101 protein-coding genes, 1 tRNA gene and 1 riboswitch (2 of these 103 only partly in view) are annotated in these 115,343 nt (G+C 55.7%); of the genes, 50 read left to right on the top strand and 52 right to left on the bottom strand.

The features are described from left to right. On the top strand, positions 1–1,011 hold the 3' portion of the coding sequence (locus SADFL11_RS14005) for an HD domain-containing phosphohydrolase (protein ID WP_008197363.1). The gene continues 180 nt to the left of window position 1, outside the view; 1,011 of the gene's 1,191 nt are visible here — the last part of the coding sequence; its start codon lies off the left edge, out of view; its stop codon occupies positions 1,009–1,011. 2 nt (positions 1,012–1,013) lie between these two features. On the opposite strand, the gene SADFL11_RS14000 is transcribed toward SADFL11_RS14005, so the two are convergent. Further along, on the bottom strand, positions 1,014–1,802 hold the full coding sequence (locus tag SADFL11_RS14000; RefSeq protein WP_040451492.1) for a glycosyltransferase family 2 protein: 789 nt from the start codon (positions 1,800–1,802) through the stop codon (positions 1,014–1,016). 524 nt (positions 1,803–2,326) lie between these two features. On the opposite strand from SADFL11_RS14000, the gene SADFL11_RS13995 reads away from it, so the two are divergent. Beyond that, positions 2,327–3,493 carry an acetyl-CoA acetyltransferase gene (locus SADFL11_RS13995; RefSeq protein ID WP_008195881.1) on the top strand — a complete coding sequence of 389 codons (1,167 nt, stop codon included), beginning with the start codon at positions 2,327–2,329 and terminating at the stop codon, positions 3,491–3,493. 132 nt (positions 3,494–3,625) lie between these two features. Then, positions 3,626–5,080: a gamma-glutamyltransferase gene (locus SADFL11_RS13990; protein WP_008193773.1), complete on the top strand. Its 1,455-nt coding sequence runs from the start codon at positions 3,626–3,628 to the stop codon at positions 5,078–5,080. A 63-nt stretch (positions 5,081–5,143) separates the two neighbouring features. On the opposite strand, the gene SADFL11_RS13985 is transcribed toward SADFL11_RS13990, so the two are convergent. Next, positions 5,144–5,638, bottom strand: coding sequence for an invasion associated locus B family protein (locus SADFL11_RS13985; protein WP_008189562.1), 495 nt, complete (start codon positions 5,636–5,638; stop codon positions 5,144–5,146). Positions 5,639–6,041: 403 nt separating this feature from the next. Between SADFL11_RS13985 and cysG the strand changes: the two genes are divergently transcribed. The 5 genes from cysG (at position 6,042) to SADFL11_RS13960 (ending at position 10,954) form a co-directional block, all read left to right on the top strand. Continuing rightward, a complete protein-coding gene (cysG, locus tag SADFL11_RS13980) occupies positions 6,042–7,505 on the top strand; it encodes a siroheme synthase CysG (protein WP_040451493.1) in 1,464 nt (487 codons plus the stop codon). Positions 7,506–7,517: 12 nt separating this feature from the next. Beyond that, the gene (locus SADFL11_RS25465) at positions 7,518–7,817 is read left to right on the top strand and encodes a DUF2849 domain-containing protein (protein ID WP_008192738.1); all 300 of its coding nucleotides are present in this window, start codon (positions 7,518–7,520) and stop codon (positions 7,815–7,817) included. 159 nt (positions 7,818–7,976) lie between these two features. Further along, positions 7,977–9,635, top strand: a complete 1,659-nt coding sequence (locus SADFL11_RS13970) for a nitrite/sulfite reductase (protein WP_008197335.1) — start codon at positions 7,977–7,979, stop codon at positions 9,633–9,635. Further along, positions 9,622–10,383 (top strand): phosphoadenylyl-sulfate reductase, encoded by a 762-nt coding sequence (locus tag SADFL11_RS13965; RefSeq protein ID WP_008194125.1) that lies wholly within the window; start codon positions 9,622–9,624, stop codon positions 10,381–10,383. The genes SADFL11_RS13970 and SADFL11_RS13965 overlap by 14 nt, the downstream gene beginning before the upstream one ends. Before the next feature lie 34 nt (positions 10,384–10,417). After that, a complete protein-coding gene (locus SADFL11_RS13960) occupies positions 10,418–10,954 on the top strand; it encodes a DUF934 domain-containing protein (RefSeq protein WP_008188862.1) in 537 nt (178 codons plus the stop codon). Between the two features lie 47 nt (positions 10,955–11,001). On the opposite strand, the gene SADFL11_RS13955 is transcribed toward SADFL11_RS13960, so the two are convergent. Both SADFL11_RS13955 and bla read right to left on the bottom strand, forming a co-directional pair. Beyond that, positions 11,002–13,308, bottom strand: a complete 2,307-nt coding sequence (locus SADFL11_RS13955) for a fused MFS/spermidine synthase (RefSeq protein WP_040451496.1) — start codon at positions 13,306–13,308, stop codon at positions 11,002–11,004. Positions 13,309–13,829: 521 nt separating this feature from the next. After that, complete coding sequence (gene bla, locus SADFL11_RS13945) at positions 13,830–14,714, bottom strand: class A beta-lactamase (protein WP_134853032.1); 885 nt, start codon at positions 14,712–14,714, stop codon at positions 13,830–13,832. A gap of 155 nt (positions 14,715–14,869) precedes the next feature. Here bla and SADFL11_RS13940 point away from each other — a divergent pair, with 155 nt between their 5' ends. Continuing rightward, positions 14,870–15,742, top strand: a complete 873-nt coding sequence (locus SADFL11_RS13940; protein ID WP_040451498.1) for a LysR family transcriptional regulator — start codon at positions 14,870–14,872, stop codon at positions 15,740–15,742. A 16-nt stretch (positions 15,743–15,758) separates the two neighbouring features. Here SADFL11_RS13940 and SADFL11_RS13935 read toward each other — a convergent pair whose 3' ends face one another. The 3 genes from SADFL11_RS13935 to SADFL11_RS13925 form a co-directional block, all read right to left on the bottom strand. Then, positions 15,759–17,153: an aspartate aminotransferase family protein gene (locus tag SADFL11_RS13935; RefSeq protein ID WP_040452844.1), complete on the bottom strand. Its 1,395-nt coding sequence runs from the start codon at positions 17,151–17,153 to the stop codon at positions 15,759–15,761. 26 nt (positions 17,154–17,179) lie between these two features. After that, positions 17,180–18,586 carry a glutamine synthetase family protein gene (locus SADFL11_RS13930; RefSeq protein WP_008189922.1) on the bottom strand — a complete coding sequence of 469 codons (1,407 nt, stop codon included), beginning with the start codon at positions 18,584–18,586 and terminating at the stop codon, positions 17,180–17,182. A gap of 139 nt (positions 18,587–18,725) precedes the next feature. After that, positions 18,726–19,472 carry a GntR family transcriptional regulator gene (locus SADFL11_RS13925; RefSeq protein WP_008196140.1) on the bottom strand — a complete coding sequence of 249 codons (747 nt, stop codon included), beginning with the start codon at positions 19,470–19,472 and terminating at the stop codon, positions 18,726–18,728. Between the two features lie 110 nt (positions 19,473–19,582). Between SADFL11_RS13925 and SADFL11_RS13920 the strand changes: the two genes are divergently transcribed. The 5 genes from SADFL11_RS13920 (at position 19,583) to SADFL11_RS13900 (ending at position 25,227) form a co-directional block, all read left to right on the top strand. Then, on the top strand, positions 19,583–20,971 hold the full coding sequence (locus tag SADFL11_RS13920; protein WP_040451500.1) for a glutamine synthetase family protein: 1,389 nt from the start codon (positions 19,583–19,585) through the stop codon (positions 20,969–20,971). Between the two features lie 171 nt (positions 20,972–21,142). Continuing rightward, positions 21,143–22,237 carry a polyamine ABC transporter substrate-binding protein gene (locus tag SADFL11_RS13915; RefSeq protein ID WP_040451502.1) on the top strand — a complete coding sequence of 365 codons (1,095 nt, stop codon included), beginning with the start codon at positions 21,143–21,145 and terminating at the stop codon, positions 22,235–22,237. Between the two features lie 77 nt (positions 22,238–22,314). Then, positions 22,315–23,472, top strand: a complete 1,158-nt coding sequence (locus SADFL11_RS13910) for an ABC transporter ATP-binding protein (protein ID WP_040452847.1) — start codon at positions 22,315–22,317, stop codon at positions 23,470–23,472. 10 nt (positions 23,473–23,482) lie between these two features. Next, positions 23,483–24,406 carry an ABC transporter permease subunit gene (locus tag SADFL11_RS13905; RefSeq protein ID WP_008192778.1) on the top strand — a complete coding sequence of 308 codons (924 nt, stop codon included), beginning with the start codon at positions 23,483–23,485 and terminating at the stop codon, positions 24,404–24,406. Further along, on the top strand, positions 24,403–25,227 hold the full coding sequence (locus SADFL11_RS13900) for an ABC transporter permease (RefSeq protein ID WP_008194036.1): 825 nt from the start codon (positions 24,403–24,405) through the stop codon (positions 25,225–25,227). The genes SADFL11_RS13905 and SADFL11_RS13900 overlap by 4 nt, the downstream gene beginning before the upstream one ends. Before the next feature lie 3 nt (positions 25,228–25,230). Here the strand turns inward: SADFL11_RS13900 and SADFL11_RS13895 are convergent, their stop codons facing one another. Continuing rightward, positions 25,231–25,473: a DUF6460 domain-containing protein gene (locus SADFL11_RS13895; RefSeq protein WP_040451504.1), complete on the bottom strand. Its 243-nt coding sequence runs from the start codon at positions 25,471–25,473 to the stop codon at positions 25,231–25,233. Between the two features lie 251 nt (positions 25,474–25,724). Between SADFL11_RS13895 and SADFL11_RS13890 the strand changes: the two genes are divergently transcribed. Together SADFL11_RS13890 and SADFL11_RS13885 are read left to right on the top strand one after the other, a co-directional pair. Continuing rightward, positions 25,725–26,420, top strand: a complete 696-nt coding sequence (locus tag SADFL11_RS13890; protein WP_008190021.1) for a CoA transferase subunit A — start codon at positions 25,725–25,727, stop codon at positions 26,418–26,420. A gap of 21 nt (positions 26,421–26,441) precedes the next feature. Next, positions 26,442–27,068, top strand: a complete 627-nt coding sequence (locus SADFL11_RS13885; protein WP_008190858.1) for a CoA transferase subunit B — start codon at positions 26,442–26,444, stop codon at positions 27,066–27,068. Positions 27,069–27,218: 150 nt separating this feature from the next. Here SADFL11_RS13885 and ftsH read toward each other — a convergent pair whose 3' ends face one another. Together ftsH and SADFL11_RS13875 are read right to left on the bottom strand one after the other, a co-directional pair. After that, positions 27,219–29,045 (bottom strand): ATP-dependent zinc metalloprotease FtsH, encoded by a 1,827-nt coding sequence (ftsH, locus tag SADFL11_RS13880; protein WP_008192351.1) that lies wholly within the window; start codon positions 29,043–29,045, stop codon positions 27,219–27,221. Positions 29,046–29,185: 140 nt separating this feature from the next. Beyond that, positions 29,186–30,808, bottom strand: a complete 1,623-nt coding sequence (locus SADFL11_RS13875) for a thiamine pyrophosphate-binding protein (RefSeq protein WP_008195014.1) — start codon at positions 30,806–30,808, stop codon at positions 29,186–29,188. A 336-nt stretch (positions 30,809–31,144) separates the two neighbouring features. Here SADFL11_RS13875 and SADFL11_RS13870 point away from each other — a divergent pair, with 336 nt between their 5' ends. Further along, positions 31,145–32,176, top strand: coding sequence for a Fe(3+) ABC transporter substrate-binding protein (locus tag SADFL11_RS13870; protein ID WP_008192274.1), 1,032 nt, complete (start codon positions 31,145–31,147; stop codon positions 32,174–32,176). A 147-nt stretch (positions 32,177–32,323) separates the two neighbouring features. On the opposite strand, the gene SADFL11_RS13865 is transcribed toward SADFL11_RS13870, so the two are convergent. Continuing rightward, positions 32,324–33,973, bottom strand: coding sequence for an ABC transporter permease (locus tag SADFL11_RS13865; RefSeq protein ID WP_050776040.1), 1,650 nt, complete (start codon positions 33,971–33,973; stop codon positions 32,324–32,326). A 233-nt stretch (positions 33,974–34,206) separates the two neighbouring features. Next, on the bottom strand, positions 34,207–38,460 hold the full coding sequence (locus tag SADFL11_RS25605; RefSeq protein ID WP_008188614.1) for a PAS domain-containing sensor histidine kinase: 4,254 nt from the start codon (positions 38,458–38,460) through the stop codon (positions 34,207–34,209). Between the two features lie 260 nt (positions 38,461–38,720). Between SADFL11_RS25605 and SADFL11_RS13855 the strand changes: the two genes are divergently transcribed. The 4 genes from SADFL11_RS13855 (at position 38,721) to SADFL11_RS13840 (ending at position 40,887) form a co-directional block, all read left to right on the top strand. Beyond that, the gene (locus SADFL11_RS13855) at positions 38,721–39,107 is read left to right on the top strand and encodes a phasin (RefSeq protein WP_040452851.1); all 387 of its coding nucleotides are present in this window, start codon (positions 38,721–38,723) and stop codon (positions 39,105–39,107) included. A gap of 348 nt (positions 39,108–39,455) precedes the next feature. Next, positions 39,456–39,965: a phasin family protein gene (locus SADFL11_RS13850; protein ID WP_008194226.1), complete on the top strand. Its 510-nt coding sequence runs from the start codon at positions 39,456–39,458 to the stop codon at positions 39,963–39,965. A 183-nt stretch (positions 39,966–40,148) separates the two neighbouring features. Beyond that, positions 40,149–40,225: transfer RNA gene (locus SADFL11_RS13845), tRNA-His, on the top strand. 146 nt (positions 40,226–40,371) lie between these two features. After that, on the top strand, positions 40,372–40,887 hold the full coding sequence (locus tag SADFL11_RS13840; protein ID WP_186009005.1) for a hypothetical protein: 516 nt from the start codon (positions 40,372–40,374) through the stop codon (positions 40,885–40,887). Between the two features lie 2 nt (positions 40,888–40,889). On the opposite strand, the gene SADFL11_RS13835 is transcribed toward SADFL11_RS13840, so the two are convergent. The 3 genes from SADFL11_RS13835 to SADFL11_RS13825 form a co-directional block, all read right to left on the bottom strand. After that, positions 40,890–41,195 carry a GNAT family N-acetyltransferase gene (locus SADFL11_RS13835; protein WP_050776190.1) on the bottom strand — a complete coding sequence of 102 codons (306 nt, stop codon included), beginning with the start codon at positions 41,193–41,195 and terminating at the stop codon, positions 40,890–40,892. 63 nt (positions 41,196–41,258) lie between these two features. Next, positions 41,259–41,963 (bottom strand): pirin family protein, encoded by a 705-nt coding sequence (locus SADFL11_RS13830; protein WP_040451507.1) that lies wholly within the window; start codon positions 41,961–41,963, stop codon positions 41,259–41,261. A 142-nt stretch (positions 41,964–42,105) separates the two neighbouring features. Then, positions 42,106–42,654: a DUF3291 domain-containing protein gene (locus tag SADFL11_RS13825; protein ID WP_040451509.1), complete on the bottom strand. Its 549-nt coding sequence runs from the start codon at positions 42,652–42,654 to the stop codon at positions 42,106–42,108. 267 nt (positions 42,655–42,921) lie between these two features. On the opposite strand from SADFL11_RS13825, the gene SADFL11_RS13820 reads away from it, so the two are divergent. The 3 genes from SADFL11_RS13820 (at position 42,922) to SADFL11_RS13810 (ending at position 44,892) form a co-directional block, all read left to right on the top strand. Next, positions 42,922–43,749 carry a sulfite exporter TauE/SafE family protein gene (locus SADFL11_RS13820; RefSeq protein ID WP_008196199.1) on the top strand — a complete coding sequence of 276 codons (828 nt, stop codon included), beginning with the start codon at positions 42,922–42,924 and terminating at the stop codon, positions 43,747–43,749. A gap of 128 nt (positions 43,750–43,877) precedes the next feature. Then, positions 43,878–44,579 (top strand): AzlC family ABC transporter permease, encoded by a 702-nt coding sequence (locus SADFL11_RS13815; protein ID WP_040451511.1) that lies wholly within the window; start codon positions 43,878–43,880, stop codon positions 44,577–44,579. Beyond that, a complete protein-coding gene (locus SADFL11_RS13810; protein ID WP_040451513.1) occupies positions 44,572–44,892 on the top strand; it encodes an AzlD family protein in 321 nt (106 codons plus the stop codon). The genes SADFL11_RS13815 and SADFL11_RS13810 overlap by 8 nt, the downstream gene beginning before the upstream one ends. On the opposite strand, the gene SADFL11_RS13805 is transcribed toward SADFL11_RS13810, so the two are convergent. After that, positions 44,889–46,430, bottom strand: a complete 1,542-nt coding sequence (locus tag SADFL11_RS13805) for a bifunctional aminoglycoside phosphotransferase/ATP-binding protein (RefSeq protein WP_008192133.1) — start codon at positions 46,428–46,430, stop codon at positions 44,889–44,891. The two genes, SADFL11_RS13810 and SADFL11_RS13805, sit on opposite strands and share 4 nt — an antisense overlap. A gap of 126 nt (positions 46,431–46,556) precedes the next feature. On the opposite strand from SADFL11_RS13805, the gene SADFL11_RS13800 reads away from it, so the two are divergent. Both SADFL11_RS13800 and SADFL11_RS13795 read left to right on the top strand, forming a co-directional pair. After that, entirely contained in the window at positions 46,557–46,937 is a 381-nt protein-coding gene (locus SADFL11_RS13800) for a hypothetical protein (RefSeq protein WP_008193842.1), read from the top strand. Positions 46,938–47,125: 188 nt separating this feature from the next. After that, positions 47,126–48,790: a thiamine pyrophosphate-binding protein gene (locus SADFL11_RS13795; protein ID WP_008192696.1), complete on the top strand. Its 1,665-nt coding sequence runs from the start codon at positions 47,126–47,128 to the stop codon at positions 48,788–48,790. Between the two features lie 67 nt (positions 48,791–48,857). On the opposite strand, the gene SADFL11_RS13790 is transcribed toward SADFL11_RS13795, so the two are convergent. After that, positions 48,858–51,590 carry a bifunctional acetate--CoA ligase family protein/GNAT family N-acetyltransferase gene (locus tag SADFL11_RS13790; protein ID WP_008194411.1) on the bottom strand — a complete coding sequence of 911 codons (2,733 nt, stop codon included), beginning with the start codon at positions 51,588–51,590 and terminating at the stop codon, positions 48,858–48,860. A 116-nt stretch (positions 51,591–51,706) separates the two neighbouring features. Continuing rightward, on the bottom strand, positions 51,707–52,540 hold the full coding sequence (locus SADFL11_RS13785; protein ID WP_008194621.1) for a universal stress protein: 834 nt from the start codon (positions 52,538–52,540) through the stop codon (positions 51,707–51,709). Positions 52,541–52,688: 148 nt separating this feature from the next. Between SADFL11_RS13785 and SADFL11_RS13780 the strand changes: the two genes are divergently transcribed. From SADFL11_RS13780 to SADFL11_RS13760, 5 genes are all read left to right on the top strand, one after another. After that, positions 52,689–54,476 carry a sensor histidine kinase gene (locus SADFL11_RS13780; RefSeq protein ID WP_050776041.1) on the top strand — a complete coding sequence of 596 codons (1,788 nt, stop codon included), beginning with the start codon at positions 52,689–52,691 and terminating at the stop codon, positions 54,474–54,476. Continuing rightward, positions 54,473–55,888 carry a sigma-54-dependent transcriptional regulator gene (locus SADFL11_RS13775; protein ID WP_050776042.1) on the top strand — a complete coding sequence of 472 codons (1,416 nt, stop codon included), beginning with the start codon at positions 54,473–54,475 and terminating at the stop codon, positions 55,886–55,888. The genes SADFL11_RS13780 and SADFL11_RS13775 overlap by 4 nt, the downstream gene beginning before the upstream one ends. A gap of 227 nt (positions 55,889–56,115) precedes the next feature. Then, positions 56,116–57,132, top strand: coding sequence for a C4-dicarboxylate TRAP transporter substrate-binding protein (locus tag SADFL11_RS13770; RefSeq protein ID WP_008191980.1), 1,017 nt, complete (start codon positions 56,116–56,118; stop codon positions 57,130–57,132). A 74-nt stretch (positions 57,133–57,206) separates the two neighbouring features. Then, on the top strand, positions 57,207–57,851 hold the full coding sequence (locus SADFL11_RS13765; protein ID WP_008196647.1) for a TRAP transporter small permease subunit: 645 nt from the start codon (positions 57,207–57,209) through the stop codon (positions 57,849–57,851). Continuing rightward, a complete protein-coding gene (locus tag SADFL11_RS13760; protein WP_008195314.1) occupies positions 57,848–59,218 on the top strand; it encodes a TRAP transporter large permease in 1,371 nt (456 codons plus the stop codon). Before SADFL11_RS13765 ends, SADFL11_RS13760 begins: the two co-directional genes overlap by 4 nt. 50 nt (positions 59,219–59,268) lie before the next feature. Here the strand turns inward: SADFL11_RS13760 and SADFL11_RS13755 are convergent, their stop codons facing one another. The 4 genes from SADFL11_RS13755 to ilvA form a co-directional block, all read right to left on the bottom strand. Further along, positions 59,269–59,793 carry a DUF805 domain-containing protein gene (locus SADFL11_RS13755; RefSeq protein ID WP_040451516.1) on the bottom strand — a complete coding sequence of 175 codons (525 nt, stop codon included), beginning with the start codon at positions 59,791–59,793 and terminating at the stop codon, positions 59,269–59,271. Between the two features lie 168 nt (positions 59,794–59,961). Then, a complete protein-coding gene (locus tag SADFL11_RS13750; protein WP_008192503.1) occupies positions 59,962–60,321 on the bottom strand; it encodes a DUF805 domain-containing protein in 360 nt (119 codons plus the stop codon). A 389-nt stretch (positions 60,322–60,710) separates the two neighbouring features. Then, entirely contained in the window at positions 60,711–62,279 is a 1,569-nt protein-coding gene (xseA, locus tag SADFL11_RS13745) for an exodeoxyribonuclease VII large subunit (protein WP_040452857.1), read from the bottom strand. Between the two features lie 69 nt (positions 62,280–62,348). After that, on the bottom strand, positions 62,349–63,605 hold the full coding sequence (ilvA, locus tag SADFL11_RS13740) for a threonine ammonia-lyase IlvA (protein WP_008195389.1): 1,257 nt from the start codon (positions 63,603–63,605) through the stop codon (positions 62,349–62,351). 189 nt (positions 63,606–63,794) lie between these two features. On the opposite strand from ilvA, the gene SADFL11_RS13735 reads away from it, so the two are divergent. The 4 genes from SADFL11_RS13735 to SADFL11_RS13720 all read left to right on the top strand — a co-directional run bounded on the left by SADFL11_RS13735 (position 63,795) and on the right by SADFL11_RS13720 (position 68,741). Next, the gene (locus tag SADFL11_RS13735; protein WP_040451520.1) at positions 63,795–64,553 is read left to right on the top strand and encodes a 16S rRNA (uracil(1498)-N(3))-methyltransferase; all 759 of its coding nucleotides are present in this window, start codon (positions 63,795–63,797) and stop codon (positions 64,551–64,553) included. Between the two features lie 2 nt (positions 64,554–64,555). Then, positions 64,556–66,313: an adenylate/guanylate cyclase domain-containing protein gene (locus SADFL11_RS13730; RefSeq protein ID WP_081450556.1), complete on the top strand. Its 1,758-nt coding sequence runs from the start codon at positions 64,556–64,558 to the stop codon at positions 66,311–66,313. Positions 66,314–66,468: 155 nt separating this feature from the next. Continuing rightward, positions 66,469–67,842 carry a glutamate--cysteine ligase gene (locus SADFL11_RS13725; RefSeq protein WP_008195071.1) on the top strand — a complete coding sequence of 458 codons (1,374 nt, stop codon included), beginning with the start codon at positions 66,469–66,471 and terminating at the stop codon, positions 67,840–67,842. Between the two features lie 140 nt (positions 67,843–67,982). After that, on the top strand, positions 67,983–68,741 hold the full coding sequence (locus tag SADFL11_RS13720; protein ID WP_008194298.1) for a DUF937 domain-containing protein: 759 nt from the start codon (positions 67,983–67,985) through the stop codon (positions 68,739–68,741). Between the two features lie 84 nt (positions 68,742–68,825). On the opposite strand, the gene SADFL11_RS13715 is transcribed toward SADFL11_RS13720, so the two are convergent. Further along, on the bottom strand, positions 68,826–69,152 hold the full coding sequence (locus SADFL11_RS13715) for a DUF1127 domain-containing protein (RefSeq protein ID WP_134853031.1): 327 nt from the start codon (positions 69,150–69,152) through the stop codon (positions 68,826–68,828). Between the two features lie 246 nt (positions 69,153–69,398). On the opposite strand from SADFL11_RS13715, the gene SADFL11_RS13710 reads away from it, so the two are divergent. Both SADFL11_RS13710 and SADFL11_RS13705 read left to right on the top strand, forming a co-directional pair. After that, on the top strand, positions 69,399–70,274 hold the full coding sequence (locus SADFL11_RS13710; RefSeq protein ID WP_008196013.1) for a LysR substrate-binding domain-containing protein: 876 nt from the start codon (positions 69,399–69,401) through the stop codon (positions 70,272–70,274). Positions 70,275–70,376: 102 nt separating this feature from the next. Beyond that, on the top strand, positions 70,377–71,267 hold the full coding sequence (locus SADFL11_RS13705) for a LysR substrate-binding domain-containing protein (RefSeq protein WP_008194828.1): 891 nt from the start codon (positions 70,377–70,379) through the stop codon (positions 71,265–71,267). 35 nt (positions 71,268–71,302) lie between these two features. Here the strand turns inward: SADFL11_RS13705 and SADFL11_RS13700 are convergent, their stop codons facing one another. The 3 genes from SADFL11_RS13700 to SADFL11_RS13690 form a co-directional block, all read right to left on the bottom strand. Further along, positions 71,303–72,214: a DMT family transporter gene (locus SADFL11_RS13700; protein ID WP_040451523.1), complete on the bottom strand. Its 912-nt coding sequence runs from the start codon at positions 72,212–72,214 to the stop codon at positions 71,303–71,305. 183 nt (positions 72,215–72,397) lie between these two features. Beyond that, positions 72,398–73,534: an alpha-hydroxy acid oxidase gene (locus tag SADFL11_RS13695; RefSeq protein ID WP_008189331.1), complete on the bottom strand. Its 1,137-nt coding sequence runs from the start codon at positions 73,532–73,534 to the stop codon at positions 72,398–72,400. A 16-nt stretch (positions 73,535–73,550) separates the two neighbouring features. After that, on the bottom strand, positions 73,551–74,327 hold the full coding sequence (locus SADFL11_RS13690; protein WP_008191552.1) for a FadR/GntR family transcriptional regulator: 777 nt from the start codon (positions 74,325–74,327) through the stop codon (positions 73,551–73,553). 142 nt (positions 74,328–74,469) lie between these two features. On the opposite strand from SADFL11_RS13690, the gene SADFL11_RS13685 reads away from it, so the two are divergent. After that, complete coding sequence (locus SADFL11_RS13685; protein WP_167578986.1) at positions 74,470–75,852, top strand: DUF3422 family protein; 1,383 nt, start codon at positions 74,470–74,472, stop codon at positions 75,850–75,852. 60 nt (positions 75,853–75,912) lie between these two features. Here SADFL11_RS13685 and SADFL11_RS13680 read toward each other — a convergent pair whose 3' ends face one another. The 5 genes from SADFL11_RS13680 to SADFL11_RS13660 all read right to left on the bottom strand — a co-directional run bounded on the left by SADFL11_RS13680 (position 75,913) and on the right by SADFL11_RS13660 (position 80,882). Next, entirely contained in the window at positions 75,913–76,311 is a 399-nt protein-coding gene (locus tag SADFL11_RS13680; RefSeq protein WP_040451525.1) for a c-type cytochrome, read from the bottom strand. Positions 76,312–76,447: 136 nt separating this feature from the next. After that, positions 76,448–77,392: a LysR family transcriptional regulator gene (locus SADFL11_RS13675; RefSeq protein WP_008189699.1), complete on the bottom strand. Its 945-nt coding sequence runs from the start codon at positions 77,390–77,392 to the stop codon at positions 76,448–76,450. Positions 77,393–77,609: 217 nt separating this feature from the next. Further along, complete coding sequence (gene clcA, locus SADFL11_RS13670) at positions 77,610–78,947, bottom strand: H(+)/Cl(-) exchange transporter ClcA (RefSeq protein WP_008190457.1); 1,338 nt, start codon at positions 78,945–78,947, stop codon at positions 77,610–77,612. 178 nt (positions 78,948–79,125) lie between these two features. After that, complete coding sequence (locus tag SADFL11_RS13665; RefSeq protein ID WP_008195366.1) at positions 79,126–79,896, bottom strand: L,D-transpeptidase; 771 nt, start codon at positions 79,894–79,896, stop codon at positions 79,126–79,128. Between the two features lie 248 nt (positions 79,897–80,144). Beyond that, a complete protein-coding gene (locus SADFL11_RS13660) occupies positions 80,145–80,882 on the bottom strand; it encodes a DUF2927 domain-containing protein (protein ID WP_208981098.1) in 738 nt (245 codons plus the stop codon). Between the two features lie 256 nt (positions 80,883–81,138). Here SADFL11_RS13660 and SADFL11_RS13655 point away from each other — a divergent pair, with 256 nt between their 5' ends. Continuing rightward, positions 81,139–81,894, top strand: a complete 756-nt coding sequence (locus SADFL11_RS13655; RefSeq protein WP_040451527.1) for a protein phosphatase CheZ — start codon at positions 81,139–81,141, stop codon at positions 81,892–81,894. A gap of 140 nt (positions 81,895–82,034) precedes the next feature. Continuing rightward, positions 82,035–82,703: a DNA-3-methyladenine glycosylase I gene (locus SADFL11_RS13650; protein ID WP_008193281.1), complete on the top strand. Its 669-nt coding sequence runs from the start codon at positions 82,035–82,037 to the stop codon at positions 82,701–82,703. 19 nt (positions 82,704–82,722) lie between these two features. On the opposite strand, the gene hisG is transcribed toward SADFL11_RS13650, so the two are convergent. Genes hisG through hisS form a run of 3 tightly spaced genes read right to left on the bottom strand, consistent with a single transcriptional unit; the run spans position 82,723 to position 86,380 of the window. Continuing rightward, positions 82,723–83,691 carry an ATP phosphoribosyltransferase gene (gene hisG, locus SADFL11_RS13645; RefSeq protein ID WP_008195632.1) on the bottom strand — a complete coding sequence of 323 codons (969 nt, stop codon included), beginning with the start codon at positions 83,689–83,691 and terminating at the stop codon, positions 82,723–82,725. Between the two features lie 3 nt (positions 83,692–83,694). Further along, a complete protein-coding gene (locus SADFL11_RS13640; protein WP_008194099.1) occupies positions 83,695–84,849 on the bottom strand; it encodes an ATP phosphoribosyltransferase regulatory subunit in 1,155 nt (384 codons plus the stop codon). 1 nt (position 84,850) lies between these two features. Further along, a complete protein-coding gene (gene hisS, locus SADFL11_RS13635) occupies positions 84,851–86,380 on the bottom strand; it encodes a histidine--tRNA ligase (protein WP_008189616.1) in 1,530 nt (509 codons plus the stop codon). A gap of 372 nt (positions 86,381–86,752) precedes the next feature. Here hisS and SADFL11_RS13630 point away from each other — a divergent pair, with 372 nt between their 5' ends. The 4 genes from SADFL11_RS13630 to SADFL11_RS13615 all read left to right on the top strand — a co-directional run bounded on the left by SADFL11_RS13630 (position 86,753) and on the right by SADFL11_RS13615 (position 91,216). Next, positions 86,753–87,913 carry a glycosyltransferase gene (locus SADFL11_RS13630; RefSeq protein ID WP_008192726.1) on the top strand — a complete coding sequence of 387 codons (1,161 nt, stop codon included), beginning with the start codon at positions 86,753–86,755 and terminating at the stop codon, positions 87,911–87,913. A gap of 7 nt (positions 87,914–87,920) precedes the next feature. Next, complete coding sequence (locus tag SADFL11_RS13625) at positions 87,921–89,420, top strand: ArnT family glycosyltransferase (protein WP_008196971.1); 1,500 nt, start codon at positions 87,921–87,923, stop codon at positions 89,418–89,420. A gap of 102 nt (positions 89,421–89,522) precedes the next feature. Beyond that, a complete protein-coding gene (locus SADFL11_RS13620) occupies positions 89,523–90,320 on the top strand; it encodes a ChbG/HpnK family deacetylase (RefSeq protein WP_008194092.1) in 798 nt (265 codons plus the stop codon). A 206-nt stretch (positions 90,321–90,526) separates the two neighbouring features. Further along, positions 90,527–91,216: a Crp/Fnr family transcriptional regulator gene (locus tag SADFL11_RS13615; RefSeq protein ID WP_008195708.1), complete on the top strand. Its 690-nt coding sequence runs from the start codon at positions 90,527–90,529 to the stop codon at positions 91,214–91,216. 16 nt (positions 91,217–91,232) lie between these two features. Here SADFL11_RS13615 and SADFL11_RS13610 read toward each other — a convergent pair whose 3' ends face one another. Continuing rightward, on the bottom strand, positions 91,233–91,643 hold the full coding sequence (locus tag SADFL11_RS13610; protein ID WP_040452867.1) for an RrF2 family transcriptional regulator: 411 nt from the start codon (positions 91,641–91,643) through the stop codon (positions 91,233–91,235). 96 nt (positions 91,644–91,739) lie between these two features. Here SADFL11_RS13610 and SADFL11_RS13605 point away from each other — a divergent pair, with 96 nt between their 5' ends. The 3 genes from SADFL11_RS13605 (at position 91,740) to SADFL11_RS13595 (ending at position 93,031) form a co-directional block, all read left to right on the top strand. After that, on the top strand, positions 91,740–92,213 hold the full coding sequence (locus SADFL11_RS13605; protein ID WP_008194499.1) for a group III truncated hemoglobin: 474 nt from the start codon (positions 91,740–91,742) through the stop codon (positions 92,211–92,213). Positions 92,214–92,225: 12 nt separating this feature from the next. Continuing rightward, positions 92,226–92,444 carry a hypothetical protein gene (locus SADFL11_RS13600; protein ID WP_008192874.1) on the top strand — a complete coding sequence of 73 codons (219 nt, stop codon included), beginning with the start codon at positions 92,226–92,228 and terminating at the stop codon, positions 92,442–92,444. 230 nt (positions 92,445–92,674) lie between these two features. Continuing rightward, positions 92,675–93,031, top strand: coding sequence for an acyl-CoA thioesterase (locus tag SADFL11_RS13595; protein WP_008192181.1), 357 nt, complete (start codon positions 92,675–92,677; stop codon positions 93,029–93,031). On the opposite strand, the gene SADFL11_RS13590 is transcribed toward SADFL11_RS13595, so the two are convergent. From SADFL11_RS13590 to SADFL11_RS13565, 6 genes are all read right to left on the bottom strand, one after another. Beyond that, positions 93,032–93,328 (bottom strand): hypothetical protein, encoded by a 297-nt coding sequence (locus SADFL11_RS13590; RefSeq protein WP_134853029.1) that lies wholly within the window; start codon positions 93,326–93,328, stop codon positions 93,032–93,034. It lies immediately after the preceding gene. Positions 93,329–93,368: 40 nt separating this feature from the next. Continuing rightward, a riboswitch (SAM-I-IV-variant riboswitch) is annotated at positions 93,369–93,492 on the bottom strand. A gap of 60 nt (positions 93,493–93,552) precedes the next feature. Then, positions 93,553–94,266 (bottom strand): ABC transporter ATP-binding protein, encoded by a 714-nt coding sequence (locus SADFL11_RS13585; RefSeq protein ID WP_008190989.1) that lies wholly within the window; start codon positions 94,264–94,266, stop codon positions 93,553–93,555. A gap of 1 nt (position 94,267) precedes the next feature. Next, positions 94,268–95,506, bottom strand: coding sequence for an ABC transporter permease (locus tag SADFL11_RS13580; RefSeq protein WP_008191707.1), 1,239 nt, complete (start codon positions 95,504–95,506; stop codon positions 94,268–94,270). Next, positions 95,503–96,573, bottom strand: coding sequence for an efflux RND transporter periplasmic adaptor subunit (locus SADFL11_RS13575; RefSeq protein ID WP_008195500.1), 1,071 nt, complete (start codon positions 96,571–96,573; stop codon positions 95,503–95,505). The genes SADFL11_RS13580 and SADFL11_RS13575 overlap by 4 nt, the downstream gene beginning before the upstream one ends. 113 nt (positions 96,574–96,686) lie before the next feature. Then, a complete protein-coding gene (locus SADFL11_RS13570; protein ID WP_008194106.1) occupies positions 96,687–97,688 on the bottom strand; it encodes an NADP-dependent oxidoreductase in 1,002 nt (333 codons plus the stop codon). Positions 97,689–97,845: 157 nt separating this feature from the next. Beyond that, the gene (locus SADFL11_RS13565) at positions 97,846–98,058 is read right to left on the bottom strand and encodes a SlyX family protein (protein WP_008190863.1); all 213 of its coding nucleotides are present in this window, start codon (positions 98,056–98,058) and stop codon (positions 97,846–97,848) included. A gap of 659 nt (positions 98,059–98,717) precedes the next feature. Here SADFL11_RS13565 and SADFL11_RS13560 point away from each other — a divergent pair. Further along, the gene (locus tag SADFL11_RS13560; protein ID WP_008191042.1) at positions 98,718–99,176 is read left to right on the top strand and encodes a cache domain-containing protein; all 459 of its coding nucleotides are present in this window, start codon (positions 98,718–98,720) and stop codon (positions 99,174–99,176) included. Positions 99,177–99,267: 91 nt separating this feature from the next. Beyond that, a complete protein-coding gene (locus SADFL11_RS13555; protein WP_040451535.1) occupies positions 99,268–100,968 on the top strand; it encodes a methyl-accepting chemotaxis protein in 1,701 nt (566 codons plus the stop codon). Between the two features lie 82 nt (positions 100,969–101,050). On the opposite strand, the gene SADFL11_RS13550 is transcribed toward SADFL11_RS13555, so the two are convergent. The 6 genes from SADFL11_RS13550 to SADFL11_RS13525 all read right to left on the bottom strand — a co-directional run bounded on the left by SADFL11_RS13550 (position 101,051) and on the right by SADFL11_RS13525 (position 107,794). Continuing rightward, entirely contained in the window at positions 101,051–102,052 is a 1,002-nt protein-coding gene (locus tag SADFL11_RS13550) for a hypothetical protein (protein WP_008193690.1), read from the bottom strand. Positions 102,053–102,419: 367 nt separating this feature from the next. Continuing rightward, a complete protein-coding gene (gene groL / locus SADFL11_RS13545; RefSeq protein ID WP_040451536.1) occupies positions 102,420–104,063 on the bottom strand; it encodes a chaperonin GroEL in 1,644 nt (547 codons plus the stop codon). A gap of 57 nt (positions 104,064–104,120) precedes the next feature. After that, on the bottom strand, positions 104,121–104,408 hold the full coding sequence (gene groES / locus SADFL11_RS13540; RefSeq protein WP_008195263.1) for a co-chaperone GroES: 288 nt from the start codon (positions 104,406–104,408) through the stop codon (positions 104,121–104,123). Between the two features lie 302 nt (positions 104,409–104,710). Further along, complete coding sequence (locus tag SADFL11_RS13535) at positions 104,711–105,286, bottom strand: hypothetical protein (RefSeq protein WP_040451540.1); 576 nt, start codon at positions 105,284–105,286, stop codon at positions 104,711–104,713. 109 nt (positions 105,287–105,395) lie between these two features. Further along, the gene (locus SADFL11_RS13530; RefSeq protein ID WP_008195924.1) at positions 105,396–106,886 is read right to left on the bottom strand and encodes a sigma-54 dependent transcriptional regulator; all 1,491 of its coding nucleotides are present in this window, start codon (positions 106,884–106,886) and stop codon (positions 105,396–105,398) included. Between the two features lie 146 nt (positions 106,887–107,032). Further along, the gene (locus SADFL11_RS13525; RefSeq protein ID WP_209002597.1) at positions 107,033–107,794 is read right to left on the bottom strand and encodes a hypothetical protein; all 762 of its coding nucleotides are present in this window, start codon (positions 107,792–107,794) and stop codon (positions 107,033–107,035) included. A 372-nt stretch (positions 107,795–108,166) separates the two neighbouring features. On the opposite strand from SADFL11_RS13525, the gene SADFL11_RS13520 reads away from it, so the two are divergent. Then, entirely contained in the window at positions 108,167–109,675 is a 1,509-nt protein-coding gene (locus tag SADFL11_RS13520; protein WP_008190982.1) for an EAL domain-containing protein, read from the top strand. A 170-nt stretch (positions 109,676–109,845) separates the two neighbouring features. Here the strand turns inward: SADFL11_RS13520 and SADFL11_RS13515 are convergent, their stop codons facing one another. From SADFL11_RS13515 to ileS, 5 genes are all read right to left on the bottom strand, one after another. Next, positions 109,846–111,183, bottom strand: a complete 1,338-nt coding sequence (locus SADFL11_RS13515; protein WP_040451542.1) for a M16 family metallopeptidase — start codon at positions 111,181–111,183, stop codon at positions 109,846–109,848. 2 nt (positions 111,184–111,185) lie between these two features. After that, positions 111,186–112,703, bottom strand: coding sequence for a M16 family metallopeptidase (locus tag SADFL11_RS13510; RefSeq protein ID WP_008190892.1), 1,518 nt, complete (start codon positions 112,701–112,703; stop codon positions 111,186–111,188). 55 nt (positions 112,704–112,758) lie between these two features. Then, positions 112,759–113,484: a hypothetical protein gene (locus tag SADFL11_RS13505; protein ID WP_008191299.1), complete on the bottom strand. Its 726-nt coding sequence runs from the start codon at positions 113,482–113,484 to the stop codon at positions 112,759–112,761. 74 nt (positions 113,485–113,558) lie between these two features. Beyond that, positions 113,559–114,095 (bottom strand): signal peptidase II, encoded by a 537-nt coding sequence (gene lspA / locus SADFL11_RS13500; protein WP_008194703.1) that lies wholly within the window; start codon positions 114,093–114,095, stop codon positions 113,559–113,561. Between the two features lie 18 nt (positions 114,096–114,113). After that, positions 114,114–115,343: the 3' portion of an isoleucine--tRNA ligase gene (gene ileS / locus SADFL11_RS13495; protein WP_008196154.1), read on the bottom strand. Its footprint extends 1,731 nt past the window's final position; only the last 1,230 of its 2,961 coding nucleotides appear in the window; its start codon lies off the right edge, out of view; its stop codon occupies positions 114,114–114,116.

Raw genomic sequence — 115,343 nt, 5'->3', positions numbered from 1 at the left:
TACGATGGCGTTGCTTTTTTAAGTGAATGCGCAGTCGTGGCGCCGCAAGCGGCCCGTATCATGCTCACACGTGAGGGATCGAAGGACGTCATCAAGAAGGCTCTCAACGAGGGCCACGCGTTCATGTATCTTGAAAAACCCTGTCAGAGAGCTGAAATCATCTCTGCACTTGAGGCTGGTCTCTCGCATCATCGGCAATTGGCAAAAGAACGCGCTCTGCTCGAACGCACCTTATCAGGGTCAGTCAAGATGCTGATCGAAATGCTGTCCGTGTTCCACCCGGAAGCGTTTCGACGGACCCCGATCATTCGCCAGCAGGCAGTCCGGCTTGCCAGGGAGATCGGGCTTAAAAAGACCTGGGAATTGGAAATGGCCGTGATGCTGTCGCCGCTTGGTGAGGCCATGTTGCCCAAGGAGATCCTGTCCCGGTACCGGGCAGCCCGTAACCTTAGCGATGAGGAACGGTCGATTCTGGCCAAAGCTCCGGAACAGACGCGCGATCTTCTGCAAAATATCCCGCAGCTCGAGCGTGTGGCCGATTACCTTTATTTATCAGCCTGCGGCTACGACGGCTCCGGGTTTCCGGAAAACGGGCCAGAGGGCGACAAGATCCCGCTGGTGTCCAGGATCCTGAAGCTGCTCACCGACTTGTGGTATGCATCCCCCGAAGGGGGACCGGATGCTGCAGCTTTTGACGCGTTGATGATCAACTGGCGGCAATATGACCCCCGGCTTTTGGAGTTGGCCAAAGAGATCCTTTTGAAAGAAAAGCCTGCGGAACAGAAAACTCTCTTCCAGCATTGCTACATCCGTTCACTGCGGCCCGGGGATGTCCTTGTGGATGATGTGCGGACTGAAACATCTTTTGAGTTGGTTTTGGCCCGCGGTCATTTGCTCACCCCGACGATGATCCGGCGGTTAGAACACTTCAACAAAACGTCTGGTGTGCGGCAGCCGATTCGTGTGAGGCGATCCAAAGCAGCCGAACCGGTTCTTAACGAAACCGCTTGAAGCTACTTTCGGCCGGTCTTTCTCAACAGCTCGGCTTCATAGGCTTTGGCGACACGTAGAAAACGTCCGTGCGCATAGTTCATTGCCAGAATGAAGCCCCACCAGCCGTATTTGCGGTATTTCCGGACAAAATAACCTTTGAAGAAGCTGACCGGAAATTCGGTCAAGAGCCGGTATTTCGGTATTTTCCGGCCTCGGTCCAGCATATCCTGAACCTGCATATCCGAATAGCGGTTGTATTTGCCGACGCTGAATTCAAGAGACCTGTCGGACCGGTGGGCCATGATGCCTTTAAGGTCGCCTAAGGTCGCACCTTCCTGCGGCCGGACGGTGTCGTGAACGGTAGAGGCCGAGAAGCGTCCCTTACGGCGGTCATAAAGCCGGATTTGGTTGTAGCCGTAGGCCCAAGACGCTGGTTCTGTTTCATGCGGAAACGTATCCCGGATCATAATCCGCCAGGCATCTGAAGCCATGTAGCTCTGGTCATCGAATTTTGTTTTGATCTCGGCCGCAAGCGCCGGGGTGATTTCCTCATCAGCGTCCAAGTTGAGGAGCCAATCGTTGCGGCATTGGTCTTCGCCGAAGCGTTTTTGTAGGCCATAGCCCGGCCACTCATTGAAAACGACCCTTGCACCAAGGGACTCGGCAACCGCGACCGTCTCATCTTCCGAGCCGCTGTCTATCACGATGACTTCATCGACCCAGCCGACAACGCTTTTGATTGCAGCCGGGATCCGATCAGCTTCATTTTTTGCGATGATGAATGCTGACAATGGAAGGCGTTGGGTCATTGGATATCCGGAGTCGTTGCGCCTGCAATCCGGAACACATCCGGCGCGCTGTTTTAGCTGTGCCCGAATGGATTTTGAAGAGGCAACAAGGCATGCTCTTTCAAAACGCTGCAATTGGATACTTAAGATGTAAGGGCACTACATTCGTGGCTGCAAAAAAATAGCCCCGCAAGTCGGGGCCAAAAATCAAATCAAAAAAGGACCAAAACAGTCGTTTGCTCTAAACAACTTCCTAGATACTCATCCTCTGTGACAAACAAATGACCCGACAGATGCGGCTTTGGCATCCTGCGGGTAAAGCAGATTGAAACTCTCCGTATCGGGATTTTGAATTTACAATAAATAGCTGAATTAAATCATGAAAAATAATTTGAATGACGTTTAGGTCAATTTCTTCTTGCAAAGCAACATCGAAGCTGGGAGTGTAAGGTCAAATTGAAAGGCGCAGTCGGCTTATTGGTGCAGTTTGGAATATGAATTGCCTAACGGGACTGTGCAGAGCTTTCGGGTTTGGAGGAAATGTCATGACTGCTGCGATGGTTGGGTGGGCGCATCTGCCTTTCGGGAAACACTCTGACGAAACAGTTGAAAGCATGATCGTGAAAGCGGCGACAGACGCCATTCACGATGCGGGCATTTCTCCTGAAGATGTCGACGAGATTGTTCTCGGTCACTTCAACGCTGGATTTTCGGCGCAGGATTTTACCGCCGCGCTTGTGCTGCAGGCCAATCCAGCGCTCCGGTTCACTCCGGCAACTCGGGTCGAGAACGCATGTGCGACCGGGTCTGCCGCCGTTCATCAGGGCGTCCGCGCGGTGTCGTCCGGCGCAGCACGATTTGTACTCGTTGTCGGTGTGGAGCAAATGACGACCACCCCGGGGCCGGAGATCGGCAAGAACCTGCTAAAGGCGTCTTACTTGAAAGAGGATGGCGACACACCGGCAGGATTTGCGGGAGTTTTCGGCAAGATCGCGGATTCCTATTTTCAGAAATACGGCGATCAGTCCGATGCTTTGGCAAAGATTGCTGCCAAGAACCACAAGAACGGTGTGGGCAACCCTTATGCGCAGATGCGCAAGGATTTGGGATATGAGTTCTGCCGGGATGAGAGCGAGAAAAACCCGTTTGTGGCAGGTCCGCTGAAGCGCACCGACTGTTCGCTCGTCTCAGATGGCGCTGCGGCCATGGTCCTGACAGACCCGGCGACAGCGCTTGGTATGCAAAAGGCCGTTGCCTTCCGCGGTCTGGCGCATGTGCAGGACTTCCTGCCGATGTCGAAACGCGACATCCTGAAATTTGAAGGTTGTTCAAAAGCTTGGGGCCAAGCACTCGGGGATGCGAACCTTGCCATCGACGATCTTTCATTTGTCGAGACACACGACTGCTTCACCATAGCCGAGTTGATCGAATACGAGGCGATGGGACTGACCAAAGAGGGTGAGGGCTCACGGGCTGTTCTCGAAGGCTGGACCGAAATGGATGGCAAGTTGCCTGTCAATCCGTCTGGCGGTCTGAAGGCCAAAGGTCACCCGATTGGCGCAACCGGCGTTTCCATGCACGTTCTAACGGCCATGCAGCTGACCGGGACGGCGGGCGATATCCAGGTAAAAAACGCGGAACTTGGCGGGATCTTCAACATGGGCGGCGCAGCTGTCGCCAACTATGTTTCGATCCTTCAGTCGATGAAATAAGTCAAACACCTCAATTGAACTGAACAAGCCTGCCAAGCGCCGGCTTGTTGTGTTTCTGCTATGGCATTTTGCAGCCATGCTTTAGCCGAAGGCCCCCTTGCGTTGCCTTCGAACGCATGATTTGACCATCACATGGGAAAATCACAAACGGGCGCAGTTGCCGCCGGTCACAATCTCACAGCTAAAGCCGGTGCAGAGATGCTGCGCGAAGGGGGTAATGCCGTTGATGCCGCCATAGCCGCCTTGGCCATGGCTTGTGTTTGCGAACCGGTTCTCGCATCTCCCGGTGGTGGCGGATTTGCCATGATCCGGGACGGGAACACCGGAAAAACACAGCTCCTCGATTTCTTCACGCAAACGCCACTTGAAAAACGCGGCAACGCTGAGGATGGATTTCAAACCATCGAAGCAGATTTCGGACCGACCAAACAGATCTTCCATATTGGTCCGGCCACGGTGGCCACGCCCGGATTTTTGGATGGGCTGGACGCCCTATCAAAACGAGGCGCGCGCCTCACGCTTCAAGATCATTTTGCACCGGCTATTGAGGCGGCCTCTTCCGGCTTCAAACTGACCGGGTACCAAGCGTACCTGTCCACCGTTGTTGCGCCAATCCTGATGGCAACAGAAGCTTCCCGGAACTTGTTTGCGCCTGTAGGTCAGCTGCGAGGTGCAGGCGAAACCTTCGTCAATCCCGGGCTTGCCGAGACGTTTCGGGTTCTAGGCCAAACCAGCTGGCGCGACAGCGAAATAGCCGGGGCGCTGCTGGAAGAACAAGCGGCAAACGGCCATCTTTCCGAGGCAGATCTATCGGCTTACCGGGTTGAAGAGCGGGAGCCGCTCTCTTTGAGCGTGGGCGAAGCGCGCGTGTTTTTAAACCCGCGTCCAGCTGCCAGCGGAACTTTGATTCAGTATGCTCTTCAACATCTCGGCGACTGTAAGCCGGTGTCCTTGGCAGCCGCTTTGAACGCTGCAGATGAGGCGCGCCTTTCAGCGCGCGGTGATCTCAGCGCACTCTTGAAACATCCTCTGCGCCAAAACGGAACCACACATATTTCGGCTGTCGATGCAGACGGGAATGCGTGTTCTGTCACGGTCTCCAACGGGACTGGCAGCGGCGAGATCGTCAACGGGTTCGGCTTCATGCTGAACAATATCCTGGGCGAGGAGGATGTAAATCCAGGTGGTTCCGCTGGTTGGCCGGTGAATACCCGCCCAGCCTCCATGATGTGCCCTACTCTGCTGGAGACGTCGGATGGGCGATTGATTGCGCTGGGCTCGGGCGGCTCCAGCCGCATCAGGTCGGCAGTTTTCCAGGCCGTGGCGCGGCTGAGTTTTGGTGGCGTACCCCTGCCCGAGGTTGTCCAAATGCCACGTCTTCATGTCGAGAACGGTCACCTGGATGTAGAAGCTGGATTGGAACAGCATCATCTGGCAGACCTGATCAACGCGTTTTCAGATCACCGCATTTGGGCGGAGCCGAACATGTTCTTCGGCGGCGTGCATGCGGTTCAAAAAACTGGTAGTGGCGAGTTTGAAGGCATTGGTGATCGCCGGCGGGAAGGCGTCGCAGTAATAGTGGACTGAGCAGCTGTCCAATCGCCCGAGGGCCGAAAAGGCTTGCCTGCCCTCGGGCGCAATTCGTCGCCGTTACTGAATGGCCGCTATGGCGCGGCTGAAACCGGTCAGCGGAACGTCGATCTTCTGGCGTTGACTGGCTGAAGCGGCAAAGTCGATTTGCAGCTGCGCTCCGGCCTTCATCGCTTCAATCATGGCATCGGTTGCCGGGGCGCTGATATAGCAGCCACGTTGATCGCATGTGCTGATGGTCATGTCGCCAATCTGCGTGCCGTCAACGGTCAGCTTCACCTTCCCAGGAAGATAAAACCCGAGTGGAGCCTGCATCTGGAAGACTGGCGCGGCGTTGTTCCCCGGATAGATTATATCCACCTTGAAGAGCAACTGACCGCTCTCCTTCACGCGAAGGCTTTGGCTGGCCTCGCACGTCAACGCTTCTGCGGACCGGGAGGCACCGGCACATCTTGTTTGCCAGAGTTCGCCCTGTTCAGCCTGCTGGGCTTGGACTGGAGTTCCCTGAAGAAACATGACGGTGAGGGCCGCGGTAAGTGAAAGCGAAAAGCGCATGATGTGACTCACAGATTGGCGATTGGTTGGTCTTGGGAGAATAAAACCGGGAAGTGCGGCGGGCTGAAACTGGCAGCCTCACTTGACCGTATAACTCGTTTTTTCGACTCATTTGTTAGCCCGAAACGGGTGTCAATTCCTAGCCCTGACTTTGGAATTTCCGTTTGTCACATTGGACCGGGTGTCCGTTGGATTTGAAAGGTAGTCGAGCTTTCTGTGGTTAGGAGAGGCCCTCGCCGCGATCGGCGTGTAGGGACCAGCAAATGAACGCATGCATCGCCGAAGCGGCAAATCAGGAAAATCTATTCCGCAATCTCTTCCGGCTTTGAAATCCCGTACCCGGCACTTCTCTCCGCCACCGCTTACATTCAGGTCATCAAATTGGGATTGGAGACCCTTGCTGATGGCAAGCCGCAGATCACAGACAGAAAAAGCACGCAAGAAGCCGGAAGACCGGCTGGATGTCTTCCCGGCATTCATGAAGGTCGCGGGTAGGCGTGTTGTCGTTGTCGGACATGGCGGTGAAGCTGCTGCCAAGGTGCGCCTTCTGGGCGAAACCAATGCGGATATCGTTGTGGTCGGACAGGACATCGATCACGAACTGCAATCCGCCGTCGATCTGTTCTCCGCGACCCATATCGCCGAAGACTTCAAGCCAAGACATCTGACCAATGCGGCCATGGTCTTCTCCGCAAGGGAAGACTGGGATCTGGACAAGGCGGTCATTGAGGCGGCTCGGATCATGGGCGTACCGGCGAACGCGGTCGATAAGCCTGAGATCTGCGATTTTTACACTGGCGCACTCGTCAACCGGGCGCCGATTGCCGTAGCGATCACATCTACCGGCGTCGGACCGGTTCTGGCGCGCCATATCCGCGCCCGTATCGAAGGTATGTTGCCGCGGTCGACTGGCGCGCTTGCAAGGCTTGCCGAGAATTTCCGTGATGCGGCTTCAAAAGTCATTTCTGACGGCAATCTGCGCCGGAGTTTCTGGGCCCGGTTCTTCTCCGGTTCGGTCGCAACCAATCTTTATGCCGGCAAGGCAGACGTTGCCCGAGCAGAAGCGCAGCGCCTTTTGAATAGCATGGCCGATGAGCCGGGGTTTGTGTGGCTGGTGGGTGCCGGGCCTGGAGCTGAGGATCTTCTCACGCTTCGGGCTCAGCGCCTCCTACAGGAAGCCGACGTCATCGTACATGACGCGCTCGTTCCAGCTGATGTGGTGGCGATGGGGCGCCGGGATGCCGAACGGATTTCCGTTGGTAAGCGCAAGGGCGCCCATTCCGTGCCGCAATCCGAAATCTGCGATTTGCTGGTGAAGCTCGGATCTAAAGGCCTCAAGGTTGTCCGTCTGAAAGCCGGGGATCCCATGATCTTCGGCCGGGCAGCAGAAGAAATGGAGGCGCTCCGCGCCGGAGGGATCGGCTTTGAAATCGTTCCCGGTGTGACAGCAGCCTTTGCCGCCGCAGCCTCGGCGCAGATCCCGCTGACGTTGCGCGGCGTCGCCTCCAACCTCGTTTTTGCCACAGGCCATAATGCGAAGTCGGAAACACTGCCTGATTGGGCAGGTCTGGCGCTGAAGGGCGCAACCGTTGCTGTCTACATGGGTCGGACCGTTGCAGCGTCCGTCGCGGATCGTCTCATTGGCGCGGGCATGACCCCATCCACCCCTGTTGCGGTCATCGAGAATGCCGCGCACCCCGATGAACGTCAGTTTGCCGGTGATCTGTCCGAGCTTGCGGTCCTGTCGAACCGCGCTGAGATCGATGGACCGGTTTTGATCGTGGTTGGCGAGGCCGTTGGCCATGCCGCCCTTGAACAGGCCGAACCGCTGGCGCCGCAGCTCGTGCGTGCCGTCGCGGCGGCTTGAGGAGATAAGTTTATGAAAGTCATTACAGCCAATCGCCTTCTGGATGGCGATGTCGTCTGGCTCGGTGAAAACGAGGTTTGGGTCGAGCGTGTCACGCTGGCTCGAACCTTTGATGGCAAGGATGCTGTTGCCGAGGGGCTGTCGATTGGCGCAGCGGCAGAAAAAGACCAGAAGGTCGTCGGCGTCTACGAGATGGATGTGACCATTGAAGACGGCGTCATTGTCCCCGTGCGCTTGCGCGAACGTATCCGGGCGAAAGGTCCGACCACCCATCCGCAATTCGGAAAACAGGCTCAGGCCGTTTCCGCCTGACACCAGAGCATCGGGCGTTTTGTTGGAAACGCCCAAAGATGCTCGGCCACTACAGAAGCGATCAGCTTTGGGCGTGAAATCGATCCCGATTTAATGCCCGCTGATCTAGCACAAGCGGCGGGCAGCGCCGGAACGAGCAGCGCCCGGCAGGAGAGACAGATGTACCGTTACGATGAATTTGACGCGAGTTTCGTCAACCAGCGCACCGAACAGTTCAAGGACCAGGTCCGCCGCCGCATGGCCGGTGAACTGTCCGAGGACGAGTTCAAGCCGCTGCGCCTGATGAACGGCCTTTATCTGCAGCTTCATGCCTACATGCTGCGTGTTGCCATTCCCTATGGCACGCTGAACGGTCGCCAGATGCGCAAGCTGGCGCATATTGCCCGGACCTACGACAAGGGCTATGGCCACTTCACCACACGCCAGAACATCCAGTTCAACTGGCCGAAGCTCGAGGACACTCCGAAAATCCTTGAAGAGCTGGCCGAAGTGGAAATGCACGCCATTCAGACCTCCGGCAACTGCATCCGGAATGTGACGGCCGACCATTTCGCCGGTGCTGCGGCCGACGAGATTGCTGATCCGCGTCCCTATGCGGAAATCCTGCGCCAGTGGTCCTCGCTCCACCCGGAGTTTTCGTTCCTGCCGCGCAAGTTCAAGATCGCGATCACCGGCGCGCCGAATGACCGGGCTGCCGTTCAGGTGCATGACATCGGTCTGCAGTTGACCCGCAATGAGGCTGGTGAGATCGGCTTTGAGGTGTTTGTTGGCGGTGGTCTCGGCCGGACACCGATGATCGGCCGCAAGGTCCGCGACTTCCTTCCGGAAGAAGACCTGCTTGCCTATTCCGAAGCAATCCTGCGCGTTTACAACCGCTACGGCCGCCGGGACAACAAGTACAAGGCGCGGATCAAGATCCTTGTGCATGAAACCGGCCTGGAAGACCTGAAGGCGGATATCGAAGGTGAATTTGAGAAGATCCGCTACGGTGTTCTTCGTCTGCCGGACGAAGAAGTGCGTCGGATCGAAGCTTACTTTGTGCCCCCTCCGCTCGAGGTCGGGTCAGACATCTCGGCCAAAGTCGAAGTGCGCCGTGAGACGGACGCTGCTTTTGCACAGTTCCTTGCCCACAATCTCAATCCGCACCGCGTGCCGGGCTACACATCCGTGACCCTGTCTATGAAGCCGATCGGCGGTATCCCGGGCGATGCATCCGATGCGCAGATGGATGTGATTGCGGATCTTGCCGAACGGTATGGACAGGATGAAATCCGGATTTCCCATGAGCAGAACGTGATCCTGCCGCATGTGAAACTGGATGACCTTCCGGCTCTGTTCGACCAGTTGGTCGCAGCGGACATTGCCGAAGGCAACGCCGGGTTGATCACCGACATCATTGCCTGCCCTGGGATGGATTACTGCGCGCTCGCAACGGCCCGTTCAATCCCTGTGGCTCAACGGATTTCCGAACGCTTCGGCACAGCTGAGCGTCAGGCCGAAATTGGCGAGCTGAAGATCAAGATTTCAGGCTGCATCAACGCCTGTGGGCACCACCACGTCGGTCACATCGGCATTCTCGGCCTCGAGAAAAAAGGCGAAGAGTTCTACCAGGTGACGCTGGGCGGTTCGGCCAACGAAAACGCATCCATCGGTGAAATCGTCGGGCGCGGGTTCTCCTCCGAAGAGGTCGTCGACGCGATTGAGACACTGGTCGACACCTATCTTGAACTTCGGTCCGGCAAGGACGAAACCTTCCTGGATGCGTACCGCCGGGTCGGGGAGGCGCCATTTAAGGAGGCCCTTTATGGCGCTGCATGAAACCTTCAGCCTCGGCGTTGATCCGGAGCTCGGGCTTCAGGCGGAAGTCGCCGCGCTGAACGCCCAGTTCGAGGACGCCGTTGCGCAGGACATCCTTCAGGCCTCTATCCGGCATCAATTCGCCGGGGAAATCGCCATGGTGTCCAGCTTTGGCGCGGATTCTGCGGTGCTCTTGCACATGGTCTCACAGGTGGACCCAACGACACCGGTTTTGTTCGTCGACACGGTGAAACTGTTTCCGGCGACGATCCTTTACCGGGAGGAGCTGGTCGCCAAGCTTGGCCTCACCGATGTACGCACGTTCAAGCCATCCAAGGATGACCTTGCCGAAAGAGACCCTGCCGGCATGCTCTGGATGAGCGACACGGATGCGTGTTGCCATATTCGCAAGGTGGTGCCGCTCGAACGAGCATTGCAGGGTTTTGAAGCCTGGATTTCCGGCCGGAAACGCCATCAGAGTTCAACACGGTCTGAGTTGGATTTTTTCGAAATCGACGCCGGGCGGGTCAAGATCAATCCGCTCGCCGACTGGTCAGCGGCTGACATCCTGGACTATGCGAAGAGCCATAACCTGCCACCGCATCCGCTAGTCGCCGAGGGCTATCCGTCAATCGGTTGCTTGCCCTGCACAAGCAAGGTGGCGCCGGGCGAAGATCCACGCGCGGGCCGCTGGCGCGGTCAGGACAAGACAGAGTGCGGCATTCATTGGCCGACCCATGGCAAGGAAATTGACGGCAGCGGCATTTGAGCCGCGCCGCTGAGAGAGTTTGAGGACGCGAAAAATGGCAACGATCTACAAAGACGGTGAGTTTGTCGAGGAAACCTGGAACCGGGCGGATGCTGAAACCGGTCCGGCCGTGGACGGTGATCTGCTGGTTCCGGTCTCCCTGTTTCTTGAGGCGCCGGAAGCGTACCTTTGCCGCGCCGGGAAAACGGCTTTGCTGGTCGAGGCCGGGGAAAAAGTCGAACTTGCTGCGGAACATTTGGGTAAGTTTGCCTACGTCGCTGTGGCTTTTCCAAGCTTCGCCGATGGCCGTGGTTTCTCAACCGCCCGCGACCTGCGGGAGCACCTGAACTATCAGGGCGATATCCGTGCAGTTGGCAGCTACATTCTGGATCAGGTGCCGCTCGCCCGCCGTTGCGGCGTCTCAAGCTTCGAGATTTCCAAGCCCGAAGTTCTGAAAGCCCTGAAGGCTGGAGAGTGGCCGGAAGTCACCAAGTATCTGCAACCGGCTTTCGGCTTGATCGAAGAAATTCCGGAAGGCACCCGGCCCTGGGCCCGCCGCTCGCACCGCGATGTAGCCATTGCGGCAGAATAGAGCGACTCCATCAAGGTGGACCCGACGGGCGGCAACAGACCTTCAGATCAGGAAGGGTCTGGGTTTCGCAACTGATGCCGTAGGATCGCTCCGATAATATCGGAGTAGTCGTCTGTCCAAGGTAGCGTTCCACCGGAAGCAACCTTTTTCCAACGTGGATCGCTTGACAGTGGCCCTAGTTGCTCGTCGGTTTTGGCTAATACGACCGTTTTGGCCGGAAATATCTTTCTAGCGCGTTCAGTTTTGTCTCGCTCAAACTGAGCAGATCGGATTGCCAATCCCTCTTGTTCGGCAATTGCCGCCAGGATCGATTCAAGTTCTAGATGACGGTTAGAGATATGCATGGCCAAAAGGCCATTGGGTGCCAGTTTGGAAAAATAGATATTTAGCGCTTCGAGCGTCATTAGATGAACTGGGATTGAGTCTGATGAAAATGCATCAATTAGCATGAAATCAAAATGGCGATCAGGCTCATAAGCAAGTGTAAGTCTCGCATCTCCAAGAACCTGTCGAGCATCCGGTGCGCAATCGGTAATGAATCTGAAGTATGAGGGGTTTGAGGCAATATCAATAACTGCTTTATCAATTTCAAAAAAAGTCCAACTTTCCTTCGGCTTACTATGGCATAAGAAACTTCCGGTACCGAGTCCGACAATGGCCCCCCGATTGATTTGGCCGCCTGAATTTTCTCGTGCAGCCCGCAGGACTTCGGCCATTTCTCCTGATTGGTGGTAATATGATAGCGCTTCGGGCGCGCCTTGCCCCACTTCAGGCGCGAATGCTGACTCATGCGTTACACCGTGAACGGTTGTTCCATGAAGCATGAGGCGATGCTGGCCATCCGAAGAAGAATTGACTTTAATCACGCCGAAAAATGATCGTTCGGAATACATGTTGTTGCCCAAGTGCAGACTTGTGATGGCAAGGGGTATTGCGGCTATGAGTAGCGAAAGTGCAGCAGGCTGAGATCGTAATTGAACAAACGCAGCGAAGGTCACCATACCAATCAGGAGCAGAAGGACGTGGGAGCGTTTCAATAGTGTGGAACTAGCTTCAGACTGGAGTGCGAAAGAAAGCAGGGCTGCTAGGCCAATACCGATCACCAGTCCCGTCAAAAGAGATTTTCCACTCGTCTTCCGCTTGTAGGGCAGCAAGAATATGACTGCCAACATGAGTAGTGGGAACTCTGCAACCCAGTCAAAAACGCGGGGAGCTATGAGGCCGGCAAATACGCCGCCGATAACACCGCCTAGAGACATCCAGAAATAAAAAGATGTCAACTGCGTTGCATCAGGGCGACGACTATAAAGCAGAGTATGACAGAACAAAGCTGCCAAGAAAAAACAAAGAAGAGTTAGGATCAGAGAACCAACTATATTGGGTGTTGGAGTGAAAAAAATCACAAACGTCGCTATGATCAAAACCCACGGAAATACGTTTGACAAGAATTTTAAAGAAATTGGAGGTGATTGCCGAAAGGAAAGTACAAAGGTCAATAAGAAAAGTGAAAGGGGAATAACCCATAAGAATGGTGCAGAAGCTAAGTCGATCGAAATAAAAGCGGTGACTGCAACTGTGAGGCCAGACGGTATCGCTGCAATGCCGACGATGAATGCTTTTTGAACCACCGTCATATTTTCTAAAGGTTGACTGCAGTTTGCCTGTTCAGGCAGAGAGCAAAAAGCCATGCTTGTCGGATTTAACCGCGGAAGCAAGTAGCTTGAGCATAGTAATATTCCAACAAGAAGTATTGTATAGCCGCCAGCCCATAATATAGACTGATTGCTTAAAGTAAAATTTGGTTCAATCAGCAATATATAGATATAGAGCGAAAAAAAGCTTCCAATGTTGCTTGCCCCGTACAAGAAATACGGATCTTTAGCATGCGGGTGGCCCGACTTCGAGAACCATGCTTGGAGAAGCGGAGCGTTCGCTGCCACTGCGAAAAACGGTACGCCAATTGACGCGCCAAACAGACCGATCAACCAGAATTCTTGACCTGATTCTGGCGGCGTTTCCCAACCGTTTGCTATGTCCAGGGGAAGAAAGAGGACGGCAGACGTAAGAACCAGTGCGTGTATTGCAACCGCGTATTGAATGCCAACATAACGGGTGAGTAAATGCGCATAGGCATACCCGAGCAAGAGTACACTTTGAAAAAATATCATCGCCACAGACCAAACGCCGGGCGAGCCGCCAAGTTTCGGCAAAACAAGTTTTGAGAAGTACGGCTGAATGGCAAAAAGAAGTAAGGCACTCACGAACAGTGTGGCTGTGAAAACCGGGAGAACGATCGACGGGGTTTGATTTTTTGAAGAATTTTCGTCAGAAAATCTATCGAATGGCAATGACATTGAATGGTGATCTCCTTATCGCCAACAATGCGTAGCGAAAATTCTTTAACATTCGTTCAGCAAAATTGAGACCTACAGGATTTAGTATCTGAAGCATCTCAATTGGCGTTGCCCGCTGGACCGACAAAATGTGACCAGGAGCGTGTAAACAGTCTGATAGGTTAGGGGCGCATCGATCCGGATAAAACTTTTGTTGGGAGCAGCAGATTTATCTGCGCTGTGGCACGCTGAATTTACAATAGCGAAGGGCGACAATGGCTCAAAACGGAGAATGTGGTCGCATAGATCGAAAAGTCAGTCGATAAAGACAAAACGCCTAAAGCTCTGATTGCCGTGGATTCTAACCCCCCGCGACCTGCGGGAGCAATTGAACTATCAGCGCGATATCCGTGCGGTTGCCAGCTACATCCTAGACCGGGTGCCGCTCGCATCGCTATGTGGCCGTAGCGGCAGAATAGCGGCACAGACGTTGAGTTCCGATAAAAAAGACCGGGCCAGCGCTGCAGGCCCGGTCTATTAATTTATTCAAAGCTCGCCTTAAAGGCCGCGCCAATCTCGGCTATGGCCTTGTTCCGGGCCTGGAACTCTGCCTCATTTTCGGTGACATAAACGGCAAGAGCGACCGGTGTGTGGTTGGGTGGCCAGATGATCGCAATATTGCCGCGGGAACCATATGCTCCGGCACCTGTCTTGTCCGCAATGCGCCAGTCATGCGGCAAGCCTGCACGGAGCGTTGCATCACCCACCTTGTTCGCCTCCAACCATTGCATCAGTTGTTTTCGGGACGAGGCACTCAACTCATCTGAAAACAGAACCTTGTACAGAGATTGAGCTGCAGCCACTGGTGTGGTGGTGTCGCGTGGGTCTCCCGGAGTTCCTTCGTTCAAGCTCGGCTCATTGCGGTCCAGACGTGTGACGTCATCGCCGATGGAGCGCATGTATGTCGTCACCCCGTTTGGACCGCCAAGTTCTTCCAGAATGATGTTCGCAGATGTGTTGTCGCTGATCGTGATGGTCGCCTCGCAATGATCGGCAAGGGTCATATTCGCTGTGTTGATATGGTTTTCTGTGACCGGCGAATAGGAGACGATCATATCTCCAGTAATTATAGTTCGCTGATCGAGAATGGTCTGCTTTTTGTCGACCCGCTCAAGCAACGCCGTGCAGGCAAAGGCCTTCATGGTGCTGTTCATCGGGAACCGGTCGTCACCGTTATAGTTCCAGTTCAGCCCGCTTGCCGGATCGAAAACGGCAACGCCAATGCGGGTGTTCAAACGGCTTTCGATCGCCTTGGCGACCGTTGCAAGCGGCGCCGGATCGAACTCTGGTCCACCGGAATAAGCGGGTCCTTGAAGCGTCAAAAACAGAGCGGCTGCGCCCAACGTGAGCGCTTTGGGAAACATCATCAGATTTGTCCAATCGTTGTCAAAGATGGGCGCTCCAGCCGCGGTTCTGAAGCAATGCCGATCGGTGAAGAGGAATATGATCGCAGCTTGAGGGATCGACAAATGATGGTTTCTCTGGTTAGGCATGAGAAAAATTTGGCCTTGGATATGCCTGAATGAATATTTCGCAATTGCCGTTGAACGCTCTCCGGGCCTTTGAAGCTTCTGCGCGCCTTGGAAGTTTTACAAAGGCGGGTATGGAACTGCGAGTATCCCAGACCGCAGTCAGCCATCAGGTAAAGTCGCTTGAGGCAATTCTGGGTGTGTCGCTGTTTGATAGATTGCCACGTGGCGTTGTGCTAACAGATGAAGGTCAGACACTGTTACCAGTTCTAAGCGATGCCTTTGGCCGAATGAGCGCTACGCTTAGCCGCTTCGAACATGGCAATTTTCAAGAGGTACTCACTGTTGGCGCCGTGTCTACTTTCGCTTATGGCTGGCTGATTGATCGGCTCTCTGATTTCTCGAGGCTTTTCCCAGATGTCGATGTGCGGCTGAAGACCAACAACAACCGGGCCGATTTTCTTGAGGACGGTCTCGACTACTTTATTCGGTTCGGGGACGGGGCCTGGCACAGCACCAATGCGCTCCAGTTGATCAATGCGCCTTTGTCTCCGGTCTGCGCACCCTTAATGGCGGAAGCGCTGAAGACCCCCAGTGACCTAAAGGCTGTTCCACTCTTGCGGTCGTACAGGTTGGATGAATGGAACCGGTGGTTTGATGCGGTGAATGTTGAACCGCGGAGCATTAGAGGTTGGATGTTTGATTCATCGGTCACAATGGCTGCTGCTGCCGCGAAAGGCGCAGGTGTTGCGCTCGTACCTGTGACGATGTTTCGGGAGGAGTTGGAGACGGGCCGGCTGAAACAACCATTCCCGCAAACCGTATCGCTCGGCCGCTACTGGTTGACCTGGTTGAAATCCCGCAATGAAACGCTGGCGATGCGTCAGTTCAGGGATTGGATCGAAGGGCAGGCGTCAGCTTCCTAAAGCCTGCCCGATGGTGTCAGCCCATCCACCCATCGCGCTTCAAGATGCGATAGGTATCGTTCAGCGTTTTTTCCGCAGTTGCGACAAGATGATCTGCCTCTTCGTGAGACAGCACCAAAGGCGGTGAGATGATCATGCTGTCACGAACGGCGCGCATCACCATCCCATGCTCAAACGAAACATCGCGGCACAGGGTGCCGGGCACGCCGACATCGGAGAATTTCTTGGTCGGGTTCTTTTTGTCCGGCACCAATTCCAGAGCGCCAACCAACCCCGTCATGCGGGCTTCGCCTACGAGCTCATGCTCGCCAAGTTTTAGCCAGCGTTCCTTGAGGTACGGACCAATATCGGTCTTGACCCGGTCCACCAGGCCGTCGCGTTCAATGATCTCCAGATTTGCGAGCGCAGCTGCGGCACAAACCGGATGTCCGGAATAGGTATAGCCGTGGTTGAAGTCATCCCCTGCCAGCATCAAGCCCTCCACGACGCGGTCAGAGACCAGAACACCACCCATCGGCAGATAGCCGGACGTCAGGCCTTTGGCGATCGGCATTAGATCTGGCTTCACGCCGTAGTAGGAGGATCCGAACCATTCACCCAACCGGCCAAAGCCGCAAATGACTTCATCAGACACAAACAGAATGTCGCGCTCCTCAAGGATGCGCTTGACTTCAGGCCAGTAAGTTTCTGGCGGGATGATAACGCCACCCGCACCCTGGATGGGTTCTGCAATGAAGGCCGCGACCTTGTCCTCGCCAATCTGATCGATGGCTTCCTCAAGTTTGCGGGCCACATGAACGCCGAAGTTTTCGGGGCTCATGTCCTGTCCTTCGCCAAACCAGTAGGGCTGGTCGATATGGTGGACACCGGAAACAGGCAGATCCCCTTGTGCGTGCATGGCTTTCATGCCGCCAAGGCTGGTACCGGCGAGGGTCGAACCGTGATAGCCGTTCCAGCGGCCGATGATCACCTTCTTGTCCCGCTTGCCCATCTTGTCCCAATAGGTGCGCACCATGCGGAACACAGTGTCGTTCGCTTCCGAGCCGGACGAGCAGTAGAACACGGTGTTGATGTGATCGGGCGCGAGCTTGGCGAGCTTTTCCGACAAAGCGATTGCGGGTGGGTGGGTCGTCTTGAAGAACGTGTTGTAATAGGCCAGCTCGTTCATTTGTTTGGTCACAGCTTCGGTGATTTCCGAGCGGCCATGGCCGACCTGCACGCACCAGAGCCCGGCCATGCCATCGAGAATCTTGTTGCCGTTTGAATCCGTCAACCAGACACCATCTGCGCTGGTGATCACCCGGCTGCCTTCGGCATTAAGCGATTTCATGTCCGAAAACGGATGCCAATGGTGTGCGGCGTCCAGTTCCTGAAGCGCCTTGGTCGGATAGATGTTGGAATGGGCAGTCATAAAAGGATGCTCCGGAAGAAGGTCAATCACACGTTCAGCAGAAGATATTCCCGTTCCCACGGGCTGATCACCGACATGAAGGTTTCGAACTCTTCGTATTTGATGGCGCGGTAGGTCGCGACGAACTTCTCTCCGAAAACCTCGATCATGTCTTCCGAGTTTTCGAACAACGTAAGAGCTTCTGGCAAACCGCGCGGCAGGGACTTGGTGAGCTCGGTGCAATCATCCATACGCGGGGCATCCGGCTTCAGACCCTTGACGATCCCGAGATAGCCGCAGGCAAGAGATGCCGCGATTGCAAGGTACGGGTTTGCGTCAGAGCCCGGGATACGGTTTTCCAGGCGCCGCGCATCCGGACTTGAATACGGCACGCGCAGCCCGACCGTCCGATTGTCATAGCCCCAGTACACGTTGACCGGCGAGGTCGAGGTTTTGGAGAACCGGCGGTAGGAATTCACGAACGGCGCCATGATTGGCGTGACTTGCGGCAGATACACCTGATGCCCGGCAATGAAGGATAGAAACGCCTCCGTTTCCATGCCGTTCTCGCCGGCAAAGATGTTCTTACCGGTTTCCTTGTCGAGCACCGATTGGTGGATGTGCATCGCCGACCCGGGCTGGTTCGACATCGGTTTCGACATGAAGGTCGCATACATCTCATGCCGCAGCGCGGCTTCACGGATGGTGCGCTTAAACAGGAAAACCTGATCTGCGAGCTCCAGGGGATTGCCGTGACGCAGATTGATTTCCATCTGCGCAGCGCCTTCCTCATGGATCATCGTGTCTATTTCCAGACCCTGCTGTTCGGACAGGTCATAGATATCGTCGATCAAGTCGTCGAATTCGTTAAGGGCTGAAATCGAATAGGACTGACGGCCGACCTCAGGACGGCCGGAGCGGCCTGTCGGCGGTTCCAGCGGATAGTCGGGATCGGTGTTGGGCCGGACCAGATAGAATTCGATCTCGGGGGCGACAACCGGCTGCCAGCCTTTGTCGTCGTAGAGCTTGAGAATATGCCTCAGGACGTTGCGTGGGGCGGTTTCAACAGGTGCCCCCTCGCGGGTGTAAGCATCATGAATGAGCTGTGCCGTCGGATCGCTTTCCCAGGGGACTGTCGTCAGCGTTGAATAGTCGGCGCGGAAATAGAGGTCGCCGTCAGTCGGATTGTGTTGGAAGCGCTCGTCGTCTTCCGGATAGTCGCCGGAGATCGTCTGCGCAAAGATCGAGGCAGGCATGGTCATGACAGGGCCGGAAAAGAATTTTTCCGTCGGCATCATCTTGCCCCGGGCAACGCCCGCCAGGTCCGGAACGATGCACTCGATATCCTGAATGTTCCGATGGTTGAGCCAATCCCGCGCGGCATCAACATCTGAAACGCCGCGGAGGCTTTCTTCCTTGTGCGGGGTCGAATTGGCAGGTGGGGTATCAGTCACGCGAGGCTCCAGAGATTTTTGTCCGTGATCGGCGGAACCGAACAGCCGTGAAAATCACGAAATTGCTGCTGTTCATGCTCTATCTAAATGCCGTCAGGACTATTTTGTGATCACAAAATGACACAAGGTTGAGCCGGGATCAACTGGGCTCTTCGCCTTGGAGAATTTCCCGGCCAAGGAGACCCATGCCATCAGCGATGTCTGCCGTGATTGCTTCTTTCAATGCTGCGGCATCTTGCATCTCGATCGCATGAATGGCGGCCTTGTGCTGGTCGATCAAATTCACTGTGCCAACACGCCCGTAAACGGTACGCATGAAGGGGGCGAACTGGAGCCAGAGACTATCGATCAGCGGCAATAAAACACGGGAGCCGGACGCTCGGTAGATATGGAAATGAAAGGCGTGGTTCAGCCGCATATAGGCTTCGGCGTCACCAGAATTCAGTCGCACGTCAATGTCGTCATCAATGCTCCTCAGTTCTGCAATGTCGTCAGAACTAAGGCGGGGCATGGCGCGTACGGACAGTTCCGGCTCGAGCAGGAGACGGGCCATCAACACCTCGTCAAACCGCTCCGGTGTCATGTCCGGAACCTGGATGCGCCCATTGGGTTTGACTTCAAGCGCGTTTTCGGCAGCCAACCGTTGAAGCACCTCGCGCACCGGCATCGGGCTGACCCCAAGCTCTGCTGCAAGGCCCCGCAGGGTTACCGCCTTTCCGGGAATAAACCGTCCGGTCAGCAGGCCAGACCGCACAGCGATATCCACTTGATCGCGGGTGGCGCTGCGCGCTGAAGCGGTCGTTTGGGTCTTTTCAGGACCAGCATTGAGTGCAGAGCGCCGGACCGGCAATAGTGATATCCTTGCATGCTGCTTTTGCGATTTCATCGCGATTGTCTTGACAGTCTATGTGGAAAGTGATCACATTTTTTCCAATATCGCAATCATAAGCTGGCGGTCCAAAGAACCAGCAAGGCCAGCAGAAACACAGGACGTAAATGAACGAGCTTCCTCACCAGATTCTGGAACATCCGGCGGAGCCCGGTTGGAAGTCGGCTTTCGAAGCCTTTTTGGAAGAACATCCAGACTTGGATACACTCGAAGTGGTTCTGCCGGATACGAACGGGGTGCTTCGCGGAAAATGGTTGCCCGGAAAAGCGCTGGCGAAAGTCTTCGAAGGCGGCGTCGCGTTTCCGTATTCCCTGTTTGGGCTGGACGTGTGGGGACGGGAAGTCGAAGCGACCGGTATGCACCTGGAAACTGGCGACAAGGACGGTGTTTGCTGGCCAATTCCGGAATCTTTGAAGCTAGTTCCGTGGGCGGATCGCAAGACTGCTCAGGTGCTGTTGTCGATGTACAATCGCGATGGCGGACCGTTCCTCGCTGATCCGCGGCATGTGCTTGAAAACACAGTGGCGCAGATGAAAGAAGAGTTCGGCGTCTCAGCCACATGTGCCTTTGAGCTGGAGTTTTATCTTTTCGAGGAAAGTGACGGGGATTGGACCGAGCAGCCAAAGCCCTTGTTTTCGACCCATCTCGGGCCGGCGCGGCAGAACATGTATGCGCTGTCCGATCTGGAAGCGCTTTTGCCCGTGGTTGATGACTTGCGCAGAGCTTGCGAGGCTCAGGGCATTCCCGCAGATGCTGCTGTGTCCGAAGCAGCACCCGGGCAGTTTGAACTGAACCTGCATCATAGGAACAATCCACTCTTGGCGGCTGACGACGTGGTGCTGCTGCGCCGCCTTGTGGCTGGCGTCGCACGCAAGCACGAGCTCAAGGCGTCCTTCATGGCCAAGCCCTATGTGGAATGGCCGGGCAACGGTATGCATGTGCATGTCTCCATGGAGGATGACAAAGGCAATCTATTTGCGTGCCCGGAACACGGAAGCGAGCGGTTAGGCTACGCCATCAACGGCCTGTTGAAGACAATGCCGGAAGCGCTGTTGCTTTTCATTTCAACCTTCAACGGGTTCCGGCGCATGCAGCCTGGGTCTTATGCTCCGGCATCAATCTGCTGGGGCTTTGACAACCGCTCTGTAGCTCTGCGGGTCCCCGCTTCTTCTCCAGAGGCCGCGCGCGTGGAGCACCGGATTGCTGGGGCGGATGCCAATCCATATCTGGTTCTCACCGGGATCCTTGCAGGTATGATGGAGGGGCTTCGTCTCAAGAAGGATCCGCCTGCTGCTGTGACCGGCAACGCTTATGAAAAGCGAAAAAAGCGCCTGACACCTTGGATGGACGAAGCGATCGACGCCTTTGAGGCCTCGAAGCTGATGAAAAAGGCTGTAGGACCGGAAATGCACAAGGTGCTTACGGAAATCAAACGGGAAGAACTGAACGAGTTTGGCCGTGAAATTTCTTCACTCGAACGACAGACGTATCTGTAAGAAAGTCGAAAAACGAACATAACCTGAGCATGCTTGCCCAAAATCGACTCTGGACAAAAAAAACGTGCATGGCAAAGTTCGCGTCAGACCAAAGGGAACCGCAAACGGTTGCTGCCGTTTGCAAAAAGATGACGGTCAACGTCCTCCGAAACAAAACAGGGGAACACGAATATGAAACTCAAGACTATGCTTCTCGCTGTGACTTCACTCAGTGTTCTGGGTGGGGCTGCACTTGCTCAAGACCGTACGGTCAATGTCTACAACTGGTCCGACTATATCGATGAGTCGATCCTGGAAGACTTCACCAAGGAAACCGGCATCAACGTCGTCTATGATGTGTTTGACTCCAACGAAGTGCTTGAGACCAAGCTTCTAGCAGGCGGCACGGGGTATGATGTTGTGGTCCCGACCGGCACATTCCTGTCACGTCAAATCCAGGCAGGTGTCTTCGACAAACTCGACGAATCCAAGCTGAGCAATATCGGGAACATGTGGTCTGATATCGAAGCGCGGGTTGCCAAATACGACCCGGACAACGCTTACTCTATCAATTACATGTGGGGCACCACTGGCCTCGGATACAATGTCGAAAAGGTAAAGGCTGCACTTGGCGAAGACGCGCCGGTCGACAGCTGGGACCTCTTGTTCAAGCCGGAAAATGCCGCGAAACTCCAAGAATGCGGTATCCATGTTCTTGACGCGCCGACCGAATTGTTCCCGGCTGCGCTGAACTATCTTGGACTGGACCCGGACAGCAAGGACACGGGCGACATCGAAAAAGCGACCGAGCTTTTGAAATCGGTCCGGCCCTATGTCCAGAAATTCCACTCCTCGGAGTACATTAACGCGCTAGCAAATGGCGACATCTGCTTGGCCGTCGGTTGGTCTGGCGACGTTCTACAGGCCCGTGACCGCGCAGCAGAGGCCGACAACGGTGTTACCGTTGAATATGCCATTCCGAAAGAGGGCGCGCTGATGTGGTTCGACCAGATGGCGATCCCGGCAGACGCAAAAAACAAAGAGGAAGCGCATGAATTCCTGAACTACATCATGCGCCCGGATGTGATGGCGAAGGCCTCGAACTACGTTTATTACGCAAACGGCAACAAGGCCTCTCAAGAAATGCTGAATGACGATGTCATTGGCGATCCGGCGATTTATCCGCCGGCAGAGGCTGTTGAAAACCTCTACACCGTGACGTCCTACCCGCCGAAGGTGAACCGCGTTGTGACACGGTCCTGGACTTCTGTGAAAAGCGGACAGTAACCCAAGACAACCGCCGGACGGCACTTGCCGTCCGGTGGACTTTTTGTGTCACAGTTCTTCGTGGGGTGGGGGATACCTTGGCTAAAAAGACGATCGGACCAGTGCGCCGCGAATTTGTTCCCTGGGAAGATCCGGAACAAAAGCCGTTTATCGAATTTCGCAATGTTACCAAGAAGTTTGGTGACTTCATCGCGGTCAACAATCTCTCACTCAAGATCTACAAGCGGGAGTTCTTTGCGCTCCTTGGCGGGTCCGGCTGCGGAAAGACCACGTTGATGCGGATGCTCGCCGGGTTCGAGACGCCCACCTCCGGTGAGATCTTTCTGGATGGCCAGGACTTGTCCGGCATTCCGCCTTTCCGGCGGCCGTCCAACATGATGTTCCAGTCCTACGCGCTTTTCCCGCATATGAGCGTTGAGAAGAACATTGCGTTCGGCCTGGAGCAGGACAACCTTTCGAAAACGGAAATTGATGATCGGGTCGCCGAAATGCTGCGGCTGACCAAACTTGAGCAATTCGCCAAGCGCAAGCCGCACCAGTTGTCCGGCGGCCAGCGGCAGCGCGTCGCGCTGGCTCGGTCTCTCGCAAAACGGCCTAAGGTCTTGCTGCTCGATGAACCATTGGGCGCACTCGATCGCAAACTGCGCGAGGAAACGCAGTTTGAGCTCATGGCGCTTCAGGAAGATTTGAAAATGACGTTCCTGATCGTTACGCACGATCAGGAAGAAGCAATGACGGTCGCCGACCGGATCGCTGTCATGGATCGCGGCGAGCTTGTTCAAGTGGCAACGCCCTCCGAGATTTACGAAGCGCCGAACTCCAAGTTTGTTGCCGACTTTATCGGCGATGTGAACTTGATTGAGGCAAAGGTTCTGGAGAAAGGCGATAACGGAACCCGCATGCAAGCGGCCGTTGGCGACTTCGCCATTGACACGGAACAGACCACATCCGCCTCGGTTGGCGATACGGTCTGGTATGCTATCCGGCCGGAGAAAATGCGTATTTCGCAGGGGCAGCCAGAAGATTCCGTGACCAATCAGATCGGTGGGATTGTCTGGGACATCGCCTATCTTGGCGACGTTTCCATCTTCCACGCGAAGGTTGGTGAGGACGATCATGACATTTTACGTGCCACCAAAGCCAACATCTCGCGTATGGTCGAAAACCCGATTACGTGGGATGAAAATGTTATCCTGACATTTGACCGGGACGCCGGTGTGATCCTGACCGGATGAGGAGGGCGGCATGAGCAAAGCGGCACCTAAATCCAAACGGGGCATCGGCGGCTGGGGACTGATTGCAGTTCCTTATTTCTGGCTGCTGATTTTCTTCCTCGCGCCGTTTCTGATCGTCTTTAAAATATCGCTGTCGCAAGTTGCGATTGCCATTCCTCCGTACTTTCCGACGTTCGATTTGGCTGAAGGCTGGCAGGCTTTTCGGGAAGCGCTCACTGAGCTCTCTCTTGAGAACTATATCTGGCTGACGGAAGATGCCCTTTACTGGAAGTCCTACGTCTCATCGGTCTACATTGCCGCAGTTTCCACACTCATTACCCTACTGATTGGCTACCCGATCGCCTACGGTATGGCGCGCAGCCCGGAAGCTTGGCGGCCGACCCTATTGATGCTGGTGATCCTGCCGTTTTGGACCAGCTTTCTTATTCGCGTGTACGCGTGGATTGGTATTCTCAAAAACGAGGGCCTTCTCAATCAGTTCCTGATGATGCTGGGCCTCATTGACGATCCGCTGGTGATCCTGAACACCAATGTCGCGGTCTATATCGGTATCGTATACTCCTACCTGCCGTTCCTGGTGCTGCCGCTTTATGCCAGTCTTGAAAAACTGGATGGCAGTTTGCTCGAAGCCGCAGAGGACCTTGGCTGCCCGCCATGGAAAGCATTCTGGAAGATCACAGTTCCCTTGTCGCTTCCTGGTGTTATCGCAGGCTGCTTCCTCGTGTTCATTCCAGCGGTTGGGGAGTTCGTTATCCCAGACCTTCTCGGCGGGTCTGAAACGCTGATGATCGGCAAGACGCTGTGGGTGGAGTTCTTTAACAACCGCGACTGGCCGGTGGCCTCGGCGGTCGCAGTGATCCTCTTGCTGATCCTCGTGATCCCGATTGTTCTTTTCCAGAACCAGCAACAGAAAATGGCGGAGAAGAACCAATGACGCGCGGCCCTTCCTGGTTCAATGTAACGTCGATCGTCCTCGGCTTTTCGTTCCTATATCTGCCGATTGTGCTTCTGGTCATCTATTCGTTCAACGATAGCCGGCTGGTGACGGTCTGGGGCGGATTTTCCACCAAGTGGTATGTGGAACTCCTCCAGAACGATCAGTTGCTGGATGCGGCGTGGGTGACGCTGCGTGTTGCCTTTGTTTCGGCATCTGTCGCGACGGTGCTCGGCACAATGGCCGCATTGGTTTTGGTGCGTTCAGGGCGGTTCATAGGGCGCTCAATGTTTTCGGGCATGATCTTCGCCCCGCTTGTAATGCCGGAGGTGATCCTCGGACTTTCGCTGCTGCTGCTCTTTGTGGCGATGGATCAGGCGCGCGGGTTTTGGACGGTCATCATAGCGCACACCACGTTTGCCATGTGCTACGTGGCGGTTGTCGTGCAATCGCGGCTGGTCGGTTTCGACAAATCCGTTGAAGAGGCGGCAGAAGATCTTGGGTGCCCGCCGGTCAAAACGTTCTTCCTGATCACGCTGCCGATCATCCTACCCGGTGTTATTGCGGGCTGGATGCTGGCATTCACCTTGTCCCTGGATGATCTCGTGATTGCGAGCTTCACAACGGGGCCGGGTGCGACCACCTTGCCGATGAAGATCTATTCTCAGGTCCGCCTTGGTGTAACGCCGGAAATCAATGCGGTCTGTACGATCCTGGTTGTGCTTGTGTCGATCGGTGTGATTGCAGCCTCCATTGCCACCAAGCGGCAGCAGGTGCAAAGAGAACGCGATGAACGGGCTGCCTTCGGTGCGGATGGTTAAGGCTTATGCGCGGGGTGGGCGGAAGAGATAGATCACCAGCCAGACCGGCACCACGATGAACGCGCCGAGGATCATGTTGGGGATTGCCCAGTCCCGGAACTCCAGCATGTAGATCCACAATTGGATCGGGCTGAGACCGATGGAGCCGAGCACATCTTCCGCTGTGATGTTGATGAACGACAATCCGGCGCCGACCAGCAGCGAAATCACCGCAATCTTAAAAAGGGTCGACAGGAATTGGTACAAGGCGCCAGAGTCTTTCGTAGGTAATCTTCGTTTGACCGTTAAGGAATTACATACCATATCCGGTCAGGCACAAAACCATATCCATGGGCCAAGAAGCTGTTCGCATACGACAATCCGCAAACAGGGTAAACCTTGCGATCTGAATGAAGGTTCATGTTTTTCGCTGCGATGCATCATTGCCCCTTGACCGAAGGAAAACTTGCAGCGAATGTGCCGCCAATGTGCGTTACGACACCAAACGGGAGTGAAAAATGAACAAAGTCTACCCGGACGCAAAGGCTGCCCTGGAGGGCCTGACCTTTGACGGAATGACTGTGATGGCCGGTGGCTTCGGCCTTTGCGGGATTCCGGAGAACCTTATTGTGGCTCTGCGGGAATCCGGCGCCCAAAACATCACCGCGATCTCCAACAATGCCGGCGTGGATGATTTCGGTTTGGGCTTGCTGCTGCAAACCCGCCAAATCAAGAAAATGGTGTCGTCTTACGTGGGTGAGAACGCAACTTTCGAAAAGCAGTACCTCAATGGCGAGCTGGAGCTCGAATTCAACCCGCAAGGTACACTTGCCGAGCGCATCCGTGCCGGCGGTGCAGGCATTCCGGGTTTCTACACCAAGACCGGTGTGGGTACGCTGATTGCCGACGGCAAAGAGCACAAGGACTTCAATGGCGAGACCTACATCATGGAAACCGGCCTTGTGTCCGACGTTTCCCTGGTCAAAGCTTGGAAGGCCGACAAGGAAGGCAATCTGATCTACCGCAAGACCGCGCGGAACTTCAATCCGATGATGGCGACTGCCGGCAAGACCACTGTTGTGGAAGTGGAAGAGCTGGTTGAGGTCGGTGAACTCGATGCGGACAACATCCACACCGCCGGTATCTTTGTCGACCGCATCATTGTCGGCAGCCATGAGAAGCGCATCGAAAAGCGCACCACCCGCGAAGCCTGATCGAGTTGAGGAGATAAAAACATGGCCTGGACACGTGACGATATGGCCGCGCGCGCGGCAAAAGAACTTCACGACGGCTTTTACGTCAATCTCGGTATCGGCATTCCGACACTGGTTTCCAACTACATTCCGGATGGCATGCATGTCACCCTGCAGTCGGAAAACGGCATGCTCGGCATGGGCCCGTTCCCGACCGATGATGAGGTTGATGCCGACCTGATCAACGCCGGCAAGCAGACAATCACCGAATTGCCGCAGACGAGCTATTTCTCATCTGCCGACAGCTTCGGCATGATCCGCGGCGGTCACATCGACCTGTCGATCCTCGGCGCAATGGAAGTCTCCCAGAACGGTGATCTCGCCAACTGGATGATCCCGGGCAAGATGGTCAAGGGCATGGGCGGTGCAATGGATCTTGTCGCCGGCGTCAAGCGCGTCGTCGTCATCATGGACCACACTTCCAAGGCCGGCGATCCGAAGCTTCTGAAAGAGTGCACATTGCCTCTGACCGGCGTGCGCTGCGTTGACCGGGTCATCACCGGCCTCGGCGTTTTCGACATCACGCCGCACGGCCTGACGGTCGTTGAACTTGCTCAGGATGTTTCCCTGGATGAAGTCAAATCCAAGACCGAAGCGAACGTCGTCTGAGTATCGGAAACTGATGGTTTCCAATCTGCCGTCCCGGCCTCCGAGCCGGGACCTCGGGTAAATTGGTGAGGCCCCGGATCAAGTCCGGGGCGGCAGATGTGAGCGTCAAAGAGCTGGAAAACGCCCGCATTTTGTGGGCGTTTTGTTTGTTTACTCAGCCGCTGCGGCGGCGTTGCGCTCGGCGATGGGGCGAATGGCCGGGAAGTCCTGATCGGTCAGGGTTTCCTTGGTCAAAAGCAGCTCTGCGCCGGCATCAAGTTCGGACCGGTGATCGTTCAGTATCGCTTTTGCTCTTGCGAAGGCCGCCTCCACCCGGGCGCGGATTGCCAGGTCAATCTCCCGCTGGGTTTCTTCTGAGACATCCGCCCTGTCCGGCACAGGTTGGCCGAGAAAATTCTGCTGCGGGCTTGCATAGACGCGATTGCCGAGGCCGCCTTCCATGCCATAGCGCATCACCATGTCTCGGGCGACTTCGGTGACCTTCTGAAGATCATCCGACGCCCCGGTTGAAATCTCGTTGAAGATGATTTCTTCTGCCGCACGCCCGCCCATCAAAACCGCCATCCGGTTTTCCAGGTCCTGTGTGGACAGCAAGAACCGGTCTTCGGTTGGCCGCTGCATGGTGTAGCCGAGCGCGCCGATGCCGCGCGGTATGATCGAAATCTTGTGCACCGGATCGCAGCCTTCAAGATTGGCGGCAACAAGCGCATGGCCCATTTCGTGAAAGGCGACGGTCTTGCGCTCCTTGTCGGACAGGACGCGGCTTCGCTTTTCAAGGCCGGCAATCACCCGCTCAATAGCCTCGTTGAAGTCTTTGAGGGTGACAGCATCTGCATTTCTACGGGTCGCGAGCAGGGCGGCCTCGTTGATCAATGTCGCAAGATCGGCACCTGAGAACCCAGCTGTCAGTTGGGCAACCTGATCCAGGTCCGTATCCTTAGCTAGTGTGATCTTCTTGACGTGTACATCCAGGATTGCCCGGCGGCCGATTTTGTCTGGACGGTCGACCAGAACCTGACGGTCGAAACGGCCAGCGCGCAGGAGCGCCTGATCAAGGATCTCCGGCCGGTTGGTCGCGGCCAGCAAAATGATGCCGCTTGAGGGATCGAACCCGTCCAATTCGGTCAGGAGCTGATTGAGGGTCTGTTCCTTTTCGTCATTGGTGCCCATGGCACCACTCGACCGCGCACGCCCCAGCGCATCGAGTTCGTCGATGAATATGATCGCCGGTGCCGCCTTGCGCGCTTGTTCAAAGAGGTCCCGGACACGGGCCGCGCCAACACCAACGAACATTTCGACAAACTCGGACCCTGAAATCGAGAAGAACGGAACACCCGCTTCACCGGCAACTGCACGGGCAAGTAACGTCTTGCCGGTACCCGGAGGCCCCACCAGAAGAATGCCCTTTGGCACATGCGCGCCAAGCCGACCATAGGACTTCGGATCTTTCAGGAAATCGACAATCTCCTTGAGTTCCCGCTTGGCTTCATCGACCCCGGCGACATTTTCAAAACTGACCTCGACATCCGTCTCCACATAGACTTTCGCCTTGGACTTGCCGACGGTCATCATTCCGCCAATGCCTTGCTTTTCGGCGAACTTCCGGATGAAGAACATCCAAAGGCCAAAGAGCAGCAACACTGGCAATACCCAGGAGAGAATGTCCCGGATGAGCGTGCTCTCGATCACGCCAGTGAACTTCACATCGTATTTCGTGAGTTCTTCGGCGAGCGGCAGTTCTACGCGGGTTGTCACAAAATACTGTTTGCCGTCTTTCAATGGCTCCTTGAATTTGCCCTGAATGGTGTTTTCCTTGACGGAAATCTCCTCGATTTTCTTGTCCTTGAGGTACTGCTCGAACTGGCTGTAGGGGATCTCTTCAATGGTCTTGTAGGCCGTCCACCAGCTCTGAAAGGTCAGCACCAGCATCATTGCGATAAAGGCGTACCAAAGATTGATCTGGTGCTTCTTCTCCATGGGAAGGAAGTCCTCTAACCGTTGAATTTGACGAGGCCCATTGGTGGGTTTCGGCACAAGGGTGTCAAGCCGGTTGGCGGTCCCTTTCCCCGCCAACCGGTATGATGCCCAGGTATCTTTTCCCTCAAGTGGAGGTGCGATTAGATGCGCATGCGGGGCACATCATGTGGATCAAGCCGCAACTCGATCAGGATCGGTCCCTTGCGGTTTTCCAGTGCATTCAGCGCTGTTTGAAGCTCGTCATCCGAGCGGACTTCATAGCCCGTTCCGCCCAGCGATGTCGCGACCTCGGCGAAGGACGGCCACTGGAATGTCGTGAGGCTCGGGTCCATTTGACGATCGAGGAACTGGATGTGTTCCGCGCCGTAGGCAGAGTCGTTCGCCACGACGATGATAAGATCCAGCCCGAGGCGAACGGCCGTGTTGAACTCGTTGATGCCGCCCATCATAAAGCCGCCATCGCCGGTAAACAGAACAACCGGCCGGTCGGGGGCTGCGATCCCTGCGCCAATGGCTTCCTGAAGGCCAAGGCCAATGGAACCGAAATTGGCCGTGTTCACGAAACTGTTCGGATCCGGGGCGGAGATGCGGCACCAGACTTCTGTCATGAAGCGCCCGCCATCGGTGACAAGAACACGGTCTTTTGGGAGCGCAGCTTCAAACCGCTCCAGGGCGCCGACATAATTGACGAAACCGTCAGCCGTTGTTTTCTTGTCCACCGGATGTGCAGTCAATGCGGCCGTGTCGAGTTCGCGGGTGAAGCCACTTGCCGGAATTTCTGCCTCGTTGAGCCAATATAGGATTGTTTCGGCGGTCAGCCCGGCATCAGCAAGAAGTGCTGCGTCCGGGTGAAGTGCGCCACCGATGGCCGTCGGTTCGACATCCACTTGCACAATCCGCTTGTCCCTCATCAGTTTGCCGCGGTCGGTTGTGAAGTCGTGAAGACCAGTGCCGAAACAGACAATACAGTCTGTTTGTGCAATCAGATCGTAGGCTGCTGGCGTTGAGAGCGTCCCGAAAATATCGATGTTGTAAGGATGGTCCTGGAAGAGGCCCTTCGCTTTCAAGGTCGTTGCAAGCGGGGCTTCCAGCCGGTCGGCGAGTCTGATCAATTCGTCCCGCGCATCAATAGCTCCTCCACCGGCGAGGATCATTGGACGGCGTGCAGATGCGATCATGCCAACGGCTTCATCAAGAATGCCGCCTTCGGCAACACCGCCTGGAGCTGTAAAGACGTTCAGGATATGCTTTTCAAAAGCGGCTTCCTGCCACATGAAATCTGCCGGCATGTTCAAGATGATCGGTCGGCGTTCCACCTGAGCGCGGTAGAAGGCCCGCGCCACATCCATGGCGACCGTCTCCGGTGTACGCAGCTGCTCGAAACCCGCGCCCGTTGCCTTGATCAGCTCGCGCTGATCGATGCCTTGCAAGTGCCGCGGGTTTTCAGCTGGCGTGTCACCGGCAAACAGAACGATTGGCAGATGTCCGCGGACACCCTCCGTGATCGCGGTAAGACAATTCGTCAGGGCAGGGCCATGGGTCACTGTTGCAACGCCGACTGCGCCGCTCACATGGGTGTAGGCCAGAGCCATGAGGACCGAACTGCCTTCGTGAGCGGCTGGAACGAAGCGGCCACCGCAATCCCGCACAAAGCTGTCGACCATGAACAGATTGGCATCGCCCATCAGGCCGAACATGGTTTCAACGCCATGATCTTTGATCGCCCTGGCAATGGATTGATAGACGTGCAGCTTTGTCGTCACCGGTCGTACTCCTCATGAAATATTAGCTTACTCATAAACGATTTGTTCTGCGGGAACCGTGCATTTGCGGACAATGATCGGGGTAGAGTGCAATTTTCGTGCAGAACAAGGCGTTGGGTGCGGGAAACATGCGCTAGGCGCCTGTCTAGTCATTTGCTTCCTGCTGGCAAACCGGGAACGAGGGAGAGGGGGCCGGCAGATCCTTCAAACCTGGTTTCAATGCGGATTTTAAAAACTGGAATGTTAGGTTCCGATTTTACTTGACCCAGCCTCAGATTTCTATACTTGAGAGCGCAGGTCATGTTTTGTCCTAACGAAATAACAGGGAGTGCCCAAATGCCTTCATTCCGTTCAACCGTATCCCGCTCCGGTCTGGCTGCTGCGTTGTTGATCGCATCATCCCCGCTTGCCTTGGCGACCGGTGAGCTGAACCTCTATTCATCGCGCCACTACGATACAGACGAGCGTCTGTACTCTGATTTCGAAGAACAGAGCGGCATCAAGATCAACCGCATCGAAGGTAAAGCGGATGAACTGCTGACCCGTATGGAAGCTGAGGGCCAAAACAGCCCGGCCGACATTCTGCTGACTGTCGACACGTCACGCCTTGAGCGCGCGAAGGGCATGGGCCTTCTTCAGTCCGTCGAGTCTCCTGTTCTGGAACAGCGCCTGCCGGGTTATGTGCAGGACGATGACAATCAGTGGTTCGGCTTCTCCCAGCGCGCTCGCATCATCTTCTATGACAAGGAGAAAGTTGCTGAGCCGCCGCGGACCTATCAGGATCTGGCAGATCCGAAATACAAAGGCATGATCTGTATCCGCTCATCGTCCAACGTCTACACACAGACCATCACGGCCGCTCTGATTGAGCACCTCGGTGAAGAGGCCGTGAAAGACTGGGCAACAGCAGTGGTGGGCAACTTTGCCCGTGATCCGCAAGGCGGCGACACCGATCAGCTGCGCGGCATTGTCTCCGGTGAATGCGCGATCGCCATGTCCAACACCTATTACTTCGGCCGTGCGCTTCGCAAGCCGGTCAAGGGACTGTCTGACGATGTTGCCAAAATCGGCTGGGTCTTCCCGAACCAGGACAATATTGGCGCGCACATGAACCTCTCCGGCGGTGGTGTTGCCAAGCACTCCCCGAACAAGGAAAACGCCATCAAGTTCCTCGAGTATCTGGCATCTGATCAGGCACAGCAGTACTTCTCTGCCGGTAACGACGAATATCCGGCTGTCCCTGGCGTCGGCATTAGCCCGTCTGTTGCTCAGCTTGGTTTCTTCAAGCCGGATGATGTGGATGCATCTGCAATCGCGGAAAACGTACCGGCTGCCCAGAAACTCCTCAACGAAGCTGGCTGGAAATAACAGGTTCACCTGCACAACGCAGGTGAGTTTAGCAGAGCCCCTTCGCGCAGCCGCGCGGAGGGGTTTTTCCGTTCGGCATTTGGCGCGACGGATCGACTGCGCGAGTTCAGGCCGGATCTAGCGCGGCCAGCATTGAAACTGAGAAGGTTAGACCGCAGTAGGCCGGCTTGATTGCCGGCCTGGGCGCCGTGCCAGAGCCTTGCAAAGCAGGATGACGGGAAGCAATCCGACAGCAACGATTACCAGCGACGGTACCGCGGCACCTGACAAGCGCTCATCGGATGCCAGCCTGTAAGCCTGAACGGCAAGCGTGTCGAAGTTGAAGGGGCGCATGATGAGGGTCGCGGGCAGCTCCTTCATCACGTCCACAAAAACGATCAGCATTGCTGTGAAGACAGTCGGGCGCAGAATTGGGAAATGGACGCTCCAGAGCATGGTCATCGGAGATCGCCCGAGCGTCCGGGCAACGGCATCGGTCGTCGGGTGTATCGTCGAGAGCCCAGCTTCGACCGTGTTGAGGGCCGCAGCCATGAACCGGACCATATAGGCCATAACCAGCACCGTGATCGTGCCGGTGAACAAAAGTCCGGTCGATATGCCGAACCAGTCGCGCATCAAACCGTCGATGCCATTGTCAAGTGCAGCAAACGGAACAAGCAGACCGACCGCGATCACGCCGCCGGGAACCGCATAGCCAATACGGCTGACATGCGCGGCTGACAGCGAGAGCCTGCCCGGATTAAGGCGCAGGTTGAACGCAACCAGCATGGCTGCAAGGACCGTCACAATAGATGCAACACCGGCGAGGATGATCGAATTTGTAATGAAGCCGATGTATCTGCTGGAAAACAAGTCTTGCTCGGACGCGAAGCTCATTTCGAACAAGAGCACCAGTGGGAGTATGAATCCAAAAAACACCGGCGCACCGCAAGCGGCCATTGCGCCGAGTTTTGCCCAGCCGGTCAGCTGCGTTGGCGGCACTCGTTCGATCCGTTTGCCGGCGTTATGGTGTTTCGAAGCGCCGCGCTGCATTCGTTCCAGGATCGCGATGAATAAGGCGAATGTAAGCAGACACAGCGCCAATTGGGCGGCACCTCCGCGGTCAGCAAGAGAAAACCAACTCGTATAGATGCCGGTCGCAAACGTCTGAATCCCGAAATAGCTCACGGTTCCGAAGTCGGCGATGGTCTCCATCACCGCCAAAAGCACGCCGCCGGCGATTGCCGGACGGGCCATCGGCAGGGAGACAGTCCAGAAGGCGCCCCACGGGCCGCGGCCGAGGGACCGGGCTGCGAGCGTCGCCGTTGCGGATTCCTGTAAGAAGGCTGTGCGGGCCAAGAGATAAACATAAGGATAGAGCACCAGGGTCAGCATCAGCGCCGCCCCTTCTACGCTCCTAATTTCCGGGAACCAGTAGTCCCGCGGTCCCCATCCGGTGACATCGCGCAAGAAGGTCTGGACCACGCCTGGATGATCCAGAAAGTCGGTATAGGCATAGCCCATGACATAGGCCGGAAATGCGAAGGGAAGAGCCAGTGATATCTCAAAGAAGCGAACCCCTGGAAACCGTGTCATGGTCACGAGCCAGGCCGTGCCGGTCCCGATGATCGCGGTAAAGACGGCCACGAGCACCATGAGCGCCAGTGTTGTCAACATGTACCGAAACAGCACCGTGTCGATCAGATGAGACAGGGTATCGAAGGAGCCAAGCGCTGCTGCGATCGCGACCGCCATCATAGGCAACAGACACATTGCGCCAATGATGACCGTGCAAATGATCAGCGTTCGGCTGCCCATGGCAGACCGTGTTCTGAACCACTTCGTCGCCGACAAACTGAAGCTGAATGTGGAACTGGACAGGATCTAACCTCAGCCGGAAAGCTATTTCGTTACTTGAACCTGACCAACCTCTTCGAGATTGCTGGTTCACGCAGCATTGGTTTTGTGCAGCCGAAGCCTCTCACAATGCCGATAAGCGTGGTGTTAACTGGCAAATAAGAGCCAAAAGGTCAAGTTATGTTGAGGTCGTGTCATTCTGACAGCACCCGTTCGGTCGGAAATGTGATCTCAACCAGCGTCCCCTGATCCGGCGTGGAATCAATATGGAACTGGGCCCGGTTGGCTTCTGCCAATGCCTTGGTCAATGGCAGACCCAGCCCGGTACCGCCGCCACGGCGGGCCGTATGGACCTGGCGGAATGGTTCCAAAGCGGCGGCCAGCTGCTTTGGGTTCATCCCCGAGCCAGTGTCACGGACACGGATGGAGACTTCGCCATTAGGTTCCAGTGTGGTCGACAAAATCACTTGTCCACCGGACTTGTTGTATTTGATCCCGTTTGAGAGCAGGTTCAGTACGATCTGACGCAAGGAACGCGGATCGGCCACAATATTCGGTACTGCATCCGGCAGGCTGGCCCGAATGATGACCCGTTCGCGGTTCGCTTGCGGCTGCATGAGAGCGACGCACTCATTGATGATGTCGTTGGCGGAAACGGCTGAGAATTTCAGATCCTGTTTGCCGGCCTCGATCTTTGAAAGATCCAGAAGATCATTGATCAGGCTCATGATATGCGAGCCCGAAGTCCGAATGTCCTTCAGGTAATCCTTGTACCGGTCGTTGCCGATCGGACCGAACCGTTCTTCCATCATCACTTCGGAGAAGCCGATAATCGCGTTGAGCGGCGTCCGGATTTCGTGGCTGATCTTGGCCAGAAAGTCGGATTTCTGGGAGCTGGCATTTTCGGCCTGACGCTTGGCTTGTGTCAGTTCTTCTTCGGCAGTTTTCCATTGGGTGATGTCTCGTAGAACCACGCAGAATTTTGTATCGTCCTTGTCGCCGATCCGGCCCATTGTCATGAACAGCGGGATCAAACCACCGGTTGGCACCTTGCCCAAGACTTCCCGGCCATCATTCAAGATGCTGGCAACGCCGTTGCGCGCCAGGCCGTCTAGATAATCTTCGGCGGAACGATGGCTTTCCGGTGCGAGGAACTCGATGAACGGAGAACCAATCATCTCGCCGCGGCTGGCGCTGAACAGGGCCTCCGCGGATCCGTTGACCTTCAAGATTGTGCCACGCTCATCCAGCACAAGAACACCGTCGGTGGCGGTTTCGAGGATGGTTTCCATCTCGGAGATTTGCGTCCGGGCACCATCCAGTTCGCTGCGGACTTCTTTGAAGAAATTCGGCGCTGCTCCTTCTGAAGCCGCCGGTGCAGGCTTGTTGAACCGTTCGGTGATCGAAATCATGAGACCGCGGCTTCCGTTCCAAGGTACGGAGTGCATGTGGGCATCCACTGAGCGCACGCCGCCATCCGCGAGCCTGACTTTCATGGTTTCGTCGAGTTCGCCTACCATGCCGTCTGCATCCGGCAAATCTTCGGCCTCGTCAATGAACAGAGCTTCAAGGCCGCCCGCTTCGGTCAACTCACTGATCGCGCCATATCCCAAGATGCTCAAGAGCGCCTTGTTAGCGTAAAGCACGTCCCGGTCATGTGCGATAGCGATGCCGATTGGCAGCCGATCCAAAAGACTCGGATCAATTGGTCCAGCTTCGGGCACTTCCGGCGGCAGATCGGGAAGATCTTCTTCGCGGTTGTCAGTTTCATCCGCATCCGGTTCATCCCAGCCTTCGAGGTCGCCTTCCAGCCGGGCACCAAGCGCTTCGGCGATCTTACGGAACGCTTGACGTTCCGGACGCGAGAGACCGGTTGTATCGACCGGAACAACGCGCGGGTTGACTGTTGCAAGCGGGATGACATTGTCGGAAGAAGGCTCTGGTTTCAGGATTTCGGCGGTGTCGGTCGCCTTGAGATCTTCCTCAAACTCGGCCGCGAGTTCTTCGGCTTCAAAGGCGGCAGTTTCCTCAAAAAACTCACGCTCTTCGTTTTCTTCCAGATCAGTGCTCAAAAGACCGGCATCGAAGTTGGCTTCATCTGCTTCATCGTCTTCGGCAGCAACCTCAACATTTGCCACCTCATCGACAGCCTCTTCGAGGTTATCGCTGCCGGCGTCGACCGTTTCTGCAGCCGTATCTTCGTTGACGTCTCGATCTGTCGCCGGAATTTCCGTCTCGGCCTCAGCAAAGAGATCCTGTTCCGCTGCGGGTTGGCGTTCTTTCTTGAATGACTTCTGAAGCGAGCGGACAGCCGTTTCGATCTCTGAGGCGTCAAGCGGGGCTGGCCCTGAAATACCTGCAGGTTCTGGTGCCTCATCGGATACTGAGCCGGCTACCACATGCTGAATGGTTTCTGCAGCTTCGGGCTTCCGGAGATCTGCGATCTCTGGTTCCTGCGCAGACGCACTGTTTGCTTTGACCGCTTCTGACGGGCTATTCGTACCGTCGTCGTCAGCTACTTTCTCAATGTCGCTGTCGATTTCCGGCGTTTCCAGGTCGAGAACATTGCCGGACACGCCCTGTTGGAGCGCTGCGTCCATTTTCATGGCAGCTTCAAGAGGCGAGTTCGGCTCCTCCGCAGTATCGTCAATGGTCGTTTGTTCGTCCGACAGCGGCTCGTCTGATAGGCTTGCAGACTGGTCGACTGCTTCTTCTGCCATAGCCGGTGTGTGTGGTTCGGAGGACGTTTGCGCGGAGCCATCCGAGAAGCGTGACAGGGAGCCAACCAACGCTGCCGCGCTCGCACCAATTGCCATCTTTCCAGCCAAAGCGTCCGGTTGCTTGGGTTTCAGGTCTTCCGCTGCCGGGACGGGCGGGGCTTCGATTTCAGAAACCTCGGATTCCTCAACCGAATGCTTGTCAACAACCTCATGATGATCATCAACCGGTTCGGTTTCATTTGATGCGTGAGCATCTTCTTCGTCAGCTTCAGATTGCCCATCGTCCAAATGCTCGTCAAACGCAGCCATAGCGGGGCTGAGCGCGGCGATCCTTGCGCCGGGTTTGGCATCGGCCGCACGGCAAACACCAAACCCGCGGTAGCCTTCGAAAGTCCGGTTACGGTCAAAAGCCGGAAGTGCCGCCATGTCAACGGGGACGCGCAGGGCAGCGTCCGTGACTGGCCAGTCAACGGTCTTGCCGCTCCATGTGTCGCGGCGGTCAAGCGCTCTCGCGATGCTGCCGCGCGGGTCGAGATCAAACCGGTTGGCAACCTCGGCCCAGGTCAGTCCGACAATATCCGCGCTGGCTGGTCCGACAACGTTGGCAAACTCGTCGGAGAGGAACGTAAAACGCTGGCTGATGTCCATCTTCCAAGCAAAGCGGACAGGACGCCGGCCAGGCTGGAATACGAATTCGGGTTCTTCCTCATCCGCAGCAGGACCATTCTCTGGTGCATTGGAGCTTGCATCAAGATCTTCCGGTGCCCCCAACGCGGGGGCGCTGTCTATCAGGGCAGCTTTATCCGCAGTATCTGCAGGTTCCTGCGCCTGGTCGTCCCCATCTGCGGGGGGCTGGACAGCCTCGGCTTCGCTATCAGGGCCCTCGGCAGCGGCGTCAGTGGCTATCTCAAGGTTGTCTTGGGTTTCTGCAGTTTTGTCTTCGGGATCTGCCGCAGCCATGGAAGGCAGCGCTTCTGCAGCTTCCTCGAGTACATCTGCGCGCGCCCACACAGATCCTGCCGGGTCAGTCGTGACATCAACTTCATCTGAAGAAATGTCCAAGGGCGCTGCATCAACTTCTGGCCCTTCAACCTCTGGCGTCTCGATCCGCTCATTGTTCAAGGCGATCAGTTTCTGGTCTTCGGAGAGTTGAAAAAGCGCGCCATCGTGCAGTGCGCCATCAAGTTCAATCGGGCCGAACACAGCGTTATGTCCGTCCAGCGGGGCAATGTCCTCCGGTGTACCGGTCAAAGACCCATAGTTCGCAGAGACAAGGCCTCTGTCGGTGACGAACACAGTTACGTCGCTGTTGCTCACAAGCTGAGCGAAGGTCACGACCGGGTCCTTAGTTGTCGAGAAGCCTTTGTCAGCACAAATTATGAGGGCTGCTGCCGATCCGTCCTCAAGAACAACCTTTTTACACTGACAGGTGAGGAGCATCACGCGCAGGCCACGATAAAAGCGCAGCCGGTCGATGCTGAACCGATCTTCAAATCCGGAGGCCGCGATACGCGCAATGTGCGGGCGGGCCGGTGAGCGCTCGAGCGAATTCAAGTTCGCCAACGCAGAAACGGAGTCCGCTGAGAAGAATGCTGCACCAGCGGCATTCGCCCACAAGACGCGGCCGCCGTCAGATGACCATAACCAGGCTGCGCGCCGATCCGCCACAAGCTCGACCAGGTCGGTCGTGCCTGTCAGGTCTAGAAAGGTACGGGTCTGATGGTCCATGCTCTGCTCCAAAGGATCAAGTGGCACCGGGCGCACGACGCTATAACCCAGCATTTTTCAGCAGCGTTAACACTCTGTTAATACCGGGAAACAGCGTCACCGTCCACGATAAGCATGGTTGCTAAAGGGGTTACATGAAGGCGTGGTTAATCGGCAGGTGCGAATTTGCGGCACTGCCATATGCATGTTACGAATTTTTGGCATGGAAATATCTCACGAGAACATTTCCTATTCATTTTCGATATCCAAGGAGCGCGATGATGACTGCTGACAAAACCGGCTTTGAAGTGCCAGAACAGATGCGTGACTTTGCCGAAAAGAGCGTTGACCAAGCGCGCAAGGCTTTTGACGATTTTATGGGCGCCACCCACAAGGCAGTGAGCAATGTGGAAGAAAGCGCAAATGTCGTTCAGGCAGAGGCGGCTGATGTCAACAAAAAGGCGCTTGGATATGCAGAAGAGCATGTCGATGCGGCTTTCAAGTTTGCCCAAGAACTGGTGAAGGCTTCGAATGTCGAAGACATGATGAAGCTGCAGCAGGACTATTTGCGGACCCAAATGGAGTCGCTCGGCGAACAAGCCAGGGAGTTCTCCAATTCCGCGACTAAAGCAGTCTCCGAAGCCACGAAGGCCGCTCAAAAAGACTGATCTAACATGTAGGAAAGTGATCGGATCTGGCACAGATTATCTGTGCCAGTCGATGTTTGGCTCATGCGGCTGCACTCGCTTGGCCTCGCTTGTTGAAATATGAGATTTCCAAAATCGACAATGTTGTGTCTTGGAGCGGCCTCACACCTTTAGTCGCGCACGAGCCACCGACAAGGCAAAAACGCCCGGGGACGCAGCGGAAAGTTTATTGTGCACTGCAAAAAAATATTGCAATGCAGCAAAAGATATCCTATGTAGGGAATGCGGATGACGACAGGGTCCGTCGGAAGATGACCGGCGGAGATCAAAATTACCAATGATCGCATCCGAACTCTAGGAGATGAGATCATGACTGACACGACAACTGCTACCAAAACAGCTTCAAAAGCCCGCACAACCAAAGCCAAAGCCGCTCCGGCTGCTGCTTTCCCGGACTTCGAAGCTTTCGCAATGCCGAAAATGGAAGTTCCGGCTGCTTTCCGTGAAGCAACCGAAAAGAGCATCGAGAGCGCACGTGACACCTACGCAAAGGTCAAGACTGCCGCTGAAGATGCGACCGATCTGATGGAAGACACTTTCGAGACTTCCCGTCAGGGCGTTGTCGAATTCAACCACAAGGCTGTTGATGCCGCCAAAGTCAACGCCGACGCCGCCTTCACCTTTATGAAGGACATCATGTCCGTGAAGACCCTGGCAGAAGCCATCGAGCTGCAGTCAACGTTTGCACGTCAGCAGTTCGACAGCCTCAGCACTCAGAGCAAGGAAATGCAGGAACTGGCAACCAAGCTGGGCACCGACGTTTCCGCTCCGGTTAAAGAAGCCATGGAAAAATCCTTCAAAGACATGAAGGTAAACTAAGTCTATCGGCACATGGTGCCTGGACAGCGTATTGTGCCCGGAGCTGAAAGCTCCGGGCATTTGCTTTTCAACAAGCAAAAATTTCTGAAAATTGACGCTTGCCGGTCTGGCAAAACGGCGTTAGAAGACGCCCTTGAAATTGGTGGACGGGAAGTTCGCCCCGTGCCAATTTAAAGACCTTGTGCAGACGTAGCTCAGTTGGTTAGAGCGTCGGATTGTGGCTCCGAAGGTCGGTGGTTCGAATCCACTCGTCTGTACCACTTCTCTCCCACACACAAATTGACTCCCCCAATACCCTGATGGGTCTCAGAACTCCATTAACGGAAGCGTGCTAGCTTGCATCTGATTTTTGAGATGCGGCGGCCATATGCGTGTCCGTTCATCAGATTTTCGGGGAGTGAGTATTATGGCGAAGGAACGGCTGGGATTGTGGGGTAGATTGATCCGGTTGCCGGGGAATTTGCTCCTAGCCTTGATCAACGCAACAGCTGTTTTGATCATCGTGGCCTGTGTGCTGGCTATTTTTGTAATGAATAAGGTCGAAGAAACAGGCACGCGGGTGGCGGGAGCCGTGACTGGCGCGACACTTGCTCGTTTGCAGGTCACGCCGGCCGAGTTCAAGAACAATCTGGAAAGCTTGGATGCCAGGCTCAGCGAGATTGCCGAGCGCTTGAATGACAGGGGAGAGGTATCGGATGCTGCGCTCCGCCGCCAGCTGAGCGAGCTCAATGCCAATCTTGTCGGTTTACGCCAGGCCGCCGATGGCATCCGGTCTGCGGGGCCAGACATTACCGCAGCCGCGTTTGACAAGGCTGGCGATCTTTTGACAGATTCGCTCTACACCTTACGCGGCTGCGGCGTCCCCACCAATGTGGTTATTCAGGAGGACGCTGACATGTCCGCTCCACGATCGTCTAACTAAGGTCAGCCTTGAAAGACATCCGCCCATTCCGGATGTTTTTGTCTCTGCGCATTCACATACGGACACAGTGGCACGATCTTGATGCTGTTTTCCCGCGCATCTGCCACGAGCCGCTCCACGAGCGCCTTTCCAACGCCCATGCCCCGCATGCTGTCGGGAACGCCGGTATGATCGGCAATGATCATATGTTCACTTACGATCGAAAAGGTCAGCTCTGCCGGCTCGTCAATGCCGGCCACCGATGCAACGTAGCGCCCCTTTGCGCCGTCTTTCGTCAGCGTGATTGTGATTTCGGCAGTGTGCGACATCATAAACTCCTTGAAAACAGGCGCGCAGAGTAACCTCTGCGCGCACTTTGAGATGTAGGGCAGTTAGGCGGCCAAATCGAACAACAAGAATTCAGAGTCTTGCTGCGCACTCAACGAAAGCGCGCCTTGCTCCAGGACACCCAGCCCATCGCCAGCATTGAGCTGTTGTCCGTTGACACTCAGTGCGCCCTTGACAACCTGCAGCCATACCTTTCTGCCCGGGCGAGTATCGAACGCAAGGCTGCGATCGGCGGAAAGCAGCGACCCGTAAAGATCAAGGTCCTGATGAATTACGAGCGATCCCTCACGGCCATCACGGGACCCGATCAGCCTCAGTGCATTCTGCCGCTCTTCAATCGGGAACGCCTTTTGGTCATAGCTCGGCGCGAGGCCATCCTGCTCTGGTACAATCCAGATTTGCAGGAAGTGGACCGGATCCGTGTCGGAGGCGTTGTACTCGCTGTGACGGACGCCGGTTCCGGCTGTCATGCGTTGAAGTTCGCCGGGGCGAATGACGGAGCCGGTCCCAATGCTGTCTTTGTGCTCCAGCCCGCCGGAGACAACATAGGAGATGATCTCCATGTTCTCATGCGGATGAGTCGGAAAGCCTGCTGACGGTGCAACCCGGTCTTCGTTGATCACGCGCAGCGCGCCGAAACCGATGTAATTCGGGTCGAAGTAGGAGCCGAACGAAAAAGTGTGTTTGCTTTTCAGCCAACCGAAGTCGGCATCGCCGCGGGCGTCAGAGGCGCGATAAATCTGGGACATGGTGACGATCCTTTTCAAACTTTGGCGGGGATGTCCCGCGCTGCTGGGGCTAAGATCGTCATGAGTATTGTTTTATACAATGAGCCGAACGTTTAACGATTAGTCATCATTTATTGAACAATCAAATGACTTGCTGATGGCATCACTCGTTATCAGCAAGGGCCTGGTTTTCCCTTGCGATGGCCTTCACCCGCGCCGCATCCGGTTTGACGGCTTGGCCATCCGGAGCAAAGGCTTTTCTGAACGAAAACGCCCTGTCGTTTGGTCCGTTGTCCATTAAATCTTCAAATCGGCTGACTGCTTCCGTCCAATCCGGCTGGTGACCAGCGGGAACCCACCACAAGACATATTCCGGGACAACGGGTCTTGCGAGGTGCCATTTGCTGCCCTGCCGGTAGGCGTGTCCATGGTAAGTCGCCGCCATGAGGGCCTCGATCGTCTCCCAGACAGACAGTGTGGAGGGTGCCCATCCGTCACCATTGCTGTTCTCCCAGCATTTGGGAAAGACCTGCGGTCCCCAGCTCATCGGCCCTTCCTCGCCCTCGTATCCTGAGCGCGCGATGAAACCGCTCGCGCGGTCCATTTCCGCGAACGCGCCCGGCTCGGCATCACGAAAGCCTCTTATTGATTCTGATTGATAGGGAGCGATGAACTGATTGAATGTGTAAACCGCCAAGTGATGTGACTGCATTGGGCCTCCTTGTAAAATCCATCAATCTAGAGGTGCTGAAGAGGGAAGCTGCAAGGAAAAACGAAACCGGCTTGCAGTCAGTTTTTTCAGTGTTGCCAAACTGCATCGGTGGTTGATGGGGCGAACAGGAACCTGTTCCGCAAAGGCAACGCTGTTGTGGTCTTTTGTTTTTCAAGAAGCGGACTATTGTGCGCGCTGCGAACCAATTGACCGGCGGCATCAATTTCGATCTCCGATATCCGCGCTGAAATACGACAAGGAGCCCACGTGGAAGATCTCAGTTTTGTTTCGCTCGCCTTGCTGGCGGGTGCGTTGCTTGCGACCGGCCTTGTCGCCGGGATCATTGCAGGCCTCCTTGGCGTTGGTGGCGGCATCGTGATCGTCCCGGTGCTCTATTACATGTTCACTGCCCTGAAGATCGATCCCGCAATCCTGATGCATGTGGCTGTTGGGACCTCCCTTGCAACTATTTTGGCAACTGGTACCTCTTCCGCACGGGCACATTACAACCGCGGCAGTGTCGATATTGACCTTCTTAAACGCTGGTGGTGGGCCATCGCCATCGGTGTGATTTCAGGTGCAATGATTGCCGGAAACATGTCCGGCGGTGCGCTGACCCTGGTTTTCGGCGTGGTCGCTCTTTTGGTCTCGGCCAACATGTTGTTGCGCAAAGAAGGCTCGGCACTTGCGGACAAACTGCCGGGATCTCCAATCAAGGAACTGCTTGGATTCCTGATTGGTGGTATCTCGGTGATGATGGGGATTGGCGGCGGGACCCTCGGCGTTCCGACATTGACATTGTTCAATTATCCGATCCGCAAGGCTGTCGGCACCGCCGCTGCAATTGGGCTTATCATCGCGGTTCCAGGCACATTAATGTCGATCTTTTTTGGCTGGGGCGCAGAAGGTCTCCCCCCCTTGTCGCTCGGCTATGTAAACCTGATCGGGTTCTTCTTGATCATACCCGCGTCAACCTTCGCCGCGCCGCTTGGGGCGAAAATTGCGCATGCGATTGATCCTTCCAAACTCAAACTGATCTTTGCATTGTTTCTCGGCTTTACCGGCCTGCGCATGATCTACGATGTCATGATGTGATCCGGCGAATTCAGCAAATTTGTTGATCAAGTTGATGAACAACTTTCATTGGTTCTCTCCAAGCGGATCAGGGATAATGATGGAAAGATGTTCACCAATGATCAGCGCTGGCTGGCAATAGGAAGTTTATGTTGGAACGTAATGTTACCCTCAGCTTTAAGGGCTGTGTGCAGGGGGCTTTGCTTTGTTTGCCGGGGTTTCCCGGTGTGGTCGCGCTGGGCGTCGTTTTTGGAACCGTTGCGGCACAAAAGGGCCTGACTTTTCTGGAAACAATCATGATTAATTCGCTGGTTTTTGCTGGAGCCAGCCAATTCGTTGCGATGGAAGTTTACAGTGACCCCCTGACCTGGGGCACGCTGATCGCAATGGTCGGTGTGACCGCCGCCGTGAACATGAGGATGTTGTTGATCGGCGCCAGCCTGCGTCCGTGGCTTGGACAGGTGCCAGCCTACAAGACCTACCCAGCCCTTTATTTCCTGACCGATTTGAACTGGCTCATTTCTCTTTCTGAATACGAGAAGGGGACCCGGGACTGGGGTGTCTATCTCGGCAGCGGTCTATTCACCTGGACTGTGTGGTCACTGTCTGTCATCCCCGGCTATTTTGCGGGAAGCCTTATTTCTGATCCCAAAGCCTTCGGCCTGGACGTCATTTTGCCTGCTTTCTTCGCCGCTCTCTTGGTTCCACTTTGGAAGGGCAAGCGCCAGACCGTCAGCTGGCTGGTTGCAGGGGCAGTTGCCACGACGACATGGGCTTTGGTCGGCGGGTATTGGAGCATTTTCACCGGTGCAATAGCCGGGGCACTGGCGGGGGCTTATCTCGATGACTGAGGGTATGTTTTCCGCAGACGCAATGTTTGTGCTTGCAGTACTCGGCATGACCGTTGCTACATATATCTTGCGTGCCGGTGGGTATTGGGTCATGGGCCGTCTGCCTTTGACCCAACGGGTTCGCCGCGGACTTGAAGCTCTGCCCGGCGCGATCATTGTGTCGACCATCTTGCCAATCGTGTTGCAGGGCGGACTTGCGGTGGGTCTCTGCCTCATCGTTGCAGCTGCTGCGCAGATCAAGCTTCGCAAGGAATACATCGCTGTTTTCTGCGCCGCGGCAGCTGCTGCCGGAATGCGGGCAGCCGGGATCTAGATCACGGACTTGGCCCGCTCCAGCGTTATCTGTTCCGTGCCGCCGGCGTCGATCGTTTCCCAGGTCATGGCACCAATATCATAGGTCAGTTGCCGGTCGACAATTTCGGTCGTTGCATCCGATGCATCGCCCGCCCGGGCGGCAACGCGGCTTTTGAGCGTATCGGGATTAGCATCAAGCCAGATCCCGTGAAACTCGGATTCGACACGGCCGGCAATCGTCTCGATCGCGTCCCGTTCCGTCTCCGATGCAAACACTGCGTCGAAAATCGCAGAATGACCGGCAGCCAGCACAGCTTGCATATCGCCGTCTATTGCCTGGTAGACTTTGTCCGACGCTTCTTGCGTGTAGGCGCTTGGTGGGGCTTTTTCTGTTTCGGAAAGTCCGAGAAGACGTTTGCGCTTGACGTCGGTTCGCAGGACCCGCGCACCTGGGGCGCGACCGACATCAGGAGCGAGCCCATAGGCAACGGTGGTTTTTCCGGTGCCGGACAACCCGCCGATAGCGATCAGTTTTGTCGGCGTAGGCTCCAGGAAAGCCAAGGCATAGCCGAAGTATTCTTTCGCTTGGTTTTGCTGATGTTCTTTCGTGACAGGATCTGCCTGATTGAGCGCGGAAGCCGCTGCGATCTTGGAACGGATTGCCGCGCGCATCATCATGTAGAAGGGGAGCGCGGCCAAACCCTCAATGTGTTCGGGCAGATTGCTCAAGTCCAGATACCGGTTGAAGACCCGATTGGCGGCCGACTGTTGTCCACGCTCCCAGAGATCCATCAACAAGAACGCCAGATCGTACAAGACGTCATTCGTCGCGATGGCATCGGAAAACTCCACGGCATCGAACAAGACCAAAGCATCGTCGATCAAAACGATGTTCCGCAGGTGTGCGTCGCCATGACAGCGTCGGACAAAGCCCATTTCCCCTCGTCTCAGGATCAGATCGTGAATTGAGGAGAGCGCAGTACGCGAGGCTAGCGTCAGGTGTTGAACGTCGTCCGGCGGGAACAGGTCCGGATGTTCCCGGAAAGCAGCGTCATTTTGCTCTACGTAAGACGCCAGTTCTGCGAAAAAGTCATCGCCTTTGCGAAGGGGGGCATTTGTATGCGCATCGACCATCATCTGAGACAGCTTGTCACAAAGATCGTTAGAGAAAAGGGTGATCTTGGCCAAGATGTCCAGCTCGTCCCGGCGTTCGAACCGGTTCATTTCAACAGCCCATTCGACGGGCTCTCCGGTGCCATCCAAGGCCAGTGACCCGTCCCTTTGGCGTGTAATCGCCAATGCGCGCCGGTACACTTGCGGAGCATTGGCCTGATTGACCGTGATTTCCGCTTTGCATGCCTCCTCGCGCAGCGCCAATGTCGAATAGTCCAGGAAAGGGAACTTTACAGCTCGTTTGACCTTGTAGGCCTTGGGCCCCACGAGAAACACGATGTTCGCATGCGTGTCGATGCGAACGACATCTGGGCGTGCCGGATCATCGGACGGAAGGCTGTTGAGAAAGGCAAGCGCTTCGGTCTGTCTTTCTGCATGATCCATATCGTGTCCTTTATCTGTCAACACGCAGTCTGCAGCTTAAGGGCGTTCACAGGTTTGATTCTTCTCAATGTCAGGCAACAGCGATGTGGCACATATAGACTTCAATGTCAGTAGAAGGAGGGCACCATGAGCGATTTTCCAGCTTTGAAAAAGATCAGGCTGAACCTGGCCCGGACGAAAGAATTCCCGCAAGGCTCGGCGCGCCATGGGTATGAATTCACGGCACCTTTGGACGAGACCGGGCATATCGATGCTGGTCTCTGGAAAAAGGAGCGCGATCACTGCCGTGTTCGCCGGTTTTGGGGCGATGAAGTAGAGGAAATCGGTCACTTGATCCACCGCCCGGGTGGGTCTTGGGCCTTTCACTATGACATCGACGGCGATGACGATGACGAAGCGGGGTACCGGTTCGGAACACACGCCTTCACACCTGGTGAATATGTGTCGATCAAGGATGAGGATGGCGACTTGCACACGTTCCAGGTCGTGACGGTTCAATCCATCTGACCACGACGCTTGTTGCGATCAATCACGAAAGAGCGCCATTCCGGCGCTCTTTTTATTTTGGGTGAGTGTAAAGTTTCTCACCAATTGGAATGATCTTATTGCCAATTAATCTAATAATTCCCTCTCACCCGAACGTGTTTGTTACGCTATAGAATGAACATTAGTTTTTAAGGCTCGGGACAACGAACATGACACAGAAAACCGGTGGCCAATTGTTGGTGGACGCTCTTGAGCGCCATGGCGCAGAGCGGGTCTATTGCGTGCCCGGGGAGAGCTACCTTGCCGTTCTGGATGCTCTGCATGATGCGTCGATCCCGGTGACAGTCTGCCGTCAGGAAGGCGGCGCTGCGATGATGGCGGATGCGCACGGCAAACTGACAGGCAAACCGGGGATCTGCATGGTCACACGTGGCCCGGGTGCTACCAACGCATCGGCCGGTGTTCATGTGGCAGCTCAGGATTCAACACCGATGATCCTGTTCATCGGGCAGATCGAGCGCGGTATGCGCGAACGCGAAGCCTTTCAGGAAGTCGACTACCGGCAAATGTTTGGCGGTATCGCCAAATGGGTGGCCGAAATCGACCATGCTTCGCGTGTGCCCGAATTCATCTCCCGCGCGTATCATGTCGCGACCTCCGGCCGTCCGGGTCCTGTCGTTCTGGCGCTGCCGGAAGACACGCTCGTTGAACTCGCCGATGCGGCCCAGCCACCGGCCTGGCAACAGGTCGAAACGCATCCGGGATTGTCTCAGACGGCAGATCTGCAAAAGCGGCTCTGGGACGCCGAGCGCCCGATTGCGATCTTGGGTGGAAGCCGCTGGTCTGAAGATGCGGTTGCGGCCTTTACCCGTTTTGCTGAGCGCTTCGATCTACCGGTGGCCTGCTCCTTCCGCCGGCAAATGCTGTTTGACAATCTTCATCCGAATTATGCCGGCGATGTTGGTATCGGGATTAATCCGAAACTGCTGGATCGTGTAAAATCCTCGGATCTAATTTTGTTGGTGGGCGGCCGCTTGTCTGAAATGCCGAGCCAGTCCTACACCTTGCTGGACATCCCGTCGCCGGCTCAGCAGCTGGTGCATGTCCACGCCGATCCGGAAGAACTAGGCCGTGTCTATCGCGCGGACCTTTCCATCAACGCCAGCCCGACAGGGTTCTGTAAGGCGGTAGAAGGTCTCCAACCGCCAGCCGAGCTAAAAGGTGCAGGCGAAGCCGCCACGGCACACCAGGATTATCTGGAGTGGTCCGGTGCCCGTCCGCAAACGCCGGGCGATCTCCAAATGTCGGGTGTCATGGACTGGCTGGAAAACAATCTTCCTGAGGATGCCATCTGCACCAACGGGGCAGGCAACTATGCCAGCTGGCTGCATCGCTTTCACCGCTTTCGCCGGTTTGGAACCCAAGCAGCGCCAACATCCGGGTCGATGGGTTATGGCCTGCCGGCAGCCGTTGCGGCCAAGCTGACATTTCCGGAGCGGGAGGTCGTATGTTTTGCCGGTGATGGCTGCTTGCAGATGACGATGCAGGAGTTCGGGACCGCCTGTCAGGATGGCGCCAACATCATCCTTTTGGTAATCGACAACGGCATGTACGGCACCATCCGCATGCACCAGGAACGGACGTATCCGGGCCGCCCGTCCGCCACCAAGCTGGTCAATCCTGATTTTGCTGCGATGGCCCACTGTTACGGCGCGTTTGGCGAAACGGTTCAAACAACGGATGAATTCGGTCCGGCCTTTGAGCGGGCGCGTGCTTCCGGAAAACCGGCCATCTTGCATCTGAAACTGGATCCGGAGGCGATTACTCCTGCGGCCAGCCTCTCGCAAATCCGGACCGCAGCTCAGCAGAAGTAGTCACCGATCCCTTACAGAATGACAGAGCACATGGCGGTTCTGATAAACCGCCCGGCTCGCTCTAGGGTTAGCTGTCATCTTCTGGAAGATCGCTGACCGGCAAAACCACGTTGGAGATCCCGGGATCGTCAAGGGACGTTGTGATCTTGAACCCGAGCGCCTGGCACATTGAGATCATCGAGGTGTTTTCCTTCAAAACCTCACCCTTGATGGTCTGGATGCCGTCGGCTTTAGCGTATCGGATGATCAATTTCATGAGCGCCCAGCCAAGACCGTAGCCCTTCAGGTCTGAGCGAACCATCACGGCATATTCACCGGTCTGGTGATCAGGATCTGCGTGCAGGCGGACGACACCCAGAAGCGATCCGTCGTCCGGATCAAGCGCGGTGAACGCCATGGCTCTTGCGTAATCAAGCTGGGTGAGGCGGGCGAGAAAACGGTGGCTGAACTCCCGAACCGGAGCAAAGAAACGCAGGCGAAGATCTTCCGGTGAAATCTGCTCAAAGAATGCCTTGAACATGTCTTCATCTTCCGGCCGAACCGGCCGGACGAAAATCTGCCATCCGCCTTTCACGGTCAGCGTTTGTTCCCACTCATTGGGGTAAGGCGCGATCGCCAGCCTGGATCCGCCTGTCCGGCCCGGTTTCTTTTCCGGGTGGCACAGGGTCATACGTGCGTCCAGGGCGATCAATCCGCTCGGCAGCAACACCATTGGATTGATGTCGAGTTCCTGAATTTCCGGAATGTCGATCGTAATCTGAGAAAGCTTGACCAATGCTTCTGCAAGAGCCGGTTTGTCGAGTGAAGGACGGGACGGGCCGCCATCCAAAAGCCGCGCAATCCGGGTCCGGCCGATTTGCGCTTCAGCCAACTTGAGATCGAGCGGCGGCAGCTCAAAGGCTATGTCCTCGCTTTCTTCAATGGCTGTACCTCCCTGTCCGAAAACAAGCACAGGGCCGAATTCAGGGGTTTCGGCAAGCCCGAGATAGAGTTCAAGCCCGTGCCGGTCTTCAAGCATGGGGTGTACGGAAACACCTGATATGCGCGCATCCGGGTATTCTTTCTGCGTCTTGGCAATCAGTTCGCGCGCCGCGTCTTCAACGGCCGCTGGGTTCTCAAGACCGAGCCGGACACCATCGATTTTTGACTTGAAGGGCAGATCGGGTGAAATGAGTTTGGCAACGCAGTGTTTGGCTGTCTTGAAAAACGGTTCCGACAGAGCGCCCACATCCTCAGGCTTTTCAGCCATGTCGGTTGCCATGATCGGAATGTCATAGGCAGCCAAGATATCGCAGACTTCCTTCGGTGTGAGCCAAATGCGGTCGTCGGCGAGCGCCGCCTCGACGATTCCCCGGGCCTGTGCGCTATTCGGCGTAAAATTGGCCGGAAAACTCGGTGGGGCCGCCATCAGGAATTCCCGCGCCTGGGCATCATGCGCCAGATGCATCAGGCTTCGCGCAGCTTCCGCCGGACTTGCGTAATTCGGAACTTTGGCTTCCGTTAGCACTTCGCGTGTTGCGCTGTCGCCGCCGATCAGCCCGGCAACCAGGGCTTTCCGCCGTCCCGGCCTTTTCCTGTCCAATGTCGCCGCCTCTGCAACGGCCTTTGCCAGAACGGGGAGGGGCTGGAAAGCACTTGCAGCCTGCAGGACAACAGCACCATCGACATTCCTGTCTTTCAAGACGGTCGTGATCGTTTCAGTGAGGTCTTCGGCTGCTGTCGCTTCGCGCAAGATGATTGAGGCTTGAGCGGCCGAAGTGTCGTCCAGATCGTTTGAGGGGCCGAGAAACTGCTGCAAGTGTTCCAAGGTTTCCGGGCTCAGCGACGCAAATTGGGCGCCAAGGGCGTCAAGTCGGTCATAAGCAAGATTTGCAAGGCTCCGGCCGTTCGCGATGACCGCAAGGTTCCGGCATTGAGGAACGCGGACATGAGACAACGTTTCAAGCGCCTCGAACATCTCATCAAGGTCGTAAACCCGAAGGAGGCCGGCGCGGCGGAACGCCGTCTCATAGACAAGATCCGACTTTGCGAGCCGGCCGGCATGCGTTCGCCCCGTTCCACCTGTATCGCGGCTGCGTCCGGAGCGAAGCACGATGACGGGTTTGCCGCGTGCTGCGGCCCGGGCGGCAGACATGAATTTGTGGGGAACCGCGACGCCCTCCAGATGCAGGACAATGGCACGGGTGCGGTAGTCTTGTGCGAAATAGTCGATCAAGTCGCTGACATCGACGTCGATGCGTGCACCGAGTGAGACGATTGATGAAAACCCGGTGTTGTGTGTTTTCGCCCAGGACAGCGTTGCATTCAAAACAGCGCCGGACCGGGAGAAAAAAGCGATGTCGCCCTTGCCGGGCACTTCGGCGCTTAAAAGCGCATTCAGGCCCTTTGCCGGAACGGAAATACCAAGACTGCCCGGTCCGATCAACCGGAGCGTGGTCTTGCGGGCAGCCTCCCGGCAGGCTTGCATGATTGGCTCCGGCCAGTATTCATACCCGGGCGAGGGGATCAGAACGGCTCGGGTCCCGCGGTCTCCGAGCTCTTCAATCACTCTGGGCAGTTTTTCGGCCTTGGCGAGGTAGATCACAAGATCGGGCGCGTGTTTCAATTCGGCCAAAGATGAGACGCTGGTCCCGTTGAACGGCACCGAATAATCAATCCCAACCAGAGAAACCTTGTGTTGGGTTTCAATGGCCTGAAGGCAATCGATGAGCTTGTCTGTCAACACGCCCGGATGGCGGCAGGGACCAAGGACAGCAATGGATGTTGGTGCAAAAAAACCATCGAGATTGCGGATGGTCACGTCGGGATCCTTTCCCGGTCAACAGCAGGCAGATCGAACAGTAGCGGAGATTTAAGACAAAAAAATACCCGCACCCAAAAAAGTTGGGTGCGGGATTGCGGCATATCGACAGGCCGTTAGTGGGCCATCAGAACTGGCACTGTCATGGCTTCCAGAATTTCGCGCGTCGCTCCGCCAAACAGGAATTCACGCATGCGGCTGTGGCCGTAACCGCCCATCACGACAAGGTCGTTGCTGTTGTCCGTCACATAGTTCAGGACGGTGTCTGCAACACCGGTCTGTGGATTCGACACCACATCGATCGTCACATTCATGTTGTGGCGGGCGAGGTAGTTGGCCACTTCCGCACCTGGCTGGCCAGCTTGCGAGTTTGCCTTTTTCTCGATTACCAGGACTGTGACCTTGTCTGCCTTTTCGAGCACCGGGATCGCAGAGAGGATGGCTCGCGTTGCCGTCGAACTGCCGTCCCATCCAACCAGAACGTTTTTTGGTTCAAATGACTTGCTGCCGATATAAGGCACCAACAGCACCGGAACGCCGCTTTCAAAAAGAATTGTTTCGATCAGAAGTTCGCGCATCGGCTCCGGTTTGTCTGGATTGCTCTGGCCAATCACCACAAGGTCTGTTGGCCGGCAATGCGCCAGAACGTTATCGAGCGGGCCACCTGTGAGGATCTCTGCCAAACGGCTTTCGTTTTTGACGCCGGCAAGGCGGGCAAATTCGTCGAATTGGTTCTTGGCGTCTTTCGCTGCTGCGATGGCTTGATCATGGGCTGCTTGAAGATAATCGACGGGCATGGGAGCTGCGGCAAATGCCGGGACAACCGGTTCAAACGAAACCGCAAGGCCAGTCACATGTGCATCATGAACCCGGCCGAACTCCAAAGCATATTTTGCTGCCGGCTGATCGCCCGCCAAATCCAGGACCGTCAAAATATCTTTAATTGGCATAATACCCTCCTATGGCTGGCAGTCAGTTTTGCCCCAGCCTTGTGAAAAATCTATATGCCTTCGCAATTTGGCGTCTTTGACCCTTATCAATTCAGGTTTGGAATAGCCGTGTGCTGGCGGCCAGGACAAAAATCGGTAATAAGAAGCCATGTCGACCCGTTGGCTCATACTCTTGCTACCGCCTGTTTTCATGGTGGTCGCTGCGGCTGTGCTCGCTTACGTCTTCCAGGAACTGGATGATGATAACGTCGACCGCATAGCTGCAGAGCGGCTGACGCTCTACCAGCAAACCATCATCGGCGAATACCAGAAATACCGCTATCTTCCCTACATGATTGCCCGGGATCCGCGCGCCACGGCAGCAATTGGTCTCGGCCAACCGGTGGAAAGCGCCAATCGTTTTCTGGAAGAAATGGCGGAAAATTCTGGTGCAGATCTTCTTTATGTCATGAACGCCGCTGGGACGACGCTGGCGGCCAGTAACTGGCAAAAGCCGCTTTCGCTTGTCGGCCGGAACTATGGGTTCCGGCCATACTTCACGGCGGCGATGCGAGGTGAGGAGGGGCAGTTTTTTGCCATTGGTTTGACCACCGGCCGCCCCGGCTTGTTTCTGGCGCGGCCGACGCCGGTCGAAGGGGATCCGGTTGGGGTTGCGGTCGTTAAAGTGGATACCAGCCAGCTTGAAAACGCCTGGGCGGAAGGTGGAGAGCTTGTCTTTGCTACCGATGCAGACGGTGTGATTTTTCTGTCCAGCCAGCCAGAGTGGCGCTATCGGACTTTGGCCGAGCTTCCAGCGGCAACGCGAGATGCCATTGCCAGCAGTCAGAAATACGCAAATGAACCGCTTACTCCGATCAGTGACGCGCCGGTGACGGGGCCAAACCAGCTGACCATTGACGGGCAGGCCTATCGGCACAACTCGACCGATGTGGATCTGCTCGGCTGGAAACTGCATTTCCTTGTCCCGCAGGCAGAAGCGCACAAGAGCCTGCTGCCGATATGGGTGATCACCCTGACGCTCTGTCTTCTCTATGCGGTGATTGTGCTTGGATTGCGCGGGCAGAGACTTCGCCGGGCCTCCGCGGCACTCCGTCAGGAATCAGCGGATCTGAAAGAACTGAACCAGCGGTTGGTTGGCGAAATCAAGGAGCGCCGCCGCGTAGAACACGCGCTTTTGGAAGCACAACGGGGCCTTGCGCGCTCCAACCGTCTCGCCGCGGTTGGTGAAATGTCCGCCGCCGTTGTGCATGAGCTGAGCCAACCCTTGGCGGCGCTCAGAATGTTTGTAGCTGGCACCCGCAAGTTCCTTGAAAAAGGTGATACCCACACGGCTGCAGAAAACCTTCAGGAGATCGAATCCCTTCAGATGCGCATGGCGAGCCTGACCCAGGAGCTCAAGAGATTTGCCCGTCCGGGCGAAAGCCGGATAGAAACCGTCGATCTTCGCGACAGCATTCTCGCGGCCGAGAAAATCGTCCGTCCCAGGTTTGAAGAAACAGGTGTTGCCCTGATAATCGAGATGCCAGACCTGCCCTTGATCGTTGAGACGGCCCCGCTTCGGATCGAGCAAATTCTCGTTAATCTGTTGCGCAACGGCGCAGATGCCGCCGCCGCAGAAGACAATGGTGAAGTCCGGTTGGATATTGTTGAGACTGGGGACACGGTTGTCGTGCGGGTGCTCGATAACGGCCCAGGGATCCCAATGAATCTTCGTGAGCGTATTTTCGATCCATTTTTCTCGACCAAAACAAGTGCGGAAGGGATGGGGCTTGGTCTGGCGATCTCCATGCGTATTGCAGAAGATCTCGGCGGCGACTTGGCAGTCTCCGCCAACGTGCCGCGCGGGGCTGCCTTTGAACTCACGGTGCCGGCTGTCAAATCGGCAGAAACGATGGATACACCTGTTGTCCGTCTGGAAGCAGAAGTTGCTGAATGACAACGCTTAACTCGAATACATCTCAATCTGTGAACACCCCGGTTCTGATTGTTGACGACGATCCATCCATGCGTGCAGCGCTGCGTCAATGGATCCGGCTTGCCGATTTTGAGACGATCGAGGTGGCAACGGCTGACCAGGCCATGGCGGTTCTGAGCCCGGATTTTAGTGGCTGTATCGTCACGGACGTAATGCTGGATGGTGATGATGGCATGACCTTGCTGCGCAGGGTTGGGGAGTTGGATGGTGATCTGCCGGTGATCCTGATCACTGGCCATGGCGACGTTCCAATGGCAGTGGATGCGATGCGCTCCGGTGCTTATGACTTTGTCGAAAAGCCTTTCGATCCGGACCTGATCGCGGAGGTGGTCCGCAGGGCCTGCAACCGCCGCGCGCTTGTCCTGGAGAACCGGGCGCTGAAGACCCAGATCGCGGACAGTTCAAGCCTTGAAAGCCGGCTGATCGGCAACAGCCCGGCCATGCAAGTGCTACGCCGACAGATCCTGCATTTTGCGCAAACAGATGCTGCGGTTCTGATCACCGGTGAAACCGGGACGGGAAAGGAAGTGATCGCTCAGGCGCTCCATGAGTTCAGCGCCCGCAAGAATGCTCCGTTCATGGCGATCAACGCGGCTGCGTTGCCGGAAACGATGGTCGAGGCCGAACTGTTCGGTCATGAGGCGGGAGCCTTTACGGGTGCGGACCGCCAACGGATCGGGCGGATCGAGGCTGCGAATGCCGGCGTCTTGTTTCTGGACGAAATCGTATCAATGCCGATGCCGCTCCAGGCAAAACTGCTTCGGGTGCTGCAAGAGCGGAAGGTCGACCGAATTGGTGGCCACCGGCCGGTTGACGTCGATATCCGGTTGGTGAGTGCGGCAAATGTTGATCCGCGGGAAGCGGTGGCTTCCGGCCGCTTGCGGGAAGATCTTCTATTCCGGTTGAATGCAATCGAACTTGAAATTCCGCCTCTGCGGGAACGTGGCCGGGACAGCATCTTGTTGTTTGACACATTCCTCAACCGGTTTGCAGTTCAATACGGCATGGAGGCTCCAACGCCGAGCGCGCTTGATGAAGCGTTTATGCAAACCTACGCATGGCCGGGGAATGTTCGTGAACTGCGCAATGCGGCCGAGCGGTTCGTTCTGAACGCCCAGGTCAATCCGCAACCGCTGGAAACGCTCGTCACGGGCCGGCGCGATGACGTGCCGCCAATGGGGGCAGGCGGATTGAAGGATCTCATGGACGCTTACGAACGGTCTTTGATCGAAGGGGCCTTGAGGCGTCATGGCGGCAAGGTTGCCGACGTCATGCGAGAGCTAAACGTGCCCCGGCGGACGCTCAATGAGAAGATGGCACGCCTCGGATTGAGCAGGGATCAAGCGAGCGACCCGGAACCGGGAACCGCCTGAAACGCGGCGATCGGCGGAAAATCGCCGACAGTTTATGAGCGTCGGCAAGATCTCGCCTAGGTGCATTGCGGTAGTTTTGTATTGAGCACGAAAAAGCCGCCAGTTTGCCCAGATTCCGGTTGTCAATTGAAGCTGGCACGGGTCATGCTTATCAGGCTCTGACTTGGTCAGCCCCTCTTTGCTGGCCGGGTGGTCAAAAGATTGAGCCAATAATCTGGGAGGATTGCATGCTCACGTCACTCAAAGCTGCGACCGCGGTATCCGCGGGCGCCCTTGCCCTTATTTTCGCAACCGAAACTTTCGCTGCCGATGTCACCTGGAACGTGTCCCTTTGGGGTAAGCGCCGGGCGTTCACCGAGCATGTCGAGAAGCTTGCCGAGCAGGTCGCTCAAAAGACCGACGGCAAGTTTGAAATTGTCCTGCACTATGGTGGCGCGCTGTCCAAGTCCCGTGAGAACCTCGATGGTATCTCCTTCGGCGCTTTCGAGATGGCTCAGTTCTGCGCATCCTACCACGCCGACAAAAACCCGACATTGACCGTTCTGGAACTTCCGTTCCTTGGTGTTTCCGACCTTGAGACCGAAGTTAAGGTTTCCAAGGCGCTTTACGAGCATCCAGCTGTCCAGCAGGATCTCGGCCGCTGGAACGCCAAGTTGCTGATGCCGTCTCCAATGCCGCAATACAACTTTGCAGGTAAAGGGGATGCGCCGGTTTCTGTTTCCGATTTTGATGGCATGCGTGTTCGCGCACTCGGTGGTCTTGGCAAATTGATGGAAGCAGCCGGCGCTGTTCCGACATCTGTTACCGCATCGGAAACCTACCAGGCGATCGACTCCGGCACGGTTCAAGCAGCAGGCTTCGCACCGCATGCGCATTTGTCTTTCCGGGTTGTCGAAGTTGCAGATTGGTGGACCAAGAACCTGAATCCGGGAACCGTCCACTGCCCGATCGTTGTGAACACCGACGCCTATGCAGCACTTCCAGATGACTTAAAGGCTGCGCTCGATTCTTCGGTTGACCCGGCACTCGATCACTACCTGGCAACCTACGCCAAGGTCTACGACAAGTGGTGGCCGGAGCTGGAGAACCGTGGTGTTCAGCAAATCGAGTATTCCGATGCGGAGTTGGCAGCCTTTGCAGAAAAAGCTGGTCCGATCCAACAGGCGTGGATTGAAGAGCAAACGGCCAACGGTTTGCCGGCTCAAGAGCTGCTCGACATGGTGAAGAAGACCATCGCTGAATAACGTCAGCCGTATTTAAAATTGACGACGTCACTCCGGCGCTCAGTGCCGGAGTGACTTTTCACAGGGCTGATTTTATGAACACTTCTCCCCAAACGGGCGGTTCTGAATCCGACCGTCCCACGACGTATATCCGGTTCGATGGATGGCTTGGTCACGTTGAAAACGGGTTCAACATGATCGCTGCCTTCTCCATTTTGTCGCTAATGTTTTTGGCTGTTGCTCAGGTTCTGGGCCGGTTGTTCTTCAACACGCCGATCCCGGGTTTTATCGACATTACTGAGCAGGCCATGGCAATTTTTGCGTTTGCAGGGGTTGCGTATTGTCAAAGGGTTGGCGGGCACATCCGCATGGAAATCGTGCTCGGGAAATTGCGCGGCAGAACACTTTACATCTTCGAAATGATCGGCGTGATCGTGATCGCCTTTACGGTTGCCCTATTGATCTGGGGCTCCTTGTACCACTTCGATCGATCCTGGTCGATTGGTGACAGCACGATGGACATCCGGCTTCCGACCTGGCCGTCAAAGCTCGTGATTCCCGTTGCGCTGAGCCTGCTGTTCTTGCGTCTCCTTATGCAGATCTATGGATATGCCCGCCTGGTGCGCAATCCGGATCTTGAGCCAGTTGCCGTGCCTGTAATCGAGGACGTTGAGAAGGTCGCCCAACATGAAATCGAAGAAGCCTTTGGCGACGACGCTGTTGCAGGAGACACCAAATGACACCGTTTGAAGTAGGTCTCCTGATGACCGGCGTATTGCTGGTTCTGGTCATCATGGGTGTACGGGTGGCCTTTGCTGCTGCCTTCGTTGGTCTGGTTGGTCTTATTCTTCATTTCTCGTTGAAGATGGGTTTTGAGCGCGGCTTCTTTGTTGCTCTCAAAATGGCGGGAACGATCCCGCATTCCAAATCCGTCACCTATGCCCTCTCGGTTTTGCCAACCTTCATTCTGATCGGCTTCCTAGCCTTTTACGCAGGCTTCACGAAACAGCTGTTTGAGGCTGCCAAGCGCTGGCTTGGCTGGATGCCGGGTGGCATGGCCGTCGGCACGGTCTTCTCCACTGCAGGCTTTGCAGCCGTATCCGGTGCATCTGTGGCGACGGCTGCGGTCTTTGCGCGCGTTGCAATCCCGGAGATGCTGAAAGAGGGATACTCGCCAAGACTGTCCGCCGCTGTTGTGGCAGCAGGCGGAACGCTGGCATCTTTGATCCCGCCATCTGCAATCCTGGTCATCTACGCGATCCTCGTTGAGCAGTCGGTCGGCAAACTGTTGATCGCGGGCTTCTTGCCCGGTGTCTTCTCAGCCCTGATATATGTGGCAATCATTGTGGGTGTATCTGCTTGGCGCGGTGATGCGCCACCCATCAAGGGGTTCACGTGGAAGCAGCGGTTTGAGAGCATCCCGGGAACGCTGCCAATCTTGGCGGTCATCGGGATTATCTTCTGCTCGTTCTTCTTTGGACTGGCCACGCCAACAGAGGCCGGCTCACTCGGTGCTTTCGTGGTTCTGATGGTCGCTTTTGCAAAGGGCATGAAGTTCCAGCAACTCGGTCAGGCGCTTCATGAGACGGCCAAGCTGACGGTCATGATTTTCACCCTGATCTGGGGCGTTCTGGTCTATGTCCGCTTCCTGGGCTTTGCCGGTTTGCCGGAAGCGTTCCGGGATTTCATCGTCGCCCTGGAGTTCTCTCCGTGGCTGATCATGATCTGCATTCTGCTGGCCTATGCCGTGCTGGGCATGTTCATGGATGCGATCGGGATGCTGATCCTGACCCTGCCGGTAGTCTATCCGGCTGTGATGGCGCTAAATGGCGGCGAAGGTGTTTCTGCGGCCGACAGCACATTTGGCATGTCGGGCGAAGCATGCGCGATCTGGTTCGGTATTTTGGTGGTGAAGATGGCGGAGCTCTGTTTGATCACGCCGCCTATTGGGCTGAACTGTTTCGTGGTCTCGGGCGTGCGCCCGGACATCCCGGTTCAGGAAGTCTTCCGTGGCTGTATCCCGTTCTTCATTGCAGACGTTCTGACGATCGCAGGCCTGCTCGCCTTCCCGTCGATCATCACCTGGCTGCCATCCTTGATGGGGTAGATCTAAGGTCGAGTTTATCCAAAAAGAAAGCCGCCGGATTTCCGGCGGTTTTATATTCCGTATTTGTTGCGGCCCTGGGTTCCGGCAAAGAACATGTTTTTAAAGGTTTGCACCAATAGGATTATCGAACCTGCTATAGGAATAAACCAGCTGAACACCCAGTATCCAGACACTCCACGATCGTGCATTCTGCGTACAGTTACGGACCAGCTAAAGAGTGAATTTAAAAATACGAATGGCATCAGCCAAAAATATTCAGAAAAAAATTCTAGAAACGTGTAGTCCTTGAGATGTTCATTTGAAAACATCAAAGCAACGAAAAAAATAAGTATCAATATGTGAATGGTATGCAGGTACCAATACATTGCTCTGCCAAGCCGCCCTTCAAATGAAAAAATGAATGCAACACTGTTCAGAAGTATTGTTCCGATGGAAACGTCATGATCGTCCTGAAAACTCGATGACTGTTCAGATTTTGCGGGTGCAGTGTAATGTTGTGCACCAATGTAGACCGGGTTTCGCTTCGTTCGCGTTTCATCAATACCGCGTCTACCAAACTCTTTTCTGCTATTCATAAAAAACACCTTCAAACAACTAGAAATATATACTCTAAGAAAAACCCTTAAAAGTAGCGTTAAGGCTGCTGTCAAATTGAATAGTTAAGTTGGCTATCGTCGAGTTTTGCGGAGGGTGTCCGGCGTAGGCAAAGTGCTGGCCCTGCTTACTTCGGCGCGCAAAAATCGTTAAAGATCGTAGCGGTTTGCGCCCTTGGTTCCGGGCATTAGGCTGTTGGCCAACAGCAAATAGACGTTCAGAAACGGAACGAGATAACCGAAGTACCAATACCCTGTCACACCACGGTCCTGAAACCGGCGCGCTTCGAGAGAGAAGCGCAGCATCATCATGACGAAACAGAACGTCAGGAATCGGAGCACAAAACCGATATCATGGCTGGCAGAAGCAATGTCTCCCCAGTTGAAAGAGCCTGCGGTTTGGGCGAAGGCAATGTAGCCAATGATGGATGTGACCGTGTAGGTCGATCCGATAATCCAGTAGTCGAGCCGGGAGACCCGGCCTCGAAACCCGAACAAGGTTCCACCCACGAAACACACTGCAGACCATGGGCCAGACGTTTTGCTGGGTTTGGTTTCTTGTGTCGCGGCAGTGTATGCAGGAGCCGTAAATGTTGTTGAGGCTACCTGCGGCAGCGAGAGACCCCGAGCCGTGTTTTGCTGTTCCAACTGCTTTTGCAAGTCGTTAGACGTTACGCGCATTGCCTAAAACCCGTCATTCACCCGATGAGATCTTTATATACGGACGCCCCGGTGTGTTCTCCGCCGGGGAAGTCCGTCCATAGAGCTCTATTCTTGAAGCGGCAGTCTAGGGGCGGCGAATTAAGTGTTCAGAAAAGGAATGTATAAAATAGTTTTCAAATTGAGGGGTTACGCAATCTGCATGATCCGAGGGTTGCAGCGAGCTCCGCAACAAAGTCCTAAAACAGATTACCCTGGTCAGCGGCGGGTTTGTGTGAAGCAGCTTTTTTGGGGCCGGTTGTTTTGGGTTTCTTTGGCGCTGAGCTGCCGCTCATGGCAACAGCATCCAGTGTACCATCGGCCAGTTCAACGGACAGCGCTGCACCAGTCTCAACCGCGGAAGTGGATCGGATCGGTTGGCCATCAGCATCGCGCACCACGGCATAACCACGGGCGAGAACATCCTTGTAGGAAAGCGACTTTAAAAGTTTTTGCAGGCCATCCAACTTGGCTGCACTGTCCTTAAGCTGGGTCAGGTAGGCCCGGTCAAGCCGATCGCCGAGGCCAGTTACCCGCTCCTTGGAAAGTGCGGTGTGCTGAGACAGCCGGGAGGGTGTCAATCGGGCCACGATAGCGTCAAACGCTTGGCGTTTTTGCGCAATCCCGACAGATAGGGCCCGCTGCTGCCGATCCCCGGCAACCAAAAGATCCTGCCGTGCCTTGGTGCTGAGCCGCGTGAGCACTATAGGGGACAAGCGCGCCGAAGCGTTCTGATACGTGGAGCGGTGATGCTTGGTGTTCACGATCAGGCCGCGTTCCAGGCTGTTGGCTGCCGTGTCGAACCGTTGTCGGGGCAAAGCCAACAGATCACGTGGGGCGGGGAGCGCAGCACTAGCGGCGCGCAGCTCCGTTCGCCGTGACCCGACAAACCTCTGCAAGCCGGTCGAGAGGCGGCGTGCCCGGTCATCGACCATAGACATGAGCTCGGCCTTGACCGGGACCGCAATCTCGGCTGCCCCGGTCGGCGTCGGAGCTCTGAGATCTGCTGCCAGATCGATTAAAGTCCAGTCGGTCTCGTGGCCAACGGCCGAAATCAGGGGGATCTGGCTTTCCGCCGCTGCCCTGACAACAGCTTCTTCATTAAAGCCCCACAGATCTTCGATGCTGCCACCACCGCGGGCAACAATGACGAGGTCCGGGCGTGGAATTGTCCCGCCAGTCTGGAAAGCGTTAAAGCCCCGGATGCCGTTGGCAACTTCTGCACCGCTTGTTTCGCCCTGAACCCGGACGGGCCAAACAAGGACATGGACCGGGAAACGGTCGGAGATGCGATGCAGGATATCGCGGATCACTGCCCCGGTGGGGGACGTCACAACGCCGATTACATTTGGCAAAGATGGCAATGGACGTTTGCGTTCTTCGGCAAAGAGGCCTTCGGCAGCGAGCTTCTTCTTGCGCTCTTCAAGCAGCGCCATCAGCGCGCCGGCACCAGCTGGTTCCAGCGCATCGATAACCATCTGGTATTTGGATTGGCCCGGGAAGGTTGTGATCTTGCCCGTTGCGATCACCTCCAGGCCTTGTTCCGGCTGGATCTTCAATTTGGAGGCAACGCCGCGCCAGATAACACCGGACAGCACGGCGCGGTCATCCTTCAGATCTAGGTAAATGTGGCCCGATCCCGGCCGCGAAATACGTCCCAATTCGCCGCGCACCCGCACATAGCCGAATGCGTCTTCCATCGTGCGTTTGATGGAAAACGAGATTTCCGAGACGGAAAACTCAGCGACGTTGGATGGGGTATCGGCCAATTGCGTGATTCCTTTTTGCCCCGTGAAATTGGCGGTTGGGATGACGCCGGTCAAGGGCAGGTCACTGCGTCAGATCACGAAGTTCGCGATTGCCTCATTGTCCGTAATGTCTTCCCAGCGAATGTCGGACCGGTCGAAGCTGTCATGCAGGGTTTGGAAGTTTTCCGGCTGTTTTGTCTCAATGCCGATTAGGACAGAGCCGAAGTTGCGGGCAGATTTTTTCAGGTATTCAAACCGCGCGATGTCATCGTCCGGGCCCAGCAGAGACAGGAAGTCTTTCAACGCACCCGGACGCTGTGGCAACTGGATGACATAGTACTTTTTGAGGCCGGAGAATTTCAGCGCCCGCTCTTTCACCTCCGGCAAGCGTTCGAAGTCGAAGTTGCCGCCCGAAACCACACAGACGATTTTCTTCCCCTTCACCTGCTCCATGGGGAGCCGATTGAGTGCATCAATTGCCAGCGCTCCTGCCGGCTCCAAAACGATTCCTTCAATGTTGAGCATGTCAATCATGGTCGCGCACACACCGTCGGTGGGGGCGAGGACAACGTCTTCTGGCGCGAAGGTGGAAAGTTGTTTGAAGTTTTCTGCGCCTATTTGGGCAACCGCTGCGCCATCGACGAAGTTATCGACCAAGTCAAGCCGCACCCGCTCCTTTGCTTGGAGGCTGTTGTGAAGGCTGGGAGCGTTTTCCGGTTCCACCAAGCTAAATTTCGCGGTGAGGCTTTTTTCGGAAAAATACCGGCTCACACCCGCAGACAATCCGCCTCCGCCGACCGGCAGGATGAGCCGGTCCCAGTCGGTGCCTTCAGGGGTCTGTTCCGCGATTTCCTTGCCGACGGTGGCTTGCCCCAGAATGATTGTTTCGTGATCAAACGGCGGCACCATCAGGCCATTGTTCTTAGCACAGTATTCCAGAGCAGCCTTGTTCGCGGCGTCAAAGCCGTCACCGATGAGTTTGATGTCTACGAGTGGCGCGCCAAAAGATCGGGTCTTCTGGATTTTTTGTTGAGGCGTTGTGAGCGGCATGAAGACGATGCCCGGCTTGCCGAAATGCCGGCATGCAAAGGCAAAGCCCTGCGCATGATTGCCTGCGGAAGAGCACACGAAAAGAGCGCAGTCTGGATCTTTGTCCAAGGCCTGATGGATAAAGGCATAGGCACCGCGCACCTTGTAGCTCCGGACCGGGGTCAGGTCTTCCCGCTTCAGCCAGATGTCGGCCTGGTGAAGGTCGGACAGATATTGGCTGTATTGAAGAGGTGTCGGCTCCAGAACTCCGGACAGGAGCTCATGGATCTTGGAGACATCGTCGGCAAACTGTCCCACGTGAATTACTTTCCCGGTTATCGAAATTGAAGTCCTACTCATCCGAACAGGCCTCAAAAATCAAGGGCAGCAGCTTTTAAAACAGTCGCAAGGATTGAAAATGGCCGGGAAACAGGAATGCTGTGAAGCATCTGACGTTTTAAAAAATCCGCCTTGAATCGAGCACATTCCACCGCCTACCTAAAACGCATGGGGAAATACGAGTTTAAAATGCAACGTCTTTTTCTGCGTCACATTCTGGCTGATGGCGCTCGGATCGAAGCAGATCGCGGGCAGGCGAACTACCTTCTGAACGTCTTGCGTTTAAAGGACGGGGACTACGTTCTGGTCTTTAACGGCAGCGACGGAGAGTGGTTGGCGAAGATCCAAAGCAGCGGACGGCGTGCCTGTTCGCTGCAGCTCATGGAACGGACGCGCGACCAAACCGCGCCGAACGATTTGATCTACATGTTCGCGCCGCTCAAGCACGCCCGCCTGGATTATATGGTGCAAAAGGCGGTCGAGATGGGGGCGGGCAGCCTTATGCCGGTCATGACGCAGCACACGCAGTCCAGCCGGGTAAATGTCGAGCGCATGGAGGCGAATGTCATTGAAGCGGCTGAGCAATGCGGCGTGCTTTCTGTCCCTACTGTTTTGTCTCCGATGTCGCTCAAAGATGTTCTAACCGCATGGCCTGAGGCACATGCTGGCCGGAAACTGCTTTTCTGCGACGAAGGCGAAGAGACCAACAATCCTCTTTTGACCCTTGTGCAGCTGAAAGAAAACGGACCACCGCCGTTGGCCATTCTCATCGGGCCGGAGGGCGGGTTTTCGAAAGACGAGCGCGGACTTTTGAAAGACCTGGATTTCGTGACCCCAATCCCGTTGGGTCCGAGAATCTTGAGAGCTGACACGGCGGCTGTTGCAGCCCTTGCTGTTGTCCAGGCGACTGTTGGAGACTGGAAGTAGCCATGGACGAGGAGAAGCGCCCAGCAAAAGATATCTCTGCTCCAGGCAACGCTTCTCCAGCTCTTTCCCAGCACGGCGCGGCGAAACATTCGAGACAAAACCGAAAACCCTTCAGAATTCCAGTTGGCGTTGCTCTCGGGTTGGTTTTCTCGCTGCTTTTGGTCGCGATCTGCGGATTGATCATCGCTTACATGGCTGCTGCGGACCGGCGCATTGCGGGCCGCTTGCTGGATCAGCAAGCGGCGGCCATCCTGAATGCCAATCAGGCTGTTTTGGACAAGTTCTTCTCGGAGCAGGATGTTCTGCTTCGCACGATTGCGGTTCATGCAGCGGCGATGCAGCGGCACCTCAACGGCGCCGACTTTGAAGCTTTTAAAGAGCTGCTTCCGGAGAACACTGAGTTTGAACTTGGCCGATCGGTCATGGACGATGCGCCGGCCGACGCATTGCAGGACGTTGCGTGGTCCGCATTTGAATGGCGTGAGGGGCAGGCGGAAGCCGCGAAAACCGCCGAATTGGACCTTGGAAACGGTCAGAGGCTGTTCGTGCATTATCCGCGTGCCGTGTTTCTAGATGTCGCCAGGGACATGACCTGGGACAGCCGGCAGCAAGTGTTTTTGCTCTCAGGCCGCAACAACGTGATTGTTGTCCACGGCTTGCAGGGAGTGGATTATTCGGCAACGCCGGAGACGCCACTGCCATTGCTCAAACAGATGACTGAGACGCCGCTGCACCAGATCTGGGATGCAGGGCATCAAGCACACATCATCGATGGCCAAATCAGCGGTCGACTGTTTCCAGCGTCCGGCGGGGTCTACACCGCAATTTATACGGAGCTCGACACCGGACCTGCCGACGGTTGGATCATTGGGACACTCTACCGGGCCGACCAGTTCGGGGAAGCGTTGGACCAGACCCAGGTGGTGCTCTACGCGGCATTGGCAGCGCTGGTCGCCGGAGCTGCTTTGTCCTTCGTGGTTGGCCGGAAGTTGGGGCGCCCGCTCGCACGGCTGGCTGAAGCGGCCGCCGACCTCCGCAAGCTGGAATTTCATGAAGAACATCGTCTGCCGTCGTCACCTTTGGCTGAACTCAACGACGTCAATCAGGCGTTCAACGGGTCAATCGGCGCTCTCAACGCCTTTGCCAAATACGTGCCGCGTCAGCTTGTGACCCGGTTGATCGAAGAAGGTATGACCGACAGCCGGAATATTGAGCTCCGGGAAATGACGATTGTGTTCACGGACCTTGCAGGCTTCACCAGCCTCGCTTCCAATTTGAGCGCAGAAGAAACAGCTGTCTATCTGAATGGCTATTTCGAAACGGTCTCAAAGGTGATCGCGGACAGGGATGGGACAATCGACAAGTTTCTTGGAGACGGTGTCATGGCATTTTGGGGGGCACCGTCAGATCAACCGGACCATGCCTCCAAGGCAATCGCGGCAGTCACCGCATTGGCGGATGAGATTGAAAAGGATAACGCGCTGAACATGCGCCTCAGGATCGGCATTCACACAGGCAAGGTTGTTGTTGGTGACATCGGGTCTGCCTCGCGAATGAATTATACGGTCATCGGTGATGCCGTGAACGTTGCAGCGCGCTTGCAGGAGTATGGCAAGCACGTTGACCCAGGTGCTAAGGTGATTGCGCTTGCAAGCGGAGACACCATGGCGCAACTACCTGAAGGGGCAAAAGCGACCAGCCTTGGTCCTGTAAAACTCAGGGGCCGTGAGGAGGCATTGACGGTCTTCAGGATTGCGTGAGGCGCGCCTGGGTGTCGCATCTGCGCTTGCATTCTACTTTCAAGACTCCTAAATCACCGGAACTCATAAACGCCGGAAAAGGCATCGGATCATCGCGGTTTTAAGGGGGCTGGGCTTCCTTACGATTTGCACCGCAAACACTAAAGGATGGTTGTATGGCCCGCGATACGGTCGATGCCACACCGATTGAAACGGTCGCTGATCTGGCGGCAACACTGGAAGCGGGTTGCAAACCGACAAGCGATTTCAGGATTGGGACCGAACACGAAAAGTTCGGCTTCAATGTAAAGGACAATTCGCCAATCCCCTACGGCGGCGCCAATGGTGTCGAAGCGGTCCTGGAAGGCATGGAGCGCCTTCTTGGTTGGGAGCGGATCGAAGACGCCGGCAAGATCATTGGCCTCGCTGATGATCAGGGCGGTGGTGCGATCTCTATCGAACCTGGCGGCCAGTTCGAATTGTCCGGCGCGCCGCTCGACAATCTCCACCAGACTTGCCGCGAAGCCAACCAGCACCTGGCGCATGTCCGTCAGGTGGCAGAGCCGCTGGGAGTCGGTTTTCTGGGTATTGGAATGGCACCAACCTGGGCCCGGGCAGACATGCCGCGCATGCCGAAGTCGCGCTACGACATCATGACAAACTACATGCCGAAGGTCGGATCCCTCGGCCTCGACATGATGTACCGCACGTCGACGATCCAGGTGAACCTGGATTTTGAAACGGAAGCGGACATGGTCAAGAAGATGCGTGTCGGTCTGGCGCTCCAGCCAATCGCGACGGCAATCTTTGCCAATTCCCCGTTCACCGATGGCAAGCCGAATGGCTTCAAGTCCTTCCGGGCCCAGATCTGGACCGACACGGATACGGACCGCACGGGCGACATGCCCTTTGCCTTTGACGACGGCTTCGGCTTTGAACGCTATGTCGAATGGGCGCTGGATGTGCCGATGTATTTCGTCAAGCGGGGCTCAGAATATCACGATGTCACCGGAACCACGTTCCGGGCCTTCATGAATGGGGCCCTTGAGGGCAAGATCCCGGATGCTCGTCCGAGCCTTGGTGACTGGAACAACCACCTGTCCACCTTGTTCCCGGATGTCCGGCTGAAGAAATACATCGAGATGCGCGGAGCCGACGGTGGCCCATGGCGCCGGATATGCGCGCTGCCGGCCCTGTGGGTCGGACTGCTCTACGATACCGGTGTTCTGGATCAGGCGTTTGAACTGGTGAAAGACTGGACAGCGGAAGAGCGGGCGGCGTTGCGGGCTCGTGTACCGGAAACCGCGTTGCAGACCCCGTTCCGCACTGGAACCGTGCTCGATGTAGCCAAAGAGGTACTAGCGTTGTCCCAGGAAGGCCTCAAACGCCGCGCGCGCATGAGTGATGGCGACCTGGATGAACGGGTTCATCTGGCACCTGTTGAGGAGGGACTTGCAGCGGGCATGTGCCCGGCTGACATTCTTCTTCAGCGGTACAACGGATCGTGGAACGGAGATCTGTCACAGATCTTCCGGGATTACGCCTACTGATCCTCTTAAAAGCCTAAGTGGTTTTTCTTATCCCGGCAAAAGCTTTGCCGGGATCAATTGACGTTCTGCCGTGAAGCAGTCACTGTGAGCGAGATAGCCTTGTTTCTCAGGGCCTTGCGCAAGACAGTCGAGGCAGCGTGATGACAGCATATGACAAGGCGGCGCCGCCGTTCGATATCTTCTCCTTGAGCAAAGATATGCAAGAGCGCTATGGCTGGTCCAATGACGACCTTAACCGTGTCATGGAACATCTGATGCCTGCCGCGCTGTCCGGGTTTCAGCATTTCGGCACGCCGAGCAAAGGCATGCCAGACTGGTTTTCTCAAGCAGCGCAACTGTCAGCCGGTTCCGGCAACCCCTTTGCTGACTACGCAAAATTCTTCCAAGCCCCCACACAACAAACTCTGACGCCGTTCTTCGGTCCGGAAGCCGTTCAACAGGCCGTTGCTGCGCAGATTTCCACGATGACCGGTGTTCAACGAGACGCTGTTCAGGAGTTGATGCCGGTGGCAGCAACACTTGCCTTCGGACAAGTGGCGAGACCCTTCCTCCAAGGCGAGGCTCAGGTTCTTTTGGATGCCTACCTGCGCGGCTTTGCGCGTGGGCGGCCAAAACGGGCGCCAGCCCCAATCGATTACCTTCAGGGGTACACGGAAGCAATGAACGCCTTTTGGGGCCCGTTCCTGCAACCTGCCGCGGCGCGCGATGCTGAGGAAGAAGCTGAGCTGGAGCCGGAGCTCGAAGACGATCAAGCCGATGAAGAGGCTGAGGCAGACGAGGCGTCGGAATTCGATGAAATGGTGTCCGGTTGGATGTCGGCTGGGCGGGACCTGCGGTCCAGCCAGTTCAAGGCTTTTGATGATTTCTTCGCGACAGCAACCAAAAATCTCGGCAAATAAGACGAACAAAAAAAGACCCGCCGAAAAGGCGGGTCAGTTGACGTCAGCAAGGCTTGCCGACAGGGGCTGCTAAACAATTTCCAATCAAGCTGCGATTTCCGGCCGGGGATGCGCTGGAATAATCGTCAGGCTCGGAGCCTTGGGACCTTCGTTGGCGGCACGGGGCATGGGCTGCAGTGCGGCGATGCTGTGCCCGTTGGCCATCTGCGTCAAAAAAGGTACCGGGTCGGTGTGGACCGGTAGCGCGATGGCTCGTCGAACATCGCTCCGGGTGAGTCCAATGTCCTTCAATGCTGCGTCGCTCAACTCCGAGAGCTTGCCCATTTGGTGGCGGTTCTTGAACACGCGCAGTGCACGGGCAACCAACTGCCCGGAAAGAGCGAAAATGGGATGGTGTGCGATATGTGACATGGCGTAGTTCTCCTGTGAGCCGCCGGAGGAATTTCCGGCTGCTTGTTCCGCGCCCTTGGGGCAGTCCTGTGTTTGGAACACGCTTTAAATGCGATGGATTAATCCATTATTCCAACGAATGTTTTTGATATGAATAATCAGATATTGTGATATGAAGACTGTGTCTTAGGAAAAACTCCCGGAATCGAGCCAATTTGGATGGCTTGGTTCCAATTCTGAATCTACGGAAATTATCGGTGAAGCGGCATGTTGGACTTGGATCAGCTGCGGACATTTGTTGCAATTGCTGAAAGCGGGAGCTTTACCAAGGCTGCGGACAACGTGCACAAGACCCAGTCAGCGGTCTCCATGCAGATGCGCCGGCTTGAAGAGCGGATTGGAAAACCTTTGTTTGTCCGTGTCGGGCGCCAGTCCCGCCTGACCGAACACGGCGAACGACTCCTGCACTATGCCAGACGGCTTGTGCAATTGAACGATGAAACACTCGCGGCCTTTGACGACACAGAACTTGCCGGACTGGTTCGCTTGGGCACACCGGATGACTATGCTGACCGGTTTCTACCGGAGATCCTCGCAAGGTTTTCCCGGTCCAATCCAAAGGCTGAAGTGAGTGTTGTTTGCGCGCCAACGCCGAACCTTGCGGACATGATCGGTGAAGGCGAGCTTGATGTGGCGATCATCACGCACGTTCAGAAAAAAGGCCGCAAAAACGTCGAGATCCTGCGCCGGGAACCATTGCTCTGGGTCGCGTCTGCGCGTCATGCAACGGAAAACGAGGCGGTTCTGCCGATGGCCTTGGGCCGGGCAACATGTGACTGGCGGAAGGCTGCATTGAGCGCGTTGGAGGATCAGCTGCGGGAGTACCGGCTTTTGTATTCCAGCTGGAATTCTACCGCTGTCGGCGCTGCAGTTCTGGCCGGCTTGGCAATTTCCGTTTTACCTGAATCTGCGTTGCGTTCCGGAATGCGGGTTCTGACTGAAGCGGATGGTTTTCCCAGGTTGCCGGAGTGCGAGATCGGCATCATGCGATCCTGGCACAACAATTCCCGTGTCACAGATGCTTTGGTTGAACACATCATGTCGTCACTCGACAATCTTTCGGTTCCGCAGGCGGCAGAATGAGCAAAAATTGAATTGCCATAAAATTTGATGTAAGCAGGGCTAATCTATCATATTTTATGATGTTCCTGCGACTGCGTATTGTGTCCATTCTAGGAGAGCTCCATGAGCCACGCGCTGGATATTGATCAGCTTCGGACCTTTCTTGCAATTGCCGAACTCGGCAGTTTCACAAAGGCCGGGGAAGCGGTTCACAAGACCCAGTCCGCCGTTTCCATGCAAATGCGCCGCCTGGAAGAACGGGTCGGTCAGCCCATTTTTATCAAAGACGGACGGCAGTCGCGTTTGACCGAACAGGGTCTGCGTCTGGTGGAATACGCCCGCCGCATGATTCAGTTGAACGATGAAACCTTGCTGGCGTTCAACGGCAAAAAGGAACTTGGTTTCGTCAAGCTCGGTGTTCCTGACGATTATGCCGATCGGTTGCTTCCGCAGGTGCTTGCCGCGTTCAACCGGCTTAACCCGTCGATTGAGGTTCAGGTCGAATGCACCAGCAGCGCAAAGTTGACAAAAGCGGTGCGCGACAATGAGCTCGATGTTGCGATCACCACATCCGGCGATACCAGTGAATTGCGCGGTGAAATCATTCGGCGTGAACCCCTCTACTGGGTCACATCTGAACAGCATAGCGCGCACACACAAGATGTTCTGCGGCTTGCGCTTGGCCCGTCCAGCTGCAGCTGGCGCCGGTTGTCCATGGATGCTTTGGATCGTGCAGGACGCCAGTACCGCGTGTCGTATACGAGCGCGAGTGGTTCGGCCCTTATCGGGGCTGTGCAAGCTGGACTGGCAGTAACGGTGTTTCCTGAAAGCGCCATTCGGGATGGCATGCGGATCCTGGACGGAAGAGACGGCTTTCCGGCATTGCCGCATTGTGACATCGCCATGCTGCGATCCGATAATGCCCGCCTGCCGATGCATGACCGGCTGTGCAATCACATCATCGCGGCCATTGGCAATGTGGGGACGGTGTCTTCCCGTGAGGCGGCCGAGTAACTCTTCGTTTCCCGGAGCACTCTTTGAAATCTGGCTTATCGGGCGCGTAACATCATGACGTTGCCGCCGAGGACGCAGACGAGGCCGCCGATTGCGAGCGGCGTCCATTGGTAGCCTTCAAAGATTGTTGACAGCGCCAGCGCTACAATCGGGAACAGCACTGTGGCGTATCCCGCCCGCGCGGACCCGATGCGCCCGAGGAGCGTCAGATAGGACGCAAACGCAATAACCGAGGCAACCAAGGCTAGGTAAATCAGGCTGCCGATGTATGGCAGCGTCCAGTCCACGGCGAAGCTTTGGCCACGAATTGCTGAAAACAATCCCAGGAAGATCATTCCGTAAATCATACCCCAGGCCGTTGCCGGCATAACCCCAATCCCGCGGCGCTGTGTATCAGCGGACAACATGTTGCCAAAGCAGAACGATAGAGTGCCGCAGATACAAAAGCCCAGCCCGATCGCGACACTTGTATCGATCTGCGTACCGGCCATCTCCGGCAAAAACATCAGCGCAATGCCTGCGATGCCGAGAAAGCCAGCGGCCAGAGTAAGTTTGCTCGGCCGTTGACGGAAGAGAACAAGTCCCAGAAAGACGTTGAAGACCGAGGCCGTGGAAAAGACGACAGCCAAAAGCCCGGAGGGTAGAGAGGCTGCGCCGTAGTAGAACAGGGTGAAGTTCGTTGAAAACAAGAGCGCGCCAAGTCCGGCGAAGCGAATGTGATCCTTCAAAGGAAAGGTCAACGAATAACCTCTCATGCGAACCCAGGCCATCATCATCGCTGCGGCAACAACGAAACGCCAAAAGACAGACACTTCCGGGGCTACACCAGAGATCTGTCCTTTCATCGCAATCCAACTGAAGCCCCAGGCAAAAACCGTGGCGGCATAGAGACCAAGGTCAGTGGAGTCCATACCGGACCGGGTCAGCGTTGGCTGGGCAATGCTCATGGGAAATACTCGTTTGTGCAGGAACAAGCACAACCTGAGCTTCAAAAGACTTCAGCGCAAATGATAGTTTTTGATGAGATGATCAGCTCTGCGAATGGGAGCGGATATCCCGCCATGCGCCGCCTGACTACACAAAGACTTCAGGCGGCACAGATTTTTCCGTTAGGAAACGCACCGGATTTCCTAAAGCACGAGATTGTGCCTGCCGACTTTCTTGATGTCCGTCTCGCCACACAAGCCCATCGTGACATCGAGTTCCTTGTGTATGATCTCAAGGACTTGGCGGACCCCAGGCTTGCCCATCGCGCCAAGACCATAGATGAAAGCGCGTCCGATGTAGGTGCTGTGGGCCCCCATCGCGACAGCCTTGAAGACATCCTGGCCGGAGCGGATGCCGCCATCGACGTGAACTTCGACTTTGTCGCCAACGGCGTCGACGATATCCCGCAAGATGTCATAGGAGGCGAGGGCGCCGTCAAGTTGCCGTCCGCCGTGGTTCGATACAACAATGGCATCTGCTCCGAGATCAGCGGCAATTCGTGCGTCCTCGACGTCGTTGATGCCTTTCAGGATTAGTTTCCGGTCCCAGTGTTTTTTGACCCACTCGACTGAGGACCAGTCTAGCGTCGGGTCGAACTGGCTGGCCGTCCACTCGGCAAGCGAAGTCATATCTTCGACACCGGAAACATGACCAACGATGTTGCCGAATTCGCGCCGTTTGGTTTGCAGCATGTTCCAGCACCAGCGTGGCTTGAGGGCAAGATCGACGAGCACATGCGGCTTCGGTTTTGGTGGTGTGCTGAGACCATTCTTGATATCGCGGTGCCGTTGACCAAGAACCTGAAGATCCAGCGTCAGGACAAGAGCCGAACAGCCAGCCGTATGAGCGCGTTTCATCAGGTTTTCAGAAAAGCCGCGATCACGCATGACATAGAGTTGGAACCAGAACGGGTTTTTGGTGTGTTCGGCAACATCCTCGATGGAGCAAACGCTCATGGTTGAAAGCGTAAACGGCACTCCGAATTCTTCGGCGGCTTGTGCGGCAAGGATTTCACCGTCTGCATGCTGCATCCCGGTCAAGCCGACCGGTGCAAGTGCCACAGGCATGGCTACATCCTGGCCGATCATGGTTGTTTTGACCGATCGGTTGTCGATGTTGCGCGCAACGCGCTGGCGCAGCTTTTGCCGTTGAAATGCCGCCTCGTTGTCCCAATAGGTGCTTTGGGTCCAGGAACCCGTGTCGGCATAGTCATAAAACATCTTGGGAACGCGCCGCTTGGCTAGAGCCTGCATGTCGGCGACATCGGTTACAATCGGCATATCATTTTCCCCTGAGCTATTTTTTTACGGCTCGATCGGAAGCTTGTGTGCGGCGCAGATCGGCCAGTTTTTCTCGCTGATCCAGCTGTTCCGTGGCAGCGAGTGTGGCGCGGACATAATCTATGTGTTCTTCCGCGCAGCGCTGCGCGAGCTTCGGGTCTCCAGCGGCAATCGCCTCAAACACCGCCTTGTGCTGTTTCAGCACTTCAGCCCGTGCCGATGTATGATGGTAGAGACGGCCACGGTTCAGAAAGACCCCGTTTTCGAAAAGCCGGTAGCAGGAGTGGAGCGTGTGCAGCAACACCACGTTGTGTGCGGCTTCCCCGACAGCATGATGGAACTCCACATCCAGACGGCTCTCAACAAGAGGGTCATCCGCTACGTACGCGGTGTCCATCTGCTCAACGATGTCACTTAACCTGCGGATATCCGAAGGAGCTGCGCGCATGGCCGCCATTGCAGATGCCTGACCTTCGATCCCGCGCCGGAAATCGAAATAGTCACTCACTGCAGACGGGTGCCGGGAGATCAATTGAACGATTGCTTCGGAAAAAATTGGGCCAATGAGGTCACAAACAAATGTCCCGCCACCCTGACGGGCTTCAATGAGGTCCCGGTCTTCCAGAGTCTTTAGGGCGTCCCGCAACACGGGTCGGGACACATGAAGCTGCTCTGCCAACACGCGTTCCGCCGGCAGCCGGTCACCGGATTGAAGGACCCCTTTGAGGATCAGTTCTTCAATTTGATCGACGGCGGCGTCGGCCGTTTTATGAGTGTCTATCGGATGAAACATCGGTTTTTGAGCTGTGATTACCGTGCGAAAATAGTCGACTCGATAAAATTGGTCAATTAAATTATCCAATTTCTGGCCTGCGTTTCGGTTGAAGGTGAAAAAGGCCGCACGTGCGCTTATGTCATCTTTCAAGAAATTCAAAATGCCTGTGGTCTTGGGCAGTCGAAACCGCCATGCTGTACCGGCTGTTGAGCGCAAGGAGGGGCTGTCATTGGAAAAAAACCTGGAAACCGGTGGGGCATTGCCCACATTCCGCGCTTCGCCCTTACGGCAAAGGGTTCTCGGTGAGGTTCACGCCCGGCCATTTCGGCCACTTTTGACCCCGCGAACGGTTCTCCATTACGCATTCCTGACCAACAGTGATGAAGCGATATCGGACAAGGAATGGCTGAAAGAATTCTGTACATCCAGAGGAGTGGCCGGCCCGGCCGACGGAGCTCGGTATCACACCCTGGAGTTCGGTGAAGGCCACTTGAGCTGGGAGCAGCACGCCGAATTCACCACCTATACTTGGAATGGATCAGCCGATCTTGACCATTTGTTTGGCGCGCCTCCAGCCGGCCACCCTTTTGGTGCGGCATTCCGGGCACCGGGCGAGTTGCTCGTCGCTGTGCGTCTGGAGCTGCGGGACGAAATTGATGAAAGCCGCTGGCGGCCCACCTTCGAAGAAGGCAGCCTGACGGTCTCATCGCTCGAGCGCGGACAAGCGACCGTCGCAACGGACTTCCGTCAGGATGGAGACGGGTTGTCCCGGTTTCTGGTGTTGAACCACTCCATGAGCGACGTGCAGACCGGGGCGATCGTTCAACGGCTTCTGGAACTCGAAACCTATCGAACCTTGGCTATGCTAGGCCTTTTTGAGGCGAACACTCTGTCGCCCGACATTCGGAAGTTTGAGATAGAGCTTGCTGCTTTGACTGAACAAATGAAAACGGCGACTGGCCTCGACAGCAATCGAAACCTTCTCAACAAGTTCACGGAACTTGCTGCTTCGCTGGAAGCTGGTGCAACAGCAAGCACCTTTCGGTTTGGCGCGAGCCGCGCCTATTATGAGATCGTGAAAATCCGGTTGTCTGCCCTTCAGGAAGAGGCCATGCCGGGCGAATTGACGATGTCTTCTTTCTTGTCGCGCCGGCTGTCCCCTGCAATGCGAACGTGCCAAGCGATCGAAGACCGTCAAGCAATGTTGTCGCGCAAACTTGCCAGAGCAACCAATTTGCTGCGCACGCGGGTTGATGTGGATCTGGAACAGCAAAACCGCTCACTGCTGGAATCGATGAACAGACGGGCGCGCCTGCAGTTGCGCCTGCAGCAAACGGTTGAAGGTCTGTCGGTCGCTGCTGTCAGCTATTACATCGTGGGTCTGTTTTCCTATCTTGCTAAAGGGGCAAGCGGATATGGACTGCCATTACCTCAGCCCTCGGTCACCACGGCAATTGCCGTACCGGTTGTTGTTTTGTTCATTTGGTGGACCGTGCGCAGAATACGGGCACATCACGTCAAACAAGATAAAGACGACCTGTGATGCTCGCAAAATAAAAGGCCGGGTCTGAAACCCGGCCCTTCTTGAATTTGAGAAACAAACTTAGTTCGTTGTGCCGTCTACGCTGTACTGTGACAGATATGCGATCACATCGGCGCGATCTTCATCTTTGCGAAGACCGGCGAAAGCCATGCGGCCTTTCGGGATCACGTCACGCGGCTTCAAGAGGTATGCGTCAAGGGTCTCTACGTCCCATACGCGGCCTTCACCTGCGCCTTCCATCAGGCTGGGTGAGTACTTGTAGCCTTCAATTGTGCCCCAAGCGCGTCCAACTACTCCGTTGAGCTGCGGACCAACCTTGTTTTTCGCGTCTTCGCCAACGGCATGGCAAGCCGCGCACTTTCTAAATACTTTTTCGCCTTTGGCCGGGTCGCCCTCAGCGCTGGCTTGTGCCGTAAATGCAATTAGCGCAGTGCCGGCGATCATCAGCAGTCGCTTCATGTGTATCTCCCTCAAATTGGGCAATGACTGCCCCTTCACAAATCAACAGTATGTTGCGTTTCGATGCAAGCGACGCGCCGTCGCAGGCAACACCAAGACGCAGATGCACCAAATTCGATCAGCGAAAGCTTCTCCCTCAGCTCGCTTTCGCAGTTCTCGGCCGGTGCAGCCAATCCTCCAGGCCAGCATCCCAGTAAGGCGATGAGCCGTAAAGGCCTGCAAGGAAGTCGATAAACACACGAACTTTAGCAGGCAGGAACTGCCGGCTCGGGTATACGGCATAAAGACCTACATCCTTGGAAGCTCTATACTCCGGCAGGAGGATTTGAAGCTTTCCCTCGCGCAATTCTGGGCCAATATCCCAAGTCGACCGCAAAGCAATTCCGACGCCGGACAACAAGCATTCACGAACCACTTCACTTGAGTTCGTCTTGACCGGTGATTGCGTCCGCACAGTCTCAATCCCGTTCGGGCCTGCCAACCGCCATGGATCCTGATTGGCAGCTGCCAATGTCACATGATTTGCAAGAAGGTCGTCGATGGACTGCGGCGTGCCGTATTTTTCCACATACTCCGGGCTTGCACACAAGATGCGATGGATCGGGGCAAGACGCCGAGCGACGAGACTTGAATCGCTTAGCTCAGCGATCCGGATTGCGAGGTCATAGCCTTCGCCAACGATGTCAACGAAGTCGTCTGACAGGTCCAGATTGATTGATAGGTCCGGATTGTTGGCCAGGAACTTACCCACGTGTGGGGCGATATGCAGACGGCCAAAGGAGGTTGGTACGGCGACTTTCAAGTGGCCGCGCGCCTTCGCAGACCCGCGGGAAACAAACGATTCAGCTTCTTCAACAGAAGCAAGGATCGCGATCACGCGTTCATAAAAGCCTTGGCCGGCTTCTGTCATCGCAATCTGGCGCGTCGTTCGTTGAAGCAGGCGGCTACCGAGTTTTTCCTCAAGCCGGCGAATGCGTTTGGATACAACGGCCGGTGACAGGTTCATTTCGCGGCCCGCCGCCGACATGCTGCCCGCGCTAACGACCCTTGCGAAAATCTCCATATCCGTCAGGTTGCTCATATTTAAACTCTCAGAACACAACAAGTGTGTGTTGGTATCGGTTTCGCCGCACTCGGAATCGGCCGCATTCAAACTTTTATGGCGGACAAGAATTGTTACGCGTTGTCAGCTCATTCAGATCAGATAGGGGCCGCAAACAGGAAGGAAACCTCTTTGAGTTTGCTGTCTTGAACCCTTGTCAGGATTTCAGCAGGGTTTGCAGGCGGCTGAGCAAGGTTCAGCTTTTTCGTGTCCCGAGTTGGACCGGGGTTCTATCTGTTTCTGCATCTGGGGCCTGTCCGGCAAGTCTCAAGGTTCGTTCCAGCAACTGCTCATAGATAGGCCGGCCGCCCAGATGGTGCGCGGTCAATGCTGCGACGGTGCAGGTTACGAGGACCGGCAGGATCAGCGCATAAGCGCCTGTGAGCTCCATCACCAGAACCACGCCGACCAGTGGCGCGCGAACGGAGGCTGCGAAAAAGCCACCCATGGCCGCGATCGCACAGGCGGCTTTGAAATCTGCATCGCCGACCGGAATGATGTCTGTCGTGATCGCTCCAAAGGCCAGACCCGCGCAGGTCGCAATCGAGAGCATCGGGGCAAATATCCCACCCGGCACGCCCGAAGCATAGGAAAAGAGCACGCCGCCGAACCGGAACAAGGTCAGCAGCAAAAGCGCAAGAATGCCGTAATCTTTGGTGACGAGATCCCGGACGAGATCCTCGCCGCCACCCGTTGCATCGGGAAACGCGACAAGCAATATTCCGGTCGCAGCGCCAATCATCATGGCCGGGATCCAGCGCGCTCCCTTTGGAATGGAGTGGAAGAGGTCCATGACCTTTAAAAGCGCCCAATTGAAAAACACCCCGAGAAACCCCAGGCACACGCCCAGGAGCCCAAGAAGGGGAAAACTCCAGACCGGGATGTAAGTGACTTCAATGAGAAGCGGCGGGCCGATATGCGTCAATTGTTCGGTGATGGCCGCGCTCAGGATCGACGCGATGATGACGGCCATGTAGGTCCGGTAGCCAAAGGGAAACTGTCGGCGAGTTTCTTCGACAATAAAGAGGATTGCTGCGAGCGGTGCATTGAACGCCGCCGCCAGCCCTGCAGCTGCACCCGCCGCGAGCAGCCCCTTGTGATCTGCCGACTGCAATCCTTGTGATCTGGAAAGTGCTTCTGCGGTCATCGCGCCCATATGGATGGTTGGTCCTTCACGGCCGAGAACCAAACCTGAGCCGAGCGCGAGCAGGCCGCCAAAAAATTTCACCACGAGAACCCGTGCCCAATGCAGCGGGCGTTTGTCTTCCATCGCCCCTTCAATTTCCTGGATGCCGCTGCCCGCCGCTTCTGGGGCAAAGCGGGAAACAAGGAAAAATGCACCTGTGACGCAAACTGCGGAGACGACCGCTGAGACGACATAAGTCAGAATGCTCGAGCCGATGCTCGCGCGCAGGTTGGCATAGGTCGAGATAATAATTTCGACACCGGAGTGGAATCCGGTTGCCAGACCGCCGACAAGAATCCCAACAAGAGCAGCCTTCAGAAAGTACGGAGTGTCTGAGGTTTTCAGCAAAGTTGGTGCTTTCAAGAGTGTGCGAGAGACCGCAGTTTAATTGCGGCGGATCGATGAGCACAGTTTCGCACCGATTCCGTTATTGCAGCAAGAAGTTGATCGCAGGCCGTATCCGCACAAACGCAAAAACGCGCAGCTGAAGCCGCGCGTTTTGGATCGCTGTTGCGGGTGACGGTCTTTAGATGACATGCACCGTTGTGCCAACGCCGACACGCTCATAAAGATCAATGACATCTTCATTACGCATTCGAATGCAGCCGGAGGAGACGGCGTGCCCGATCGTCCAAGGCTGGTTGGAGCCATGGATCCGGTAGAGTGTCGAGCCAAGATAAAGAGCGCGCGCGCCAAGCGGGTTGTCCGGTCCGCCTGCCATGAAGACCGGCAATTCCGGGCGCCGTTTACGCATGGCTGCCGGTGGGCGCCAATCCGGCCACTCAGCCTTGCGGGTGACCTTGTGCGATCCGGCCCATTCAAAGCCCGGCTTTCCAACACCAACACCATACCTGCGGGCGGTCCCATCGTTCTGGATGAGGTAGAGATACCGGGCATTTGTATCGATCACAATCGTACCCGGCTTGTACTTGCTGTCATAGCTGACGATTGTCGGCAAAAATTGCGGAGCAACCTGGCGGGTCTGAGTTCGCTGTTGTTGCTGCTGTCGAACGGGCTGCTGGCGCGGCGACCACCAATTGGCCCGCTGAACACGCGGTTGCTGGACCTGGCGTTGAACCCGAGGCTGCTGAACTTGCCGACGCGTCGGAGCAGCGGTGCGCCGCTGGACACGCGGCTGGAGCTGCAGCATCCACGGTTCGGTGAGGTTGGGGCTCAAGACGAGCGGCGGCGGAGACACCTGGCCTGCCAAGGCAGGACCGGACGCAAACCCGCTGGCCACAAGGGCGAGACCAGCTGCAATCACCGCGACAGGCACGGATTTGGACAATGAAAACATGGCACAACTCGTTACTTATGGATAACCACGTTCAGCGGAACTCTCGCCTCGCCGGTTAACGGATTGGAAACGATGATAGGTGCCCAGGCTGTGCCAAAGATGAATCAACGGCATCTGGCGCCGACATTCGGCATTTATGGTTAGTTCTTGGTTGAAGAACGAGATGAATCGAAACTTAAGATGAATGGAGTGTTTCTCAGCGCGAATTTCTCGCCATTGAGAACACAAAGGTTTTGATGAAAGGTTGGTTAACGCACGCGTCTGCGGGCGTCGCGCGCGATTTGAAGCAGAAAGTCTTGTGTTTGCTTCACGGACATGCCCGGCTTGATCCGCGGGTCGTAAAGCATGTTCAAAATGATCTGGTCGAACACCGTAAACCGGTTGTGACGCGATGAATCGTTAAAGACCGAATGCACCAGTTTGTGATTGTCGTTCATGGGGCCAAGCCCCTGCAGCACTTCTTCAACAAGGCAGCGCTGAAACAGGAATTCGCCTTCATCAGAAACGATCACCGCTGCTGATCGCTTTATGCCGTTCCGGCCTGAAATGACGCGGACCAGGCATCGCCCGGGAACCTTGGCTTTCGGGTTCTTATAAATGTCGGTCCGGACCACCGGTTTATATTGTTTCCGGTCAACAACATAGATCTCAAAATTTGCGTCTGCTGGCTGCCTGACGACCGTGGCAGACAAACCGCTCACCCTTCGGTCGATCTCTCTTACGAAGCGGCGGACTGTGGCTGTCCGGTCCCTGCGTGCAAGGTTATGGATATAAAAACGAACCGGTGTGGTAAATTTTTTGACCAGGTAAGGCCGCCATCCCCAACTGCGATGCTCAAGGCCGAAGACGGTTTGTTCAAACCCGAACATTATGTCTTCGGTCGTAAAGGCTTCACTAGACGCCCGCGAGGGCATGCCTGCCGACAAAGCCAACATTGCCATGAAAATCAGGATCTTGTGCATCATGTTAGCTGCAATGGACTTCACTCCGATCTATGCCGAATTCAGATCACGGCCCCGCGAACTTGTCCAGCCCAATACCGGGATGTGATCTTCAACCGGCACCAGCTTCTTTCTGTTCCAGGCAGTGTAGATAGGGTGTGAATGATTGACCTTATAACCATTGCGGGAAACCATCGGCCGATGTTGTTAGTATCGAAAAAACAATTCCTTAAGCTTCCGTCGGTATAAGGGCAAAAGCGTTTTGAGAACAAGCCTGCAGGGGCCAGGGACGGGAGTAGGTATGACCGCTGTGAAAAGATCCTTCCGAGCGGAAACCTTAATACGTATGGAATCCGTATCGAATACGGACCCTGCGTTTGCCGAAGAGCGTCGGCATCAGGAAGTTTTGGCTGAACTCTCGACCTTAAAGGCGATGATCCAATCGGGCGAAGGTCAGGAGCAAAAAGCTGCGCTCGACCCGGAAGCCATGAGCCAGAAGTTCATCTCCGAGTTCCGTAAAGAGCTTTCGGAAGCAGCAAAGCTCAAGGTGGAACTGGACGCGATCTATGAAGCGATCGCCCAGACCAAAAAGGAAATTGCTACCCTGCACCATAAGACTGGTTCGGAAGGCGAGGATATGACTCGCGTGACCAACGAGCTTGATGCGGTTGTGGTCGGCACTGAAGGCGCGACGGAAAGCATTCTGTCAGCAGCCGAGTTCATTGATGAAACTGCGAACACCTTGTCTGCACGTCTCAAGGGGCAAGATTCAGAACTTGCTGGTGACATTCAGGACCGCGTAATCCAGATCTTTGAGGCCTGTAACTTCCAGGATTTGACCGGTCAGCGGATCACTAAAGTGGTTGGTACACTTCGTTTCGTCGAAGATCGCATTATGCAGATGATGGACATCTGGGGGGGCATTGAAAGCTTCAAGGACATTGAAGTCGAAGAAGCCAAAGCCGCGGAAGGCGATGCCGCGCTGCTCAATGGCCCGGCACTGGAATCCGATATCGATGTGGCGACCCAGGACGACATCGACGCGCTCTTCGCGTAATTATTTGCTTGCAGATCGAAAAGACCCGGCCAACGAGCCGGGTTTTTTGTTGGCTGCACAGCGGATCCCAGATTGCGCCACTCTGCCATCTCGTGTAGCAAATGAGATGTGGAACAAAACGTGAATAAATGAGAGGCGCAATGGTCAAGGCAGGACAAACCATCAAAGCAGAGCGGGATCCGGAGACCGGCCTGCTCCCTGGGGCCGATGGCAAACAGCGCTGCTGGTGGCATGGCAATTTGCCGGACTATTTGCATTACCATGACACGGAGTGGGGCTGGCCTGTGGACGATGACCGGCGTCTCTTTGAAAAAATCTGCCTGGAAGGGTTTCAGTCAGGTTTGTCCTGGCTGACGATCCTTCGAAAACGCGAAGGGTTTCGGGCGGCTTTTGCCAACTTCGAATTTGAGGATGTTGCGAATTTCACAGAAGCGGATGTTGAACGGTGCCTTGGCGATGCAGGGATTGTCCGTCACCGTAAAAAAATCGAGTCCACGATCAACAATGCGAAACGTGCGATTGAGCTGAAAAGAGAGTTTGGATCGCTGGCGGCTTATTTCTGGGCTTACGAGCCAAAGCCGGAAAACCGGCCAAGAGAAATCACCTTTGAAGTCGCCAAAACACTCGGAAAAACAGAAGAAAGCACTGCGCTTTCAAAAGACCTCAAAAAACGGAGCTGGAGTTTCGTTGGTCCAACCACCGTGTATGCCTTTATGCAATCCATGGGCATGGTCAACGACCATCTGGAAGGCTGCTGCTGCCGGGAGCCAGTAGAAGAAGCGCGTAGAACATTCAAGCGGCCGCGGTGAAGCGGAGTGTGGTTGGCAGTTATCTGCCAACCTTCTCCTTCAGCGGCGCAAAAAGCGGATTGTCTTTTGAAAAGACGTAATCGAGCGTCTCCACCGTTACAGTGTCCGCGCCCTCGGCGATCAGCAGCTTGGCACAGGCGGCGACAGCGTCCTTTGGGCACAACACGCTCACATAACCGGTCGATCCCGATTCTGAGAACCGCTGGATCGCGCCGATATTGCTAACCGCCCGAAGCGCCTGTGTCCGGTCATCGACCACAGCCTTGACCAATTTCACATTGCGCGCGGCTTCCTCGGCTGCGACCCGGTCGAGGATTTCCCTCGCCCCGCTGAGGGCCGTTTCCGACCAGTCAGCATTGAGAGAGGCCACCAGATTTGCTTGGCTCATCAGCATGACGCCATCCGACAGAACCTTCAGGTTATTGGCCTGAAGGGTCGAGCCTGTGGATGTGATGTCGACGATCAGTTCTGCGGATCCGGCCGCAGGAGCGCCTTCGGTGGCACCGGCGCTTTCCACGATCCGGTAATCGGCGATGCCATGTTTTGCAAAGAAAGCCCGGGTCAGGTTGACGTATTTGGTGGCGACCCGCAGGCGCCGGCCATGGCGGTTGCGGAAGTCGGACGCAACATCACCAAGATCCGCCATGCTTTCCACGTCGATCCAGGATTTTGGGACGGCAATCACGACATCGGCGTGGCCAAACCCGAGCGGTGTCACGATGTGGACGGCACTTGCCGGATCGGCAATGTTTTCATCGACCAGGTCCAGTCCGGTGATCCCGAAATGGACAGCCCCGTCTGCCAATGCACGTGCAATTTCAGAAGCGGACAGGAAGGCAATCTCCACCGGCGGCAGACCCTTGATGGCACCACGATAGTTCCTGGCCCCACCCGGTTGCGTCACTTTCAATCCGGCGCGGCTGAAAAAGGCTTGTGTGTTTTCCTGAAGCCGGCCCTTGGAGGGAATCGCGATCACAAGTTTGCTCATGGGTTAGCCTCCGATCCGATCTGCAATCCGGTCCAGCCAAATGGAAAAACCGATCGCCGGAACATCCGTTTTTGCGCCCAGCAGCGTGACCAGCTTGTCATAACGGCCGCCGCCGACGAGCGGGCCGTCGTGAGTTTCTGTGCCGCCATGGATTTCGAAAACGAAACCTGAGTAGTAGTCGAGCCGCCGTCCGAAGTCCGCAGCGAGCGACAGCCGGGCCGGATCAATGCCCTTGTCGGCCAGTGCTCCCAAACGCTGCTCGAACGCTGCGATGGGCTGGCTCAAGTCCAGATTGTACTCTGCCGCAAAGGCTTTGAGCGCCGACACCGCGTTGGCGCCATCTGACTTGATCGCGAGATAGCTCTTGAGAGCAGCTGCCGCTTCTCCGTGACCTGCAGTTCCGCGGGTTAAGGCGGCTTGCTCCAAAAAACGGTCGGCGATTTCAGCAGGTGTGCGCCCGCCAACGGCGGAAATTCCGGCAATCGACAAGAGATCCTCGACCACCGCATGTGCCGCCTTCGGATCGGCGCCCTCGAGCGCTGCCAGAAAACCGAGGCGCACGTCGCGGGTCTCGTCGTCGCTTGTCGTAGCACCGGCCATGCGCTCGACGGCTGCTGCCAGCTTGTCGGTTTCGCCAAAAAGGTCACGCAGGCGGCGCTGCCAAACAACCGGGAGACCGAGCTCTGCGAGAACAGCTGCGAAAATCGTCTCATCGCCAATCCGGATTGAGACATCTTGAAGACCAAAGGTGCTCAGGGCTTCAATCGCCAGGGCCAACAGGTCCGCGTCGGCTTCGGCTATATCAGTACGGCCGAGGCTTTCTGCGCCCATTTGTGGGATTTCACCCAGTCCGTCCGGACGCTGCCGGAACACCGGACCATGGTAGCAGTAGCCCGTCGGAAGGGTGTTGTCGCCATATGCAACGTGGTGACGGCAAACCGGGATGGTAAAATCTGGCCGCAGGCACAAATCCGCGCCGTCCGCTCCTTGGGTCAGGTAGAGGCGGCGGCGAATGTCCTCACCGATCAGATCCAGCAGAACATTTGCCGGTTGGAGCATAGGCGGCGACACTGGAGCGTGTCCGGCTGCCTGAAACAAATTCAGGACCGCATCAATTTTTGCTGGATCGAGAGCCGGTGTGTCGCCCGCGGTTGCCATATCAGTCCCCGTTTGCCTGTCTGCGGTCTTCAGCCTGTGCATCCAAAATTCCGCGAACGGCCTCGATGAGATCCGCCTCGTTGGCCGTGACCTGAGCCGGTCGGCTTTCCCGCCACGTGACATTGTCGACGTCTGTTGATTCAGAGGCCAGCCGGGCACCTTCGATCAGGTCCTTGATCTGGATTTCGCCAGCCTCACGCTCGTCCGAACCTTGAATGATGGCGATCGGGCAGCCGCGCCGGTCAGCGTATTTCAGCTGGTTGCCGAACTTCTTCCAGTTGCCCTGATACATCTCGGCCCGGATACCTGCCTGGCGCAGGTCCTGAACCATTTTCTGATAGCGGCCGAGCGCTTCGGTGTCGCCGTCCATGACAGTTACCAGCACCGGTGCCACGACATTGGCTGTTTGCAGTTTGCCAAGGTTTTTCAGCGCGGTCATCAGGCGCGAGACGCCAATGGAAAAGCCGGTTGCTGGCACGTCGCGGCCAGTAAAGCGCTTGACCAGCCCGTCATAACGGCCACCACCGCCCACAGAACCGAACTGAACAACTTCACCTTTTTCGTTGGTGACGGGGAATAACAGCTCAGCTTCGTAGACCATACCGGTGTAATACTCGAGGCCGCGGACCACCGATGGATCTGCGATAATCCGATCTGTTTCATAACCAGAAGCTTTGACTAGATGAAGTAGTTCTCCGATATCAGCTCCAGCAGAAGAAACTGCTGGATGATTATCAAAAAGGTAGTCTATGTGTTCGCTGAATGCGGTTTGATTGATTCCACTGGCTTCTGCGGCGATCAGATTCACAATCATGCCAATTTGATCTGCATCTAGACCAGCTCCTTTGGTGAAGTCGCCGCTATCGTCTTTTCGGCCATCTCCGAGCAGCAGTTTGACACCCTCAATACCAAATTTGTCTAGCTTGTCCATCGCCCGAAGAACAGTCAGGCGGCGCTCTGCGTCGTCCTCATCGCCGAGACCAACGGCTTCCAGAACACCGTCGAGAACCTTGCGGTTGTTGACGCGGATGACATATTGGCCGCGGGGAATGCCAAGGGCTTCCATGGCGTCCGCCATCATCATGCACATTTCAGCGTCGGCCTGAACGCCCGGCGCGCCAACGGTGTCGGCGTCGAACTGCATGAATTGGCGGAACCGACCCGGCCCAGGCTTTTCATTCCGGAACACCCAGCCATTGCGATAGGTGCGGTAGGGCAGCTGAATTTCGTTGATGTTTTCCGAGACATGCCGGGCGAGCGGCGCGGTCAGATCATACCGCAGGCTCATCCATTGCTCGTCATCATCCTGTACGGAGAAGACGCCGGCATTCGGCCGGTCTGTATCGGGCAGGAATTTGCCAAGGCAGTCGGTGTATTCGAAGGCCGGTGTTTCAACCGGGTCAAACCCGTAGCTTTCGTAAACCTGACGGATCTTGGACAGCATCTCGTCTGTGGCACGGATATCGGCGGCAGAGCGGTCAACGAAGCCACGCGGCAAGCGCGCCTTCAGTTTGTTTGGTTTTTTGGCCATGAGATCTTTGTGTCCTGGCGGGTTTTCCGCACATGCACCCTTTGGTGAAGGCATCTGGAAAAGTCTTGTGATGTTGCCGGTTGTCCTAGACGAAAGCGGTTCTGAGAGCAAGCGCGGGAGCAGATCGCGCTGACCCGCAAGACACGGTGATCTTAACCGAGATGAAAAAAGGCCGCGCCATGCCTTGTTTGCATCACAGTCCGGGCTAAAAGGACGGCAACGGATCGCAGTCCCGATTGCCGCTGTTTGAGACAGGGCGACCGGTGCGTTCTTTCTTGTATTTAATCTGCGCCGGGCTATGGTCCGCGCGAGTGAGACCCGGCGCTCTGAAAGTAAGCGACTGGATCTGTCAGGCTTGGAATTGGAACAACTATGGACGGCGTCGTGAACCTGGTGGGTGATCAGGGCGGAGAGACCAGCGCACCGCGTTCTTTGAAACGCGAAGCGTTGCCCGCTGAGCTGAGCATCATTTTGCCAAGCTTCAACGAGGCCGAGAACATTCCAATCCTCATTGGCCTGCTGGACAAGGCGCTTGCCGGGACAGCCTGGGAGGCGATCGTCGTTGACGACAATTCCCCGGATGGCACTACAGAAATTGCCCGGAAGCTGGCTTTGAGCGACCCGCGCGTGCGTGTGATCCGGCGTATCGGCCGGCGCGGACTGTCCGGCGCCTGTATTGAGGGGATCCTTGCCTCTTCCGCGCCCTATGTCGCAGTGATGGATGCTGACTTGCAGCATGACGAAACGTTGCTGCCCAAGATGCTTGCCGAAATCAGGACTGGTGATATCGACCTTATGGTTGCAAGTCGGAAAGTGGAAGGCGGAACCGTCGGCGAAGGACTGTCCAAGGTCCGGGCTTGGGGCTCCAACATCGCCAACGGGCTTGCACAGAAGCTTTTGAATGTAACGCTCAGCGATCCCATGAGCGGGTTTTTCATGGTGCGCCGGGAAAAAGCCGAAGAGCTGGCCCCGAAACTGTCGCCGCAAGGCTTCAAGATCTTGCTTGATCTGGTGTCGTCAGCTGCCGGTACCTTGAAGATCAAGGAACTGCCGTTCACGTTCCGCGAGCGCCAACACGGCGAAAGCAAGCTGGATACACTGGTCACGCTCGATTATTTCGGGCTGCTGCTCGCCAAGTATTTTGGTGACATCGTCTCTGTCCGTTTCCTAATGTTCGGCCTGGTTGGTGCCAGTGGCCTTGTTGTCCACTTGGCAGCTTTGCGAGTGTTTCTGCTGTCTGACATGAGTTTCAACATGTCACAGACCGCGGCGTCTTTTGTTGCGATGACGTCGAACTTTTTCCTGAACAACCAGCTGACCTATCGGGACCGGCGTCTGCGCGGTCTCGGAGCGCTGATCGGTCTCTTGACCTTCTACGCAGTCTGTTCTGTCGGCGTTCTGGCAAATGTCGGTGTTGCCAACCTCATATATGCTGATCCGGCGTACTGGTGGTTTGCGGGCGCTGCAGGTGCGATCATGGGTGCTGTCTGGAATTATGCGGCAAGTTCCGCACTGACCTGGCGGAAAAGCTGAGGCATTCGTGACAAACGCACGCAGCTCTGAAGACTTGCCATTTTTCCTTCGGCCAGCCGGACTTGTTCTGGTTGTTGTCGCGCTAATGGCTCTCAAGGTTTTTGCCGCAAGCCACGCGCATTTTGTCGAGGATGAAGCCTATTACCGGATCTGGGGGCTTTATCCAGCGCTCAGCTACTATGATCATCCACCGATGATCGGCTGGTGGATTGCAGCGGGACAGTCCGTTTTTGGAGACACCGTGTTTGCGGTGCGGGCATTGGTTATCTTTTCCGGCCTTATCGGATCGCTTGCACTTTGGCGGACGGCCTCCATCCTGTTTGATACCCGTGTTGCCGGTTGGGCAGTCCTGTTCTTGAACACCAGCTTGCTGGTCGGTATTGGCGGGATCCTTGCAACACCGGATGCCCCGTCGGTCCTGTTTTGGGGCTTGAGTTTTTGGGCGCTGGCCGAGCTTATCACTTCCAAAAACGCGAAATGGTGGTTGGTTGTCGGGTTGATGGCCGGGTGCGGGCTCTTGTCGAAATACTCGGTTTTGTTTCTCGGGGCGGGGATCGTGCTGTGGCTCTTGTGGGTTCCGGACGCTCGCCGCTGGCTGTTGACTTGGCAGCTCTGGGCCGGTGGATTGATTGCGGTCCTGACGTTCGCGCCGGTGCTCTACTGGAACCATCTGAACGACTGGGTCAGCTTCTACAAACAGTTCGGGCGGGCCGGCAGTGATGGGTATACCGCCAAGTACATCTTCGAGTTTATTGGCGCGTTTGTCGGTCTGCTCAATCCGTTGATCGCGCTTTTGGCAGCGTTTGGCGCCGCCCGGTTGTTCGGCCGCTTTTTGAAACAGGATGTGGTCGCCTCGCTGATCATTCTAACCGTGCTGCCGTTCCTGATTTATCTTGCCTATCACTCGCTACACTCGCGTGTGCAGGCCAACTGGCCAGCGCCCTTGTTTCCGGTCATTGCATTGATGGCAGCGATCTTTGTAGGCGATCTTCAAGGCCGCTCAAGAAATTGGGTCAAGCTTGCCACAACCGGTGTCTGCCTTGGTCTTGTGATCGCGTTTGCCGTTCAGCTCCATGCTGTCTCGGCCTTTACAGGGCAGTTCGCGCGAAAAGATCCGACCCATCAGCTGCGCGGATGGCCGGAAATCGGCGCGGCTTTGGAAGACGTTGTTGGCAAGACGGATGCAGTCTTTGTTCTAACCTCCGGCTATGGCCTTAACGGTCAAATCGACTTTCTCATGAAAGACACGGTGCCGGTTCACCAGTTTACCCAGCGGATCCGCTACATCATGGCGCCACAGCCGCAAGAGGCTGGATTTGATGGCGCTGGGCTTTATGTCGCTGAAAGCCGCCGGGACCAAGCGGATGTCCTCAAGGCTCGGTTTGACGCCGTAGAGCAGGTCGCGGTTTTGGAGAGATTGGTGAAGGGTGTGCCGTTGGAAGAGCTTGTGGTGTACAAGCTCTCAGGCCGGAAAACGGCTGCTCTTGATCCGCTGGAGACCAAGTAACGCCGACTGCATAAGAGACCGACGTCACGATAAGACTTGCAAAACTCTACGAAGTTTTGCAGGGAGGAGCGTGTCGTTTCTTATGTATCTTTGCCGCGCTGTATGAAAAGAATAACGCTTGGAGCCTTGGACTATGGTCTTGCATTCGGGGTTGACCGCGCACTGCGTGATCTCGCCGAGCAGGGGCGTATAAGTGCGCTCGGCGCGCTTGTTGCGACAGAGCTCTGGCCTCGGGAGTTCCGTCCGTTGATCGAAACTGTCAAGGCCTCAAGTTCACGCACACTCTTCGGGATCACGCTGGCCTTTACCGGTGACAGGGTATCGCCCGTCAGCAGCCGTATGCATCAAACCTACGGCGACCGGATGTTCTCGCGTTCAAAGATGAACCGACTGGCGCTTTTGCGACTTCTACCCGATGAGCTGCTTTTGGAAGAAACACTGGCGCAACTGGGCCGGTACACTGTCTTGATGAAGCGGCAGCCGGACTTTGTTGCCGTTAGAGACGGGATGCTGGCTCGTAGCAGTGTGGCCCGAACAGTCTTCAAGGCAATTGGACACGCGGGATTTGATACACCGCCGCTTATCATTTCTCCGGTGCGGTCGGGCCTTAAAACACTTCGGCTTCAACGCTTGGCGAAGCCATACGATCTGAAGTTCTTGCCGAAAGCAGATCCGCTGCCTGAGGTCAGTGACAGGGAAGAATTGCACCGTCTTCTGCACAATCATTTTGACGGGATGGCAGACATGAGCTTTGTAGCCGCTATTCCAGGAAAAGCTGATGACCGGCTGCGCCGCGAGGAACCCAAAGCCAAGATCGCGATCCGGGAGTGTCAGTATGATGTCCTGGCGAGTGACCGTTTCTTTCACACGCTGGAAAAAAAAGATGTTTTCCTGAATTGAGGGCTCGGACAGCAAGCCAAACGAAAAAACGGCTCTGGGGGGAACAGAGCCGTTTTTCGTGGAGGTCCGGAAGAGGGGGAGGGGCAACCCCGCTTCCATGTTTTTCAATATAGGGGTAGTTTGCGCATGGGCACGTGATGCACATCACAACAATGCGCGTATTTCGAATTTGGCCGGTTTGACGGCAATGTCTGCAGGGGGCAGGTGTGGCAAAGATCGATGATTTTCTGAAAAACAGCTTTTCTTTACAAGGGCTTGATTCGGAACTGGCACTTGGGTTGTCAAAACTTGCCCGCCCAATAAAAATGGCGGCCAATGCCACTCTTTTTGAGAACGGGGACCCTGGAAACGGCTGTTATGCCGTTCTGGAAGGCTCTTTGAAGGTGTCGATCCTGTCAGTTGATGGGGATGAGCAGTTGCTTGCGGTTCTCGGGCCGGGCGATCTGGTCGGTGAGCTCGCCCTGCTGGATGGCCGCCCCCGGTCTGCTACGGTCAGTGTGCTGAAAGAGGCGCAACTGGCATTTATTGAAAAATCCGCCTTTGAGCGGTTCGCTGATGAAAATCCTGCCGTGTACCGCCACATGTTGTCGATCGTCGGGAAACGTTTGCGCCATGCCAATGACGTCCTGGCAGCGCGCTCTTTCCTGCCGCTCCCCGGACGCGTTGCGCAGACATTGCTGCAGCTGGCCGAAACATTCGGCAAGCCTCTCGATGATGGCCGCGTCCTGATTCACTACAAGCTGAGTCAGGCGGATATTGCCAACATGGCCGGAGCTGCCCGTGAGAATGTCAGTCGGGTCCTGAACGATTGGAAGCGCTCTGGAACGATCAGCCGGATCTCCGGCTATTACTGCTTGGAACAGGTGGACTTCCTGGAACAAGCGTCAACGCTTTAAGCACGGCACCAAGTTTTCATATCTTCTGTGTGCCGGCCAGGATCGAGCCGAGCGTCTGTTCATTCAGACTGTCGAGAAACGCTTCTGTCGCCCTTGCCATTGCCCCCTTGAGTGCGCATCGGGGCAAGAACGGGCAGCTGGCTGGTTCATCCTTGAGGCACGCTACCACGCCGAGATCAGGCTCAATCAGCCGCACCACATCGCCAATTCGGATGTCATCTGCCTCTTTGGCAATGCGAATACCACCGCCCCGGCCGCGGGTCGTTTCCAGGTAGCCGGCCTTGGCAAGCTGAGCCACGATTTTCATGACATGGGATTTCGCCAGGCCAAGTTGCGCGGTCAACTTGTCCACTGTCTGCGGGGCATCTGATTGGCTGATTGCCATCAGGAGTCTCAAGGCAAAATCACTGGCTTGACTCAGGCGCATTTCCAGAACTTCCAAAACATTCATATTATATGTTGATTTTAGCGCAAGCTTGTGCGATTTAAAAGATGTATTTCAAATGAATGTTATGAGGCTGCGATGCAAATCAAACAATCACTGCTGAAAACAAGTGGCGCTGTCTTCCGCTCAGACGGGGCTTGCGGGGTGCAGTACGCCGAGGTTACTCCCGAGACGATCCGGATCCTTGTGCACTCATTCTATGAGACTTTGCGCCAGCAACCCCATCTCGGCGAGATCTTTGAAAAGCGCCTCGGAGGGCGGTGGCCGGAGCACCTTGAGAAAATGGAACGCTTTTGGCAGTCCGTTCTTCTGAAGAACGGGACGTACAAAGGCAAGCCGGTTCCCGAACATCTGAAGCTAAAGGAAGTGGTCAGCTCGGATTACGGCGACTGGCTTGACGTATTCCGGCCGGTTGCACGCGAGATTTTTGTTCCGGACGTTGCCGAAGAGATCATCGCCATTGCCGAACGGATTGCTCAGAGCCTGTGGCTCGCAACGTTCGGTTTTGCCGGCAGTACACCGCCGGCGGAACTCTTTACTGAACAAGCCTGATAGGAGGGGCTCATGTTACCGGCAATCGTATTGGTGGCCGAAGGTCTGGTTGTTCTGTGGTTCACGGTCTTCATCGGAATGATGGTGTCGATGTACCTGGATTCCAGATCCATGCCGCTGCCGCGTCTCGACGTGGCGGGGCGCACGCTGATTGGCAGCGCCAAACTCGCCTTTGCGGTCGGAATGACCGCTTTGGCTGCACTGACCTATTATGAAATCCCTATGTTCTGAGTTGACAGGAGACACCAATGTTCAATTCAAAATGGGCACATCGTGGCTTACCCATCCTCTTGATCTGGATTGCAGCGCCAATGCCGCTCTGGATCATGGTCATTCTGATGCTGATTATCTGATTGATAGCGTTGTGTTTTGAAGCGGTTGGGCTAGATTCGGTAAAACACGAAACTGGAGCGACCGCTTTGAGTGAAGAAACACCGCAAGAGGAATTGACCCTCCGGACAATGGCGATGCCCGCCGACACCAATGCATCTGGCGATATCTTTGGCGGGTGGGTGCTGTCTCAGATGGATCTCGCCGGGGGGATTGCCGCGGGGCAAAGAGCGCAGGGCCGTGTTGTCACGATCGCCGTCGACAAGATGAAATTCATCCGCCCAGTCCATGTCGGAGACGTCTTGTGTGTTTACACAAGTGTTGGCCGCGTCGGGACTAGCTCCATGGAGATTAAACTGGAGGCTTGGGCTCTGCGGCACCGTTTCGGCGGCCGGGAAAAAGTCACCGAAGCGATTTTCACGATGGTCGCCGTTGATGACCAAGGCAAGCCGCGTCCAGTCCCCAAGGACATTCCGGCTCCGCAGTAATCAGGCGCGCAAGGATCTGCGCGCCAGCAGGTCCGCAAACAGCTCCTCATCGACGGCACAAATGCAGCCATTGGCCCAAAGGCGCAACAGTGCTTGTAAGCGGTCAACCCGCTCATGCTGGGTCAACCGGCGTTTGTGGCGTGGCAGTCCGCCATACACCCGGATGGTCTTCATGCGGGCCAGCACACAATCTTCCGCCGTTGATTGCCAGATCTCGGCCGCTGTTTGGTCGGCCGCTTCGGCGTCCTGGTATCTGATCAACTCGGCCGCTTGTCCGGCCAGCGCATCTTGAAACAAAAAATCCTCCATCGGTTACCCGAGGAGGACTGGCGCATGAAAACTACCGCTTCGTTGCCGCGCAGCCACTTTTGAGTGTCTGGACGGCCGCATCCCTGTTGCGGAAACCACCTTGCCCGGTCGGCAGGTTGGCGAGGGCGCCAGCCCTTCTCTTGATGATGGCGGGCTTATGCCATGAGTTCCGTTTTTTGGCAAGTCATCCAAGAACCGAAGGATTCCAAATGTTATTGATCGCGGTCATAGTCGATTTTTCCATCGACCAGATGAATGCGCCGCTGCATACGACCGGCAATATCCATGTCGTGCGTCACGGCTATCACTGTGGTTTTTTGCTGATCGACGATCGACTGGAGCGCAGTAAAGACCTGTTCTGTGGCGACAGAATCGAGGCTGCCGGTCGGCTCGTCCGCAAGGATCAGGTCCGGTGCATTGGCAAGGGCTCGTGCAACGGCGACGCGTTGACGCTGCCCGCCGGACAATTGGGCAGGTTGCCGGCTCAAAAAGTCCTCCAGACCGAGGTCTTCCAAGAGACCCGCCGCGCGGTCTTTTTGCTCAGTTGCAGCCAATGCGCCGAGTTTTTGCATCGGAATCATCACGTTCTCCAGAGCGGTGAATTCCGGCAAGAGAAAGTGAAACTGGAAGACAAAGCCGATCTTTTCCAGCCGCAAATGGGCCGTTTCGGACTTCGATAAATCGTGCGTCTTGCGGCCGCCAATCAGGACTTCGCCCTCCGTCGGCCGATCCAGAAGTCCAAGCAGATACAAGAGGGACGATTTTCCGGAGCCGGATGGGCCGGTGATTGCGACGAACTCCGATGTGCCGATCGAAAACGAGATGTCCTCTACAAGGGTGACCGGAACTATGGCTGGAAGAATGCGGGTTAAGCCTCGCGTTTCCAAAAGTGGGGCAGGGGTGCCGTGGATTGGGGCAATGCTCATGTCAGGTTGCGCCCCGGATGATGTCGACAGGATTGAGCGCGGCGGCCTTTCTGGCCGGTACAAAACCGGCAATGCCCGCTGACAGAAGCGCCAAGCCACTGGCGATCACGTAATGCACATGAGAAAAGTATATCGGCAGACGGGTCATTTCGATGTCGGTGGTGACCTCAAATTTGATTGTTGCCAAGTAAGTCGACAATCCAAATCCGAGTGCTGACCCGACAAGTGCTCCGAGTACACCGATCACCAAACCCTCCATAACGAAGATCTGCTGGATGTCGGGTTCCGGAAACCCCAGCGATTTCAAGATGGCAATGTCCCGGGCCTTTTCGTGCACGATCGTTGAAATGATGTTGTAGATCCCGAATCCGGCGACCAGAAGAATGCCGCCGACAGCGGTAAACATGATCACGTTGCGGACAAAGAAAGCCTCCATCAGACCCTCATTGGCCTCTTCCCAGGAAATCGCCTTGTAGCCTAACTGCCGTTCAGCCCGTGCGGCAATGGCGACGGCCACATCAATGTTCCTCAGCCGGATCGTGATGGCGTTGATGATGTCGGGTTTTTCCAGAAGGATCTGGACGGCTTTGAGAGGCGCATAGGCGAGGCTTTCGTCGCTAGTGGTGATCCCGGTATGGAACAGGCCGACAATCTTGAACCGTTTCGCGACCCCGTTTGCTGAGGTCAACGTGACCGTGTCTCCAAGATCGGCACCAAGCCGTTCGGCCGCCTTGTCGCCAAGAACCAATCCGTTGGAGGTTGTGCCGAGGTCCTCAAAATCCCCCTTCCGGATATCCTCACCAATGTTGGAAACGAGAAGCTCTTGCTTTGGGCGGACACCAATCAGCGTCATGCCAATGTCTTGACCGCTGTAGCGCAGCACAGCCTGGCCCGTCAGGCGCTGCGCGATGTCGCCATCGACCCAATCCCGCAGCGACGCTAAAGCTTCCGTTGGATTGCGGATCCCACGCAAATCTTCCAACGGCCGCAAACCGCGAAAGGCAACAGCATCATAAACAGTGCTGGCCGGTTGGGCCGTTGGCGTGCGCTTATCGTCCTTGATCTCCACGTGCGGAATGGCGTCGATCAAGGTTGCCATGAAGTCACGTTGAGACCCCTCCATAAGGGCGGCCATGGCAATGGAAAACCCGACGCCCAGTGCGACACCAAGCGTGGAGACCACTGTTTGCCGGAGCCTGTTGCGCACATGGGTCGCCGCGATGCGGAACTGAAGGATCATTCTGGTGTGCCCTCGGCCACCGGCTCCACCTTCTGGCCATCGGAGAGATCGTCGCGAAACGGCAGGAGAACAGTATCTCCGTCAGCAAGACCATCGAGAATTTCGACATGGCGGTTTCCGGTAATCCCGGTTTCGACTGTGATGGTCTCAACGGTATTGCTGCTGGAAACAGTCTGAAGCCGCTGACCATCGAGAGCTGCCACCGGTACCAACACCGTTTCCGGCTTTTCAAGGGTGACTATGTTGATTTCTGTTGTCATGCCGATGTGAAGCGGCGTGTCCTTTGGAAGATCCAGATAGACGCGGTAATTCTTCAGCACAGGATCGCCCTTGGGCGTGATCCGCGAAACGGTAGCGGTAAGGTCTTGCCCCGGAAATGCGTCCGCCCGAACCAGCGCTGTTTGGCGCGCAGCGACTTTTGGAATGTCCTCCTCATTCACTTCCGCGACAAGTTGCAGTGGTTTGGGCTGGCCGATCCAGAACAGAATGTCTCCGGTTTCTGCGACCTCGCCGACAGACCCGTCCTGCCGTAAAACGACGCCGTCCATCGGCGCGACGATCCTATAGTCCCGCAGGCGTTCTGTTTGCGCAGCTATGACGGCATTGACCTGGATAAGCTCGCTCTGCGCGCGGTCATAAAGATGCTGGCTGATGACCCGGCGCTCCAGCAACTGCAGGGCCCGCTCACTCTCAGATTTCGCAAGGGATTGCCGGGCTTCCAGTTCGGCAAGCGCTGCCCGCGCATCGCCGCTGTCGAGTTCGGCCAGCTGATCGCCCTTTTGCACGACCATGCCCTCACAGCCGCATAAAGACACGATGCGTTCCCGCAGAATGGACGTGACCTTCGCCCAATTGACCGGTTCGACCACGGCCGTCGCATAGACAACGTCGGCAGCCGATCCAATAAACGCTTCAGTGACGGTAACCTTCGGGGGCCTGGCAGACCACCAGCTCCATGCTGAAAAAGCCGCACCGAGAGCGGCCAAAATGAGCAAATAGCGGAAATATCGCATGGCAGAACCTGTTTCGTATTCAGCCAAACTATTCCGTTTAACGAGGTCCGCCATGCGGTGGATCAATCGACAGATTTCACGATGACCAGAAACGGTTAAGCATGCTCAGAGAAAGGAAAAAGCCGGCGGATCGCTCCACCGGCCCTAACTGCAGATGCGAAAGAGGATCAGAGGTCCGAGACCTTGACCACCAGCTTGCCTGTGTTGCTGCCATCGAACAACTTGTTGAAGACGACTGGTGCGTTTTCCAGCCCCTCCTCAACATGAAGCCGGTACTTGAGCTTGCCCTGCATCATGAGTTTGCCGAGTTCTGAAAACAGCATCGGATAGGACGCATAATGGTCCGGCATGGTGAAGCCCTTGAGCATCAAACGCCGCCGGATAATTGTTGTCATATCAAGCGGATCCGGATCGATATCGCCGTTGTAAGCGGAAATGAACCCGCAGAAGATCATGCGGCCATGCGCGGCCATATTGCGGAAGGCTGCCTTGAAGGGCGCGCCGCCGACATTCTCGAAATGCAAGTTGATGCCGTCCGGTGCGAACTCGGCAAGCCCTTTGCTCAGATCATCGGTCTTGTAGTTGAGCGCGGCGTCGAAACCGAGTTCCTTGGTGAGCCAGTCGCATTTTTCCTGGGTCCCCGCAATTCCTATCACACGCAGGCCGAGCGCTTTGCCGATCTGGCCGGCAAGAGAGCCAACAGAACCCGCGGCACCGGTGACACACAGCGTTTCGCCTTCTTTCGGTTGGCCTTCAATCACCAGGCCCTGATAAGCGGTCACCCCTGGCAAGCCAAGTACGCCCATATAGTGCTCGATCCGGTCCATTTGCGGGACAACGCTGATTTCGCCGGGGGCCACGTCAACATACTTGGTCCACCCGGGGGTGCCGGAGACCCAATCGCCGACTTTGTAGCCGTCAGACTTGCTTTCCTCGACAATCCCGACACCCAACGAGCGCATCGTCTCACCCAGTTGAACCGGAGGAATGTAACTCTTGGTGTCCGGCGACACCCAGCCGCGCATGGCCGGGTCCAGGGAGACATACACGACACGAACGCGCGCCTTGCCATCTGCCAGAGGTCCCATGTCTTCTTCGACACGGTCGAAGTGTTCCGATCCCAGCTTTCCTTCGGGACGGGATTTCAGGGTCAAGCGCAGGTTCTGCATCTCAGTGTCCTTGGTTTAACTCACAATGTGTATATGCACCGCATTATACGTAAGCGAACCATCCTGCTGAGCGCAAGTGGCAAGATGTCTCTGAAACGGTCATCGACAAGCCGAGTTGTTCGGTCTGTTCGTCACAACGCGACCGGCCTGTCAGAGCTCAATAGTGTGGTGGTTTTTCGATCTGGTGACCCGGCAACACGTTTTCAATCAACTCTTCGACCTGATCGGTCATGTTGAGGAGCTTTCGGGTCAACCGGTCAATCTGTTTCCCTTGCTCAACGACAACGCCATTCAGCTCATCGATTGTGTGCGTGGCGTGGGCTAGGTCGATCTCAAGTTTTTCGAGCCTATTGTTAAATTCGGCACTCATGTGGGCGGTCTCTTCGCATCAAACAATCTTCGGTCACTGTCTAGTGGCATTCCCAATTTACGGCAAACGAATCTGTTGGATGGTGGAACCAGCTTGCGACTTGGCATGTGGCACTCAGTTTTTAGAGAAAAAACAGAAAAAAGTTGGCCCGAACCTGAATAACTGTGCGCATCCGTTAGCGAATTTTGAGCGCTAGTCTGCCACGAGCTTGGCGCGCTTTTTCAGCAAACCAAGTTGTAAATGAACCCTCAATCTTGGTTGTGTCCTGCCCCGGGTGTTTGCAAGAGATGCCCTTGAAATAATTGGGATTTGAAAGTATCGCTAGGTGAGTTTAAGGAGTTATTCGTTCTGAGATTCAATGGTAATTGGAAGAAAAAACTCTTTGCCGTAAAGAGCGGGGACAGGTCAGCATAACAATGCTTTTACATCTAAAGGTTGTATATTGGAAATTTTTTGAATAGAAATTTGGAAAGAGGAAATTTGTTGTGCGGTGCAAAATAAATTCCTCAAATTAGGTTGTTTGTATATTTCAACTAAACCAAAAATAGATTTTGGTTACTTGCTCGGTATCAACTCCAATTAATTCCATTATCCGAATATTAGGTTTTCTCTCTTCTTTTGAGAGCATCTTTGATGATGTCTCAGGAGGAGATTAGGGAATGATCAAATCAAAAATTGCGGTACTCCTGATTACCGGACTTTCGATGGCTGGGTCCACCACAGCATTCGCAGCAGATCGCGGCTCAGCAGATGAAGCAACAGCAATGCTGGATAAAGCTGTGGCTCATTACCAATCTGCTGGGGCGGATACGGCACTCGCAGATTTTTCAGCTACCGATAAGGGTTGGCAAGATCGGGATCTCTACGTTTTCTGCTTCGATGATGCGGGAGTAACGGTTGCTCACGGGGCGAACGCGAAGCTTATTGGTCGTGACCTGTCGGGTCTCAAGGACGCCGATGGCAAAGAGTTCGTGATGGAACTTGTGAGCACAGGCAAATCGGGTGGCGGCTGGGTTGACTACCGTTGGCCGAACCCGGTTTCGAAGAAAATCGAGCCAAAGTCGTCGGTCGTTAAGTCCGCTGGCGATCACATCTGCGGCGTTGGCATCTACAAGTAAGGCTCGCCACTGCTCGGCTTAGCCAACCAAATGATACCGATGGCCGTTTCGGCCATCGGCCTTCAATTAGAATATAATATTGGATGGAAAAATGAACTGGTTCGCCAACCTTGCTTTAGCAAAAAAGATGTTCGTCACACCGGTCATCCTATTGGTAGGATTGGGAATTGTTTCTGTTATTTCCTTCATGGCGATCGATCAGCAACGCGCTGCCGTTGAAAATCTGAGCCATGTTCAAATCAAAGCCTTTGCGGACATGAACCGTGTAAAGGAAAACCTTTCGAGCGCTCAGCTGTCCCTCTATGATTTGATGACAACAGCGCAAAATGAATCGGACATGGACAAAATCAATTCCAAGTTCGAACAGTCAACGGCACAACTCAAGGCGATTGTTACAGACTTTGAAGCTTTGGACTTGTCCAAGCTGAACAACGCCGATCTGGCAGAGCTCCAAGAAGGGGCGATCAAGCACGCCAAAGAGTACTCAGAATCCGCCCTCGGGACGGCCGATATGGCAACCCTGGATGTCGCAACTGCAAGTATCTTCATGAATGATGCGACGCAACTTCACGCCGAACTCGTTGGTGATGTTGATAAGTTGAAGACCGTTGTTGACGGTCTGAGGGTTGAGGCAACCGACGCGACTCTTAATGGCGCGCAAGAAGCTATGCAATTGTTTCTGCTGACCGTGACCCTGGTCGCTCTGGTTGGACTGGTTGCGAACTGGTTTATTTCACGCATGATTTCGCGCCCAATTGTCCAGATCATTGGGTCGATGACCGCGCTTGCAGATGGAAACTCTGACGTGGACGTGCCAGCAACTGACCGCCGCGATGAAATCGGGCAGATGTCACGAGCGCTCGCCGTATTTCGTGAGAATGCACTCGAAGTTGAACAACTCGAACTAGAAAAAGTTGAGCGAGAACGCGTGGCAGCGGAAGAAAAGCGGGCAGCTATGAATGCGCTTGCCGATCAGTTTGAAACTGCACTGATGGGAATTGTTGACACCGTTACGGATTCCTCGTCCCGCATGCAATCGACGGCGCAATCAATGTCTTCCGTTGCTGAACAGACCCAGCAACAGGCAAACACCGTCGCTTCTTCGGCGGAAAACGCATCACAGAATGTACAAACAGCCGCCTCGGCCGCGGAAGAAATGTCGGCTTCCATCGGGGAGATCAACAGGCAGGTCGCAGAATCGGCGGAAATCTCCAATCAGGCCAATGCGGAAGCGGAGCGCTCCAACGATTCTGTCCGTGGATTGGCAGACGCAGCGAGCAAGATCGGGGAAGTCATCGAACTGATCAGCGGCATCGCAGAACAAACGAACCTTCTTGCGCTGAACGCAACCATTGAGGCAGCGCGTGCTGGAGAGGCTGGGAAAGGGTTTGCAGTTGTGGCTTCCGAGGTGAAAAACCTTGCAACACAAACTGCCAAGGCAACCGAAGAGATCGGTTCACAGATTTCGGGCATGCAGTCTGCGACAGGTGAGGCCGTTGAGGCGATCCAGTCAATCAGTCAGACGATTGGTCGGATCAAGGATATCTCAGATACGATCTCAGGTGCTGTGAGCGAACAAGGTATCGCAACCCGTGAGATTGCGGACAGCACTCAACAGGCTGCATCCGGTACAGCTGAGGTTGGTCACACCATCAATGACGTTGCACAGGCGGCTTCCGACACGGGTAATGCAGCCAAGGAAGTTCTTGATGTTGCTGTCGACCTCTCGGAGCATGCAAAGAACTTGCGCTCCCAGGTCGAAGACTTCCTTGGTCAGGTCCGGGCTGCCTAACAGGCGCTTTCAAAAACCTCATAATGAAAGAGAAAGTTCGGAAAATATTTGACACCACCCGCGGCTTCGACCAGTGGAGGCTCTAATTATCTACAAAATTGGCGATAAGTTCTGTCACAAGCTGTTTCTGGCGATTCAAGTCTCCAGCTTCCGTCAATGACAGGTAGTTGGTGCCCGATTGTATGCGCTGGGCACCAAAAGGCCTGGTGTTTGCCGAATATCCAAGACTTTGGGTATAGGCGCCTAGTCGAAGCATGCGCGTCCACAAGTCGGCACCGGTTATGACATTGTCCAAGCCGACCAGCCTGTTTGGATCCTTGTAGTAGGCCTCAATTGCTTCGATCGTCATCAGGGAGTGCCCGAAATGAACTTGGTTGTTTGCCGGTACGACTTTCAAGGCCTCCGGAAAATCGCTCCCACGTGCGGCTGCTTCCGGGAAAGCTGTTTCCGGGATAGGGTAATCGATAATCTCAAATGGGAACAACCGGTTGGTGTTTTGACCTGATCCCGAATTCCAGCCACCCTGTTTCGATGCCCAGAACATCCCCTGTAAAGCTCCGTCATTGATGTAATAGACAGCCGTTTTGTCTCCGCCTTTATCATCGCGGTTCATGGTGACCAGCGCATCAGTCGAAAGGGGAGTTGCTTGTTTCTGCATCATCCGGATGGATGCCTCCACACCAGTTTTGTCGACGCCAATGGGTGCATAGACGAAAAACCGGCTTTCATAAAATGCCGGTATCGAAGCTTTTGTGTCCGGAAGCGACGGGGCAATCGGTGCGAAATCCGTCGAAATTGCGCTATTTAGGTTTCCGATTGTATTCCAATATCCTGCAAGGACCCAATACATGCGCATTTCACTGGATGTTGCGATAAAGCCTTGAGGGTGAAACGGTCTGTAGCGAGTTGAGGTGTTTTCAAACAATGCGGAGCTGAAGAAATAGGTGCTTGGTATCTGGCCGACCTTTAGTGTCAGATTGTTTTTGTAGTTGCTGTCGATGGCTTGTGTCGTGAGGTCGATCGTTCCGAAAAGTCGGTTCTTGGCGGTGATCAGTTTTAAAGTGTTGTCGTCTTGAACTGTCATACCTAATGCCCTGCACACCATTGTCGTTAGTCCGCCAAATGCGGGTTCTAAGACAAGGACGTCTCAGCCATCAGTATGTGAGCAGTAGTATGCTCCGCAGTATACAGCCGGGAAAAAAGCAAAAAGGGCGGCCCGAGGGCCGTCCTTTCCGTATGACTTGTGAGTGGCTGGCTTAGAAGCCCATGCCGCCCCCCGTGCCGCATGGCGGCACAAACTGACAATGATGGGCGGCGTTAAAAAAAGGGCGGCCCGAAGACCGCCCTTTCCGTAAAGCTTTTTGAGCTGCGGCTTCTTAGAAGCCCATGCCGCCACTGAACACGCCGTAGCGTGTTCAGCATTTAGGATGATGGTCGGCTTTATGGGCTTCTTAGAAGCCCATGCCGCCCATGCCGCCCATGTCGCCGCCCGGCATCGCCGGTGCTGCATCTTTCTTCGGCAGCTCAGCAACCATGGCTTCGGTTGTGATCAGGAGGCCGGCAACGGAAGCTGCGTCCTGCAGAGCAGTACGGACAACCTTGGTCGGGTCAATGATACCAGCTTCGATCATGTTGACGAATTCTTCGGTCTGAGCGTTGAAGCCGAAGGTGTCGTCGCTGTTTTCCTGGATCTTACCGACAACGATGGAGCCTTCAACACCAGCGTTTTCAACGATCTGACGGATCGGAGCTTCCAGAGCGCGCAGGACGATCTTCATGCCAGCCGCAATGTCTGCGTTGTCGGAAGACAGAGCCTCAACAGCCTTCTTCGCACGCAGCAGAGCTGTGCCGCCGCCCGGGACAATGCCTTCTTCAACCGCAGCGCGGGTTGCGTTCAGAGCATCGTCAACGCGGTCTTTTTTCTCTTTCACTTCGATTTCGGTCGCACCGCCAACGCGGATCACGGCAACACCGCCAGCGAGTTTCGCCAGACGCTCTTGCAGTTTCTCACGGTCGTAATCGGAAGTGGTTTCTTCGATCTGAGCTTTGATCTGACCAACGCGGCCGTTGATGTCGTCCTTAGAGCCAGCGCCATCGACGATGGTGGTGGTTTCCTTGGTGATCGCAACTTTCTCAGCAGTGCCGAGCATGTCGAGAGTGACGTTTTCCAGCTTGATGCCGAGATCTTCGGAGATCACGGTGCCGCCGGTCAGAATTGCGAGGTCTTCAAGCATGGCCTTGCGGCGGTCGCCGAAGCCAGGTGCCTTGACAGCTGCAATTTTCAGGCCGCCGCGGAGCTTGTTGACAACGAGAGTTGCCAGCGCTTCGCCTTCAACATCTTCTGCAATGATGAGCAGCGGACGGGAAGACTGAACAACAGCTTCCAGGATCGGCAGCATGGCCTGCAGGTTGGAGAGTTTTTTCTCATGCAGCAGGATGAACGGCTTTTCGAGGTCTGCCAGCATCTTGTCAGCGTTGGTCACGAAGTACGGAGACAGGTAACCACGGTCGAACTGCATGCCTTCAACGACTTCCAGCTCGGTTTCCAGAGACTTGGCTTCTTCGACGGTGATCACACCTTCGTTGCCAACTTTCTGCATGGCTTCAGCAATGTCTTTACCGACCTGCTCGTCGCCGTTTGCGGAGATCGTTCCGACCTGGGCAACTTCTTCAGAAGTGGTGATTGGCTTGGAAGCAGCTTCCAGAGCCTTGACAGCAGCAGAAGCAGCAAGGTCGACGCCGCGCTTCAGGTCCATCGGGTTCATGCCAGCAGCAACAGCCTTGGCGCCTTCCTTTACGATAGCCTGCGCCAGAACAGTTGCAGTGGTTGTGCCGTCACCAGCGATGTCGTTGGTTTTGGAAGCCACTTCGCGCACCATCTGTGCGCCCATGTTTTCGAACTTGTCTTCAAGTTCGATTTCCTTGGCAACGGAAACACCGTCTTTGGTGATCCGCGGCGCACCGAAGGCTTTGTCGAGAACGACGTTACGGCCTTTCGGGCCGAGAGTTACTTTAACGGCGTTTGCGAGGGTGTCGACGCCACGGAGCATTTTCTCACGTGCGTCAGACGAGAATTTTACTTCTTTAGCAGACATGTAGTCGTCTCACTTTTTCTGGAATTTGCGATTGAGATCAAAAAGCGGTTCGCTGAATTAAGCGATCACGCCCATGATGTCGGATTCCTTCATGATCAGGAGGTCTTCACCGTCGATTTTGACTTCAGTGCCGGACCATTTGCCGAACAGAACGCGGTCGCCTGCTTTGACGTCGAGAGCAACAACGTTGCCGCTGTCGTCACGCGCACCGTTGCCAACTGCAACGATTTCGCCTTCTTGCGGCTTTTCCTTAGCGGTATCCGGGATGATGATGCCACCAGCGGTCTTCTCTTCGGAGTCGACGCGGCGAACTACGACACGGTCGTGAAGTGGACGAAATGCCATAAGATTGTTTCCTCTCATGAGCGCGCCCCACGCAATAGGCAGCACGCGAGACATGATTATTGGGTTACTGAGAATAGGAGAAATTGCCCCTCCCATCCGCGGTTAGCACTCCCTAGTGGCGAGTGCTAACAACGCCCAAGGATTTATGTATCGGAGAAGGGCTTGTCAATGGCGGAAAGAAGTTTTTCTGACCGGATCCGGTACATCGGTACGCCACTGTTAACGCTTGGATATCCCTGCGTCCAGCTGCGCGTTCAGCGTGGTCGATACTCGGGCGCTGTGAGCTGCCTTGCAGTTGCGGATCAGTTGGCGGCCTGAATTGTAAATGGAAGCTTGAAGCCGGCCGTCTGATTGCCGATTTGATCCACAAAACTGGTTTCGAGTTCATAGTCGCCGGCTGGAAGGCCATCGAACTGAAAGGACAAGCTGGCCGAAAGCTGGCGCTGCTTGGACCGAGTGGTGCCGGTGAACTCAGCAAAATCAGATTGTTCGCTCAAGACCTGACCTGATGGGTTGATTAGGCGGTAGCTTGCGGCAAGTTTGTAGGTGTAACCGTCTTGCGACTGATCGAATGCGTAGCCGACAGGCTCGGCATAAAGAGCAATTGTGTCACCGGCTGAAAACACATTGTTTTCTGTTGCGGTATACTTCCCATATCCGCTGCCGGGACCGTCTGTGAAGGTCACAGTTGAATAAGCAAGCCCGCCTGACATCCACGCTGCATCGAAAGCTGCCAACGCTTCCGCGAATGCCGGGGAGGGAGCCTTGTAGTCAGGAGATTGAGCAACAGCGGAGCCCGCCGCCGCGAATATCCCGAACACCAATGCAAGAGAAGTGGAATTCCGCCCAAGCTTAAATCGGCTCGCCTGCTTCGTCATGTAAATCCCCGCCGCCCTTAGATCTTGTCTTTTCTTAGCGATTTTGCCGATATAGACCGAGCGCCGCCAAGAAACAAGGAAATGTGTGCGTTGCGGTAAATATAGCCGGTTAAAGGCTGCGTGCGGACCAGGATTGTTTTTTGCGATAGATTGTCGACGGGCTGATCTCCAGTGCCGCAGCGGCCATGGCTATGTTCCCATCAAACGCATCGAGTGCATCTTCGATAATGCGGCGCTCTTGAGCCCAAAGAGGTTCAATCGCACCGAATGGCCGGCTGGCAGGAGCCACGCGAGACCGTTCGCGCGACAGGTCGATGATGCCGTTCGGGCGCGATTGCGCATCACGAATGACCAGAGGCAGCATGTCATGAGTAACGGCAGCGCCGTCATTCATAACGACAATCTGACGGATCGTGTTCTCCAGCTGGCGGACATTTCCCGGCCAGCCGTAGGAGACAATCCGTGCTTCTGCATCTGCGTCAAAACCGCGGAAGTTGCGGCGTTCCTCACCTGAGTACCGTTTCAGGAAAGCTTCGGCCAACGGCAGAATGTCCTCCCGCCGTTCCCGTAAGGCAGGAAGGTGCACCGGCAGAACATGTAAGCGATAGTAAAGGTCTTCGCGGAACCGGCCGGCGGTGATTTCCGTCAATGGGTCACGGTTGGTCGCGCATATGATCCGGGCATCTACCTTCCGGCTGGCCGTGTCGCCAAGTCTTTGGAACGTGCCGGTTTGCAGAAAGCGCAGAAGCTTACTCTGCAACAGCAGATCCATCTCGCCGATTTCATCAAGGAACAGTGTGCCACCATCGGCTTGTTCTGCCGCGCCGGCACGATTGTCCCCAGCACCAGTGAAAGCGCCTCGAACGTAGCCGAAGATTTCACTCTCGATCAGATCCCGGGGAATAGCCGCGCAATTCAGGGTCACAAATCGACCTGAGTTCCGATCCGAGAGTTCATGCACTGCGGCCGCACATAATTCCTTTCCGGTTCCAGATTCACCGGTAATGAAAACAGGTGCTTGTGATGGTGCCATGCGCCGGACTTGATCGTGAATGTCCAGCATTGCGGGGGATGTGCCGATCAGCCTGTCGAGACCCAAAACTTGTTTGGGCTCAGGAGCATTGCGCGGTGTCGGCAGGTTGTCCTGGTTCGCAACCTCAACCCGGATCGCCCTATCCGTTGCTTGCTGGCAAGGCTTTGCAATGGGCCGGCGCTGTTGCAGTTGGAACGTGATTTTTGATGCGAGTGCATCCAGAGAAAATGGCTTGGTCAGGAAATCATGAGCCCCGGCGCGCATGGCACTGACCGCGCGGGAAACGGACCCCATCGAGGAGACAGCGAGAATAACGGCCTTGGGGCAGCGGACCGCGTAAGCCTCTAGTGCTTCGTCGCCGCCAATCGTCTCAAGATCGATGATGAGGATGTCTGTGGTCTTATCAGCAAGGTCCTGCAGACAGGGAGCGGTATCGGTGTAGAGGATTGGTTCAGAACACTCGGCCGATAATCTTGCACAGACTGCCGATGTGCGGGCTGCTTCAGACGACGATGCGTCCAAAACGCGTACAATCACAGGCAAGGTCTTGCCCTCTTTACTCCCCATCGCAGGGTAACTCCCATCGCTTTGGTCATAATCCTTCGGGGCTCGAAAGATTGACTAATGGGATAATTCGCCAAACAGGGTAAACAAAGCGTTGTCACAAAGCGCAAAATGCAGTTTTTGCCCGGAAAGGCATTGAAACGCGCAAGTTATTCACTGCCTACCCAGTAACCGGCCGCCAAGCAAACCGCATTTGTGACAAGCAGCCAGCCAATGGGAATTTGCGGACGGGACACTGCATTTTTGAGCAGTTTACGTGCACTGGGCGAGCGTAAGTGAGCAGTTTTTGGCAGGTCGTAAGGCCCTGACAGTTCTTCTATTCCTGGATGTGCTGACGAGGCCGAGCTGGTATCAGAGGTTGTGGGTGCTGTTGAAAGCCTTTCCGCTGGCGGATAGTCATGCTGTGCGGTGGCTGATGTGGGGACGCCGGGTGTGGCTGTCATGTTCGCAAACTCAAAAGCCGGCGCATAGCCGCCCTTCGGGATTGAGATCCTCACCTGATCTGACGCCCCTGATCCCTCATAGTATTTGGATAACCGTGATCTCAGCCGGGCCGCCTCGACCCTGACGATTGGATCTTTGTCCGGATCGAAATTTGCATCGCGTCCAAGAGCCTCGACAGCGATTGTGATCCCTTTCAGCGTCTCGGTCTGATCATTGAGGGCAGCATTGACCACGAAATGCAGGAAAGCCTGCAATTGAGGAGCTGACTTGAACTCCGTGCTGTTGAGGATGTTTTTCAAAGAACCAAGGACAGCGTCTGCTCGGGGCCGCAGGTCGGTTTGTCCGGGCTTGGATCGTGAAGCTTGTGCCGTGCCTGTTCTGCCCTGACCGCCCGACAAAAGTGGACCCTGGAATGAGGGGGATATGTCGGTTATGGTTGAACCTTCTTCGAATGGTTCCGACCGCAATGATCGCCCCGGCATGGGCATTTTGAACGCCTTTCTGCTCCTGTGAGACTGCTGAAGAACAAAAGCTTACGTTAGGTAATCTTACGACATGTGTATTTGATTTCAATCCCTAATTGCCGGAGAACGGGCAAAGCGGTACCCTCTAACGCGGCTAGCGCGGGAGAAACCGGGGCACTGATTTGGTGTGCGGGTCATTTTAGAGCCGCATTGCGCGCATAGTCGGGGACAAGTCGCCAAAAACAGGTTTTACAGGAGCTTACGGATTCGGAGGCTGCGCTGTCTTAAGGCATGATTAACCAGTCTTTTTTGATTCGCATCGGGTAGATTCAGTACCAAATGGGCCGAACTGCGACCATATTTGTAGCGATATGCATGGTGATCATTGCACTGTCTTCAGCGGCAGTGATGGTTTTCCAATTTGGCCGTCCATTTGGCGAAGCCGTGTCTCTGTCCCTAGCGCTGATGTGCACGATGATCCTCGTTCATTTGCTGATCGGACGGTCGCGGGACCGCAGTGCAGTGAGCGACGCCGTAGAGCGCCTCGAAGAACGCATGACGGATCTCGACGAGGATGTCGGCAATCTGGAAGGTCGTCTCACCGGCATGGAACATACGATGCCGCGCCGGACCCGGGCAGAAATCGATCCATTGTTTGCAGAGGTCGAAGTGCTCGGCACTCTGGTCAAGCAGATGGCAGAAGCCATGTCCGACCTGGAGACCAAGGTGGAGGATCAGCAGGCCATTGCACCTCCGCCACCCATGCAGAGTTTGCCGCAATATCAGCAGCCTCAGCAGCCAAACCAAGGATATCCGCAGACCAACGGCCAAGGTCAATCTCATCCGGGTCAGTATCCGCAGCAAGCGCCAGTCCCGCACCATGCTCCTTACGCGCCACCGCAAGCGCCGCAACCTGGCCCTTACAATGACGGCGTCGTTCCGACCCATCGTGATATGTCTGAGCTGGACCGTCGCTATGGTGTGCACGTGCCACGCGATGGCCGTGCGCCTGATGGTGGTGCCGGTGCGCGCGAAATCGATGAAGGTTTTGCCGATCTTCCGGCTGAACCATCTGCGGAGCGCCTGACCAATCCAGGCCCCAACCCGGCCATGAATGAGCTCATCACATCGGCGCTGAATGCAAACCGTGTTGAGCTTTTTCTGCAACCGATTGTGAGTTTGCCTCAGCGTCAGGTGAAGCACTACGAAGCGTTTACCCGCCTGCGGAACGCCAATGGCGATTCCATTGAGGCGCAAGCCTTCATGCCCGAAGCCGTTCGCTCCGGACACATCGCCCGCATCGACAACTTGCTTCTGTTCCGGTCGGTTCAGGTTATCCGCAGGCTGATGTCGCGCAATCGCAACGCTGTCCTGTTCTGCAACATCTCTTCGTTGTCCTTGTCGGACAAGACCTTCTTCCCCGGCTTCCTGGAGTTCGTCCGGTCCAACCGTGAGTTCTCAGACGCCCTGATTTTCGAGTTCTCGCAATCCGACATTGCTCAGATGAGTGCAGTTGAGCTGGAAAGCCTTGCGGCGCTTTATGAATCCGGTTTCCGTTTCTCTGTTGATCAGATTGATGACATGAGAATGGACTTCAACAGCCTGGCGGGCCGTGGCTTTAAGTATGGCAAGTTGAATGCGGATTATCTGATTGGCCGGCGGGAAACCAATCACGGTCACATTCACCCGGCCGATTTTGGGGATCTGCTGCATCGCTACGGGATGGAACTGATCACTGATCACGTAGAAACCGAGTCCCAGGTGCTTGAGCTCCTCGACTTCGACGTCAAACTGGCCCAGGGCAACCTCTTCTCACCGCCGCGGCCTGTGCGGGCGGAAGTCTTGCAAGGCACACCGGCACCACGCAAGAAAGCGGCTGGCTAGACCGGCCCCTTTATCAAGCCTTCTTTGATGAGCCGGTCGCACGACGAAGGCGCTGTTGCAAAGCCAGAAGCTTAGCGTCACAAAAAATTCTTCACGATAAGCTCCAAATAAAAAGCGGCGGAGACGTCCCGCCGCCTTTTTGTCTTTAAGTCTAAGCCCTGGCCTACTGATCAGTCGGTTGCAGGCGGGCTATTGGGGCCGACCTGGATAATTGTCGGGTCAACACCGGCTAGGAGACGCTGCGCGACCCGGTTGACATTGTCCAGAGTGACAGCCTCGATTTCGCTGTTACGCCGGTCGAAGTAATCAATGCCAAGACCGGCATTTTGAAGAGCAACCAGTTGCCGGGCGATTTTTCCGGAACTGTCAAACCGGAGTGCATACGAGCCGGTCAGAAAGCGTTTGGCACTCTCAAGTTCCGGCTCTGTCGGTCCTTCCTCGGCCATCCGTTTTAGCTGAGCCAGCATGACGTCGACGGTCTCGTTTGAACGCTCGGCTTTTGTTGAGGCAGAGCCAATGAGAACGCCTGTGTGCTTGTATGGCGAAAGGGATGTCCCCGTGCCATAGGAGAGGCCGCGCTTTTCGCGTACTTCCTGATACATCCAGGACGTGAAGGTTCCACCGCCCAGAATGTGGTTCATGACAAACGCTGCCTGATAGTCCGGATCATCGCGCTTCAAACCCGGCAGCGACAACAGAATCGTAGTCTGCGGTACATCAAGGAACGCTTCGACAATGTCTCCGGTTCGCGGGGTGAGCTCTTCGATTGGCTTCAGGTCGGCTTTCCCGGGCAAATCTGCAAAGACTGTATCCAGAACTGATTTCAGGGTTTCAGCATCGATCGCGCCAACAACTCCGATTTTGAGGCCGTCCGTTGCGATGAGTTTGGACTTGTGCGCTTTCAAGTCATCCGGTTGAAGGCCCTCTAGTGTCTCAAGTGTACCAAGCGTCGGTTGCGCATACGGATGGTCACCGAACACAGCCTTCGACAGTGCGAGTCCCGCGATGGCATCCTGATTGGTCTCATTCCGCTTTGCGCGTGTGATAAGCTGAGTTTTCATGCGCTCAACTGGCTCAACATCGAACCGCGGGGCGTTCAGAGCGAGTGCGAGCATCTCCGTCGCTTCAGGAAGCGTTTGGGTCAGGGTGCGCATGCTGCCGAAGAACCTGTCCTTGCCGGTGCTGAAGTTGACGCTCACGGCCAGCTCCTCAAGCCGTGCCTGATAGTCTTCCGAGGTCAGGTCACCTGCGCCCTCATCCATTGTTGCGGCCAGAAGGCGTGTGAGACCGGCTTTGTCTGCCGGATCTTGAGCCGAGCCACCTTCAAAAGAGAAGTTAAGGGCAATGATCGGCACGGTGTGGTCTTCAACCAGCCATGCTTCGATGCCCTTCGGACTGATAACCCTTTCCACTTCCACAGCAAAAGATGGACGCACTGCGAGGGCTACAACGGCAAACACGAATGCGAACAGGGCAGGGGCGGCGGGAAATGCGTTTTGCAATCTCATGATCAAGACTCCTTGCCGGATTTATCGGCGGTGTCGGCGTTTGATTGCGGGCTTCTGAGTTCTCCGGTCACAGGTGTTGCTGTCAGATAGTCTCTTGCAACCGCTACAACGTCCTCGGGCGTAACAGCTTGGATTTGGCTTGGCCAAGTCTGAACGTCTTCGACATTCATGCCGGTTGTGAGGGCTGCGCCGAAGAGCCTTGCAAGGCCGGTCTGGCTGTCTTGAGCGTAAATCGAACTCGCGATCATGCTGCGTTTTGCCCGATCTACCTCTTCTTCGGTCACACCCTCTTCCAGCAACTTGCTCAGTTCCTGCGCGGCAGCCTCCTCAATGTCTTCCAGCGTATGGCCGGGTCGCGGTGAAGCGTAGACAACAAAACGCCCGCTGTTCAGGGCTGTGCTCTGGTAATAGGCGCCCGCACTTGTGGCGAGGCCGGCATCCAGCACAAGGGCCTTGTAAAGACGGCTGGATGGGCCTTGGCCCAAAACGTAGGACAGAATATCCAGCGCTTCCGGTGTGCGGCCCTCGCCAGTTGTCTGGCTCGGCACGATCCATGTGTGGGAGAGCGCCTCCTGACGAACCCGCGGGTCGGTGACCACGATCCGCCGTTCCCCGGCAAGCGGCGGTTCCGCTGGACGTAGACGCTCGCCCGGCTCTGCCCGGCGCGGGACCTTGCCATATGTGTTTTGTGCGAGGTCCAGAACGGTTGCTGGCTCTACGTCACCGGCTACCACAAGCACGGCATTATTCGGAGTGTAGAAACGGTCATAGAATGCGATTGCTGCATCCTTGTTGAGAGCTTCGATCTCATTCTGCCAGCCGATAATCGGTGACCCGTAGGGATGATTGACGAATGTGATGGCGTTCATCGCTTCCCGCAAGCGTGACCCGGGATCGCTCTCAACCCGGTCTCGACGCTCTTCCAAAACAACGTCCCGCTCAGGCGCAACCACTGCGTTGCTGAGGACGAGGTTTTCCATCCGGTCCGCCTCCATTTCCATCATCAGCGGCAAGTGTTCTTTTGCAACACGCTGGAAATAGGCGGTGTAATCATAGCTGGTGAAGGCATTTTCCTGGCCGCCACGATCAGCAATGATTTTTGAAAACTCACCGTCCGGATGGTCCTCTGTTCCCTTGAACATCAGGTGTTCCAGGAAGTGGGCGACACCGGATTGACCTTCGGGCTCATCGGCCGATCCGACCTTGTACCAAAGCATGTGTGTGACCACGGGTGCCCGGCGGTCAGGGATCACAACCACTTCGAGCCCATTGTCGAGGACAAACCGCTCCAGGTTCGGCGCGATGACAATTTCGTCTTGGGTGACCTCTAGCGCGTTTGCCTTGGACAGGCTTACGCCGGATAGCGGAACGGCAAACAGCGTGGCGGAGAAAAGGCTTGCCAATAGTGTGCTGCGCAAGGTGCGGTCAAAACTCAGTATCGGTATTGGTTGGCGCAATCCAATCACGGGGAGCTCCTGTTGTGTGCCCAAACGAAAAGGCCTCCGGCCCAAACACCCCATATAGGGTCGAATGGATCGGAAGCCTCATTAATTGTCTGTAATTTGGCGTGAAGAGTTAGTTACAGTATTTGGACTCACCCGCCATACATCTCGGATCAAGACGGTTTGTTTCGTGGTCCCGCTGCACCTTCACGTATTCTTTTTTCACTTCGATTTCCGTAGACGGCATCGGAGCGTCGGCAGACGGCGTGCTGTACGCTGCAGGCGGCTCGATCAGATATTGCCGTTGAAGTGCAGCGCCAGCAGTCTGTGTGCCGCCCTGCTGCTGTTTAAGCGCATTGAACCGCTCCGACTCGATTTTCATTTGTTCCGGCGACAGACGTTTTCCCGGGCCAAGCGCGGTGTCCGGATCGGATGCGGCTCGCAGCTCGGGTGTCGATGCAGGACGTTCGACACCGACGATTTCAATTCCTGCCATTTGTTCCGGTGTCAGCCGCTTCAGGTCACCGCGGTGGTCCGTGGCCACCTCATAACGATCCCGCAGGGCGTTCATTTCATCTTCATTGCGCTGTTCGGGCCAATTCTGCGACCCTGCACCAGCAACTTCGGTTGACGGTGACGGCAATGTTGTGTTGTCGGCCGGCATGGCAAGCGGAGCGCGTGGTTTGTACTCGATCTCTTTTTTGTTTGGATCGACGGCGCCAAGGCCCGACATGATGTTGTTCACCAAAGCCGTATCGGGAGCAACAGTCGTTCCGTCGGCTGCCTGACAAGCTGCGAGGCCTGTCAGGGCTGCGAGCAGAAGGCCTTTGGAGATGAAATCGCCGAACGTGCGCACCACAACGTATCCTTCAAGAAATCGGACACTGTCTGACCACCGCCAAACAGAAAATAGTAGATACAGCCTATAAACCGCTAATTTGCGGCTGAATTTGGACCGTTTGCGAAACTGTCATACAGGAGACCGACGACACCTGCAACGATCCACACGTCGGCGAGGTTAAACACGTACCAGGAGAACGTGCCGGCGTGGAAGTGAACGAAGTCGACCACAGCTCCGTAAACCACCCGGTCTACACCGTTTCCGACTGCGCCGCCGATGATCAGGGCGAGTGCAAGAGCCGGAAGCTTCAAATCGACGCGGGTCGACCAAATCCACAGTGCGATCGTCGCCGCAATTGTGAAACCGGCGAGCAACCAGCGGCCCAAATCACTGTCTTGCTGGAAAAGGCCGTAAGAGATGCCGCGGTTCCATACGAGAACAAAATCCAGAACTGGTAAGACCCTTACCGGGCCGTTTGCGGCAAGATCAAAACCATGGACGAACCAGACCTTGGTTGCTTGATCCAGAATTAGGCAAATGGCAGCGAAGGTCAAAACGAGCCAGCTTAAGCCGCCCCAGACATAGGTCGGTTTTGCGGGGTGATCTGAATTATCACTGCCATTTGTCATCAAGGTCTCATAGATCCGTTATGCGGCAACGTTCGCTGCGTCCCACTCACGCAGCGCGTCGGCGTCCCTTGGCGTCACATCTGGATAATCCGGGTCTGTACCGACTTCCGGCAGGATCTTCCAGGACCGGGCGCATTTGGTGCCCTCCGCAAGAGCGGGTACGACGGCAACGCCCTTGGTATCGTCAAGCGAAAACGCGCCTTCCGGGGCCGGATCCGAACTCAAGGTGAGTTGGCTGGTGATGGCAATGTCAGCCATATCCCGGCCTTCCAGTGCAGCCATGAGATCTGGATCGGTAACATGAACAACGGGATGCGCTTCCAAAGATGAGCCGATCCGCTTCTCGCGGCGTTCGATCTCAAGAGCACCGGTGATCACACGGCGCACCGTTTTGATCTTGGCCCACTTCTCTGCCAGCGCATCGTCTTTCCAGTCTGCCGGAATCGCCGGGAACTGCTGCAGATGTACAGATGTGTCTTCGCCGTAGCGGGAGACCCAGGTTTCGTCCATTGTGAACGGCAGCATCGGCGCCATCCATGTCACCAGGCTGTTGAACAGCTCGTCGATGACATAAAGAGAGGCCTTGCGGCGATTGGAAGACCCGGCGTCGCAATAAAGCGCGTCCTTGCGGATGTCGAAGTAGAACGCCGACAGTTCCACCGTCATGAATGTGAACAGCTGGTGGAAGATCTTCTTGTAATCATAATCGGCATAGGCCTGGCGCACCATAGCATCAAGCTCTGCAAGCCGGTGCAGCATCAGGCGCTCCAGCTCCGGCATGTCACTGAGGGCAACTTCTTCTCCGGTCGCATGCGCCAGAGAGCCCAGCATCCAGCGGAGTGTGTTCCGCAGCTTGCGGTAGCTGTCGACGCTGGTCTTGATGATTTCCGGACCGATCCGCTGATCTTCCGAGTAATCGCAGGACGCTGTCCAAAGACGAAGGATGTCCGCGCCATATTGCTTGATGATGTCCTGTGGGAACACCTGGTTGCCAAGCGACTTGGACATTTTGCGGCCATCTTCGGCCATTGTGAAGCCGTGCGTCAGGACCGCATCATACGGTGCATGGCCCCGGGTGCCGCAGCTTTCCAGAAGCGAGGAATGGAACCAGCCGCGATGCTGGTCCGACCCTTCAAGGTAGAGCACGTAATCCTTGCCGCCAGCAGTCTTGCGCTGCGGGTTGAGGTCTTCACGCTTTTCCAGGCAGAAGGCATGGGTGGACCCGGAATCGAACCAGACATCCAGGAT

It is taken from the genome of Roseibium alexandrii DFL-11 (genome assembly GCF_000158095.2).
Lineage (GTDB): Bacteria > Pseudomonadota > Alphaproteobacteria > Rhizobiales > Stappiaceae > Roseibium > Roseibium alexandrii.
This window is presented reverse-complemented; position numbering and strand designations above follow the sequence as displayed.

Coding starts and splice junctions, on each gene's coding strand:
- SADFL11_RS13925 (WP_008196140.1), bottom strand. CDS start 19,472: ATGAAATCGCAAAAGCAGCATGCAAGGATATCACTATTGCCGGTCCGG.
- SADFL11_RS13835 (WP_050776190.1), bottom strand. CDS start 41,195: ATGTCGCACACTGCCGAAATCACAATCACGCTGACGAAAGACGGCGCA.
- SADFL11_RS25465 (WP_008192738.1), top strand. CDS start 7,518: ATGAAAGTCATTACAGCCAATCGCCTTCTGGATGGCGATGTCGTCTGG.
- SADFL11_RS13680 (WP_040451525.1), bottom strand. CDS start 76,311: ATGAAGCGACTGCTGATGATCGCCGGCACTGCGCTAATTGCATTTACG.
- SADFL11_RS13970 (WP_008197335.1), top strand. CDS start 7,977: ATGTACCGTTACGATGAATTTGACGCGAGTTTCGTCAACCAGCGCACC.
- SADFL11_RS13570 (WP_008194106.1), bottom strand. CDS start 97,688: ATGCAGAACCTGCGCTTGACCCTGAAATCCCGTCCCGAAGGAAAGCTG.
- SADFL11_RS13720 (WP_008194298.1), top strand. CDS start 67,983: ATGACAGCATATGACAAGGCGGCGCCGCCGTTCGATATCTTCTCCTTG.
- SADFL11_RS13955 (WP_040451496.1), bottom strand. CDS start 13,308: ATGTCATTGCCATTCGATAGATTTTCTGACGAAAATTCTTCAAAAAAT.
- SADFL11_RS13705 (WP_008194828.1), top strand. CDS start 70,377: ATGAGCCACGCGCTGGATATTGATCAGCTTCGGACCTTTCTTGCAATT.
- SADFL11_RS13555 (WP_040451535.1), top strand. CDS start 99,268: ATGAACTGGTTCGCCAACCTTGCTTTAGCAAAAAAGATGTTCGTCACA.
- SADFL11_RS13885 (WP_008190858.1), top strand. CDS start 26,442: ATGGCCTGGACACGTGACGATATGGCCGCGCGCGCGGCAAAAGAACTT.
- SADFL11_RS13960 (WP_008188862.1), top strand. CDS start 10,418: ATGGCAACGATCTACAAAGACGGTGAGTTTGTCGAGGAAACCTGGAAC.
- ftsH (WP_008192351.1), bottom strand. CDS start 29,045: ATGGAGAAGAAGCACCAGATCAATCTTTGGTACGCCTTTATCGCAATG.
- SADFL11_RS13840 (WP_186009005.1), top strand. CDS start 40,372: ATGGCGAAGGAACGGCTGGGATTGTGGGGTAGATTGATCCGGTTGCCG.
- SADFL11_RS13580 (WP_008191707.1), bottom strand. CDS start 95,506: ATGATCCTTCAGTTCCGCATCGCGGCGACCCATGTGCGCAACAGGCTC.
- SADFL11_RS13805 (WP_008192133.1), bottom strand. CDS start 46,430: ATGGATCATGCAGAAAGACAGACCGAAGCGCTTGCCTTTCTCAACAGC.
- SADFL11_RS13655 (WP_040451527.1), top strand. CDS start 81,139: ATGACCGCTGTGAAAAGATCCTTCCGAGCGGAAACCTTAATACGTATG.
- SADFL11_RS13915 (WP_040451502.1), top strand. CDS start 21,143: ATGAAACTCAAGACTATGCTTCTCGCTGTGACTTCACTCAGTGTTCTG.
- SADFL11_RS13595 (WP_008192181.1), top strand. CDS start 92,675: ATGGCGATGCCCGCCGACACCAATGCATCTGGCGATATCTTTGGCGGG.
- SADFL11_RS13905 (WP_008192778.1), top strand. CDS start 23,483: ATGAGCAAAGCGGCACCTAAATCCAAACGGGGCATCGGCGGCTGGGGA.
- SADFL11_RS13560 (WP_008191042.1), top strand. CDS start 98,718: ATGATCAAATCAAAAATTGCGGTACTCCTGATTACCGGACTTTCGATG.
- SADFL11_RS13565 (WP_008190863.1), bottom strand. CDS start 98,058: ATGAGTGCCGAATTTAACAATAGGCTCGAAAAACTTGAGATCGACCTA.
- SADFL11_RS13515 (WP_040451542.1), bottom strand. CDS start 111,183: ATGAGATTGCAAAACGCATTTCCCGCCGCCCCTGCCCTGTTCGCATTC.
- SADFL11_RS13780 (WP_050776041.1), top strand. CDS start 52,689: ATGTCGACCCGTTGGCTCATACTCTTGCTACCGCCTGTTTTCATGGTG.
- SADFL11_RS13650 (WP_008193281.1), top strand. CDS start 82,035: ATGGTCAAGGCAGGACAAACCATCAAAGCAGAGCGGGATCCGGAGACC.
- groES (WP_008195263.1), bottom strand. CDS start 104,408: ATGGCATTTCGTCCACTTCACGACCGTGTCGTAGTTCGCCGCGTCGAC.
- SADFL11_RS13825 (WP_040451509.1), bottom strand. CDS start 42,654: ATGCAGTCACATCACTTGGCGGTTTACACATTCAATCAGTTCATCGCT.
- SADFL11_RS13715 (WP_134853031.1), bottom strand. CDS start 69,152: ATGTCACATATCGCACACCATCCCATTTTCGCTCTTTCCGGGCAGTTG.
- SADFL11_RS13675 (WP_008189699.1), bottom strand. CDS start 77,392: ATGAGCAACCTGACGGATATGGAGATTTTCGCAAGGGTCGTTAGCGCG.
- SADFL11_RS13760 (WP_008195314.1), top strand. CDS start 57,848: ATGACACCGTTTGAAGTAGGTCTCCTGATGACCGGCGTATTGCTGGTT.
- SADFL11_RS13965 (WP_008194125.1), top strand. CDS start 9,622: ATGGCGCTGCATGAAACCTTCAGCCTCGGCGTTGATCCGGAGCTCGGG.
- SADFL11_RS13785 (WP_008194621.1), bottom strand. CDS start 52,540: ATGCCAATTAAAGATATTTTGACGGTCCTGGATTTGGCGGGCGATCAG.
- SADFL11_RS13735 (WP_040451520.1), top strand. CDS start 63,795: ATGGGGAAATACGAGTTTAAAATGCAACGTCTTTTTCTGCGTCACATT.
- SADFL11_RS13700 (WP_040451523.1), bottom strand. CDS start 72,214: ATGAGCATTGCCCAGCCAACGCTGACCCGGTCCGGTATGGACTCCACT.
- SADFL11_RS14000 (WP_040451492.1), bottom strand. CDS start 1,802: ATGACCCAACGCCTTCCATTGTCAGCATTCATCATCGCAAAAAATGAA.
- SADFL11_RS13900 (WP_008194036.1), top strand. CDS start 24,403: ATGACGCGCGGCCCTTCCTGGTTCAATGTAACGTCGATCGTCCTCGGC.
- SADFL11_RS13770 (WP_008191980.1), top strand. CDS start 56,116: ATGCTCACGTCACTCAAAGCTGCGACCGCGGTATCCGCGGGCGCCCTT.
- SADFL11_RS13510 (WP_008190892.1), bottom strand. CDS start 112,703: ATGGGGTGTTTGGGCCGGAGGCCTTTTCGTTTGGGCACACAACAGGAG.
- SADFL11_RS13710 (WP_008196013.1), top strand. CDS start 69,399: ATGTTGGACTTGGATCAGCTGCGGACATTTGTTGCAATTGCTGAAAGC.
- SADFL11_RS25605 (WP_008188614.1), bottom strand. CDS start 38,460: ATGGACCATCAGACCCGTACCTTTCTAGACCTGACAGGCACGACCGAC.
- SADFL11_RS13870 (WP_008192274.1), top strand. CDS start 31,145: ATGCCTTCATTCCGTTCAACCGTATCCCGCTCCGGTCTGGCTGCTGCG.
- groL (WP_040451536.1), bottom strand. CDS start 104,063: ATGTCTGCTAAAGAAGTAAAATTCTCGTCTGACGCACGTGAGAAAATG.
- SADFL11_RS13800 (WP_008193842.1), top strand. CDS start 46,557: ATGAGCGATTTTCCAGCTTTGAAAAAGATCAGGCTGAACCTGGCCCGG.
- bla (WP_134853032.1), bottom strand. CDS start 14,714: ATGATGTTTCCCAAAGCGCTCACGTTGGGCGCAGCCGCTCTGTTTTTG.
- hisG (WP_008195632.1), bottom strand. CDS start 83,691: ATGAGCAAACTTGTGATCGCGATTCCCTCCAAGGGCCGGCTTCAGGAA.
- SADFL11_RS13810 (WP_040451513.1), top strand. CDS start 44,572: ATGACTGAGGGTATGTTTTCCGCAGACGCAATGTTTGTGCTTGCAGTA.
- SADFL11_RS13995 (WP_008195881.1), top strand. CDS start 2,327: ATGACTGCTGCGATGGTTGGGTGGGCGCATCTGCCTTTCGGGAAACAC.
- SADFL11_RS13620 (WP_008194092.1), top strand. CDS start 89,523: ATGAAAAGAATAACGCTTGGAGCCTTGGACTATGGTCTTGCATTCGGG.
- SADFL11_RS13690 (WP_008191552.1), bottom strand. CDS start 74,327: ATGTTTCATCCGATAGACACTCATAAAACGGCCGACGCCGCCGTCGAT.
- SADFL11_RS13890 (WP_008190021.1), top strand. CDS start 25,725: ATGAACAAAGTCTACCCGGACGCAAAGGCTGCCCTGGAGGGCCTGACC.
- SADFL11_RS13795 (WP_008192696.1), top strand. CDS start 47,126: ATGACACAGAAAACCGGTGGCCAATTGTTGGTGGACGCTCTTGAGCGC.
- SADFL11_RS13685 (WP_167578986.1), top strand. CDS start 74,470: ATGCCTGTGGTCTTGGGCAGTCGAAACCGCCATGCTGTACCGGCTGTT.
- SADFL11_RS13550 (WP_008193690.1), bottom strand. CDS start 102,052: ATGACAGTTCAAGACGACAACACTTTAAAACTGATCACCGCCAAGAAC.
- hisS (WP_008189616.1), bottom strand. CDS start 86,380: ATGGCCAAAAAACCAAACAAACTGAAGGCGCGCTTGCCGCGTGGCTTC.
- SADFL11_RS13850 (WP_008194226.1), top strand. CDS start 39,456: ATGACTGACACGACAACTGCTACCAAAACAGCTTCAAAAGCCCGCACA.
- SADFL11_RS13535 (WP_040451540.1), bottom strand. CDS start 105,286: ATGACGAAGCAGGCGAGCCGATTTAAGCTTGGGCGGAATTCCACTTCT.
- SADFL11_RS13575 (WP_008195500.1), bottom strand. CDS start 96,573: ATGGCGGACCTCGTTAAACGGAATAGTTTGGCTGAATACGAAACAGGT.
- SADFL11_RS13530 (WP_008195924.1), bottom strand. CDS start 106,886: ATGGGGAGTAAAGAGGGCAAGACCTTGCCTGTGATTGTACGCGTTTTG.
- SADFL11_RS13640 (WP_008194099.1), bottom strand. CDS start 84,849: ATGGCAACCGCGGGCGACACACCGGCTCTCGATCCAGCAAAAATTGAT.
- SADFL11_RS13610 (WP_040452867.1), bottom strand. CDS start 91,643: ATGCGCCTGAGTCAAGCCAGTGATTTTGCCTTGAGACTCCTGATGGCA.
- SADFL11_RS13605 (WP_008194499.1), top strand. CDS start 91,740: ATGCAAATCAAACAATCACTGCTGAAAACAAGTGGCGCTGTCTTCCGC.
- SADFL11_RS13665 (WP_008195366.1), bottom strand. CDS start 79,896: ATGTTTTCATTGTCCAAATCCGTGCCTGTCGCGGTGATTGCAGCTGGT.
- SADFL11_RS13830 (WP_040451507.1), bottom strand. CDS start 41,963: ATGTCCCAGATTTATCGCGCCTCTGACGCCCGCGGCGATGCCGACTTC.
- SADFL11_RS13520 (WP_008190982.1), top strand. CDS start 108,167: ATGGTGATCATTGCACTGTCTTCAGCGGCAGTGATGGTTTTCCAATTT.
- SADFL11_RS13865 (WP_050776040.1), bottom strand. CDS start 33,973: ATGGGCAGCCGAACGCTGATCATTTGCACGGTCATCATTGGCGCAATG.
- SADFL11_RS13935 (WP_040452844.1), bottom strand. CDS start 17,153: ATGACTGCCCATTCCAACATCTATCCGACCAAGGCGCTTCAGGAACTG.
- SADFL11_RS13775 (WP_050776042.1), top strand. CDS start 54,473: ATGACAACGCTTAACTCGAATACATCTCAATCTGTGAACACCCCGGTT.
- SADFL11_RS13815 (WP_040451511.1), top strand. CDS start 43,878: ATGTTGGAACGTAATGTTACCCTCAGCTTTAAGGGCTGTGTGCAGGGG.
- SADFL11_RS13600 (WP_008192874.1), top strand. CDS start 92,226: ATGTTACCGGCAATCGTATTGGTGGCCGAAGGTCTGGTTGTTCTGTGG.
- SADFL11_RS13585 (WP_008190989.1), bottom strand. CDS start 94,266: ATGAGCATTGCCCCAATCCACGGCACCCCTGCCCCACTTTTGGAAACG.
- cysG (WP_040451493.1), top strand. CDS start 6,042: ATGGCAAGCCGCAGATCACAGACAGAAAAAGCACGCAAGAAGCCGGAA.
- SADFL11_RS13855 (WP_040452851.1), top strand. CDS start 38,721: ATGACTGCTGACAAAACCGGCTTTGAAGTGCCAGAACAGATGCGTGAC.
- SADFL11_RS13630 (WP_008192726.1), top strand. CDS start 86,753: ATGGACGGCGTCGTGAACCTGGTGGGTGATCAGGGCGGAGAGACCAGC.
- SADFL11_RS13765 (WP_008196647.1), top strand. CDS start 57,207: ATGAACACTTCTCCCCAAACGGGCGGTTCTGAATCCGACCGTCCCACG.
- SADFL11_RS13990 (WP_008193773.1), top strand. CDS start 3,626: ATGGGAAAATCACAAACGGGCGCAGTTGCCGCCGGTCACAATCTCACA.
- SADFL11_RS13730 (WP_081450556.1), top strand. CDS start 64,556: ATGGACGAGGAGAAGCGCCCAGCAAAAGATATCTCTGCTCCAGGCAAC.
- SADFL11_RS13920 (WP_040451500.1), top strand. CDS start 19,583: ATGAACGAGCTTCCTCACCAGATTCTGGAACATCCGGCGGAGCCCGGT.
- SADFL11_RS13695 (WP_008189331.1), bottom strand. CDS start 73,534: ATGCCGATTGTAACCGATGTCGCCGACATGCAGGCTCTAGCCAAGCGG.
- lspA (WP_008194703.1), bottom strand. CDS start 114,095: ATGACAAATGGCAGTGATAATTCAGATCACCCCGCAAAACCGACCTAT.
- SADFL11_RS13725 (WP_008195071.1), top strand. CDS start 66,469: ATGGCCCGCGATACGGTCGATGCCACACCGATTGAAACGGTCGCTGAT.
- SADFL11_RS13755 (WP_040451516.1), bottom strand. CDS start 59,793: ATGAATAGCAGAAAAGAGTTTGGTAGACGCGGTATTGATGAAACGCGA.
- SADFL11_RS13985 (WP_008189562.1), bottom strand. CDS start 5,638: ATGCGCTTTTCGCTTTCACTTACCGCGGCCCTCACCGTCATGTTTCTT.
- SADFL11_RS13940 (WP_040451498.1), top strand. CDS start 14,870: ATGAATATTTCGCAATTGCCGTTGAACGCTCTCCGGGCCTTTGAAGCT.